General features: G+C 58.6%; 105 protein-coding genes and 3 pseudogenes (2 of these 108 only partly in view). 73 read left to right on the forward strand and 35 right to left on the reverse strand.

The features are described from left to right. The 31 genes and pseudogenes from BSY240_RS22540 to BSY240_RS22690 all read left to right on the forward strand — a co-directional run. On the forward strand, window positions 1–911 hold the 3' portion of the coding sequence (locus BSY240_RS22540) for an NAD-dependent epimerase (RefSeq protein WP_069044174.1). The gene continues 97 nt to the left of window position 1, outside the view; only the last 911 of its 1,008 coding nucleotides appear in the window; its start codon lies beyond the left edge, outside the window; the stop codon is at window positions 909–911. Window positions 912–922: 11 nt separating this feature from the next. Next, window positions 923–2,197 (forward strand): Vi polysaccharide biosynthesis UDP-N-acetylglucosamine C-6 dehydrogenase TviB, encoded by a 1,275-nt coding sequence (tviB, locus tag BSY240_RS22545; RefSeq protein WP_069044175.1) that lies wholly within the window; start codon window positions 923–925, stop codon window positions 2,195–2,197. A gap of 7 nt (window positions 2,198–2,204) precedes the next feature. Further along, window positions 2,205–3,257: pseudogene (locus tag BSY240_RS22550) on the forward strand (Gfo/Idh/MocA family protein). A 13-nt stretch (window positions 3,258–3,270) separates the two neighbouring features. Then, window positions 3,271–3,852 carry an acyltransferase gene (locus BSY240_RS22555; protein ID WP_069044176.1) on the forward strand — a complete coding sequence of 194 codons (582 nt, stop codon included), beginning with the start codon at window positions 3,271–3,273 and terminating at the stop codon, window positions 3,850–3,852. After that, the gene (locus BSY240_RS22560) at window positions 3,849–4,943 is read left to right on the forward strand and encodes a DegT/DnrJ/EryC1/StrS family aminotransferase (protein WP_069044177.1); all 1,095 of its coding nucleotides are present in this window, start codon (window positions 3,849–3,851) and stop codon (window positions 4,941–4,943) included. Before BSY240_RS22555 ends, BSY240_RS22560 begins: the two co-directional genes overlap by 4 nt. Window positions 4,944–4,997: 54 nt before the next feature. Next, window positions 4,998–5,999: an NAD-dependent epimerase/dehydratase family protein gene (locus BSY240_RS22565; protein WP_069044178.1), complete on the forward strand. Its 1,002-nt coding sequence runs from the start codon at window positions 4,998–5,000 to the stop codon at window positions 5,997–5,999. A gap of 8 nt (window positions 6,000–6,007) precedes the next feature. Beyond that, entirely contained in the window at window positions 6,008–7,180 is a 1,173-nt protein-coding gene (locus BSY240_RS22570; RefSeq protein WP_335622549.1) for a DegT/DnrJ/EryC1/StrS family aminotransferase, read from the forward strand. Continuing rightward, window positions 7,180–9,051, forward strand: a complete 1,872-nt coding sequence (gene asnB, locus BSY240_RS22575; RefSeq protein ID WP_069044180.1) for an asparagine synthase (glutamine-hydrolyzing) — start codon at window positions 7,180–7,182, stop codon at window positions 9,049–9,051. The genes BSY240_RS22570 and asnB (BSY240_RS22575) overlap by 1 nt, the downstream gene beginning before the upstream one ends. Next, complete coding sequence (locus BSY240_RS22580) at window positions 9,048–10,001, forward strand: methionyl-tRNA formyltransferase (RefSeq protein WP_069044181.1); 954 nt, start codon at window positions 9,048–9,050, stop codon at window positions 9,999–10,001. The genes asnB (BSY240_RS22575) and BSY240_RS22580 overlap by 4 nt, the downstream gene beginning before the upstream one ends. A 47-nt stretch (window positions 10,002–10,048) precedes the next feature. Next, entirely contained in the window at window positions 10,049–11,326 is a 1,278-nt protein-coding gene (locus tag BSY240_RS22585) for an N-acetyl sugar amidotransferase (protein WP_236759412.1), read from the forward strand. 46 nt (window positions 11,327–11,372) lie between these two features. After that, a complete protein-coding gene (locus tag BSY240_RS22590; RefSeq protein WP_150127574.1) occupies window positions 11,373–12,953 on the forward strand; it encodes a hypothetical protein in 1,581 nt (526 codons plus the stop codon). Continuing rightward, window positions 12,940–14,313, forward strand: a complete 1,374-nt coding sequence (locus BSY240_RS22595; protein WP_069044183.1) for a glycosyltransferase — start codon at window positions 12,940–12,942, stop codon at window positions 14,311–14,313. Before BSY240_RS22590 ends, BSY240_RS22595 begins: the two co-directional genes overlap by 14 nt. After that, window positions 14,310–16,139: an ABC transporter ATP-binding protein gene (locus BSY240_RS22600; protein WP_083229777.1), complete on the forward strand. Its 1,830-nt coding sequence runs from the start codon at window positions 14,310–14,312 to the stop codon at window positions 16,137–16,139. The genes BSY240_RS22595 and BSY240_RS22600 overlap by 4 nt, the downstream gene beginning before the upstream one ends. After that, complete coding sequence (hisH, locus tag BSY240_RS22605) at window positions 16,136–16,744, forward strand: imidazole glycerol phosphate synthase subunit HisH (RefSeq protein ID WP_069044184.1); 609 nt, start codon at window positions 16,136–16,138, stop codon at window positions 16,742–16,744. The genes BSY240_RS22600 and hisH overlap by 4 nt, the downstream gene beginning before the upstream one ends. 4 nt (window positions 16,745–16,748) lie before the next feature. Further along, window positions 16,749–17,507 (forward strand): AglZ/HisF2 family acetamidino modification protein, encoded by a 759-nt coding sequence (locus BSY240_RS22610; RefSeq protein WP_069044185.1) that lies wholly within the window; start codon window positions 16,749–16,751, stop codon window positions 17,505–17,507. Window positions 17,508–17,564: 57 nt separating this feature from the next. Further along, on the forward strand, window positions 17,565–18,674 hold the full coding sequence (locus BSY240_RS22615) for a class I SAM-dependent methyltransferase (RefSeq protein WP_150127575.1): 1,110 nt from the start codon (window positions 17,565–17,567) through the stop codon (window positions 18,672–18,674). A gap of 114 nt (window positions 18,675–18,788) precedes the next feature. Further along, the gene (locus BSY240_RS22620) at window positions 18,789–19,931 is read left to right on the forward strand and encodes a glycosyltransferase family 4 protein (RefSeq protein WP_171901630.1); all 1,143 of its coding nucleotides are present in this window, start codon (window positions 18,789–18,791) and stop codon (window positions 19,929–19,931) included. Window positions 19,932–19,979: 48 nt separating this feature from the next. Continuing rightward, entirely contained in the window at window positions 19,980–21,149 is a 1,170-nt protein-coding gene (locus BSY240_RS22625) for a glycosyltransferase (RefSeq protein WP_150127576.1), read from the forward strand. Window positions 21,150–21,198: 49 nt separating this feature from the next. Then, complete coding sequence (locus tag BSY240_RS22630; protein ID WP_069044189.1) at window positions 21,199–22,074, forward strand: class I SAM-dependent methyltransferase; 876 nt, start codon at window positions 21,199–21,201, stop codon at window positions 22,072–22,074. Between the two features lie 59 nt (window positions 22,075–22,133). Continuing rightward, window positions 22,134–22,982, forward strand: a complete 849-nt coding sequence (locus tag BSY240_RS22635; protein WP_236759417.1) for an NAD-dependent epimerase/dehydratase family protein — start codon at window positions 22,134–22,136, stop codon at window positions 22,980–22,982. A gap of 381 nt (window positions 22,983–23,363) precedes the next feature. Next, window positions 23,364–24,218 carry a glycosyltransferase gene (locus BSY240_RS22640; protein ID WP_150127577.1) on the forward strand — a complete coding sequence of 285 codons (855 nt, stop codon included), beginning with the start codon at window positions 23,364–23,366 and terminating at the stop codon, window positions 24,216–24,218. 7 nt (window positions 24,219–24,225) lie between these two features. Continuing rightward, on the forward strand, window positions 24,226–26,112 hold the full coding sequence (gene asnB / locus BSY240_RS22645) for an asparagine synthase (glutamine-hydrolyzing) (RefSeq protein WP_069044191.1): 1,887 nt from the start codon (window positions 24,226–24,228) through the stop codon (window positions 26,110–26,112). A 15-nt stretch (window positions 26,113–26,127) separates the two neighbouring features. After that, complete coding sequence (locus tag BSY240_RS22650; protein WP_069044192.1) at window positions 26,128–27,255, forward strand: glycosyltransferase; 1,128 nt, start codon at window positions 26,128–26,130, stop codon at window positions 27,253–27,255. A gap of 45 nt (window positions 27,256–27,300) precedes the next feature. Continuing rightward, entirely contained in the window at window positions 27,301–28,413 is a 1,113-nt protein-coding gene (locus BSY240_RS22655; protein ID WP_069044193.1) for a glycosyltransferase family 4 protein, read from the forward strand. After that, entirely contained in the window at window positions 28,410–29,504 is a 1,095-nt protein-coding gene (gene wecB, locus BSY240_RS22660) for a non-hydrolyzing UDP-N-acetylglucosamine 2-epimerase (RefSeq protein WP_069044194.1), read from the forward strand. The genes BSY240_RS22655 and wecB overlap by 4 nt, the downstream gene beginning before the upstream one ends. Before the next feature lie 54 nt (window positions 29,505–29,558). Further along, a complete protein-coding gene (locus tag BSY240_RS22665; protein WP_150127578.1) occupies window positions 29,559–30,356 on the forward strand; it encodes a hypothetical protein in 798 nt (265 codons plus the stop codon). Window positions 30,357–30,487: 131 nt separating this feature from the next. Beyond that, window positions 30,488–32,239 carry a hypothetical protein gene (locus BSY240_RS22670; protein ID WP_236759418.1) on the forward strand — a complete coding sequence of 584 codons (1,752 nt, stop codon included), beginning with the start codon at window positions 30,488–30,490 and terminating at the stop codon, window positions 32,237–32,239. A gap of 6 nt (window positions 32,240–32,245) precedes the next feature. Next, a complete protein-coding gene (locus BSY240_RS22675; RefSeq protein WP_069044197.1) occupies window positions 32,246–33,487 on the forward strand; it encodes a glycosyltransferase family 4 protein in 1,242 nt (413 codons plus the stop codon). A gap of 1 nt (window position 33,488) precedes the next feature. Beyond that, on the forward strand, window positions 33,489–34,082 hold the full coding sequence (locus BSY240_RS22680) for a sugar transferase (protein ID WP_069044198.1): 594 nt from the start codon (window positions 33,489–33,491) through the stop codon (window positions 34,080–34,082). After that, the gene (locus tag BSY240_RS22685; RefSeq protein WP_069044199.1) at window positions 34,079–34,711 is read left to right on the forward strand and encodes an acetyltransferase; all 633 of its coding nucleotides are present in this window, start codon (window positions 34,079–34,081) and stop codon (window positions 34,709–34,711) included. The genes BSY240_RS22680 and BSY240_RS22685 overlap by 4 nt, the downstream gene beginning before the upstream one ends. A 13-nt stretch (window positions 34,712–34,724) precedes the next feature. After that, window positions 34,725–35,903 carry a DegT/DnrJ/EryC1/StrS family aminotransferase gene (locus BSY240_RS22690; RefSeq protein ID WP_069044200.1) on the forward strand — a complete coding sequence of 393 codons (1,179 nt, stop codon included), beginning with the start codon at window positions 34,725–34,727 and terminating at the stop codon, window positions 35,901–35,903. 2 nt (window positions 35,904–35,905) lie between these two features. Here the strand turns inward: BSY240_RS22690 and BSY240_RS22695 are convergent, their stop codons facing one another. Continuing rightward, window positions 35,906–37,009 carry an NAD(P)/FAD-dependent oxidoreductase gene (locus BSY240_RS22695; RefSeq protein ID WP_069044201.1) on the reverse strand — a complete coding sequence of 368 codons (1,104 nt, stop codon included), beginning with the start codon at window positions 37,007–37,009 and terminating at the stop codon, window positions 35,906–35,908. Between the two features lie 302 nt (window positions 37,010–37,311). On the opposite strand from BSY240_RS22695, the gene galE reads away from it, so the two are divergent. Both galE and BSY240_RS22705 read left to right on the forward strand, forming a co-directional pair. After that, window positions 37,312–38,304 carry a UDP-glucose 4-epimerase GalE gene (galE, locus tag BSY240_RS22700; protein ID WP_069044202.1) on the forward strand — a complete coding sequence of 331 codons (993 nt, stop codon included), beginning with the start codon at window positions 37,312–37,314 and terminating at the stop codon, window positions 38,302–38,304. A gap of 370 nt (window positions 38,305–38,674) precedes the next feature. After that, window positions 38,675–39,289, forward strand: a complete 615-nt coding sequence (locus BSY240_RS22705; RefSeq protein WP_069044203.1) for an IS5 family transposase — start codon at window positions 38,675–38,677, stop codon at window positions 39,287–39,289. A 254-nt stretch (window positions 39,290–39,543) separates the two neighbouring features. On the opposite strand, the gene BSY240_RS22710 is transcribed toward BSY240_RS22705, so the two are convergent. The 6 genes from BSY240_RS22710 to BSY240_RS22745 form a co-directional block, all read right to left on the reverse strand. Next, window positions 39,544–40,806 carry a glycosyltransferase family 4 protein gene (locus BSY240_RS22710; RefSeq protein WP_069044204.1) on the reverse strand — a complete coding sequence of 421 codons (1,263 nt, stop codon included), beginning with the start codon at window positions 40,804–40,806 and terminating at the stop codon, window positions 39,544–39,546. Then, the gene (locus BSY240_RS22715) at window positions 40,803–42,161 is read right to left on the reverse strand and encodes an O-antigen ligase family protein (protein WP_069044205.1); all 1,359 of its coding nucleotides are present in this window, start codon (window positions 42,159–42,161) and stop codon (window positions 40,803–40,805) included. Before BSY240_RS22715 ends, BSY240_RS22710 begins: the two co-directional genes overlap by 4 nt. Window positions 42,162–42,243: 82 nt before the next feature. Further along, entirely contained in the window at window positions 42,244–42,978 is a 735-nt protein-coding gene (locus BSY240_RS22720) for a glycosyltransferase family 25 protein (protein ID WP_069044206.1), read from the reverse strand. A gap of 1,045 nt (window positions 42,979–44,023) precedes the next feature. Next, the gene (locus BSY240_RS22735; protein WP_069044208.1) at window positions 44,024–45,085 is read right to left on the reverse strand and encodes an aldo/keto reductase; all 1,062 of its coding nucleotides are present in this window, start codon (window positions 45,083–45,085) and stop codon (window positions 44,024–44,026) included. 16 nt (window positions 45,086–45,101) lie between these two features. After that, window positions 45,102–45,833 (reverse strand): aspartate/glutamate racemase family protein, encoded by a 732-nt coding sequence (locus BSY240_RS22740; RefSeq protein WP_236759413.1) that lies wholly within the window; start codon window positions 45,831–45,833, stop codon window positions 45,102–45,104. After that, window positions 45,830–46,909: a LacI family DNA-binding transcriptional regulator gene (locus BSY240_RS22745; protein ID WP_069044209.1), complete on the reverse strand. Its 1,080-nt coding sequence runs from the start codon at window positions 46,907–46,909 to the stop codon at window positions 45,830–45,832. Before BSY240_RS22745 ends, BSY240_RS22740 begins: the two co-directional genes overlap by 4 nt. 185 nt (window positions 46,910–47,094) lie before the next feature. On the opposite strand from BSY240_RS22745, the gene BSY240_RS22750 reads away from it, so the two are divergent. The 10 genes and pseudogenes from BSY240_RS22750 to BSY240_RS24455 all read left to right on the forward strand — a co-directional run. Next, entirely contained in the window at window positions 47,095–48,117 is a 1,023-nt protein-coding gene (locus BSY240_RS22750) for an ABC transporter permease (RefSeq protein ID WP_069044210.1), read from the forward strand. 30 nt (window positions 48,118–48,147) lie between these two features. Then, window positions 48,148–49,158, forward strand: a complete 1,011-nt coding sequence (locus BSY240_RS22755; protein ID WP_069044211.1) for a substrate-binding domain-containing protein — start codon at window positions 48,148–48,150, stop codon at window positions 49,156–49,158. Between the two features lie 101 nt (window positions 49,159–49,259). Beyond that, window positions 49,260–50,804, forward strand: coding sequence for a sugar ABC transporter ATP-binding protein (locus BSY240_RS22760; protein ID WP_069044212.1), 1,545 nt, complete (start codon window positions 49,260–49,262; stop codon window positions 50,802–50,804). Next, entirely contained in the window at window positions 50,801–51,832 is a 1,032-nt protein-coding gene (locus BSY240_RS22765; protein ID WP_069044213.1) for an ABC transporter permease, read from the forward strand. The genes BSY240_RS22760 and BSY240_RS22765 overlap by 4 nt, the downstream gene beginning before the upstream one ends. A gap of 14 nt (window positions 51,833–51,846) precedes the next feature. Further along, the gene (locus tag BSY240_RS22770) at window positions 51,847–52,848 is read left to right on the forward strand and encodes a dihydroxyacetone kinase subunit DhaK (RefSeq protein WP_069044214.1); all 1,002 of its coding nucleotides are present in this window, start codon (window positions 51,847–51,849) and stop codon (window positions 52,846–52,848) included. A gap of 4 nt (window positions 52,849–52,852) precedes the next feature. Continuing rightward, the gene (locus tag BSY240_RS22775) at window positions 52,853–53,500 is read left to right on the forward strand and encodes a dihydroxyacetone kinase family protein (RefSeq protein WP_069044215.1); all 648 of its coding nucleotides are present in this window, start codon (window positions 52,853–52,855) and stop codon (window positions 53,498–53,500) included. A 31-nt stretch (window positions 53,501–53,531) separates the two neighbouring features. Next, on the forward strand, window positions 53,532–55,130 hold the full coding sequence (locus BSY240_RS22780) for an FGGY-family carbohydrate kinase (RefSeq protein ID WP_069044216.1): 1,599 nt from the start codon (window positions 53,532–53,534) through the stop codon (window positions 55,128–55,130). A 322-nt stretch (window positions 55,131–55,452) separates the two neighbouring features. After that, a complete protein-coding gene (locus tag BSY240_RS22785) occupies window positions 55,453–56,160 on the forward strand; it encodes a FadR/GntR family transcriptional regulator (RefSeq protein WP_069044217.1) in 708 nt (235 codons plus the stop codon). 10 nt (window positions 56,161–56,170) lie between these two features. After that, entirely contained in the window at window positions 56,171–57,373 is a 1,203-nt protein-coding gene (locus BSY240_RS22790; RefSeq protein WP_069044218.1) for a mandelate racemase/muconate lactonizing enzyme family protein, read from the forward strand. Window positions 57,374–57,397: 24 nt separating this feature from the next. Then, window positions 57,398–57,517: pseudogene (locus BSY240_RS24455) on the forward strand (FGGY-family carbohydrate kinase); the annotation flags it as partial. A 203-nt stretch (window positions 57,518–57,720) separates the two neighbouring features. Here the strand turns inward: BSY240_RS24455 and BSY240_RS22795 are convergent. Further along, on the reverse strand, window positions 57,721–57,903 hold the full coding sequence (locus BSY240_RS22795) for a hypothetical protein (RefSeq protein ID WP_069044219.1): 183 nt from the start codon (window positions 57,901–57,903) through the stop codon (window positions 57,721–57,723). A 600-nt stretch (window positions 57,904–58,503) separates the two neighbouring features. Between BSY240_RS22795 and BSY240_RS22805 the strand changes: the two genes are divergently transcribed. Continuing rightward, window positions 58,504–58,773, forward strand: a complete 270-nt coding sequence (locus tag BSY240_RS22805) for a hypothetical protein (protein ID WP_069044221.1) — start codon at window positions 58,504–58,506, stop codon at window positions 58,771–58,773. Between the two features lie 189 nt (window positions 58,774–58,962). On the opposite strand, the gene BSY240_RS22810 is transcribed toward BSY240_RS22805, so the two are convergent. The 5 genes from BSY240_RS22810 to BSY240_RS22830 all read right to left on the reverse strand — a co-directional run bounded on the left by BSY240_RS22810 (window position 58,963) and on the right by BSY240_RS22830 (window position 63,886). After that, entirely contained in the window at window positions 58,963–60,564 is a 1,602-nt protein-coding gene (locus BSY240_RS22810; RefSeq protein WP_069044222.1) for an FAD-dependent oxidoreductase, read from the reverse strand. A gap of 287 nt (window positions 60,565–60,851) precedes the next feature. Continuing rightward, window positions 60,852–61,484 carry an NADPH-dependent F420 reductase gene (locus BSY240_RS22815; protein ID WP_083229781.1) on the reverse strand — a complete coding sequence of 211 codons (633 nt, stop codon included), beginning with the start codon at window positions 61,482–61,484 and terminating at the stop codon, window positions 60,852–60,854. Between the two features lie 16 nt (window positions 61,485–61,500). After that, window positions 61,501–62,406 carry an SMP-30/gluconolactonase/LRE family protein gene (locus BSY240_RS22820; RefSeq protein ID WP_069044224.1) on the reverse strand — a complete coding sequence of 302 codons (906 nt, stop codon included), beginning with the start codon at window positions 62,404–62,406 and terminating at the stop codon, window positions 61,501–61,503. A 38-nt stretch (window positions 62,407–62,444) separates the two neighbouring features. Next, window positions 62,445–63,014, reverse strand: a complete 570-nt coding sequence (locus BSY240_RS22825; RefSeq protein ID WP_069044225.1) for a DUF1579 family protein — start codon at window positions 63,012–63,014, stop codon at window positions 62,445–62,447. Window positions 63,015–63,223: 209 nt separating this feature from the next. After that, the gene (locus tag BSY240_RS22830) at window positions 63,224–63,886 is read right to left on the reverse strand and encodes an SDR family NAD(P)-dependent oxidoreductase (RefSeq protein WP_069044226.1); all 663 of its coding nucleotides are present in this window, start codon (window positions 63,884–63,886) and stop codon (window positions 63,224–63,226) included. Window positions 63,887–63,999: 113 nt separating this feature from the next. On the opposite strand from BSY240_RS22830, the gene BSY240_RS22835 reads away from it, so the two are divergent. Both BSY240_RS22835 and BSY240_RS22840 read left to right on the forward strand, forming a co-directional pair. Beyond that, window positions 64,000–64,905: a LysR family transcriptional regulator gene (locus tag BSY240_RS22835; RefSeq protein WP_069044227.1), complete on the forward strand. Its 906-nt coding sequence runs from the start codon at window positions 64,000–64,002 to the stop codon at window positions 64,903–64,905. Window positions 64,906–64,923: 18 nt separating this feature from the next. Continuing rightward, window positions 64,924–65,946: a helix-turn-helix domain-containing protein gene (locus tag BSY240_RS22840; protein ID WP_150127579.1), complete on the forward strand. Its 1,023-nt coding sequence runs from the start codon at window positions 64,924–64,926 to the stop codon at window positions 65,944–65,946. A 767-nt stretch (window positions 65,947–66,713) separates the two neighbouring features. Here BSY240_RS22840 and BSY240_RS22845 read toward each other — a convergent pair. The 7 genes from BSY240_RS22845 to BSY240_RS22875 form a co-directional block, all read right to left on the reverse strand. Next, entirely contained in the window at window positions 66,714–67,952 is a 1,239-nt protein-coding gene (locus BSY240_RS22845; protein WP_069044229.1) for an RNA polymerase sigma factor, read from the reverse strand. Continuing rightward, window positions 67,952–68,311, reverse strand: coding sequence for a YciI family protein (locus BSY240_RS22850; RefSeq protein ID WP_069044230.1), 360 nt, complete (start codon window positions 68,309–68,311; stop codon window positions 67,952–67,954). Before BSY240_RS22850 ends, BSY240_RS22845 begins: the two co-directional genes overlap by 1 nt. 148 nt (window positions 68,312–68,459) lie before the next feature. Beyond that, window positions 68,460–68,819 carry a YciI family protein gene (locus BSY240_RS22855; protein WP_069044231.1) on the reverse strand — a complete coding sequence of 120 codons (360 nt, stop codon included), beginning with the start codon at window positions 68,817–68,819 and terminating at the stop codon, window positions 68,460–68,462. A gap of 579 nt (window positions 68,820–69,398) precedes the next feature. Continuing rightward, window positions 69,399–69,782, reverse strand: coding sequence for a type II toxin-antitoxin system VapC family toxin (locus tag BSY240_RS22860; RefSeq protein ID WP_069044232.1), 384 nt, complete (start codon window positions 69,780–69,782; stop codon window positions 69,399–69,401). Further along, complete coding sequence (locus tag BSY240_RS22865) at window positions 69,779–69,979, reverse strand: type II toxin-antitoxin system VapB family antitoxin (RefSeq protein WP_069044233.1); 201 nt, start codon at window positions 69,977–69,979, stop codon at window positions 69,779–69,781. The genes BSY240_RS22860 and BSY240_RS22865 overlap by 4 nt, the downstream gene beginning before the upstream one ends. A 390-nt stretch (window positions 69,980–70,369) precedes the next feature. After that, the gene (locus BSY240_RS22870; protein WP_150127580.1) at window positions 70,370–71,590 is read right to left on the reverse strand and encodes an ATP-binding protein; all 1,221 of its coding nucleotides are present in this window, start codon (window positions 71,588–71,590) and stop codon (window positions 70,370–70,372) included. A gap of 58 nt (window positions 71,591–71,648) precedes the next feature. Further along, window positions 71,649–72,356, reverse strand: a complete 708-nt coding sequence (locus tag BSY240_RS22875) for a response regulator (protein WP_083229782.1) — start codon at window positions 72,354–72,356, stop codon at window positions 71,649–71,651. 185 nt (window positions 72,357–72,541) lie between these two features. Between BSY240_RS22875 and BSY240_RS22880 the strand changes: the two genes are divergently transcribed. The 6 genes from BSY240_RS22880 to BSY240_RS22905 all read left to right on the forward strand — a co-directional run bounded on the left by BSY240_RS22880 (window position 72,542) and on the right by BSY240_RS22905 (window position 77,792). Further along, window positions 72,542–73,219 carry an SH3 domain-containing protein gene (locus BSY240_RS22880; RefSeq protein WP_069044235.1) on the forward strand — a complete coding sequence of 226 codons (678 nt, stop codon included), beginning with the start codon at window positions 72,542–72,544 and terminating at the stop codon, window positions 73,217–73,219. Between the two features lie 161 nt (window positions 73,220–73,380). After that, window positions 73,381–73,695 (forward strand): EF-hand domain-containing protein, encoded by a 315-nt coding sequence (locus BSY240_RS22885; RefSeq protein ID WP_069044236.1) that lies wholly within the window; start codon window positions 73,381–73,383, stop codon window positions 73,693–73,695. Then, on the forward strand, window positions 73,692–74,951 hold the full coding sequence (locus BSY240_RS22890) for an HlyD family efflux transporter periplasmic adaptor subunit (protein ID WP_069044237.1): 1,260 nt from the start codon (window positions 73,692–73,694) through the stop codon (window positions 74,949–74,951). Before BSY240_RS22885 ends, BSY240_RS22890 begins: the two co-directional genes overlap by 4 nt. 74 nt (window positions 74,952–75,025) lie before the next feature. After that, window positions 75,026–76,126 (forward strand): FtsX-like permease family protein, encoded by a 1,101-nt coding sequence (locus BSY240_RS22895; protein WP_236759401.1) that lies wholly within the window; start codon window positions 75,026–75,028, stop codon window positions 76,124–76,126. Between the two features lie 6 nt (window positions 76,127–76,132). Then, window positions 76,133–76,831 carry an ATP-binding cassette domain-containing protein gene (locus tag BSY240_RS22900; RefSeq protein WP_069044239.1) on the forward strand — a complete coding sequence of 233 codons (699 nt, stop codon included), beginning with the start codon at window positions 76,133–76,135 and terminating at the stop codon, window positions 76,829–76,831. 328 nt (window positions 76,832–77,159) lie between these two features. Next, window positions 77,160–77,792 (forward strand): tyrosine-type recombinase/integrase, encoded by a 633-nt coding sequence (locus BSY240_RS22905; RefSeq protein ID WP_069044240.1) that lies wholly within the window; start codon window positions 77,160–77,162, stop codon window positions 77,790–77,792. 154 nt (window positions 77,793–77,946) lie between these two features. Here the strand turns inward: BSY240_RS22905 and BSY240_RS22910 are convergent, their stop codons facing one another. Further along, complete coding sequence (locus BSY240_RS22910; RefSeq protein ID WP_069044241.1) at window positions 77,947–78,585, reverse strand: TetR/AcrR family transcriptional regulator; 639 nt, start codon at window positions 78,583–78,585, stop codon at window positions 77,947–77,949. 147 nt (window positions 78,586–78,732) lie between these two features. Here BSY240_RS22910 and BSY240_RS22915 point away from each other — a divergent pair, with 147 nt between their 5' ends. The 5 genes from BSY240_RS22915 to BSY240_RS22935 are packed head-to-tail and all read left to right on the forward strand — an operon-like array spanning window position 78,733 to window position 82,058. Beyond that, a complete protein-coding gene (locus BSY240_RS22915; RefSeq protein WP_069044242.1) occupies window positions 78,733–79,239 on the forward strand; it encodes a cupin domain-containing protein in 507 nt (168 codons plus the stop codon). A gap of 29 nt (window positions 79,240–79,268) precedes the next feature. After that, window positions 79,269–80,015 carry a DUF4386 family protein gene (locus tag BSY240_RS22920; RefSeq protein WP_083229784.1) on the forward strand — a complete coding sequence of 249 codons (747 nt, stop codon included), beginning with the start codon at window positions 79,269–79,271 and terminating at the stop codon, window positions 80,013–80,015. After that, window positions 80,002–80,790, forward strand: coding sequence for a MipA/OmpV family protein (locus BSY240_RS22925; protein WP_069044244.1), 789 nt, complete (start codon window positions 80,002–80,004; stop codon window positions 80,788–80,790). The genes BSY240_RS22920 and BSY240_RS22925 overlap by 14 nt, the downstream gene beginning before the upstream one ends. Window positions 80,791–80,850: 60 nt before the next feature. Next, window positions 80,851–81,261 (forward strand): hypothetical protein, encoded by a 411-nt coding sequence (locus tag BSY240_RS22930; protein ID WP_069044245.1) that lies wholly within the window; start codon window positions 80,851–80,853, stop codon window positions 81,259–81,261. Then, a complete protein-coding gene (locus BSY240_RS22935; protein ID WP_069044246.1) occupies window positions 81,258–82,058 on the forward strand; it encodes an alpha/beta fold hydrolase in 801 nt (266 codons plus the stop codon). Before BSY240_RS22930 ends, BSY240_RS22935 begins: the two co-directional genes overlap by 4 nt. 464 nt (window positions 82,059–82,522) lie before the next feature. On the opposite strand, the gene BSY240_RS22940 is transcribed toward BSY240_RS22935, so the two are convergent. After that, window positions 82,523–84,283, reverse strand: a complete 1,761-nt coding sequence (locus tag BSY240_RS22940) for an alpha/beta hydrolase (RefSeq protein ID WP_069044247.1) — start codon at window positions 84,281–84,283, stop codon at window positions 82,523–82,525. A 156-nt stretch (window positions 84,284–84,439) separates the two neighbouring features. Between BSY240_RS22940 and BSY240_RS22945 the strand changes: the two genes are divergently transcribed. The 11 genes and pseudogenes from BSY240_RS22945 to BSY240_RS22990 all read left to right on the forward strand — a co-directional run bounded on the left by BSY240_RS22945 (window position 84,440) and on the right by BSY240_RS22990 (window position 96,639). Then, window positions 84,440–85,393, forward strand: coding sequence for a helix-turn-helix transcriptional regulator (locus BSY240_RS22945; protein ID WP_069044248.1), 954 nt, complete (start codon window positions 84,440–84,442; stop codon window positions 85,391–85,393). 193 nt (window positions 85,394–85,586) lie between these two features. Further along, on the forward strand, window positions 85,587–86,573 hold the full coding sequence (locus tag BSY240_RS22950) for a hypothetical protein (RefSeq protein ID WP_069044249.1): 987 nt from the start codon (window positions 85,587–85,589) through the stop codon (window positions 86,571–86,573). Between the two features lie 13 nt (window positions 86,574–86,586). Continuing rightward, window positions 86,587–89,556, forward strand: coding sequence for a vWA domain-containing protein (locus BSY240_RS22955; protein WP_069044250.1), 2,970 nt, complete (start codon window positions 86,587–86,589; stop codon window positions 89,554–89,556). Window positions 89,557–89,559: 3 nt separating this feature from the next. After that, entirely contained in the window at window positions 89,560–90,420 is an 861-nt protein-coding gene (locus tag BSY240_RS22960) for a hypothetical protein (protein WP_069044251.1), read from the forward strand. Window positions 90,421–90,460: 40 nt separating this feature from the next. Beyond that, window positions 90,461–90,712 (forward strand): annotated as a pseudogene (locus BSY240_RS23830) (integrase core domain-containing protein); the annotation flags it as partial. Between the two features lie 325 nt (window positions 90,713–91,037). Then, entirely contained in the window at window positions 91,038–92,141 is a 1,104-nt protein-coding gene (locus BSY240_RS22965; protein ID WP_069044252.1) for a LacI family DNA-binding transcriptional regulator, read from the forward strand. Then, a complete protein-coding gene (locus BSY240_RS22970; protein WP_069044253.1) occupies window positions 92,138–93,133 on the forward strand; it encodes an ABC transporter substrate-binding protein in 996 nt (331 codons plus the stop codon). The genes BSY240_RS22965 and BSY240_RS22970 overlap by 4 nt, the downstream gene beginning before the upstream one ends. A 60-nt stretch (window positions 93,134–93,193) precedes the next feature. Further along, window positions 93,194–93,997 carry an ABC transporter permease gene (locus tag BSY240_RS22975; RefSeq protein ID WP_069044254.1) on the forward strand — a complete coding sequence of 268 codons (804 nt, stop codon included), beginning with the start codon at window positions 93,194–93,196 and terminating at the stop codon, window positions 93,995–93,997. A 5-nt stretch (window positions 93,998–94,002) separates the two neighbouring features. Continuing rightward, window positions 94,003–94,788, forward strand: coding sequence for an ABC transporter permease (locus BSY240_RS22980; RefSeq protein WP_069044255.1), 786 nt, complete (start codon window positions 94,003–94,005; stop codon window positions 94,786–94,788). Then, window positions 94,785–95,846, forward strand: coding sequence for an ABC transporter ATP-binding protein (locus BSY240_RS22985; RefSeq protein WP_069044256.1), 1,062 nt, complete (start codon window positions 94,785–94,787; stop codon window positions 95,844–95,846). The genes BSY240_RS22980 and BSY240_RS22985 overlap by 4 nt, the downstream gene beginning before the upstream one ends. Further along, window positions 95,821–96,639, forward strand: coding sequence for a phosphodiesterase (locus BSY240_RS22990; protein WP_069044257.1), 819 nt, complete (start codon window positions 95,821–95,823; stop codon window positions 96,637–96,639). The genes BSY240_RS22985 and BSY240_RS22990 overlap by 26 nt, the downstream gene beginning before the upstream one ends. Before the next feature lie 1,013 nt (window positions 96,640–97,652). On the opposite strand, the gene BSY240_RS22995 is transcribed toward BSY240_RS22990, so the two are convergent. The 6 genes from BSY240_RS22995 to BSY240_RS23020 all read right to left on the reverse strand — a co-directional run bounded on the left by BSY240_RS22995 (window position 97,653) and on the right by BSY240_RS23020 (window position 104,282). Further along, window positions 97,653–98,120: a transposase gene (locus BSY240_RS22995; RefSeq protein WP_083229785.1), complete on the reverse strand. Its 468-nt coding sequence runs from the start codon at window positions 98,118–98,120 to the stop codon at window positions 97,653–97,655. Between the two features lie 88 nt (window positions 98,121–98,208). Next, window positions 98,209–99,276, reverse strand: coding sequence for a hypothetical protein (locus BSY240_RS23000; protein WP_069044258.1), 1,068 nt, complete (start codon window positions 99,274–99,276; stop codon window positions 98,209–98,211). 63 nt (window positions 99,277–99,339) lie between these two features. Then, a complete protein-coding gene (locus tag BSY240_RS23005) occupies window positions 99,340–101,103 on the reverse strand; it encodes a vanadium-dependent haloperoxidase (RefSeq protein WP_083229786.1) in 1,764 nt (587 codons plus the stop codon). Between the two features lie 54 nt (window positions 101,104–101,157). Then, on the reverse strand, window positions 101,158–101,661 hold the full coding sequence (locus BSY240_RS23010) for a hypothetical protein (protein WP_069044260.1): 504 nt from the start codon (window positions 101,659–101,661) through the stop codon (window positions 101,158–101,160). A 110-nt stretch (window positions 101,662–101,771) separates the two neighbouring features. Next, the gene (locus BSY240_RS23015; protein WP_069044261.1) at window positions 101,772–102,785 is read right to left on the reverse strand and encodes a hypothetical protein; all 1,014 of its coding nucleotides are present in this window, start codon (window positions 102,783–102,785) and stop codon (window positions 101,772–101,774) included. A gap of 15 nt (window positions 102,786–102,800) precedes the next feature. After that, window positions 102,801–104,282 (reverse strand): hypothetical protein, encoded by a 1,482-nt coding sequence (locus tag BSY240_RS23020; protein WP_069044262.1) that lies wholly within the window; start codon window positions 104,280–104,282, stop codon window positions 102,801–102,803. A 719-nt stretch (window positions 104,283–105,001) separates the two neighbouring features. Between BSY240_RS23020 and BSY240_RS23025 the strand changes: the two genes are divergently transcribed. From BSY240_RS23025 to BSY240_RS23035, 3 genes are all read left to right on the forward strand, one after another. Beyond that, window positions 105,002–105,430 (forward strand): helix-turn-helix domain-containing protein, encoded by a 429-nt coding sequence (locus tag BSY240_RS23025; RefSeq protein WP_069044263.1) that lies wholly within the window; start codon window positions 105,002–105,004, stop codon window positions 105,428–105,430. A gap of 332 nt (window positions 105,431–105,762) precedes the next feature. Further along, window positions 105,763–106,932, forward strand: a complete 1,170-nt coding sequence (locus BSY240_RS23030; RefSeq protein ID WP_069044264.1) for a GGDEF domain-containing protein — start codon at window positions 105,763–105,765, stop codon at window positions 106,930–106,932. A 181-nt stretch (window positions 106,933–107,113) separates the two neighbouring features. Beyond that, window positions 107,114–108,487, forward strand: coding sequence for an ISNCY family transposase (locus tag BSY240_RS23035; protein WP_069041386.1), 1,374 nt, complete (start codon window positions 107,114–107,116; stop codon window positions 108,485–108,487). Between the two features lie 302 nt (window positions 108,488–108,789). Here the strand turns inward: BSY240_RS23035 and BSY240_RS23040 are convergent, their stop codons facing one another. After that, window positions 108,790–109,041, reverse strand: coding sequence for a hypothetical protein (locus BSY240_RS23040; protein ID WP_069044265.1), 252 nt, complete (start codon window positions 109,039–109,041; stop codon window positions 108,790–108,792). Between the two features lie 342 nt (window positions 109,042–109,383). Continuing rightward, entirely contained in the window at window positions 109,384–109,557 is a 174-nt protein-coding gene (locus BSY240_RS24250) for a hypothetical protein (protein ID WP_171901633.1), read from the reverse strand. Between the two features lie 499 nt (window positions 109,558–110,056). Here BSY240_RS24250 and BSY240_RS23045 point away from each other — a divergent pair, with 499 nt between their 5' ends. Then, window positions 110,057–110,368: a DUF736 domain-containing protein gene (locus BSY240_RS23045; protein WP_069044266.1), complete on the forward strand. Its 312-nt coding sequence runs from the start codon at window positions 110,057–110,059 to the stop codon at window positions 110,366–110,368. Between the two features lie 59 nt (window positions 110,369–110,427). Here the strand turns inward: BSY240_RS23045 and BSY240_RS23050 are convergent, their stop codons facing one another. After that, window positions 110,428–111,165, reverse strand: coding sequence for a hypothetical protein (locus BSY240_RS23050; protein WP_069044267.1), 738 nt, complete (start codon window positions 111,163–111,165; stop codon window positions 110,428–110,430). Between the two features lie 828 nt (window positions 111,166–111,993). Between BSY240_RS23050 and BSY240_RS23060 the strand changes: the two genes are divergently transcribed. Then, complete coding sequence (locus BSY240_RS23060) at window positions 111,994–112,188, forward strand: hypothetical protein (RefSeq protein ID WP_069044269.1); 195 nt, start codon at window positions 111,994–111,996, stop codon at window positions 112,186–112,188. A 9-nt stretch (window positions 112,189–112,197) separates the two neighbouring features. On the opposite strand, the gene bcsN is transcribed toward BSY240_RS23060, so the two are convergent. From bcsN to traD, 4 genes are all read right to left on the reverse strand, one after another. Further along, on the reverse strand, window positions 112,198–112,455 hold the full coding sequence (bcsN, locus tag BSY240_RS24640; RefSeq protein ID WP_150127581.1) for a cellulose biosynthesis protein BcsN: 258 nt from the start codon (window positions 112,453–112,455) through the stop codon (window positions 112,198–112,200). A 226-nt stretch (window positions 112,456–112,681) separates the two neighbouring features. Further along, window positions 112,682–112,978 carry a WGR domain-containing protein gene (locus BSY240_RS23065; protein ID WP_069044270.1) on the reverse strand — a complete coding sequence of 99 codons (297 nt, stop codon included), beginning with the start codon at window positions 112,976–112,978 and terminating at the stop codon, window positions 112,682–112,684. Between the two features lie 303 nt (window positions 112,979–113,281). Further along, a complete protein-coding gene (traG, locus tag BSY240_RS23070) occupies window positions 113,282–115,219 on the reverse strand; it encodes a Ti-type conjugative transfer system protein TraG (protein WP_069044271.1) in 1,938 nt (645 codons plus the stop codon). Continuing rightward, window positions 115,206–115,343, reverse strand: the 3' portion of a protein-coding gene (traD, locus tag BSY240_RS23075) for a type IV conjugative transfer system coupling protein TraD (protein WP_069044272.1). Its footprint extends 78 nt past the window's final position; 138 of the gene's 216 nt are visible here — the last part of the coding sequence; its start codon lies off the right edge, out of view; its stop codon occupies window positions 115,206–115,208. The genes traG and traD overlap by 14 nt, the downstream gene beginning before the upstream one ends.

Below are 115,343 nucleotides of genomic sequence, written 5' to 3' on the forward strand. Positions count from 1 at the left end.
ACAACGCTTATTACGACCCCTCCCTGAAGGAGGCGCGCATCGCGCGGTTTGCGAACCATCCTGCCTACACGCATCTTCGGCTCGATCTGGCGAACCGTGAGGGAATGGGCGAGTGCTTCGAGCGGTATCGGCCGGACCGGGTCGTCAATCTTGCCGCGCAGGCGGGCGTACGCTACTCGATCGAGAATCCCTACGCCTACATAGACAGCAATATTGTCGGCTTCCTGAATGTGCTCGAGGGCTGCCGCAACAACGGCGTGGAACATCTGGTCTATGCCAGCACGTCGAGCGTCTACGGGGCGAACACGGCCATGCCATTCTCCGTGCACCAGAACGTTGATCATCCGCTGAGCCTGTATGCGGCGAGCAAGAAGTCCAACGAGCTCATGGCCCATACCTACAGCCACCTGTTCGGGCTGCCCACGACAGGTCTGAGGTTCTTTACAGTCTACGGGCCCTGGGGACGACCCGACATGGCCCTCTTCAAGTTTACGAAGGCCCTGATGGCGGACGAACCACTACAGGTCTTCAATCATGGCAGGCACCGGCGGGATTTCACCTATGTGGACGATCTCGTCGAAGGCATACTCCGCGTCATCGACCGAACCGCGCGGCCCGATCCGAACTGGCAGAGCGATAACCCGGATCCGGGCACCAGCAACGCGCCGTGGCGGATCTACAACATAGGCAATAGCGCCCCTGTGGATCTGATGGATTATATCAGGGCGCTTGAAAATGTGCTGGGGAAAAAGGCCCGACTCGAGATGCTGCCGTTGCAGGATGGAGATGTGCCGGACACTTATGCCGACGTGAACGATCTCGTGGAACAGTTTCAGTACAAGCCGTCCACCACGGTTGCGGACGGCATTGCTCATTTCGTGAAGTGGTATCGTGACTATTACAGCGTTTGAGGAATATTGCATTGAAACTTAAGGATGTTAAGCTCGCCGTTATCGGCCTTGGTTATGTTGGTCTGCCGCTCGCCGTCGAATTCGGCCGCAAGAGGGAGGTCGTCGGTTTCGATATCAACCAGAAGCGTATCGACGATCTGAGGAACGGCGTGGACGCCACCTTGGAAACGACGCGCGAAGAACTCGCTGCCGCAAGACATCTGACATTCAGCTCATCAATTGATGACCTGCGCGACTGCAACTGCTACATCGTGACGGTGCCAACGCCCATCGACGCCTTCAAGCGCCCCGACCTCACACCGCTCCTGAAGGCGAGCGAGACGGTCGGCAAGGTGCTCAAGAAGGGCGATATGGTCATTTATGAATCAACGGTCTATCCCGGCTGCACGGAAGAGGATTGCGTACCGGTTCTAGAGCGGCACTCCCGTCTGAAGTACAACGCTGATTTCTTCTGCGGCTACAGTCCGGAACGCATTAATCCAGGCGACAAGGAGCACCGGGTCACAACGATCCGTAAGGTGACCTCCGGCTCGACGCCCGAAATAAGTGACCTGATTGACGCGCTCTACAATGAGATCATCACGGCAGGAACGCACAAGGCCGAAAGCATCCGGGTCGCCGAGGCGGCGAAGGTCATCGAAAACACTCAGCGAGACCTGAACATCGCCCTGATCAACGAGTTGGCGATCATCTTCAACAAGATGGACATTGACACGGAAGCGGTTCTGAAGGCTGCGGGCAGCAAGTGGAATTTCCTGCCGTTTCGTCCCGGTCTGGTGGGTGGGCATTGCATCGGAGTTGATCCCTACTATCTCACCCACAAGGCGCAGGCGATTGGTTATCACCCCGAAATCATTCTCGCCGGGCGCCGTCTGAATGACGGCATGGGCACCTATGTGGTGGCTCAACTCGTCAAGGCGATGACCAAGAAGCGCATCCAGGTCGAGGGCGCACGCGTGCTTGTTATGGGCCTCGCCTTCAAGGAAAACTGTCCTGATCTGCGCAATACGCGCGTCGTCGACATCGTGGGCGAACTGCGCGACTACAATTGCGAGGTCGACGTGTACGATCCCTGGGTTTCTGCCGAAGAAGCCAGACATGAATATGACATCACGCCGGTGAACGAACCGGCAAACGGCGATTACGACGCCGTCATTCTCGCGGTCGCGCATCAGCAGTTCAAAAGCATGGGGGCTGAGGCCGTCCGTGCACTGGGCAAGGCAAAGTGCGTGGTTTACGACCTGAAATATGTACTGTCGGCCGAGCAATCCGACATACGCTTGTGAGACAGATATGATTGACGCAATTTTGGACAGAAAGATCCGCATCGCCATTGTGGGTTGCGGACGCATCTCCAAGAACCATTTCGGTTCAGTCGAACGCCACGGCGCGCATATGGAATTGGTCTCAGTCTGTGACACCGATGAGGCGGCCCTAAAGGAGCATTCCGAGCGATACAATGTCCCGGGCTACAGTGACATGGAAGAAATGCTTCAGAAGGAGCAGATCGATCTTGTCGCCCTCTGCACGCCGAGCGGCATTCATCCGTCACAGGCCGTGCTCGCCGCCAAGTACAAGGTCCATGTGATGACCGAGAAGCCAATGGCGACGCGCTGGGCTGACGGCGTGCGCATGGTCCGCGCTTGCGACGAGGCGGGCGTCAGGCTTTTCGTGGTCAAGCAGAACCGCCACAATACTACATTGCAGCTGTTGAAGCGCGCGATGATGGAGAAGCGCTTCGGAAAGGTGCACATGGTGCATCTCAATGTCTTCTGGACTCGGCCCCAGTCCTATTACGATCAGGGTCATGGCTGGCGTGGCACATGGGAATTTGACGGCGGCGCCTTCATGAACCAGGCCAGCCATTACGTCGATCTCCTCGACTGGCTGATCGGTCCGGTTGAGAAGGTGCAGGCAATGATGAGCACCACGCGCGACATCGAAGTCGAAGATACGGGCGTTCTCAACGTGAAATGGCGCAATGGCGCCCTCGGCTCCATGAGCGTCACGATGCTGACCTTCCCAAAGAACCTCGAGGGAAGCATCACCATCCTGGGCGAGAAGGGCACGGTGCGCGTGGGGGGCGTCGCGGTGAACGACATCCAAATCTGGGATTTCGACGAGTCGATGGATTACGACCAGGAGATCATGGCGGCCAATTACGAAACTACCTCCGTCTACGGTTTAGGCCATCCGCTCTACTACAAGAATGTGGTGGACGTGCTGCGTGGCTAGGCCGAGCCGGAAACCGACGGCCGCGAAGGTCTCAAGTCGCTGGAGCTTTTGATCGCGGCCTACATTTCCGCGCGCGACGGCAAGACCGTTTCGCTTCCGCTTGAATATTGAGAGGCGGGGCATCATGACCTATCAGGTTCACCCGACCGCCATTATCGACGATGGCGCGGTGATCGGCGAGGGAAGCCGTGTCTGGCACTGGGTGCATGTGTGCGGCGGGGCGCGGATCGGCAAGGGTGTATCGCTCGGCCAGAACGTCTTCGTCGGCAACAAGGTGACCGTGGGCGACCGCTGCAAGATACAGAACAACGTCTCGCTTTATGACAACGTCACGCTGGAAGAAGGCGTGTTCTGCGGACCCAGCATGGTGTTCACGAATGTCTACAATCCGCGCGCGCTGATTGAGCGCAAGGACGAGTATCACAATACGTTGGTTCAACGGGGTGCTTCGCTCGGGGCCAACTGTACTATTGTCTGCGGCACGACGATTGGCGCCTTCGCCTTCATTGGCGCCGGTGCGGTGGTGAACAAGGACGTCAAGCCCTACGCGTTGATGGTCGGCGTGCCTGCGCGGCAGATAGGCTGGATGAGCGAATATGGCGAACAGATCCCCCTACCGGTGAAAGGGGAAGGGTCCTATACCTGTCCTCACACCGGAAAGCGTTACGAGCTTGCGGGTGACGTGCTGAAAGGTGTGAGCGCATGACAATTCCCTTCATCGATCTCAAGGCGCAGTATCAGGCTTTGAAGCCGCAGATACAGGAGCGCATCAACCGCGTTCTTGACCACGGCCAGTACATCATGGGTCCCGAGGTCAAGGAACTGGAGGACAAGCTGGCGGCCTATACCGGCGCGGCGCACTGCATCACCGTGGCAAGCGGCACCGAGGCGTTGCTGATCAGCCTCATGGCGCTGGGTCTGAAGCCGGGCGACGAAGTCATAACCACGCCTTTCACTTTCGTTGCCACTGCAGAGGTCATAGTTCTCCTCGGCTGCAAGCCGGTTTTCGTCGATGTCGAGCCTGACACCTGCAACATCGATGTCAGCCTAATTGAAGCAAAAATCACCGAGCGGACGCGCGCGATCATGCCCGTCAGCTTGTATGGCCAGCCGGCCGATATGGACGAAATCAACGCGATCGCGGCTCGGCACGGCAACATATCCGTTATCGAGGACGCAGCCCAAAGCTTCGGCGCGCTTTACAAGGGACGCAGAAGTGGACACCTGTCGGCGATTGGCTGCACAAGCTTCTTTCCAAGCAAGCCACTTGGTTGCTACGGGGACGGCGGCGCGATCCTGACCGACGACGACGCGTTGGCCCAAGCATTCCGCGAGATTCGTGTACATGGCCAGAGCAAGCGTTATGTGCACACCCGCATCGGCGTCGGCGGGCGCATGGACACGTTGCAATGTGCCGTGACCCTCGCCAAGCTCGACCGCTTCGAGTGGGAGATCGAACAGCGCCTTCAGATCGGTGCTCGCTACAACGAAATGCTGGATGCGGCTGGCGTGAAGCGCGTCCAGCAGCGCGCGGATCGCACAAGTGTGTACGCTCAGTATACCGTTCTGCTGGACGACCGGGACGCGACGCAGGCAGCCTTTCAGCGGGCCGGCATCCCGACTGCGGTCCACTATCCTGTGCCGCTGAACGAGCAGCCCGCTTACCAAGCGCTGAGCAACAGCGAACCCACACCGGTCGCTTCAAGCCTGGCCCGACAAGTAATGTCACTGCCCATGTCCGCGGACCTCACCGCAGAGGCGCAAGAGGCAGTCGTAGCCGTCTTGCGCGCCGAATAGGCCTGCCGGCTTCGTTATATTCATCACTGTCATGCATTGAACAGGGGAAACAGAATGGATCTTAAGGGCAAGAAGCTCGTTGTTGTAGGTGGTGCTGGTCTCATCGGCTCCCATGTTGTGGATCGTCTGATCAAGGAGGACATCAAGGAAGTCCTCGTTTACGACAACTTCGTTCGAGGAAGCCGCGAAAACCTTCAGGAAGCCCTGAAGGATCCGCGCGTCAAGATTTACGATGTCGGCGGCGACGTCATGCAGACGGATATCCTGGAATCGGCTTTCGAGGGCGCGGATGGCGTGTTCCATCTCGCCGCTTTGTGGCTTCTGCAGTGCCACGAATTTCCGCGAACCGCTTTCGACGTTAATGTGCGCGGCACGTTCAACGTCATGGAGGCCTGTGTCGCCAAGGGCGTGAAGCGTTTGGTGTATTCCTCTTCTGCTTCGGTCTATGGCGATGCATTGCGCGAGCCGATGGATGAGGATCATCCCTTCAATAATAAGAACTTCTACGGTGCCACCAAGATCGCCGGCGAGGCGATGCTGCGGGCGTTCCATCACCGCTACGGCCTGTCCTATGTCGGCATGCGGTACATGAACGTCTACGGTCCGCGCCAGGACTATCATGGTGCTTACATCGCGGTGATCATGAAGATGCTCGACGCGATCGATCGCGGCGATAGCCCGACGATCATGGGCGATGGATCTGAAGCATTCGACTTCGTTGCTGTTGAAGATTGCGGCCTTGCCAATATTTGCGCGATGAAGGCGGACACCGTCGACACCAATTATAACGTCGGCACGGGCAAGCGGACGTCACTAAAGGAGCTTGCCGAGATGCTCCTTGAACTTACCGCTTGTGAAAAGCCGATCAATTACGCGCCGCGCAGCCAGGCCACCCTTGTGCGCAACCGTATTGGTTGCCCGAAAAAGGCAAGCGCCGAAATCGGCTTCAACGCCACCATCGATCTGCGGGAAGGCCTGAAACGGCTGATCGCCTGGCGGGCCAATCACAAGGCGGAAGTAGCTGCTCGTCGCGCGGCTGTGGGGCTGGAAGGATGAGCGAGCCCGTGGCACTGAACGTTCCTATCGCGCGGACGAACCTGACCCAAGAGGAAATCCTGAGCGTTCTGGAACCGCTGCGAAGCGGCTGGCTTGTGCAGGGGCCGAAGGTGGGCTCCTTCGAGGACAAGTGGTCGGCCTTTACAGGCGCCGCCCATTCCGCGGCTACGACATCCTGCACCACGGCGCTTCATCTGTCATTGGCCGCACTCGGATTCGGTCCCGGAGATGAAGCCATCGTTCCTGCCTTCACATGGATCGCCACGGCCAATGTCGTGGAGCATCTCGGCGGCAAGACAGTGTTTTGTGACATCGACCTCAATACGTTTAACTTGAACGTCGAGGATGCGGCAGCTCGCATCACGCCGCGCACCAAGGCCATTCTGCCCGTGCACCTCTTCGGCCTTTCCGCCGACATGGACCCGGTGATGGAACTGGCCCGTGCTCATGGTCTGCATGTCATCGAAGACGCTGCTTGCGGCTTCGGCAGCCGCTACAAGGGCCGTCATGTCGGCACGATCGGCGACGCCGGCTGTTTCAGCTTTCATCCGCGCAAGGCGATCACGACGGGCGAAGGCGGCATGGTCACGACCAATAGCGCCGACCTGGATACGCGAGTTCGCCGGCTTCGCGATCACGGGGCCGCCATGAGCGACCTGCAGCGCCATCACGGTCCGCGTCCCTATCTGCTCGCGGATCATCCCGATGCAGGCTACAACCAGCGCATGACCGATGTGCAAGGGGCACTCGGAGCCGCACAGATGGACCGCGCCGAGGCGATTATTGCCGAGCGCCGCCGCTTGGCAACAGTCTATGACGAGGCTTTTGCCGGCCTCTCCTGGCTGCGCACGCCCACCGTTCCTCAAGGATACGAACATGGCTACCAGAGCTATGCCTGCCTGTTCCAACCGGAACCGGTGACCGGAGACTCGATCCGGCGGGTCAACGCGCAGCGTAACGCCTGGATGGACGAGCTGCAGCGGGCAGGCGTTTCGACCCGGCCGGCGACCCACGCCGTGCACATGCTGTCCTACTATCGTGAAACCTACAAGCTGCGCGAAGAGGACTTTCCGATGGCCTGGGCGGCTAACGACTGCAGCATCTCGCTACCGCTTTTCCACGGCATGACCGAGGCCGAGCAGGCGCATGTGATCAAAACGGTACTGGCGAGAGCCCTCTGATGTGTGGTCTGGCGGGGCTTCTTCATCTGGACGGCGCACCGGCATCGCCGGTCGTCCTGAAAGCTATGACCGATGCCATCGCCCATCGCGGTCCTGACGGCGAAGGCCAATGGATCGAGGGCAATATTGGCCTCGGTCACCGCCGATTGGCAATCATTGACTTGTCGCCGGCCGGTCATCAGCCGATGATCAGCACCGATCATCGCTATGTGCTGAGCTATAATGGCGAGGTCTACAATTACCGCGAGCTTCGGGCTGAACTTGAGGCCGAAGGCATCTGGTTCCGCAGCCAGAGCGATACGGAAGTTGTTCTTTACGCTCTGGCGCATTGGGGGCCGGAGGCGTTGCTGCGCTTCAACGGCATGTACGCGCTTGCCCTCTGGGACCGCAAGGAGAGGCGCCTTCTTCTCGCCCGCGACCGATACGGCATCAAGCCGCTCTATTACTGCGAGCAGGGTCGCACATTGGCCTTTGGCTCCGAGCAGAAGGCGATTACCGCCCAGCCTGGCTTCCAGCGCCGGCTGAACAAGCCTGCGCTTCTGGAATACTTTACCTTCCAGAATCTCTTCACCGATCAGACGCTGCTGGAAGATGTTCATCTCCTTCCGGCTGGACATTACGCTACCCTCAGCCTGGACCAACCGACCCTTCAGGTTCAACGCTACTGGGACTACCGGTTCCGCGAGCCCGATGGTCCAGTCGACCGTGTGGAGTATCAGGAAGAGCTTGCACGGCTTTTCCGGCAGGCCGTCAATCGTCAGCTGGTCAGCGATGTCGAACTCGGAGCCTATCTCAGCGGCGGCATGGATTCCGGTTCCATCACCGCGCTTGCCGCACAGCAATTTCCATTTCTCAAGAGCTTCACCTGCGGTTTTGACCTCAGCTCGGCCTCGGGCATCGAGCTGGCATTCGATGAGCGAACCAAGGCGGAGGCCATGTCCGCCCGGTTCAAGACCGAGCACTACGAAATGGTGCTGAAGGCCGGCGATATGGAACGCTGCCTGCCCAAGCTGGCATGGCATCTGGAAGAGCCGCGCGTGGGGCAGAGCTATCCGAACTTCTATGCCTCCAAGCTTGCCAGCAAGTTCGTCAAGGTCGTCCTGTCTGGCGCCGGTGGCGATGAGTTGTTCGGCGGTTATCCCTGGCGCTACTACCGTGCGGCGATCAATCAGGATTTCGAACACTATATCGACCAGTACTATACATTTTGGCAGCGATTGATTCCGAATAAGGCGCTGGCGAAGGTCTTTGCGCCGATCTGGGGCGACGTGAAGCATGTCTGGACGCGCGACATTTTCCGCAATGTCTTCCTGACCCACGACAACGAACTGGATCGGCCGGAAGACTACATCAATCATTCGCTCTACTTCGAGGCGAAGACCTTCCTGCACGGCCTGTTCGTTGTCGACGACAAACTCAGCATGGCACACGGCCTTGAGGCCCGCGTGCCGTTCATGGACAACGATCTGGTTGACTTCGCCATGCGTTGTCCGGTGAGCCTGAAGCTCAATAATCTCCAGAACGTGCTGCGCATCAACGAGAACGAACCCGGGAGCAAGGCGGGGCTGTATTTCCAGAAGACCAACGACGGCAAGCAGATCCTGCGTGACGTGATGTCAAAGCTGATCCCGCAGGACGTTACCAAGGCTGAGAAGCAGGGATTTTCGTCGCCGGATGCCAGCTGGTTCAAAGGTGAGAGCATCGATTTTGTCCGCGCGACCCTGCTCGACCCCAAGGCGCGCATCTACGATCTGTTCGACCGTGATGCGGTGCTGTCGCTGGTCAACGAACACATGCGTGGTGAACAGAACAGGCGGCTGCTGATCTGGTCGCTGCTCAATGTCGAAGCCTGGATGAAGAGCTCGCTGTGAAGCTGGTATTTGTTGGTGCAAGCCGCTTCGGATTGCGGTGCCTCGATCTCGCATGCCGTCTGCCGGGGATCGATCTGGTTGGGGTTGTAACCGCGCCGCGGACGTTTTCGATTTCCTACCGTCCCGAGGGCGTCACCAACGTTCTGTATGTGGATGTTGCCCAATTTGCCGAGGAGCGTGGGCTGCCCTGCGCTGTCCTTCAGAGCGCCATGAACGATCCAGCGCTTTTCGAGGAAGTACGATCGTGGAAGCCTGACGGCTTCTTGGTCGCTGGGTGGTATCACATGATTCCCAAGGCGTGGCGCCGGCTGGCCCCGGCCTACGGCTTGCACGCTTCGTTGCTGCCGGACTACAGCGGCGGCGCTCCGCTTGTATGGGCCATGATCAACGGCGAGACGCGCACCGGTATCACCTTGTTCGAAATGGACGACGGGGTTGATACCGGGCCAATTCTCGGCCAAGCGGAAGAACCGATCTTCGAAGACGACACGATTGCTACTCTGTACGCCCGCATCGAGGACAGGGGATTGGCGCTTCTGTACGATGCGCTGCCCCGCATGGCCGATGGTACGCTGAAGGCGCATCCGCAGCTGGCGGGCGGGCGCCGGGTCATGCCGCAGCGGAGCCCGCAAGACGGAGTGCTCGACTGGGTGCGCGATAGCCGCTATCTTCAGCGCTTTGTGCGGGCGCAAACTAGGCCCTATCCCGGCGCATTTACCTGGCTTCGTGGAGAAAAGATGTATGTTTGGGCGGCGCGAGGACTGGACAAGAGCGCTGCTGCAACGCCGGGGATTGTGATCGCGACGGATGAGGACGACCGTGCGGTGGTCTGTGGGCAAGGCATGCTGCATCTGCAAGAGGCGGAATACCAGGGACGGATATTGCGGGGCGAGGAACTTGCCGCGTTCGTCCAGCCGGGAGACCGGCTTGATCTGGGCCCGGCAGAATGAGTGCAGCGCGTTGTCGCTTTTTCATTGTTTGACAGGTTGATGCGATCATGACTCTCTCCGAACAGGACACTCGCATGCGGGCCGGACATCAGGCAACGGTTCCACCTTGCCAAGGCGATCCGGACACGCAGAAGCGTACTGGCGGAGTGCAGAGGCTCAATCCGGATATATACAAGGCAGGGTTGCGCATCTGCAGCCGTTGCATCTACGATGAGCGAGTACCGGCGATCCAATTCGACGAAGCGGGCGTCTGCAACTATTGCCGGCAGGTCGAGATGCTCAAGGAGCAGTATGGGACCGGACAGCCCAAGGGTGAAGCCGCTTTCGCCGCGATAATCGAGGACATCAAGCGTGACGGACGCGGCAAGCGCTACGATTGTATCGTTGGTGTCAGCGGCGGGACAGACTCATCCTATCTGGTCTACATGGCCAAGCAATGGGGCTTGCGTCCTTTGGCCGTCCACTACGACAACACCTGGAATTCCGCGATTGCGACAATGAACATTCACAAGGTCCTGAGCGGCCTGGACGTGGATCTTTACACGCATGTAGTGGCCAACAAGGAAGCCGATGATATCTTTCGCTCCTTTTTTCTGGCAGGCGTGGCGGAAATCGAAGCCTCGACAGATTTGGGGTATGCCTATCTGCTAAGGATGGTCGCCGCAAAATATTCGGTCGGATACATTCTCGAAGGGCACTCCTTTGCCGAGGAGGGCATCACCCCCTTGGGGCGCAATTACTTCGACGGCCGATACATTCAGGGGATTCATGCCCGCTTCGGTCGTCAACCGATCGAGACTTATCCGCTGATGACATTCTCGCGCTTCTTGTGGTCAGCCCTGTTCCGCCGTGTAAAATTCATCCGCCCGCTGTGGTATCTGCAATATTCCAAGGAAGATGCAAAAGCCATGCTGGCGGAGCGTTTCGGATGGCAGTACTACGGTGGGCACCACCTCGAAAACCGGATGACTTCATTTTTTCACAGTGTCTATCTGCCGCAGAAATTCGGCGCGGACATGCGCAACAATACGCTTTCGGCGCGTGTCCGCAACGGGACCCTGTCGCGCGCCGAGGCATGGGCAGAGTACAACACACCCCCTTATATAGAAGAGGAACTGGTCTCCTACTTCAGGAAGCGCCTGGACATCAGCGACGAGCAGTACGACGCGGTCATGTCGGAACCGCCGAAGAACTGGACGGAATATCCGACCTACAAGAAACGGTTCGAACTCTTCAGGCCGCTATTTTTTGTTCTGGCGAAGGCCAACCTTGTTCCGATGAGTTTCTACCTGAAATATTGCTTCCCTTCGAAAGTTCCAGCCTGATGAAGTCAGTTGTGTACAAGGCCCGGCGGCGATCTGGCGAGGTAATATGAGCATACTATCGGTCGTTATATTTTCTGCTGCATTTGCACTTTTTGTGCGGATCTTTCTTATTGCATTTTACAGGAAGTGGTTCGCAGAAGGAATTTTCGGGGATGCCGCATATCACTACTGCATTGTGCGCACGATGTGCGGCGCGAGCGGATCTTACCGGGGTGTTCCCGAATTCTACTTGAAGAACGGACCTGACCGTTATCCGGTGCTGTTCCACAGGTTTGCAAGTCTGTTCGGTCTGCGCCTCGTTGAAGCGCGTCCCTACTTGCCCAACCTCATTGTCTTTGTTGCCTTTTCTGTAGCGTTTCCGGTGCTGGTCTCCTTTTTCGAGTCGCCGCTTCGGCTGCTTTACCAGTCATCGGCAATACCGGGCGGTTTTCCGTTGATGGCCGGACTTTCCGTGCTGCTTTTCGTCCTCAGCGTGCCTAACAACGCTCTTCACGGCCATGGCATCCTGCTTCTGTCCTTGTCCGAGCGGCTGCTGGCCAAGCTTTCCGTCGGATTCTTCTACGTCGGCGCGCTGCTTTGGCGCCTGGACGGCAACAGTGCGTTTCTTGTGGTGAGCATGCTGAGCGGCTCCGTTGCGCTCTCGACATCGATGTTTGCGAGACAAGCGCTCTTTTTCGTGTTTCCCCTTTGGGCGCTCGCCAGCCTTGACGGCGCGCTGCTGCTGGCCTTGCTCGGAGCGTTCGGGCTGGCGATGATACTGGGAGGCAAGACCTTTCTGCTCGGATTGCAAGATCAATGGGAATTCTCTAAGTCGTACCGGCTCTACACCGCTAAGAGCCGCGTCTTTGCAGAGTCGCTGAGCAAATTTACGGCGCTCTCCGAGTGGCGCGAGCTGGTTGACCTGCTTTTCAAGTTTGCGCTGAGATCGATTTTCTTCCGCGTTATCAGCTATGAGCCGGGCAAGTCGATTGTCCGGCATACGGACGTCTTTCTCATCCTCATCGCTGGATGGGGACATCTGCCGGCGACGTTTGTCGGATTGCTTGTGGCGACTGTTGCGGTCTACCTCGCGACGACGACGAAGGCGTTGCGCCATTTCGGTGAATCCGAACGATATCTGGATTACGTTCTGGCCTTTGTCCTGCCTTTCATGCTGGCTTGGCAAATTCTTCAGCAACCCACGGCAGCCGGTGCGGTTACCCTGTTGGCGGTAGCGCTGTTTCTAAGGCTGGCATTCATCGGGCTTTCGCTCTGGCGGGACGCAGGCCGAACGGTTGCCGGCAATGACAGCCTCGTGGAAATATTGGCGGCGGGTAATGTCACCCGTGAGAGCCGGGTGTTGCCCCTCCCCATCAACCTCGGCCAGGTCATCTCCGCGCGCACAGGCTGCGGCGTTGTCTGCTACCCCGGTGTTTACGGTTCCTGGATTTTCGAGCGCTATATCGACGAGTACCCGCTTCTCAAACGTCCGGTCGAGCGCTTCATAGAGGAATTCGGCATCTCCAAGATCGTGTTGCACAAGGCGCAAATCGATCACTACGCTCGCATCGTTGGATGGTCCTACGATCTGGAGGGGTTCCGCAAATCCGCCGAAAATGGCCATTGGATCTGTTATGACGTTGAGTAAGCTGAAGCAATATGCGTTGCAACTTGCTGCCTTGACTGCGGATGTAATGCTCTTTCCATTCCTTTTGGTGGGGGTGATTTGCGTTGGTGGTGCCCGTCTGTGGTGGGCATGGCTGCAGCGGAAAAAAACATTCCGCCCGGCGACCATCCCGACGCTGCTCGCCGTTCAGCCAGGACTCATCAACGCCTATCGGCTTCAGGGGGAAGAGATCATTTCCTACTTCACCTCGCCCGTCGCGTCCGAGGTTCATATACTTGATCCCTATGCGGACAAGGACGAGGAGTTCAGTCCGTTGCCTGGAATCCGAATTGTCGGTTGGCGTACGCCGCGCCTTTTCATCGGAATGCAGGCGTTGGGTATGCGGGAAAGCCCGTTTCCGTTGCGCGAGCTGATGACAACCTTACGCATGCTGAACTACGTGACAGATAAGGGAGTATTCTGTATTCGATCCATGCAGCATGCAAACAGCGCCCTGTGCGCAGGGTTGGTTTCGGCCGCCCTGAATGTTCCTCATGTCATCGAAATTGCGGGCAATTACGAGATGCTGCGCCGCATCTGGGGCTGGCCGTTTTATTTTCAGTGGTTCGGCCGAATTCCCGGGCTGAGAATCGTGTTCCGCGCATGCAACGATGCACTCCTGGGATGGCCCATAAAGCACGCCTTTTGCGTCATCGGACGCAACAAGAACAATTATGAACATGCGTTTGCGTTGGGTGCACCCGTCGAGCGCCTTACGATGATCCGCATTCATCTGGCGACTTCCTTTCTTAATCTCGAGCAGAGGCCCGCGCCGCTAGCAGGGCGCTACATGCTTTTCGTCGCGCGTATCACGACAGAAAAGTTCCCGCTGGATGTCGTTTCGGTATTCGCGATCCTTGCTGACCGCTATCCCGATCTGTCACTTGTCGTCATCGGCGATGGCATTCTGCTTCCCGAGGTGAAGCGCCAGGTCGCCGGAATGGCCTGCAAGGAACGGGTCCATATCTTGGGCAACCAGCCCTATGACGAGGTGATTCAGTGGACTCGGGGCGCGGCGATCGCCTTCGAAACCTATTCAGGTTCGGCTCTTGCGGAGAAAATGATCTGTAACGTGCCCGTTGTCGCCTATGACGTCGAATGGATGGCGGAGGTGGTAATCGATAGTTTTTCCGGCAAGCTCGTTCGCTTCCGTGATATCGACGCCGCTGCGCAAGCTTGCAGCGAGCTTCTTGACGATCCGCAGGAGGCGCGGCGGCTCGCTGAAATGGGCCAGAAGCTGGCAATTGCCATGTTTGATAACGAGACGATCACAAGAAAGGAAAACGCGATCTTCAGTAGTGCCCTAGATCATGTCAAGGAGAACTACGGGATGGCGCAATGAGTGGATTGATGCCGGATAATGCGCAAGCCGTGGATCATTTGAACCGGTCCTTCTTCAGCAATTTCATCGGGCTGGTAGGAAAGCTCGAGCGACGTCGCGCGTGGCAGCTTGCTGGACTTGTTCTGCTGGCGATCGCAAGTTCGTTCATTGAGGTGATGAGCATCGCGGCGCTGTTTCCGTTCCTCGGACTGCTCGGTGGCGGCCAGGTAGGCGCGAATTCGGGACTGTTCGAAGTTCTTTATGAATGGGTGCCCGCATTGCGCGGCCAGCAGACGATCTTCATTGCCACCGCATTGCTGGTCGCCGTTCTGACGGTAGCGGCCGTCAGCCGTATCATGGCCAATTGGGTAAACGCCCGGATGACGGAAGCCATCGGCACCGAGATCGCGACGCTGATCTTCCGCCGCATGATGTATCAGGCCTATTTGCGGCACGTTTCGCGAAACAGCAGCGAAATCATCGCCGCGCTGACGGGTAAGGTCGGGACCGTGGTGTCGAACATCATCGCCCCGACGCTTCTCCTGGTCCAATCGGCCATCATCGCAGTGGGCATCGTGACGACGCTCATCGTTGTCAACTGGCTTGTGGCGTGCCTGATGATGGTCCTGTTTGGCGTGCTCTACGCCGGCATCATCTTCACCACGCGCGAGAGGTTGGCGGTCTACAGCGTCAGCCTGAGCGCGCTCAGCAACGAGATCATCAAGCTCCTTCAGGAAAGTCTTGGCGGCATCCGCGACGTCCTCATCGATGGGTCGCAGGAGGTCTATTGCACCCGATTCCACAAGCTCAGCGCCGATCTTCGGCGGGTGCAGGCGAATGTCATGATCGTCAGCACCAGCCCGGCCTACATCATTGTCACCTTGGGCATGATCATCTTGTCCGTCATGGGCGCCTATTTCGTGGGGCGTGACGGAGCAGCCAGTAACGCACTGCCGCTTCTGGGCGCCTTTGCACTGGGTGCGCAGCGTCTCTTGCCTATGCTTCAACAGATCTACTCGTGCTGGAGCATCATCCGGAGCAGCAATCAGGCATTCGTTGATGTGTTGAACCTGCTTGACGAGCCCATGGAAAATCCCGAAGTGGTGGCAACCGAACCTCTGCCGCTTGCCCGTTCCATTGAACTGTCCAACGTGGCGTTCTGCTACCCCGGGCGAGACGTTCCTGTTCTCAAGAACTTCAACATGCAGATCGCCTTCGGCCAGCGTGTTGGGATCTGCGGCGTAACGGGCGGCGGCAAGAGCACTTTGCTGGATATTCTGATGGGGCTGCTTCCCCCTACCGAAGGTGCGCTTGTCATCGACGGCGTGCCCGTTAAGTCAGCGACGCAGCCGGCGTGGCGCCGCAACATCGCTCACGTGCCGCAGGTCATCCATCTGGTAGATGGCTCGCTTCTTGAGAATATCGCATTGGGTGTTGCCCGATCGGAAGTCGTGATGGAGCGAGTTCTGCAGGCAGCGAGGGGCGCGCAGATTGCCGACACGATTGCAACATGGCCCAAGGGTTTCGAGACGGAAGTGGGCGAACGCGGTGTGCGACTGTCCGGTGGCCAGCGCCAACGCATCGGCATTGCGCGTGCGCTCTACAAGAATGCCAGTGTCGTCGTTTTCGATGAGGCAACCAGCGCCCTCGACACGGAGACCGAATCCGGCGTTATCGATGCGCTGAATGCATTTGGACGCGACATAACGGTGATCATGGTTGCGCATCGCCTGACGACCCTAATGCAATGCGACGTCATTTATGAGTTGGCCCACGGGACGATCGTGCGAAGCGGCAGCTATGCGGAGTTGTTCGGTGCAGCCGCTGTTCCAGAGGACGATCAATGATTACCATCGTCGATTACGGGATGGGGAATCTCGGGTCGCTGGTAAATATTTTCCGGCGTATCGGTGTTCAGGCGAGGACAGAATCCGATCCGGAACGGATTCGGAATGCGACGAAACTGATCCTTCCCGGGGTCGGCGCCTTTGATGCAGCGATGGGGCGCATCGGCGATATTACCGGCTTGCGCGACGTCCTCGACCGCAAGGCGCTTGTCGAAAAAATACCGGTTCTGGGTGTTTGCCTGGGTATGCAGCTGCTGACGGACGGGAGCGAGGAAGGCAAAAGGCCAGGACTTAGCTGGATTTCTGGACGCGCTCATCGCTTTCCCCCCGGTACTGGATTGAAGGTTCCTCATATGGGCTGGAACAGCGTTATCCCTCTTCAGGAGAATGAGCTGACAACTGGGCTGGGCGAGGAGTTGCGTTACTACTTCGTTCATTCATACTATGTTCGTGTCGATGATCCCGCCAGCGCGATGCTCCAGACAAGCTATGGACTCGCCTTCGACTCCGGTATCTGTCGCGACAACATCTTCGGGCTGCAATTCCACCCGGAGAAAAGTCATCGTTTCGGCATGAACATTCTGAAGAACTTCGCGAGGATGTGACACCATGCTGCGCGTTCGGGTCATTCCGTCACTTCTGCTGCGACATGAAAGTCTGGTGAAGACCAGGAGATTCGGCGACTTCACCTATGTGGGCGATCCCGCCAACACGGTGCGGATATTCAACGAGCTTGAGGTGGACGAGCTCTTTTTCCTCGATATCGTCGCCTCAAAGGAGGGACGTGGCCCGAATCTCAGAATCCTGAGGAACATCGCCGATGAATGCTTCATGCCGCTGGGCTATGGTGGAGGGATAGGTTCGTTCGATAATGCGAAGTCCGTGTTCGATATAGGATTCGAGAAGATTTCGCTGAATACGACTGCTGTCGAAAAGCCCGAATTGATAACGCAATTGGCTAACCACTACGGCAGCCAGGCGGTGGTGGTGTCCATTGATGTGAAAGCAGGCCCATTGGGAAAGACGACGGTCCGGACGCGCGCCGGAGAAAACAATACGCATCTGGAGCCGGTCGCTTGGGCCAAGGAAGTCGAACGGCGAGGGGCGGGAGAAATTCTGCTGACATCGATCGATCGCGAAGGGTCGTGGTCAGGATTTGATCTCGATCTTATCCTGGCAGTTTCCTCGGCGGTCTCTATTCCCGTCATTGCTCATGGCGGAGCTGGAACGGTCGACCATATAGGGCAGGCAGTTCACCAGGCTGGCGCGTCGGCGGTGGCGCTTGGCAGCATGGTCGTCTTCCAGAAGAAGGATATGGGCGTTCTGGTCAATTATCCAAACCAGGATGCACTTCGGCGCGTCTTGTAGCAGGGCGGGGCCTTGCAGGGCCCTAAGATAAAAGCTGAGAACAACGTGGGGGCCATCGTGAATTTCGACGAGCAGTTTATTCGGTCGGCGTATGAAAAGATCAGCGCACAAGGCGCAGAAATACGTGACGTGCCGGACAATTTCGTCACGTTGAGTGCGTGGTTCCACAAGGAACAGTTATGGCGCGATTATCTGGACCTGTTCAAGATGGTTCCTTCGTTGAAAGGTTGCAAGGTTGTCGACTTTGGCTGCAAGTTTGGCCATACCTTTCCTATCTTCCATGCTCTAGGCGCGGCCGCCGTGATTGGCGTCGATGTGGAGGACGAGTACCTGAGGGTGGGAAATCTGGTCTTCTCCGCCATCGGGTTCCCTTGTGAGCTGGTTAAGTCTGATGAAGGCTATCTGCCGATAGAGAGCGAAACCGTCGATTTTGTTCTCGTCAACGAGGTCATCAGCCATATCAATCCCACCTATCTCGACACGGTCTACGCCGAAATTGCGCGTATCTTGAAGGTCGGCGGAAAGGTACTGATTTCAGACGGCAATAATCGCGCCAGCGAAAGTTGTGTGGCCGATCTGCGCAGCCTTTACGCGGCGTGGGAGAACGGACCCGCTGGCACCAGTACGGGCCGCGACACGGTTGACGAGCCGTTTCGCGGAGCCCGCAGGGACATAATTGCCGGGCTCCATCCGGACATGAAGCCAGAGGAGATCGACTACCTCGCCGACAATACGTCAGGACTGTTTGGCGAACGGCTTGCGATCGAAGTGGGGAAGTATATTCGCAGGGAGGGATGGGTAGCTCGTCCCTACCGCGACGGATGCTGTCCGACCAATCCTGGCGCCGGCGGTGTGGTCATGGAACGCGCTCTTCACCCTGTTCAAGTCGAACTTGGTCTGGCCGAGCACGGCATTGCTGCACAGCAGCTGTTCTCTTACGCGACGACGCAGCAGAAATCCCTTCGCTACACGCTGGCTGTCGCTGTCTACAACCTGCGTCTGCGGATGACCAAGATGTTTGCGCCACACAAGCTCTATGGCCGGACATGGGCGCTGTACGTCCTGGGCACGAAAGTTGGTACGCCTCCAGCCGATTGGGACGTACGCAAGGGCGTAAAGCTGTTTCATCCGCCAACTGTGGTCAATGTCGCGGCACAGCAGGCGTGAAGCGGTTGTTTCGATGAAGCCGAAACGATTAGTGCCTGGACAAGGACCTGAGATTTCCACCCTCTCAGGTCGTTTCGTTATGATGGCGACCCGTTTCTCATGACGCGGAAGAACATGTCCATCTGCTTCGCAACAGCGGGCGTCTACCCGATCCTGAAGGCCGTCGGCGCCTACGGGGGATCGGAGCTGCGTGCGTGGCGGCTTGCACGGTATCTCGCAAGGAGGCCCGGTTTCACCGTTTCGATGCTTGCATATGATTATGGTCAGCCGCGCAGTGAGGTGATCGAAGGCGTGCGCTTTCTGCGCGACTCTGCCTGCGTCTTCGAGCGAAGCCTTGTCGGCAGGCTCCGATGGCGTCTTTTGCAGGCGGTGCGGCGTGGCCGTATCGAGGGGGTTCCGCTATTGCTGGAGCCGGATTATCACATCTGGGATCAGGCGGATGCCGACATCTACCTTGCGTTCGGCGCGACGAATTACTCCGCAAGGCTGGCGCGCTGGTGCGCGGTTCGCAACAAGCCATTCATCCTGATGCAGGGCGGCGACATGGATCTTGCGCCCAAAGAGCCCTTCGCGGAACGCGTCTACGGTCTCCCTGGCCTGTCTGTCGCACAGACGCCTTTCCAGCAGGAAGAGCTTTTGAAGCGGTTTCACCGCAGTTCGGAAGTGCTGCAAAACCCCATCGCCATTCCTGCCGGTGGTCCTTACCTGGAGCCGCGTAAATTTGCGCTCTGGGTGGGCAAATCCGACCGCATCAAATGCCCTGAAAGGATGGTGGACCTGGCGCGCCTGTCGCCGGATGTACCTGTGGTCATGGTGATGAACCGCGCCGATGGCATGGTCTTCGATGCTGTGAAGGCGCAGGCCCCTGCCAATGTCAGCTTTGTGGACGCCGTTGCGCCAGAAGAGATGCAGACCTATTATCGTGACGCTTGCGTGTTGGTCAGCACATCCATCACGGAAGGTTTTCCCAACAGCTTCCTAGAAGCCGGCGCGAACGGAACTCCGATCCTTTCGCTCGACGTCGATCCCGCCGGCATGCTTACAGACCACGGCGCCGGCGTCGTAACCGGTGGTTCGCTGGAACGCGCTTCCGGACTCTTGCAGCAATTGTGGGCTGAACGCGGTTGGGAACCGGGATGCAGCGCGCGTGTCATGGGCGAGCGGGGATTTCGTTACGTTGAGGAACGGCACGCGCAGGACAGGGTATTTGAGCGTTTCGAACGGATCCTGTTGTCGTTTTCGAACAGGAGCGGTTAAACGTGGCGGATTCGCGGACCGTTTCGCAGAGTCCGTGCGTTCCGCTTCGTGGTGACCGCGAAGGAGCATCTTGCAATGCCTAGATTTCGACCGCGCAACATCAAGCCTCTGATCGTCAGGACCGCTTATGCTGCTTCGATGTTAGTTGTCCATCCGCTGAATTGGCTTCTGGCCTCGCTATTGACTTTGCAGCCACGGCCAAAATCTGTTCTGCATGTGTCCTATATGGTGCATGAGCCCTGGCACATGACGCGCATTCTGCGAAAGTACGGGTGGCACAACGATTATATGGCGCTTGGTGACAGTCCGCACTGGAATCGGTGTGACCACCACTTCAAGGGCTACAATCCGTTGTTGGCGCCTTGGTACGAGTTCTATTTCTTCTGGACGGTTCTGGCGCGGTACGAAGCCGTGCATTTTCATTTCATGATCACGATGACGCGCAGTGGCTGGGAGGTCCCTCTGCTGAAGCGCCTAGGTCGCAGGGTTGTGGCTCATTATCTCGGCTGCGAGGCCCGTAACCGCGAGCTCAATATGCGTCTTCATCCAGCACTGAACATCTGTCAGCAATGCGACTACAACGCGACGATCTGTACAAGCCCGCTCAACCGTGACCGTCGCGCACTTGCCGCGCGTTGGGCCGATGCAACGATGGTCACCACGCCGGACATGCGTGATTTCATGCCCGAGGCGGTTGTGTCTTCGTTTTTCGCCCCTGATGGGATCGATGCGCCAGCGAAGGCACCCTGGGACGGAAGGCGGCCTCTGAAGCTCGTTCACGTCACCAATCATCCGGGCATAGAGGGCACGGAGCGCATCCAAAAGGCGGTCGAGGCCGTGCGGGCCAGAGGTCACGACATTGAATTCGTTTACCTGCGCAACGTTCCGCATTCTGAAGTCATGGCCGCAATGCGCGAAGCGGATCTCGCCATCGGCAAGATGAAGATGGGCTACTATGCGAACGCCCAGATCGAGAGCATGATCTGCGGTGTTCCGACCATCACATGGATCCGCCCCGATTTCATGACGGATGCCCTGCGTGAATCCGGCTTCATCATCTGTCACTTGGACGATCTCGAGCAAACCTTGCTTCATTATCTCTCCGACCCGGAAGCACTTGCGCGGAAGCAGAGCATTGCCCGGTCCTCCATACGAGCCTTGCATGACGAGAGCGCCATAGCCAAAACCTTTATCGCCTGCTATGCCGGGCCAAGCTGACGGCGCGGCTAACGAGGCACCTGTCAGTGACCAACACAGGAGTTTCTTCATGAGCGACAACACCGCCCGCAGCTTCCGCGACAAGTGGGAGAACAACACGGACGCCTTTTACGCGGAGACGCTGCGCGAAGGGTCGGATACCCAGCGTTGGATTCTGGAACGTAATGGGTTCTCGTCTGCGGACGCATTTGGGGCCTATCTCGCCGATCGTGGCCGCATTCTCGATGCCGGTTGCGGCAATGGCCGCGTGACTGCGTTGCTCAAGAAGCTCGCGCCGGAAAGCGCCGAGCTCGTCGGCATCGACCTAGTGGGTGCCGATGTCGCGCGCGAACATTTCAAGGACGTCGAACGCGTCCGGTTCGATACGCGTGATCTTCTGGGCGATCTCTCCGGGTTGGGAGAGTTCGACTTCATCTATTGTCAGGAAGTCTTGCATCATACCGCCGATCCGGCGCGCGCCTTTCACAATCTGCGCACCCTTCTCGCTCCCGGGGGGGAGATTGCCATTTACGTATACAAGCAGAAGGCGCCGGCGCGGGAATTCGTGGATGACTATGTTCGCGGGAAGATCGCCGAATTGCCCTATGAAGAGGCGATGAAGCATTGTGCGCAAATCACGGAGTTCGGCAGGGCGCTAACCGAAGCCGAACTGACCGTGAAGGTTCCGCCGATCGACGTGCTCGGGATCGATTCAGGTACTTACGACGTGCAGCGCCTGATCTACCATTTCTTCGCAAAATGCTACTGGAATCCCAACATCTCCCAATCGGAGAATGTCATGGTCAACTACGATTGGTATCACCCGCAACTGGCTACTCGGCACACTCTGGGCGAGGTCGAAGAATGGTTCGAGGGGGCGGGGCTTGATATCGTGCACCGAACGGTTGATTTTTACGGGATCACGGTTCGAGGGCGCGTCCGGTGAATAGGCCGACTGGCGATAGCCGGCGCGCACGGACTGAGATCAAGGATGCGCGGTTGATCGTGACCGGCGCCAATGGCCTGCTCGGTCGGCAGGTCGTGAGTGCACTCGCGCCAACGAACGAGGTCGTGGCGCTGGTGCACAGATTGCCGGAGAACCCGGTAGCGGGTGTCCGCTATCAGGCGATCGATTTCTCCACCTCCTGGGACGCGGGTCTGCTTCCGGAGCGGGCGGACGGAATTGTTCATCTGGCGCAATCGGCGCATTTCCGGGATGTTCCGGCCAAGGCGCTGGAGGTTTTCCAAGTCAATATCGCGTCCACGGCGCGCCTTCTCGACTACGCCTGGCGCAAGGGTGTGTCGCGCTTTGCCTACGCATCCTCAGGCGGCATTTACGGAAGTGGCGATCCTGCCTTCCGCGAAACCTCTCCGGTCATCCAGCCGGGTACGCTAGGATACTATCTCGGCAGCAAAGTCAGTTGCGAGGCGCTGGTTTCCAGTTATGCCGCGTTCATGAAAATCATGGTGCTGCGCTTCTTCTTCATCTACGGCGCCGGCCAGAACCGCACGATGCTCATCCCGAGGCTCATCGACAACATTCGCGAGGGCCGCCCGGTGACTATCCAGGGCGAGCGAGGGCTGCGCCTCAATCCGGTTCACGTGAGTGACGCCAGCGCTGCGGTGGTCGCTGCCCTGACGAGCGAGGCGGACGGCGTTTACAATATCGGAGGACCGCAGGTGTTGGCTCTGCGGGAGCTCTGCGCTGAGATCGAGCGGTTGACGGGCCGATCGGCGCTTATTCACACAACGGAAGGCGTCCCCTCGGACGTGGTGGGTGATATCACACGGATGAGCCAAAATTTACACGCGCCTCTGGTTTATCCGCGCGACGGATTGAAGGATGTGTTGTGATGAGGCGCGCCCTTTCCTGGCAGAGGCGCTTTGCCTGAGGTTTCAAACGGGCGCATGACTGAACCGGTATCTTATCGTGTAGCGCATCTCCCAACGTCGGTCGGTGGCAATGCGCCTTCGCTCAGCCGCCGGTTGAATGAGATCGGTCTGCGAAGCGCGTGCTACATCTACGATGTGAACGCATTCGGGTATAAGGGAACTGTCCCCATCTGGAAGCCGGAAGACGGATCTTTGACGCGCGAACTGAAGCGATGGAAGGCGATTGTTCGCACCGCGCTGTTTTCCGACGTCGTTCACTTCAATTTCGGCGGTGGATGGGCGACGCCGGTTCCGCTTGCGCGGGCTGCCGACCGCGGGCTGGCCCGAAAGGCGAAGAGCGTCTTGGGCGGCATCTACCTGCAGATGCTTTCCGTGGTTGAACTGAACCTCTACAGGCTTTTTCGACGTCCCATGTTCGTGCATTACCAAGGAGACGACGCGAGGCAGGGCGACGCTTGCCTGGCGCTGTTCACGGACTCGATCGCACACCACGTGGAGCCCGGCTATTATACCACCGAGACGGACGCGCTAAAGCGTCTGATGATCAAGCGCATGGAGCGCTATTGTTCGGTCGTTTATTCCGTCAACCCCGACCTGATGCACGTTCTCGGCGAAGGGGCGCGGTTCATTCCATATTGCCACATTTCTCTCGAAGATTGGCGCCCCGTGGGCGTGACGCTTGAGCAGAGACCGCTGCGGATCGGCCATGCGCCCAGCCATCGCCGCGCCAAAGGTACCGACATCATATTGGCGGCCCTGCAGGCGCTCGCGACGGAAGGTTTCGAGTTCGAACTGGTCCTTGTGGAAGGGCTGTCGAATGAGGCCGCCCGCCAGAAATATGAGCAGGTGGACATCATGATCGACCAGATTCATGCCGGTTGGTACGGTGGACTGGCGGTGGAGTTGATGGCCATGGCCAAGCCCGTAATGGTCTACATTCGTGAGGATGATCTCGGGTTTATCCCTCCAGAGATGCGGGAAGATCTTCCTTTCGTGAGGACCTCTTCAGCGTCGATCAAGGAAGACCTGCGCAGGCTGCTTGCCATGCCTCGGGAAACGCTGGCGGAAATCGGCAGGAAAAGTCGCGGTTACGTCGAAACCTGGCACGATCCCCGCCGCATAGCGTTGGAGATCAAGGCTGATTATGATAATGCGCTGCGCCGGCTTGGTCTGGGTCCAAAGGTCGGCGGGGAATGACGAGAGCATGTGCGGTATATTAGGGGTTTTCAGCCGGAACGATTCCGGAGCGCTTGACCGTCGCGTTGCCGATGGATTGAAGGCGCTCGCGCATCGCGGCCCGGATGCCCATGACCGACGCACCGTAGCGCTGCCGACCGGCGTTTGCCATCTCGGTCATGCGCGCCTGTCCATCATCGATCTGTCATCGGCCGGCCTGCAGCCGATGGCCAGCGCTGACGGTCGCTATGTGATCGTCTTCAACGGCGAGATATACAATTACCTTGAGCTGCGGGCGGAACTGCAGACGCTTGGCTGCGGCTTCACTTCACAGTCCGACACGGAGGTTCTCCTCGCCGCCTGGGCAACCTGGGGCGAGGCCTGCCTGCCACGACTTACCGGAATGTTTGCCTTTACCGTGCTGGACCGTGAAGAGGCGACGCTGACCTGCGTGCGCGACGCCTTCGGCATAAAACCTTTCTTCTACAGTTGCAATTCCGACATGTTCTGCTTCGCGTCCGAAGCGCCCTCACTGCTGACGCTCAGGGGCACGAGGGCGGCACTCAATCCGCAGCGCGCATATGACTATCTGGTCCACGGTGACTACGACAGCACCGAACAGACGTTCTTCGCGGGCGTCTTTCATCTTGCCCCGGGCCACCTCTTGCGCCTCAACCTGACGGAAAGGCTGGCGACCCAAGCCTGCCGTTGGTGGACGCCCGACATTGCAGAAAGCCGTGACCTTTCCTTCACCGAGGCAACGGAGCGTGTCCGAGCCTTGTTTCTGGACAGCGTTCGTCTGCATCTGCGCAGCGACGTACCGCTTGGCGCAGCGCTGTCAGGCGGGATTGATTCCTCCGCCGTCGTCTGTGCCATGCGCCACGTCGCTCCGGACCATCCGATCCACACGTTCAGCTATGTCGCCGAAGGGACAGCGGTGAACGAGGAACCGTGGGCCGACCTGGTCAACGCACATGTCGGTGCCACGGCGCACAAAGTCACCGTGACGGCCGAGGAGCTTGTTCGCGATCTGGACGACATGATTGGCGCCCAGGGCGAGCCGTTCGGGTCGACGAGCATCTACGCGCAGTATCGTGTGTATCAGCTGGCACGGGACAACGGCATTACCGTTACGCTTGACGGGCAGGGCGCTGACGAAATGCTCGCGGGATACGACGGTTATCCCGGCCAGCGGATCGCCAGCCTGGTGGACACGGGAAATTGGGTCGGTGCGGCGCGCTTTGCGCGGGAATGGGCGGATTGGCCGGGACGCCGCCTTGGCGATGCGGCAAAGCTCGCGGCCGCAGCCATGACAGATGGGTGGCTGTACCAGGCGCTGCGCCGTGTTAGCGGGCGTGCGCCGTTGCCGGAATGGATGCACGAGGATGCGCTGTTGGATGAAGGCGTTAATCTGCGCCATCCACGGCAACGTCCTGCAGTGACTGCACGCGGACGGCGCGTGACGGCGGAACTGGCTCATTCGCTTACTCAAAGGGGGCTGGCGAGCCTGCTGCGCCACGGCGACAGGAACTCCATGCGATTCGCCATCGAAAGTCGCGTGCCCTTCCTGACGCTCGCTCAGGCCGAGCTCATGCTGTCCCTGCCCGAATCCTACCTGATTTCCGATGCCGGGGAAACAAAAGCCGTGTTTCGCGCTGCGATGCGCGGCATCGTTCCGGATGCCATACTGGACCGTAAGGACAAGATCGGCTTCCAGACGCCGGAAGCCGCATGGATCGGCACGATGTCTGATACGATCCGTGGCTGGCTCGCCGAGGATGTCGGCGTCAGCTTCTTTGACCAGACAGCGGCGGTGAAAGCCTTTGACGCGATCGTCGCCGGGCGCCGGCCGTTTTCGTGGCAGGCCTGGCGCTGGGTGAATTTCGTACGCTGGCATCAGCTTTTCTTGGCCTAACCTTTAGGACAACCCTTGCAAAAGGTTCTCATCATCTCATTTTCGCCGATCCGCAACGATCCCCGTGTCATGCGGCAGATCCGGCTGCTGGAGTCTCAGTATGACCTGACAGTGCTGGGCTTTGGCGAAAAGCCGGATGCACGCTGCACCTTTATCCCGGTGCGCAAAAAAACACTCGGCCCCGCAGCGAAATTTCTGCGGGGGGTGGGGCTGTTCCTGGGCGCGCACGAGACCTATTATTGGGCTCAGGGGCATGTCCGCGCTGCCGCAGAGTTGCTGCGTGAGACGGATGCCGATCTCATCCTTGCAAATGACCTGTCCGCGCTACCGCTAGCCCTGAAATACGCGCGGGGAAGACCTGTCATTTACGATGCGCACGAATATGCGCCCGGAGAATATGCTGACGCGTTGAAGTGGAGGCTTACGCTTGGCCGCATGAACCGGGCGTTCTGCGCAAAATATCTGAAGCAGACCTCTTCGATGCTGACCGTCTGCCAAGGCATTGCGGACGAATATGCGCGACACTACGCCGTTCGTCCCAAAGTCGTCCATAACGCCCCTTCGCTGCAGCATCTGAGCCCGGCGCCCCTGCGAGAGGGGGCGATCAGGATGATCCATCACGGAGTGGCCAGCAGCGTCCGGAAGCTGGAGCAGATGATCGAAATCCTGAATAAGCTGGATGACCGCTTTTCGCTGGATCTGATGCTTGTCGAGGAAGATCCCGGCTATATGGAACATCTTCGGCAGCTCGCGGCTTCCAATTCGCGCATTCGGTTTGTCGCTCCGGTACCGATGCCGCAGATCTGCCAGCGCATCAACGATTACGACGTAGGGCTCTATCTGCTGCCGCCCGACAACTTCAATCACCAACACGCCCTGCCGAACAAATTCTTCGAGTTCGTTCAGGCGCGTCTGGCCGTCGCGATCGGCCCATCTCCCGAGATGGCCGCCCTCGTCCATCGTCATGGCTGCGGCATCGTGGCTGATTCATTCGAGCCAGCTGCGCTTGTCCGGGCGCTTTCCGCTCTCGACGCGCGTTCCCTGGCGGCGCTGAAGCTGGCGTCGGACGCGGCGGCGCAACTCTTGTGTTTCGAGCATGAAGGCAAGGTTATCGAGGACGAGATCAGGGCGCTGTTGAAATGAACGTCGTGCCCTCATCAAGGGTGGAGTAATGGACGGGAGGTAGCCATGCGTGTTGCTCACATGACATCGGCGCATTCGCGCGATGACGTCAGGGTTTTCCTCAAGGAATGCCGCTCTCTGGCGGGAGCGGGCCATGATGTCACGCTCATTGTCGCCGATGGTCTGGGCGATGACGTTTGTTCGCAGGTGGCGATCCGCGACGCGGGTGCGTCTTCCGGGCGCGCAAACCGCATGCTGGGCGCGCCGCGGCGGGTCTACCGCCTGGCGGTCGAAGCCGACGCCGACGTCTATCATCTGCACGACCCGGAGTTGCTTCCATTATGTCCCCTGCTAAAACGCCGGGGCAAGCGTGTCATCTTCGATGCTCATGAGGATGTACCCAAACAAATCCTGGGCAAACATTATCTTCCGCGGATGCTCCGCGGTTCCATCGCGGGGTCGTTCGCGATCTTTGAGCGGTTCATATGCCGCTACACGGACGGTATCATCGCCGCCACGCCGACCATTCGTGAAAAATTCCAGGCGTTTCATTCGCATGTCGAAGACGTGAACAATTTTCCGCTTGTGGGGGAACTTGACCCGCCGAAGCAGCACAAGCTTTCGGGAACAGGCGTCTGCTACATCGGCAGCATTGCCGGCATCCGAGGAATCCGCGAAGTCGTACGCGCGCTCGAGTTGAGCCGGTCTGACGCGCATTTGCTTCTGGCGGGGGGGTTCGCAGAAACGGACACGGAAGCCGAAGTGAGGGCCGCGGCCGGCTGGTGCAAGGTTGAATATTTGGGCATCCTCGGCCGCGAAGGTGTGAAGGAAGTGCTGGCCGGCTCGGTCGCGGGGCTGGTGACGCTCTATCCCACGGCGAATTATCTGGATTCGCTTCCTATCAAGATGTTTGAATATATGGCTGCGGGGATTCCCGTGATTGCCTCCAATTTTCCGCTTTGGCGTGAGATCGTTGACGGCAATCATTGCGGCGTCTGTGTGGATCCAAAGGATCCTGCTGCAATTGCCGCTGCCATCGACGATTTTGTTCTCGATCCGGTGCGCGCCAGCGCCATGGGTGACAACGGGCGCCGGGCCGTCCTCGGTCGATACAATTGGGATAGGGAAGAGAGCAAGTTGCTGGCGTTTTACGGTCGGTTGGAGGCTGCCGGAGCATGAAAAAAATCGTCACCATTCTCGGCGCGCGACCGCAGTTTGTAAAGGCCGGCGTCGTGTCACAGGCGCTAGTTCGCTCCGGCGAGTTCACCGAAGTGCTTGTACACACCGGACAGCATTTCCATCCGAACATGTCGGACGTGTTCTTTTCGGAACTCGGGCTGTCGCAGCCGGCGTACAATCTCGGGATTCATGGAGGCGGCCATGGTTCTATGACGGGGAAGATGCTTGCCGCCCTGGAAGAGGTATTGATTCGCGAGCGGCCGGATATTGTGCTCGTCTACGGTGATACCAATTCCACCCTAGCTGGTGCCCTTGCAGCAGCCAAGTTGCATATTCCGGTGGCTCATGTCGAAGCAGGATTGCGCAGCTTCAACATGGCCATGCCGGAAGAGGTCAACCGCATCTTGACCGATCGCGTGTCCACCTGGTTGTTCGCACCGGGCGAAGCGGCGGCGGAAAACCTGCGTCGGGAAGGCATGCCGGAGGCATCGATCCATGTCGTCGGCGACGTCATGTACGATGTCGCTTTGCAGTTTTCCGAGAAGATCGACGCTTCGGGACGGCAGTTGGCCCGCCTGGGCTTGCAGCAAGGCGGCTATGTCCTGGCGACCATCCATCGTGCCGAAAACACCGACGACGAGAAAAGGCTTCTGACGATCGCAAGCGCTTTCGAGATGATGGCCGCGCAACGCCCTGTGGTTTGGCCGCTGCACCCGCGCACGAGAGCTGTGCTGTCTAGGTTGGGTCGGCTGGACGAAATCTCGCGGCGCCTGCATGTGCTGGAGCCGATCGGTTATCTCGACATGATCCAGCTCGAGAAATACGCCTCTCTCATCGCGACCGATTCCGGCGGCGTGCAGAAGGAGGCCTACTTCTACGGCGTACCCTGTGTGACGCTGCGGAACGAAACCGAATGGAGCGAGCTAATCTCTTCGGGCTGGAATCGTCTCGTTTTGGCCAATGATCCAGCAATGATCGTTGAAGAAATGGGTAAGGCAATGCAATCAAGGGGCAACGCGTTGAGTCTTTTCGGAGATGGCAAGGCCGCTGACATAATTGTTGATCGAATTAGGGTAAAAGGCGGAGGTTAATGCCTAACCTCGGTAAATTCATGCACGAGAAGAAGAAACACCCGACGGGTTGACGTGACAGCCCTACTGGATGGAGGAATATGGGGCTATGCGCTTAGCTGGTTGCAAAAAATCTGCGCGATTTATCTTCTGGTCGTAGGTGTGTATCGGCGCAAGATCTGGATGTCGGTGTTTGCGCTCATCATATTGCTGTTTCTCTTCGGGGTTCTGGCTCAGAAATCGATCCTGTTCGCCGCAGTGGTCGCGCTTGGAATCTTGGCGACGTGGTGGCTTGTTGAAGTTGGCTCGGCGATCGCTCTGGCGTTGGTCGCTCTTTTGCTGGTGGTTTTAGATGTCGGTTATTTCGCCTTCGGGTCGACAGATCTGTATCTCAGCATTTTCACGAGACGGCTTTTCTTCGTTCCTGCCCGCCTTGATTTCGTATATTTTCATTTCTTCGCCGATAAGGCGCCGCTCTACTTCTCGAACGGCTTTATGCGGTCTCTTCTGACGTACCCCTTTGACAAGAATCACACCCTTCTGATCGGGGAGTTTGCCAAGATCGGAGGCGAAGGTACCGCTGCAAACAATGGCTTTCTCGCGACGGGCTACATGCAGCTCGGCTGGGCGGGAACTGTGATCTACCCGGTCATCGTTGCGGCCCTGTGTTGGCTTGCGAAGGTGCTTTCGAAGGGAAATTCGCTCAAGCATGTCGCTGCTGTTTGTTTCTATCCGTTCGCCTCCCTGTTCACCAGCGCCGATCTGCCGACGTCCATCCTGACGCACGGTATCGGCTTGTTGCTTTGCCTGTTGTGGCTTGACAGTTGGGGGCTGCGCGCCCATGGCTCAACGAATGGCCATTCGATTAAATAACATCGCGACCCGGCGTTCATGGCCCGTCGCATTGCCGGCGTTGGCGCCGGTGGGAGTAGCTGACTGAAATGTGTGGCATATTCGGTATCATTTCCGATTCACGCGTCGAGCCGCAGGATCTCGGCTTGCTGGTGACGCATTCGCAGCAGCGCGGGCGGGATTCAAGCGGTCTCGTCACCTTTAACAGCCGTGGTTATCACATCTACCGCGCGGATTATCGCATCACCCGGCTGCTGAGCGAGGTGGGTCCGATAACGAGTTCCATGGTGCTCGGCCACAGCCGCCTCATTACCAATGGCCTTGCCGACAATCAGCCCGTGATTCGCGGCGGAATTGTCGTGCTGCACAACGGGATTGTGGTCAATGACGCATCGATCTGGGAGGTGATCGGCAAGACGCCCGCCCAGACCGTTGACACCGAAGCGATTGCCGCCATTGCCGAAGCACACCTGGAGGCTGGCGGCGCGCTCGAGGACGTGCCGCGCCGCGTACTTGATCTGTGCCGCGGTATCGTCGCTTGTGCAATGTTCGTGCCGCGTCTCGGCAAACTGCTTTTGTTTTCCAACAATGGCAGCCTCTATGTCGGTCGCACGGGAACCACCGTCTATTTTGCGTCCGAAAGCTATCCGCTTACGCAGATCGGTTGCAAAAGCATCGAGCAGGTCATGCGCGACGCGGCGATCATCGATATCCCGACTTCGGCCGCAACCCCGCAAGTGGTGGACAGGCGCGAGCGCAAGACGGATCTTATTCCGACGCTTGGACAGTCGGTGGCCGAGGAGAAACTGCTTAAATACCGGCACCATACGTTGCGGCGCTGTACCCGATGCATTCTTCCCGAGACCATGCCCTTCATCCGCTTCAACAGAGAGGGTGTGTGCAACTATTGCCTCAATTACAAGCCTCGCAACCGTCCGCGTCCGAAGGAGGAATTGTTCCGCCTTGTCGAGCCTTATCGCAGAGCCAAGGGCAACGATTGTATTGTGCCGTTTTCGGGCGGACGCGATAGCTGTTACGGTCTTCACCTGATCGTCAAGGAACTGAGGATGAAGCCCGTCACCTACACTTACGACTGGGGGATGGTGACTGATCTGGGTCGACGCAATATCAGCCGCATGTCGGCTGAACTCGGCGTGGAGAACATCATCGTCGCCGACGACATCGCCAAGAAGCGCGAACATATCGCCAAGAACCTGCGTGCCTGGCTGAAATCGCCGCATCTGGGAATGATCAGCATCTTGACAGCAGGCGACAAGCATTTCTTCCGTCACGTCGAGACTGTCAAGCAACAGACGGGCATCAGTCTGAACCTTTGGGGCATCAACCCCTTGGAAGTGACACATTTCAAGGCAGGATTCCTGGGCGTTCCTCCTGATTTCGAGGAGGAGCGGGTCTATTCGCATGGCGCGATGAAACAGTTGCGGTACCAATATCTGCGTCTGCGCGCGATGCTGCAGAGCCCCGGCTATTTCAACAGTTCTTTGTGGGATACGCTTTCGGGCGAGTATTACCGTAGCTTCACCAAAAAGTCGGACTACTATCACATCTTCGACTATTGGCGCTGGGACGAGAAGACGATCGACCAGACGCTTGCTGAGTACGATTGGGAAAAGGCGCCCGACACGAAGACGACCTGGCGCATTGGCGACGGCACGGCCGCGTTCTACAACTACGTCTATTACACCGTTGCGGGCTTCACCGAGCATGACACGTTCCGCAGCAACCAGATTCGCGAAGGTGATCTCAGCCGCGAAGAGGCGCTAGACATGGTTCTCGACGAAAATGCGCCGCGCTACCCCAATATAAAGTGGTATCTCGATGCGGTTGGCGTGGATTTCACCGACGCCATACGGACGGTCAACACCATTCCTGCGATGTACTAACGCGCCATGGCCTGTATCTGGTACCTTTCCAAATATGTCGCGCCGCCTGCCAAAGCCAGCGCGGGCGGACGCGGCTACCTGATCATGTGCGAACTGGCCCGCATGGGCCATCGCTGTGTGGTCATTACCTCTGACTCCAACATGTTGACCGAGGTCCCGAAGCTTGAGGAGGCCTATCTGCGGCAGGACGTTGACGGCCTCGAGCTCTGGTGGGTGCGCACCTTGAAATACCAGTTCGCCAAGTCGTCCCGGCGCATCCTAAGCTGGCTAGACTTCGAATGGCGGCTGTGGCGTATGCCGAAGGCGTCTCTTCCACGGCCTGACGCCATCATTGTTTCCAGTCTGTCTCTGCTGACAATCCTCAATGGCTTTCTGCTGCGTCGCCGGTACAAGTGCCGCCTGGTCTTCGAGATCCGCGATATCTGGCCGCTTACGATCGTTGAAGAAGGCGGTTTCAGTCCGCGCAATCCGTTGGTGCGCCTGCTCGGCTTCGTGGAGAAGTTGGGTTATCGCCATGCAGACGCCATCGTCGGTACCATGCCCAATTTGGCTGAGCATGTCCGCGAAGTGCTCGGGCGGTCGCGACCTACCTTCTGCATCCCGATGGGTGTTGACGAGGCGGCCTTGGAGGCTGGAGAGCCTCTGCCGGAGGCCTATGTGGCGCAGCATATGCCGCAAAGCCCTTTCGTCGTGGCACATGTTGGCAGCATTGGTATTACAAACGCGTTGGATACGTTCCTCGAATGCGCAGCGTCGATGCAAGACAGGCCGGACATTCATTTTCTCCTGGTCGGGGAGGGCGATCTGCGCAAGCGCTATCAGTCCCTCTACGGGCACCTGCCAAACCTTACCTTCGCGCCGCGTGTGCCGAAGGCTATGGTCCAGTCCGTGTTGTCACGGTGCGATCTCGTCTATTTCGCGGTCCACAAGTCGGCGGTCTGGCGCTTCGGCCAGTCGCTTAACAAGATCATCGACTATACGGTTGCCGGAAAGCCCATTGTCGCTTCCTACACCGGCTACCCGTCCATGATCAACGAAGCCGGCTGCGGGACCTATGTCCCCGCCGGCGATCTCAAGGCGCTGAAAGCCGAAATCGCGCGATATTCCGCAATGGACCCGCAAACGCGCAAAGAGATCGGGCGGCGCGGTCGGGAATGGATTCTCGCGAACAGGCGTTATGCCACGCTTGCAAGAAATTATGAAACCGTCCTCGGACTTGAAACTCCCTCTCTTACTGAGGGCCGTTGAGATGAAGAGAACCTTCGATGTGTTCGTTGCCCTTCTCGTCCTGATCGTCCTTTGCGTGCCCATGGTCTTTCTCGCCATTCTGGTGAGAGTAGGTCTTGGCGGCCCGGTTCTGTTCCGGCAGGTCCGGCCAGGACTTCACGGTCGGCCGTTCACCATGGTCAAGTTCCGCAGCATGACGGATGAGCGCTCTGCGGACGGAACACTCCTTCCGGACGTGCAACGTTTGACATCGCTTGGGCGATTCCTGCGTGCGTCGAGCCTGGATGAGCTGCCGGAGCTCTGGAACGTTTTGAAAGGCGAAATGAGCCTTGTGGGGCCGCGGCCTCTTCTGATGGACTACCTCTCGCTCTATACGCCCGAGCAAGCGCGCCGCCATAATGTCCGCCCGGGCATCACCGGCTGGGCGCAGATCAACGGTCGCAATGCGATCAGCTGGGAGGACAAGTTTGCACTCGATGTTTGGTATGTCGATCATCAAAGCATGGCACTTGACCTGCGTATACTCTGGCTGACCGTGGCCCGGGTGCTCGCCCGTAAAGGCATCAATGCGGAAGGCGAAGCAACGGTGAGCCGATTTACGGGGAGCGGATCATGAAGAGGCTTGCGCTGCTCGGAGCGAGCGGCCACGGGAAGGTGGTCGCCGATGCGGCGCTCAGCGCGGGCTGGACGCATGTGGACTTCTTTGACGACAGCTGGCCCGGGCACCGGGAAAACGGTCCCTGGCCGGTGGTCGGGACGAGCGCAGCGCTACTTGAACGCCTGAAGGACTACGACGGCGTGACTGTTTCGATCGGCAATTGCGCAATACGTTGGAAAAAACAATGCGAGCTCGAGGCAGCCAGCGCTGCCCTGGCGACCGTCGTTCATCCCGCCGCGTCCGTGAGTCGGCATGCCGTTCTCGGAGCCGGCACTGTGGTTTTGGCCGGCGCCGTCGTCCAGATCGATGCTTCCATCGGACCTGCAGGGATTATCAACACCGGTGCAACGGTGGATCACGACTGCAGACTTGCCCACGCCGTGCATGTCGCGCCCGGTGCAAACCTCTCCGGCGGCGTCACGGTTGGCGCTTGCAGCTGGATTGGCGTGGGTGCGGCGGTCAGGCAGGGCATTGCGATCGGTTCACAGGTCCTGATCGGCGCGGGCGCTGTCGTTGTTCGCGCAATTCCCGACGGTCAGACATTGATCGGCAATCCCGCTCGCCGCATGTGCGGCGAAACCTCCTAACTGAGGCATCGACATGCTCAACATCCCCTTTTCCCCCTGGCCCAGCTTCAGCGAGGAAGAAGCTGACGCAGTCCGTCAGGTGGTCTTGTCCAACCGGGTCAATTACTGGACAGGCACGGAAGCGCGTGAATTCGAGAAGGAGTTCGCGGCCTGGTGCGGTACGGCCCATGCCATAGCTCTGGCGAACGGGACTGTAGCGCTCGACCTCGCGTTGAAGGCGCTGGAAATAGGGCCGGGCGACGAAGTGGTCGTAACGCCACGCACATTCATCGCAAGCGTCTCCTGCGTCGTGAATGCCGGCGCAGCGCCGGTCTTCGCCGATGTCGAGCCAGATAGCGGAAACGTCTCGGCCGCGACGATCGCCGCAGTGCTGACACCGCGGACCAAGGCCGTCATCTGCGTCCATCTGGCCGGTTGGCCATGCGATATGGATTCGATCATGGCGCTCTCGGCACAGCGCGGCTTCAAGGTGATCGAGGACTGCGCGCAGGCACACGGTGCACGCTATAAAGGCCGCAATGTCGGAAGCATCGGGCATATCGGCGCCTGGAGCTTTTGTCAGGACAAGATTATCACGTCGGGCGGCGAAGGCGGGATGGTGACCACTGACGACGAGGCGCTGTGGCGGGTGATGTGGGCCTTCAAGGATCATGGCAAGAGCTTCGAAGCCGTGTACGAGCGGTCCCATCCGCCCGGCTTTCGCTGGCTCCACGAGAGCTTCGGCACAAACTGGCGTATGCTCGAGACGCAGGCGGTGATTGGACGGATCCAACTGCGGCGGCTGGCGGACTGGCGCAAAGCCCGCACGGCGAATGCCGAGCGAATTCGGGCTGCATGCCGCCGCTTCCAGGTCGTCGAAGTTCCGATCCTGCCCGAAGGCAGCGAGCATGCCTTCTACAAGTGCTATGTGCATGTCAGGCCGGACAAGCTCGCGCCCGGCTGGAGTCGGGATAGGATCGTCGAAGAAATCGTGGCGCTCGGTGTTCCATGCTACCAAGGCACTTGCTCGGAGGTCTATCTCGAGAAGGCGTTCGACGGTACCGGTTCGCGCCCACCGTCGCGCTTGGCCGTGGCGCGGTCCTTGGGAGAAACCAGCATGATGTTTCTCGTTCATCCGACCCTGACCGAAGCCGAGATCGACCTGACCTGCCGGGTAGTCTCGGAAGTGCTGACCCGGGCCGAGGCGGGCTGACGTCAATGGGCCATCAGTGCCTTGACATGCTCCGCAATCGCAAGTGATGCGGTAAGTCCGGGCGATTCAATGCCGAAGAGATGGATAAGGCCGTTCACACCGTGGTCCTGCGGGCCCGTGATGCGGAAGTCCTGTTTGGCCACGGAGGGAGGCACAATCTTGGGCCGGATGCCGGCATAGGCCGGAACCAGGCAACCGTCCGGGAGTTCCGGCCAATAGCGTCTTATGGCGGCGTAAAAGCCTGCCGAACGGCCGGGATCGACGCTGTAGTCGATGGACGGCACCCATTCTACGTCCGGCCCAAATCGGGCTTGGCCGGCTAGATCGAGCGTCAGATGCGTCCCCAGTCCCCCCGGGACTGGAACCGGGTAGATCAGATGCGAAAATGGCGCGCGCAGGCCCGATAGGGAGAAATAATTGCCTTTGGCGAAATAGGTCTCCGGAACTGCCGATTCCGGAAACCCGCTGATCGCCCCTGCCACGGCAGGCGCGCGCAACCCCGCGCTGTTGATCAACCATCGGCAGGCAAGCTTGATCGGCTGATCGCCCCCCACTTGGACGGTCAGCGCGTGCCCCGCTTCGGCGGCGCCGAAAGGGGAACGCCAGGCAAAAACCGCACCCTGATCCTCGGCCTGGCCGATCATCGCCTGCATGAAGCCGTGGCTATCGACGATGCCTGTCGAAGGCGAATGCAGCGCCGCGATCGCCGAAAGCTTCGGCTCGATCTGCCGAAGCTGTTCCCGCGCGACCATCGTGATATCGCCGACTCCATTGTCGGCGGCGTGCGCGGCAATCAGTGGAAGTCTTGCCGCCTCGTCTTCGTTCGTGGCGACGATGAGCTTGCCGCACGCCTTGTGTTCGACGCCGAAATCGCGGCAGAAGTCGTACAGGCGATTTTTCCCCTCCACGCAAAGCCTGGCCATCAGACTGCCCTTCGGATAATAGATGCCGGCGTGAATGACCTCGCTGTTGCGCGAAGAGTTTCCACTTCCGAAACTGTCTTCAGCCTCAAGAACAATGACCTCGCGGCCCGCTTGCGCCAAGCTCCGGGCAATCGCAATCCCGACGACTCCGGCCCCGACAACGATGCATTCGACAGTTTCCAAAGTTCCTCTCCGGCCATGTTTGAGGCAGCTTTGTTGCGCGGCCTGCGCGGCAGAAGTAGACGATTTTGCTGGACTTGCAACACGCCGGTCGACAGGACAGGGCGCGATCGTCGCTGCGCGCAGAAAGAAGACTTGACCGGTCCATCTCCGATCAGTCCGGTTTTCCAAACCTCCGGGGGGCTGCGAAGGCTTGCTTTTTGAGCGGTTGAAGTCCAAATAGGCGCGATGTTCGGACGCTGGCGGGGTGGTTCGAACCCGTGGGCTCCTCGGCCTCCTGATCACACAAACGACTTGAGAAACTGATGCCAGTACTTATAACGGGAGGAGCTGGCTATATCGGCTCACACATGTGCTGGCACTTGGTAGATCAGGGCCAACAGATCGTCGTTATTGATAGATTAAGCACGGGTTTCAGTTGGTCCCTGCCCAAAAATGCAGAGTTGATTATTGGTGATGTTGCTGACCAGCGCTTAGTGGAAGACACAATCAAGCGGAACAATGTTGATTCAATCATTCATTTTGCAGGCTCCGTAGTAGTGCCGGAATCCGTAGCCGATCCCCTTTCTTATTACAGAAACAACGCTGTTGCTTCTATGTTGCTTATTGAAAGCGCTGTGCGCTGCTCGGTACGCAATTTTATATTTTCATCAACCGCCGCGGTGTACGGAGACAGTGCATTGCCACTTGTCGCTGAGGATACACCGCTTAGGCCGCAGTCTCCGTACGCCAGTTCGAAAATGATGACCGAGATGATGCTGTCCCACGCGGCAGCTGCGCACAACTTGTCATACACGATACTACGATACTTCAATGTCGCGGGGGCTGATGCGCTGCTTCGGACCGGGCAATCTACTCGTGGAGCTACGCACCTGATCAAAGCCGCAGCAGAAGCTGCCGTCGGCAAGAGAAGTCACCTGTGCGTTTATGGTAGTGACTATCCTACGAGAGACGGAACCTGTGTCAGAGACTTCATTCATGTCAGCGATCTTGTTGAAGCCCACTCCCTAGCTCTTGAAAGGCTCCGCGCCGGGGGAGGAAACCTTACGCTGAATTGTGGCTACGGCAAGGGCTACACTGTATTTGAGGTAATTGCTGCCGTGAGGAGACACGCACAGTTCGATTTCAGCACAGTAGTACAAAATCGGCGTCCGGGCGATATTGTATCTGTCGTCGCCGACACATCAAAGATCCGAGCAGAACTGGGCTGGAAACCGAAAAAAAATGACCTGGACAAAATCGTCCAGGATGCGATCGGTTGGGAGAGTAAGCTAGCTCACCAAGACGGTCAGAAGTGACACAAATGTGAAATGGAGCCTATTTTGCACTTGTGTTCACTGTATGAAACGAAATGGATTATGATTGTGCTTGCTCCGGTCACGGTGATCACGACTTACTTGTTGTGGTATCCGGGAGCGTTGTCGTTTGATAGCTTTGGGCAGCTTTCGCAAGCACGTAACGGAGTCTTCAGCGATGGGTGGCCGCGACTTTTTTCGCTGCTGTGGGGATACCTTGATAGTGGAGTTGCCCCTTAAAGACCGGACAGGATCAGGTTTCTGTTTGACGGTTTAAGAACTGACGAGGCGACCGATACCCTAGGCCCTGTTGACAAAGTGGATTCCCAAATCAGCGGAAGCGCGGTTCAAGGTTGTCTTTTAGGAGGCGGTTTTGGCTCGCAGCGACCTGACGGATATGGAATGGCGGATCATCGAGGGACTGTTGCCCACCGAACGCGGCAGGAAGTCCCGGCCAGCGCACGATAATCGGCAATATCTATATGGCATGTTGCGTGTTCTTCGGGTCGGCTGCCCCTGGCGCGACATGCATGAGCGCTACGGAAATTGGAATTCGGTCAATGTGCGCTTCCGCCGTTGGGCCGAGCAGGCCCACGCCCGAGCAGACGGTCAGGGCAGCCCTCTTGGCTTCGTCCTGACATGCGGCGAGGTTTCGGACTATAACGCCGTTCCAGAGTTGCTGGCGATACCGGTCGGCAAACTGAGGCTTTTCCTTGCTGACAAAGCCTACGATGGTGATTTCCTGCGCGAGGAACTCCTGATCCGTGGGATCAGGCCGGTCATTCCGCCGAAGGCCAACCGGAAGAACCCACCTGCCTGCGACTACCAGGCTTACAAGGATCGAAATCGCATCGAGCGGATGCTCAACCGCCTCAAACAGTTTCGGCGCGTCGCGACCCGATACGACAAGACCCGAAAATCCTTCGCAGCATTCCTTGCCCTGGCCGCCGCAAAGATATGGTTGCCATACTTTATCAACACGACCTAGAAATGCACCGCCAATGTCAAACGCTCGCTTAAAAAGCATTGATGAGTGATCCAAAATAAATCTGCGGAACCCGATGAGCGGGTCTTTACGGCAAGTTACCAAAAATCGGCAGCGCTGAAAGCAGACGCTACTCGCGAAAGTGGCCAAGAGTCTTATCCTTCCCGCTGGCTATAGCGACCTGCGGGATGATGATCGCATTTATCTGCCTCGGTGATACATAGTGGTCGCTGGTTTGTCGTGCTGCGAGGCGGGGTCTATCTCAACGCTTGGATAGAATACAGCGTCTCACGGGCAACGGTATTCCACGTTCTCAGCGTCGGCCTCGCCTCGTTGATGCGCTTCCGAAGCTCATGATTGAATGTGATATCCGCCGCTAGCTTCTCTATGATCTGTGCAAGACGAGATGCGTCATCAGGCTGGAAGTAAATTGCCAGATCCTCGCAGACCTCTTGCAATGCTTCCGCTGTCGAGCAGATTGCCGGGGTTCCGCACCAGAGCGCTTCGCCTGCCGGCAGTCCCCAGCCTTCCAGCTTGCTCGGCATCACCAGAGCAAGTGCTCCTTTATAGAGCTTCACAAGATCAGTCTGGTTGGGATTATCGATGAAAATCAGCTTTTCCTGAATGTCCCTGAAAGCTGGCCTTGATGCATAGCGACGTAGGCGCTTTCTGTGGGAGCCGGCAATCACGAGCTGCGGCACGGGCTTGCCGTTCGCATGCAGTTGCCGCAGGGCCTCCAACACGACCTCGATGTTCTTTCGGCCGAGATTAAGGGCAACTGTCAGGATATAGGGTTCTGTCGGTATAGAGACCTCTGGCGGTTCGGTTCCATCAGGACAGTGGTGGACAAGTTGCACCACACTGACGGGGCCGCGCGGTTTCGGCAGGATGCCCTTTTCGACGAAGCTTTGGAGCTCTTTGGCGGTGAAGTTCGAGTTCGTCAGGATCTGACTGGCCCGCTCGATCAGGAACCGGTTGTCGGCCAGGAAGTTCCGGTCGAGCTTGCGAAAGCGTTTCGTCGCCCCATCATGAAGTGGCATGAAATCGTGCAGCAAGGGGACGATGGCCGCTTTCGATCCTCTCTCACGGAGCACCCTCACCATGTCCACGATCAGCTTCGGCCGGGCTGCGGAGAAGAAGGTGCCATGTTCGATTGCAACGGGTTTCAGATGTCCGGCATGTTTCAACCAGTTGTCCCTGTTTTTCTTCGGCGTCATCAGGTTCAAGAGGCGAAAGATGATTGGCAGGATGGGGTTCTTGCCGAAATACGACCTAACCCATTTCTGGCCCACGTCCTTCGGTAGATCAAACTCTGGGCTCCCGTCCTCTCGCTTTTGCCAGTTGACTTCGTAGAATTCCTGCGTGCCGAAGGAGAAGACAACGAAGCGGATGTCTTCGCTGAGCAAGGCAGCTTCTCGGCCGATTTCGTGGACGGTTCGGGCAATCCCGTAATACTGCGTGCGCTTCCCCGATGTGGAGAGCAGCGCCTCTGTCAGATCGAAATAAAGAAGGCCGGTCAAGTGGGTGCTCTTTCCTGCATGCTGTTCGACAGGGCATAGAGTACACCGCAGAGCAGACAGAAGTAGTGCGTATAGAATTTCAGGTTCAGGAATGAATCGAACATCATCGCAATGCCCCAGAAGAGCGACACTCCGGTCGTCAGGAGTATTCTATCGGCAGTCGACAGACCTTTGGAAACAAACCACGGGATCGCAAGGAAGATCAGGCCAAGCACAAGTTGGAGCAATCCACCGGTTACGAGCCAGGTGAGGTACTGATTGTGATTGTGCTCGAAGCCGTATTTCGCGTGTATCAGTTTCTGAAGATAGAGTGAGCCATGACCAAATACGGGGTTCTCTTGGATTGCCGTCAGCGACGTCTCCCACATGGCGAGTCGAAGTCCGATGGAAGCATCATCGGTGACTTCTGTCGATTGGTTTGGCTCGGACGAAGTTGCAGCTGCTGGCTCGGAGTTATTCGAAGTTTGCACCGCTTCTGGTGCCGTTGCCCCATGCGATGGGGAGTTGTTTTCCTCATAAGCGGCTGTGAGCTGCGAGCTCATCCTTATCAAGGTCTCGACTGTCGAGGAGAAGCGGCTGGCTGGTCCGCAATCCGTTGCTAGGCCTATGAGAGCGGAGACCACCGCCCCCACGATTGCCGCTGTGGCCACATGATAGAGCCGTGGCGTGCTTTTTCTAAAGGAATGCAGGATGCTCAGGAGTGCAAGTACGCCGAAAACGCCAACTTGGGCCACTGCGACGCCGCGGGAGCCGGTATAAGTCGTGGAGACGACGATGCTGAGCGCGAGCAATCCAACGCGAACCCAGCGCTCGCGCTCGGCTAACCTTTCCCACCCGACCAGACAGATGAATGTGATTGTCGAGAACAAGAGAGCAGGGATAAAGGGCCAAGGAGCCAGGCCCCGCACGCGGCAGGCATCCCTGATCCCGGCAAACATCATATAGGACAAGACGGTGAAGCAGGCGACGAGCAGCCAGGGCATCAGCCTGCGGAACAGAGAGGCCAAATCTCTAAACTGCAGGCTCCGCACCAAGCCAACGGCGAGCATGGCAATCGCGATGGAATAGGATTCCAAGCTTGGATTGACCGGACGGGGATCTGTAGCCTCAAGTCCTGTAAAGAAGAAAAGGACATACAGGCTATATGCGAAGTAGGTGCCGAATGGGGCGAGCAGCGTCCAGATCGACACGCGATAGTGCCTGTTCTTAAGCGCGTGCAACAAGAATGGGATGGGCAGAACGCCAGCAACGACGAGAAGAGGCGTCACCTTGCTGCCGAGAAACAATGCAACGGCAAGCCCTGTGAGAAACAGAATGTCCGAGGCATGCCACAAGCGGTCGATATGGGTCTTCATGGTCCCGTTCCAGAAATCTAAGAGGCTTGAAGGACGAGAGGGGCAGCTATGGTGCCGGCTCTAAACATCCCGCTACGCTTGCTCAAGCACGAAGTGCATAGGCCAATCTTACAAAATCATCCCGTAGCCTTCGGGCATAGGTCCCGAGGCGTTTCCATTTCGGGAACTTGACGGAGCGGTAGATGTCGCGTGTCGCAATTGTCGTGCCGCCGCGCGCTATGTTCGCCACGTTCTTTCGTGTCGTGTAAACTAGCGAACCATGGTCCCAGCCACGTTCGAGGGCCGCGTCCCAAGGGTAGCGCATGACCGTCAGGTGTTTGATCAGGAGCGCGGCCCCCCGGCGAGACACCGCATAACAGGCGGATGAACCAAGCGGTCCATGAATGGCGCGACCGATCTCGTCGCCTAGGCTTGATGTGTTGGTCCTTTGGAAACCGACGACCCGGTGGTTGAAGAACTTGATCACGTCGGCATCCGGAACCGCTTCAAATGCCGCGTGTACGCGATCCTTGAGGTCTGCGCTCAGTTCTACATCATCTTCTATTATGAGTGCGGTATCGTCGTTCGTTGCGAGGAATGCGTTGAGCGCCTTGATGTGGCTTCGATAGCAACCGTATTCGCCGGCGAGCATCAGGCGGCCGGTATTGCGGCGGAATGCTGCATCGTCGATTGCCTCCCGTTTCGTTTCCGGCGTCAACTTGCCATCGACTGCAGAGACGCGGGTGAGGGGCAAGCCTAGCGCGGTGGCTCGTTTAGCCAGGACTTCCCAACGGTCGGTCGATCGATCCAGATTGATCGCAAGAATTGCGACGCTCATGTGCTTATGTCCTCATTCTTATCTGAAAAGAAAGTAAGGGGAGACGTTGATGCCGGTGTCTTTTCGAACGCGCTCGGCGAAGAGAGCGACGTGCTTCACCTCGGTATTGGTCGGCGCAATGATCGAAATTCTTTTTGAAGACACAGTGCGGGCCTACCGACGCTTCAAGGGGAAAAGCATGGTTTTGGCGCAGATGCCAGCTCGATTTCGTCCCAGCGTTTCGGACTGACTGCGCATGCTCATTCTTAGGCCACCCCGTCTCAGCTTTTAAGCGCATCCCTCTATCCCGGAGGCTCGGTAGCATCTGGGCGCTGATGCAGCAACAGGCTGTGGGCATCTTGCCTGTTGAGCACGTTTGATCGTCGTCTCGCTGACCTTTGGGATCGGTCGCTGCGGTCTCAGTCGTCACGATAGTGGCTATGGCCTTCAAATCTGTCGCAGGTGCCAGTCCCGCCATCATGTGGAGGAGTGGTGAGCCGATGACCTTGGCAGAGTCGATCACCACGTCCAGGCGTTTCGCAAAATCCGCCTTGCGTTCGGGAAGGGCCGCCATGCCGCGTTCGCCGGCTACCCAGTCACCGGGCGGGATTTTGAAAAGTGCCTGTACAAAGCCAGCGGTCTCAAGCCGTTCTGCGACAACCTCGGCCGGGTATTCACAGGGAAACAGATACTCCACGGCCTTAAATCAGCATTCGGCCGCCGCTGCGAAGCGATCGAGGAAAAGCATCTCGGTGAACATCATTGACAGGTTGGCCGCAAACTGGGGCATATCAGTGTTTCTCCTCCAGGCCGTAAACTCAAGGCCAGCATTCTTTGCCAGCTAGCGCGCCAACCAGACGGCGTCGTCCTCGTCCCGCTCATCGGCCTCGAGCTGTGGTCGACAACTGGACGCAACGCTCGCGGTCAGCGAGGTCAGCTCTTTTGGCAAGAGCGAAATGCATGCCGAGACCCTCGCGGGAAAATTGCCGCTTTGCCCTATCATGACGACGTGCTGACCATGTACCCGCAAGACCAAGACCGCAGTTCTTGATCTTGCGCCCGCAATTCACACCATGCCCAGGTCGTGGAAGGAAGAGTGCAGCGCTCTATCAGCCGGCGAGAAGCGATTGGCCGCAAAATTGTGCTGGTGCCAATAGGGGTAGATGTAATCGGGCCGGCTCACCAGGTTGAGGCGAGACAATTCCTGATCGGAGAGGGTAAGGCTTGTTGCAGCGATGTTATCGCGGAAATGGTCCTGGCTTAAACCGCCCACGACGACTGTCGAGATCGCCGGGCGCGACAGCGTCCATGCGAGGCTCACCTGAGCGACCGAAACGCCCCTCTCGGTCGCGATCTCCTCCAGCACATCGATGATGGCCCAAAGCCGTTCCTTGTCGCGGATTGGTGGCTCGCTCCAGCCTTGAGCCTGGCGTGACTGCTCCGGCTCCCTGTTGCGCGCAAAGGCGCCCGACAGAAGCCCGGCAGCAAGCGGGCTCCAGACCATCACCCCGAGCCCTTGGTCAACCGAGAGCGGCAGGAGTTCATATTCTGCCTCGCGCGCCTCGAGCGTATAGTGGATCTGCTGCGTGACAAACCGCGCCATCCCCTTGTTTTCCGAGATCTGCAGGGCTTTCATAATGTGCCATCCGGAATAGTTCGAACAGCCAATGTAGCGGATCTTGCCCTGCTCGCGCAGCGTATGCAGCGCTTCTAGCGTCTCGTCGAGTGGCGTCAGGCCATCCCATTCATGCATGAAATAGATGTCGATATGGTCTCGCTTCAGTCTCTTGAGCGAGCGTTCGCACTCTCTGATGATATGATAGCGGGAGGCCCCTTCGTCATTGGGGCCGTCGCCGATCCTCATGCGGGCCTTGGACGAAATCAACACGTCATTGCGCTTGGAGCCCAAGGCTTCGCCGAGAATTTCCTCCGAGCGTCCGAGCGAATACATGTTGGCCGTGTCAAAAAGATTGACCCCAAGATCGATACAGCTGTCGATCAGCCGGCGCGCTTCCTCAACGCCTTGGGTTGCCACCTTGGCAAATCCGCCGACACCTCCGAAGGAAAATGTGCCCATGGAAATGGCCGACACCTTGAGACCCGAACGGCCGAGCATTCGATACTGCATTTGATCCTCCTCCTTCTCAGTCACCCGACATGCGCGACAGGCGTAGCAATCCGGCAATCTGGTCCATGCCAAGCTCAGGGCTTGTCAGATAAGGTCGATGGTGTTGCCCCGCTTGAAGGGCGCGCGCCATGGACGCCTGAGCCAGCACAACGAGCTCGACCTCGCTTGAGAGTGTCGCATAGGCCTCCTGCACCAGGAGGTCATGACCTTCTTGGTCGCCGCTTTTCAGCCGCGCGAATGCCTCGTTTACAAGCCGTGAGACGAATTTGCATTGGCGGCCCATTCGCTTGCCCGTGCCTTCCAGGAGCCGCGTGGTCGGGTCGAGCGTGGTTGGCAAGGTCGCCAGAATGCCGATCGTCGAGGCCTGATTGACGGCTTGTTCCGCCATGCCTCTGTCGATCCGAAAAAGCGGTGTTGCGGTCTTTGCGGCCAAGGCGTCGACGACCTCGCCGAGTGTCGAGCAGGTGACGATGATGGCGCTGCTTCCATCCTCCTCAGCTTTGTGCACATGTCTCGTGAGACGGTCGAAAACCTCCTGGCTCACATGGCCATTGGCAATCACATTTGAGAGCAGGCTCTCCTCCACGACCGATGCGATCTGCCAGCCCGGCAGTCTTTCTGCTGCAAGCACGGCAAAGACGGGTTCCAATGTCTTGACCGTGTGAATGAAGGTCAGCTTGCGGGGCTGCGGCATAGGTGGCTTGCCCTTTGTTGGGTCCTTGATTTGGCCATTCGTCTCGCTGGTCATTGCGCGGGGATCTGCTGCTTTGCGGCACGGGTCTTGCTGCGCTGCATGAGCTTCTCGTGGCTTCCGCGTAAGACGAGATCGGCCCCGACCTGGATCTTGACCGCCGGCTGAGGCTCTGTCGAATTGATGAGATCATCGAGAATGGTGACGGCGAGATAGCCGATCTTTCGTTTCGAGACCTCGATCGTTGTCAGGCCCGGATCCATCGTCGCACTCTGGGGCAGGTTGTCGAAGCCGATGATCGAGACGTCATCCGGGATGGTCAGCCCATGCTCGCGCAAGGCGCGGATGAAGCCATAGGCGATGATATCATTGGTGCAGAAATAACATTCAGCCAGGTCTAGGCCGTCGGCCAATAGCTGGCGCGTATCGCTATAAGCGCCGTCATAGGTCGATTCCACAGAGAGAATATCGGCCGGGTCGACCGACAGCCCGAGCCGCGCCATGTTCTTGAAAAAGGCATCGCGGCGAAGCTTGAAATTCGTCGTCTCGACATGCGAAGCCACAAAGCCGATCCGTCGGAAGCCCTGCTGATGAAAGCGCGACAATACCTTGTAGACGGCGTCCTCATTGTTCATGTCGACGAAATTGGCGTCGATGACATCGAAGAACGTATCGATGAAGACCGTCGGATATCCAAGTCCCTGGATCAGCCGGATGTCGGCCTCGGTCAGTTCTGTGCCAAGTGCCACGACACCCGAAATCGGCGCTCCGGCAAGCGATTCCGCAACCGAACTGATTGGCTGACCTTCGAAGCTGACCACTTCGAGCGTGTAGTTGCGCCTGGTAGCCTCAGCCGACATGCCATCGATATAGTCTGAAATGAAGACGCTGTGGTCGCGATTGACGGTATGGCCATGCTTGGCAATCTTTAAGAAGCGGAGCGTCTCGCCCGGCTCACTGGTCGATTTGCTGGCCCTTGGCACATAGTTCAGACTTGCCACGGCTTCGAGAACCTTGGCGCGCGTGACGCCTGAGATGTCACCCTTGCCGTTCAAGACGAGAGACACGGTCGCTGCAGAGACGCCGGCGGCCTCCGCGATGTCTCGGATCGTCAGGTTCTTGCCGTTCTTCATCGCTGTCCCGAATGCTGCATCTGCGAGATAATTTACTAAACAGTATGTCCGTTAAGCCGGATGTTTACGGCAATTGCGACCGGTTCGCAATCGGATTTGCGGGCAGAATAGGGCTTGTCACCGGGTTTCCGCTTTGCTAGCGTTTAGTGAAGTCGAGAAACGTTCACTAAACATGGGAGGAGACCATGCGGCGAACCGACGGCCAATTCATGATGCTTGTCGTCATGAACGCCATGCTGCTTGTTGCTGGAGTGGTGATCTCTGGCGGCTCCTTTTTGTCACTGTTCAATCTTCAATCCATGGCTGGTCAGGTCCCAGAAATCGGACTTTTGGCCGTCGGTGTCATGTTGGCCATGTGTGCCGGCAATGGCGGCATTGATCTCTCGGGCATTGCGCTTGCCAATCTCTCAGGCGTCGTTTCTGCGGTCTTGATGGTGTCGATCCTCGGGCCGGCTTCCGATCCCACCACATTCAGCCTGGGCTTCATGCTTGGCTGCCTTCTGGTCGGCTTTGCAGGCGGACTCTTCAACGGCTTTTTGATTGCCCGCTTCTCCATCACGCCCATCCTGTGCACGCTCGGCACACAGATGGCGTTTATGGGCCTTGCCATTGTCGTTTCTCAAGGACGTGCCGTGACTGTTGGCAGTCCGGAACTTTTGTCGAGCCTTGGCAACGACATGCTGTTTGGCGTGCCGATCAGCTTTGTCATCTTCATCGTCGTCGCAACCCTGATTGGCGCCGTGTTGAAGTTCACGCCCTTTGGTCTTTGGCTGATGTTGATGGGGACGAACCCCAAGGCTGCGACCTTTGCCGGCTTCCCGAAAAACGGTGTGATCCTCGCAACCTATGCCCTGTCTGGAACCTTGTCGGGTCTCGCCGGCATCATCATTGCGGCTCGCAACGTCAACGTGAAGTTCGACTATGGCAGCTCTTATCTGCTGATCGCCATCCTGATCGCGGTGATGGCGGGTGTTCGCCCCGAAGGTGGCTATGGCCGGGTTGTCTGCGTGGTCTTGAGTGCGATCGCTCTCCAGCTGATGTCGAGCCTTCTGAACTTCGGCGGTCTTTCCAACTTTGTCCGAGATTTCGCCTGGGGAGCCCTGCTGCTCACCTTCCTGGCTGTCGGTCGCTACGACGTGATGGGGTTCCTGGCCCCAACGCGTCGCTCTGAAGATCCTTCGGCGTCTGTCCCTCAATCGCCGAAGTAACAAAGCGAGGGAAAATTTGTGGAGGAAAGCATGAACTCGTTTGCCAAAAAAATGATGCTCGGCACAGCACTTGCAGCCGTCACGCTGGGAGGCTCGGTCGGCGTGCTCGTGGCCCAGGAAAAGCCGGTGATCGCAACCGTGGTCAAGATCAGCGGTATCCCGTGGTTCGATCGCATGAATACCGGCGTGGTTGCCTTCCAGGAAGCCAATGCTGATCTCGTTGCAAGCCAGAGCGGTCCGGCGACCGCCGACTCGGCCCAACAGCTGCAGATCGTCAATGACCTCGTCGCCAAGGGCGTCAACGCGCTTGCCGTCGTTCCGATGGATCCCGCCGTGCTTGAAGGCACACTGCAGCGCGCCATGGAACGTGGTATTGTTGTCGTCACCCATGAGGCCGACAACCAGATCAACACCAATGCCAATGTCGAAGCTTTCGACAACGCCGATTATGGTGCCGCACTCAACGAGCGACTTGCCGAATGCATGGGCAAGGAAGGCAAGTGGACGACATTCGTCGGTTCGCTTGGCAGCCGCACCCACATGCAGTGGGTCGGTGCGGGCGAAGAAAACGCCAAACAGTATGCAGGCATGCAGCTCGTTGATGCCAACAACGAGTCCTTCGACGATGCCAATGCGACCTATGAAAAGGCCAAGGAAATCCTGCGCAAGCATCCCGACATCAAGGGTTTCCAGACCTCTGCCGGCAATGACGTACTCGGTGTTGGTCGCGCGATTGACGAAGCCGGTCTGAGCGGCAAGGTCTGCCTCGTCGGCACAGGCCTGCCGAACCCCTCGGCTGATCTGCTGGAATCCGGCGCAATCACCGCAATCGGTTTCTGGGATCCGCAAAAGGCCGGCATGGCCATGAACACGATCGCCAAGCTCCTGCTTGAAAAGAAGGAGCTCACCGATGGCATGGATCTGGGTGTCCCCGGCTATGAAAAGGTGACCGTCAAGCAGGGCGCCGGCCAGGGCTTGCTGGTCGTCGGCAACGGCATGGTTCTCGCCGACAAGGCGACCTACAAGGACTTCCTGTTCTGATCCTTTGAGTGAGCCGTGACCGGGAGATCGCTCTCCCGGTCATACCGCCGCAGCGTGAACCCGCCTGCGGATAAAATGAGGATCCATTTCCCGTGGTCGCAATGCAAAGAAGCGTTGAGCAGCCGGCAGAGCTGCTCAGATTGAACAATGTCGAGAAGTGGTTTGGCGGTGTGCATGCGCTCAGGGGCATCAACCTGACGCTTGCCCGAGGCCAAGTCTATCACCTTCTGGGTGAAAACGGCTGTGGCAAGAGCACCGTCATCAAGATCATGTCCGGTGCGCATCCGCCGTCTGCAGGTGAGATCGTGCTTGAAGGCCAGAGTTATGCCGCTCTAACCCCGATCCAGTCGCTCGCAGCCGGGATTGAGACCGTCTATCAGGATCTCTCGCTATTGCCCAATCTGACGGTCGCTGAAAATGTAGCGCTAACCGAGCAGCTCGTATCGTCTGGCGGACGACTGGCGCGCCTTTTTAACCGCAGCCAGATGCAGGAAACGGCAGCACGCGCGCTTGCAGCAGTCGGCCTGCCCAACGACCGCCCCTTCCTGCAGGAAATCGTCTCAGATCTGCCGCTTGCATCGCGGCAATTGGTGGCGATTGCGCGTGCCATCGCCACACGGGCAAAGCTTGTCATCATGGATGAGCCGACGACCTCCCTGACCAGGCGGGAAGTCGACAACCTGATCGAAGTCGTCGAGCGCCTGCGGCTTGAGGGCGTAACCGTGCTCTTCGTCACCCACAAGCTCGAGGAATGCTACCGGATCGGCGGCAACGCCATCGTTTTTCGCGACGGGAAATGCGTGGCGCAAGGTCCGATCGCAAGCTTCACCAAGGATGACCTCTCCGAATTGATGACCGGGCGGCAGATCACCGCCACCCGCTATCGTGAGGGACGTGCCGACGGCGAAGCCTTCTTTGAGGTCGACGGGCTGCGTACCGACAATGTCGAAGGCGTAACGCTTGCCTTGCGCCGCGGAGAGATCCTCGGCGTCACCGGTCTTGCCGATTCCGGTCGCAACGAACTTGCCATGGCGCTTGCCGGTGTCATGGCGGTCGGGCGTGGCAAAATGCTGATCGATGGGACGGAGGTGCGACTGAATTCTCCCTCGGACGCCATCAGACACGGTATCGGCTATGTCCCGGAGGATCGCCTCGCAGAAGGTCTGTTTCTCGACAAATCCATTCTCGACAACGAGATCGCTCTGATCCTTCGGGATCTGACGAATGGTATTGGCGTCATTGACCGCGAGCGGGCGAGGGGACTTGCCGATGATCTCTCGGCGCAGATGCGCCTGAATACGATGAATATCGACCTGCCGGTCGGCTCGCTTTCGGGCGGCAACCAGCAGCGTGTCCTGATCGGTCGCTGGCTGAGCATCCGCCCGAAGCTTCTCATCCTGCATGGCCCAACCGTGGGTGTCGATGTCGGATCAAAGGACACGATCTACAAGGTGATCCAGTCCCTGTCTCAATCCGGCATGGGGCTGATCATCGTCAGTGACGATCTGCCGGAGCTCTTGCAAAACGCAGACCGGATCATCGTCATGAATGGAGGCCAGATCGTTTCAGAATTTGAAGCAGACAAGGCGTCTGAAGACGATCTCTACCGGGCGATGCTTGGCAGTGAAAAGGGGGGTGAACAATGAATGCGACCAAAGCCGAGACGGCCCCTTCGTCAAAATCTGCGCGCTCCTTCAGTCTGGGCAATCTGATACGTCGACGCCCCGAGACGATCACTTTCGCGCTTCTCGTGACCATCTGCATTGCTGTTTCGATTGCCAATCCGGCCTTTCTTCAGCCGTCGACCCTGATCGATATCGGCCGTGCAAGCGTCGTCATGGGGCTCTTTGCGCTCGGCGTCTTTGTCATTCTGGCAGCCGGCGGCATCGATGTCTCCTTTACCGCGATTGCAGCCTTCACCATGTATTCGGTGACCCTTTTGGTGCAGAGCTATCTGCCTGGGCTTCCCATCGTTGTGATCATACTGATCGCGATGGCAGGCGGTGTCCTCCTCGGCGTGATCAACGGCCTTCTCGTTCACCATTTGCGTGTTCCCTCCCTGATCGTGACGATCGGCACCCAGTATCTGTTTCGCGGATTTCTTCTGTCCTTCATCGGCACCGTCTGGATCATGTCGCTGCCGCCACAGATGGGGGCATTCGGGCGGATGCCACTTCTGCAGTTCGAGACCGCAAATGGTGCCCTCGTCACCTTGCCCTTCTATTTCCTCGTGCTTCCAGCCGCCGCCATCCTGACCTGGTGGATTTTGAATCGGACGCTGATGGGGCGGGCAATCTTCGCCGTGGGCGGCAATGCCAATATCGCCGAGCGCCTGGGCTACAGTCTTCGTACCGTGCATCTGTTCGTCTTCGGCTATGCCGGTGCTTTAGCGGGCCTTGCGGGTATCATTCATGTCTGTGCCAACCGTCAGGCAAACCCCTTTGATCTGGTTGGCACGGAAATCAACGTGATTGCTGCCGTCGTCCTGGGCGGCGCTCGCATTACCGGCGGGACCGGTACGGTTCTCGGTACCATTCTCGGCGTCCTCCTGGTCGTGGTCATCAACAGCGTCCTGGTTCTCGTCGGCATCCCAAGCACCTGGCAGCGACTGGTCGTCGGCAGCTTCATCCTGCTGGCCGCTGCCTTCTTCGTCACGCGTCAGCGCAAAAAGTAACAGTGGAGGATAAAGTGAAGAAGTTTCTCAACGATCCGGTCAACTTCGTCGACGAGATGCTCGAGGGCATCTATGCGGCGCATCCGATGGTCACTTATACGAATGACGATCTGCGTTGCCTTGTGACGGCCAAGCCAAAGCCCGGCAAGGTCGGGCTCACCACGGGCGGTGGCTCGGGTCACCTGCCGACATTCTTGGGCTTTGTCGGCGACGGCATGCTCGATGGTGCAGCCGTCGGCGGTGTCTTCCAGTCTCCCAGTGCCGAGCAGATGTATCAGGTGACCAAGGCCGTCGATCAAGGTGCCGGTGTCCTTTACATCTACGGCAATTATTCCGGCGACATCATCAATTTCGACATGGCCGCTGAATTGGCCGATCTCGATGGCATTGCCGTCAAGCAGGTTGTCGGCAACGATGACGTGGCCTCCTCAATCGTTGGAGAAGAGCACAAGCGCCGCGGTGTTGCAGGCATCTTCTTCATCTACAAGGCGGCCGGTGCAGCTGCCGCCGAAGGTCTGTCGCTTGATGAGGTCGCACGAATTGCCGACAAGGCACGGATGAAGACCCGGACCATGGGGGTCGCGCTGTCTAGCTGTGTCGTGCCTGAAATCGGTCATGCCACTTTCTCGATCGGCGAGGATGAAATGGAAATCGGCATGGGCATCCATGGCGAGCCCGGTATCAGCCGCAAGAAGCTTGGCGCAGCAGACGCCGTTGTCGACGAGATGATGGATCGTATCTTCAACGAGACCGATTACAGATCAGGAGATGATGTTGCAGTCCTGATCAACGGTCTGGGTGGTACGCCGCTTGAGGAACTTTACATTCTCTTCCGCCGGGTCCGCCAGCTTCTCGATGCGCGCGGCGTAAACCTCAAACATGTCTGGATTGGAGAGTTCGCAACCTCAATGGAAATGGCGGGCGCCTCGATTTCGATCCTTCATCTTGACGAAGAACTCGACCGCCTGATGGCAGCGCCTGCCAATACGCCCTTCTTCAAGCACGTCACGGGATAAAGATATGAGCCTCGAAAGACTGGATGCGAGTCATCTGATCGGACTGTTCCAGAGCTGGCAGCAGCTTTTTGCCGAGCAACGGGAATATCTGATCGCACTCGATGGCAAGGTTGGTGACAGCGATCTAGGCATCACCATGGCGAAATCCTTTGCAGCGGCGGCTGACGCCGTCGCTGCCGAAGGCGAAGAGGCCGGTTTGTCCAAGCTGTTGCGCACGGCTGGTGCAACAATGGCGCGCACAGCCCCCTCGACCATGGGGACGTTGACGGCCACCGGTTTCCTGAGGGCGAGCAAAGCGGTCGAGGGACTGGATGCTCTTGATACGGAAGCGCTTGCTCAGTTCTGGCGCGCCTATACCGATGGGATTGCAGAACGGGGCAAGGCAAAGGTCGGTGACAAGACCCTGCTTGATGTGCTCGATCCCCTGACAAGCGCGCTGGAGGCAGAGGCTGAGAAAGGTACGGGTCTCACGGACGCGCTTTCTTCGGCAGCCAGGGTCGCAGAAGACGCACTGGAAGCGACGAAGTCGATGGTCGCTCAGCATGGAAAGGCTGCAGCGTTTCAGGAGAAGACCATTGGACTGCAGGATGCTGGCGCAACCGTCGGGTTTTTTCTGATCAGGCGAATGAGCCAGTTTGTGGCAAGCCACTGATATTGCGTCACCGGCCGCAGGATTGATTGAAATGACCGAAAGTTATGCCGTTGGCGTTGATGTTGGCACGGGAAGCGTACGAGCGGGTCTCTTTGACCTTTCTGGCAGGATGCTGTCTGTCGCCAAACGCGACATTACCGTGTTTCGTGAGGGAAGCTCGATCGTCGAACAGTCGAGTGCTGAGATCTGGGACTGTGTCTGTAGTGTCATTCGCGAAGCGGTATCCATGGCTGGGATCGATCCTGTCCAGGTAATTGGGCTTGGTTTCGATGCCACCTGTTCACTGGTGGTCGTCGGCGAAGGTGGTCAATCGCTTGGCCTTGGTGGCAGCGACGATCCTTCCCGCGACATCATTGTCTGGATGGACCACCGCGCCGTGGATCAGGCCGAGCGGATCAATGCCATCGGCCATGATGTGTTGCGCTATGTCGGCGGGCGGATTTCGCCCGAGATGCAGACGCCGAAGCTCCTGTGGCTGAAGGAAAACCGCCCTGAAGTTTTCGGACAGGCCTGGCAGTTTTTCGATCTCGCCGATTTTCTCACCTGGAAGGCGACGGGCGATCTTGCCCGCTCGACCTGTACCGTAACCTGCAAATGGACATATCTTGCCCATGAGGCGCGCTGGGACGAGAGTTACTTCCACAAGGTCGGACTTGGCGAACTGGCAGACGAGGGATTTGCCCGGATCGGCACACAGATGGTCGAGCCCGGCACAAGGCTTGGGGCGGGGCTTGACGAAGCCGCAGCATCAGCCATGGGTCTGAGATCAGGGACTGCCGTTGCAGCTGGCATGATCGATGCCCATGCCGGCGGCATCGGCACAGTCGGCATTGGCGACAATCCCATGGACAATCTGGCCTATGTCTTTGGAACGTCCTCCTGCACCATGACCTCGACGACTGAGCCGGTCTTCGTGCCTGGTGTCTGGGGACCGTATTACTCAGCCATGGTGCCGGGCCTCTGGCTGAATGAAGGTGGCCAGAGTGCAGCAGGGGCCGCGATCGATCAGCTCTTGTCGTTTCACCCGGCAGCAGAAGAGGCGAGGGGGAGGGCGCAGGCATCAGGCAAGTCGCTTCCAGCTTTTCTGGCCGAGATGGCGACAGCTCAGGTCGAGACGCTGTCCGAGACAGTTTTGGCGGCGGGCGAGTTGCATGTTGTGCCAGAGTTTCTCGGCAATCGCGCGCCTTTTGCCGATCCCCATGCGCGCGCCGTGATTGCAGGTCTTGGCATGGAGCGCGATCTCTACAGTCTGGTCGCGCTCTACATCGCCGGTCTGTGCGGCATTGGCTACGGGCTTCGCCAGATCATCGAGACGCAAGCCAAGCATGGGGCAGGCGTCAAACGCGTCGTGATCAGCGGTGGAGCCGGATCGAGCTCACTGGTGCGCCAGTTGCTGGCTGATGCCTGCGGCTTGGCGGTGGTGGCCCCTCTCGCCGATGAGCCGGTCCTGCTCGGCTCGGCAATTCTGGGCAGTGTGGCAGGCGGTGCCTTTCCTGATGTGAAAGGGGCAATGCAGGCACTATCTGCGATCGCGTCCATATACGAACCGGGCAAGGACAAGATCGGCGAGCTGCACGAGCAGCGGTTTGAAGCCTTCGTCAAATTGCAGGAAGTCGCGCGGGCGCTTTAGCCTGTGGCGTGATGGCAGACCTGGTATTTGTGGCATTCCTGGCTGAACGCGTTTGCCGCGGCGATCTGAGCCAGCATCAGGGCGAGACCGCACGAGATATGAGCTCATCCGATGTGTTTGCATGTCAATCGGTGATACCAGTCGAGCGGTGGCCCCTTATACGCGCCTTCGACAGCCTGGAGGCATCTAGCCGATTGCGGGCGGGACGTGGCTCTCGGACAAGCTGGTAACGCGTGCTGGTGATTGACACGCCAAAGGACAAAACCTAAACCATAATAACAGAAGCTGTCTGACAGGTTTTGTCATTTTGGAGCTTTTATCTATGGTTAGTGTGGAGACAGGCAGTGACGGCCGGGTGGATGGCGTCATCGCTGCGCTCACGTCCTATATCCGCGACAATGAGCTCGGGCCTGGAGACAGCCTGCCCAGCGAGCTGGCGCTGTCGAAGGAACTGCGCGTCTCGCGCACGGTCGTTCGAGAGGCCTTTCGATCGCTGGCAGCCGTAAGACTGCTCGATCTGCATGTGGGAAAAAGAGCGCGGGTGGCACAGCTCGACCATGGCGCCATGTCACTGATGATTGAACATGGTGTGGGGACCGAGCAGATCAACGTCCATCAGATTTACGATGTGAGGCGGACGATCGAGATGCGGACGGCCAGTCTTGCAGCCCTCAGACGCTCAGACGAAGAGGCGCGCATTCTCATCGACCATGCGACAGCCATGGAGACGCAGTTTCATTTGGCCGAGACAGTGATGGAACACGATCTGGCCTTCCACCTGGCCATTGCCAAGGCGTCGAAGAACCCGATTTTTTCGCTGATCCTTGGTGCGTTTCAAACGGTCTCGCGACAAACCTGGCCGATTGGATGGCGCAGTCGCTCCTCAGACGAGGAACGAAGAGCCATGAATGCACTCCACCTGGCGATCGCCAAAGCCATCCTTGCAGGCGACCCACAGAAGGCAAGTCAGTTGATGGCACAGCATTTCGATGAAAGCGCCAAGGCGCTGCTTGCCGCCGGCATTGCTTAAGGAAGCCACCATGAAAATTACCAGGCTTGAAACCGTGCGCATTGCGGAGCGACAAAATCTCCTCTGGATCCTCGTCCATACGGACGAGGGTATCACCGGGCTTGGAGAGACCTTCTTCGGGGCAGAAACCGTGGAGGCCTACATCCATGAATATGTCGCCCCTTGGGTGATCGGCCGCGATCCGCTTCAGATTGATCTCCTCGCCGCAGACCTGGTCGGCTATCTCGGTTTCCGCTCTTCGGGTGCTGAAGTGCGCGGCAATTCCGCCTTTGACATCGCGTTGTGGGACATTTTCGGGAAGGCGACCGGGCAGCCGATTGCGCAATTGCTGGGCGGCTTCAGCCGTCGTGAAATCCGGACCTACAATACCTGCGCTGGCACCGAATACATCAAGAAGGCGACGGGGCAGACAACGGCAAATTACGATCTGTCGACATCGGCGACGAGGGCTTATGATGACCTGAACGGTTTTCTTCTTCGTGCAGACGAGCTCGCCCACTCCCTGCTCGAAGACGGCATCACTGCCATGAAGATCTGGCCCTTTGACATGGCCGCAGAAAAAAGCCGTGGCCAGTACATCTCCATGCCGGACCTGAAACGCGCGCTTGAGCCGTTCGAGAAGATCCGTTCGGCCGTCGGCGACAAGATGGACATCATGGTCGAGTTCCACTCCATGTGGCAACTTTTGCCAGCCATGCAGATCGCCAAGGCGCTCACGCCCTATCAAACCTTCTGGCATGAAGACCCCATCAAGATGGACAGTCTGTCCAGCCTCACACGCTATGCCGCGGTATCTCCGGCTCCCATCTGCGCCTCTGAGACGCTCGGCTCACGCTTTGCATTCAGGGACTTGCTGGAAACGGGATCAGCCGGCGTTGTCATGCTTGATATCAGCTGGTGTGGTGGGATCTCGGAGGCAAGGAAAATCGCTGCCATGGCCGAAGCCTGGCATTTGCCTGTAGCACCTCATGACTGCACGGGCCCGGTCGTGCTCTGTGCATCGACGCATCTGTCGCTCAATGCCCCCAATGCCCTCGTCCAGGAAAGTGTCAGGGCCTTCTATAAGACCTGGTATCGCGATCTGGTGACGGCACTGCCCGAGGTCAAGAACGGCATGATTACGGTTCCGCCAGGTCCAGGTCTCGGGATGGATTTGCATCCGGATCTGGATAGGATCTTTACCGTGTCGCGGCGAATGTCAGACGCATCGTGATCAGTGAGGGCGGGCTAAAGTGCACTGGTTCGCCAGATGCTGGCCGATGCCTGCGGCACAGACGTGGTGGCGACGAGAGCAGAAGAGCCGGATCTGCTCGGCTCGATCATGTTGGGCAGTGTCGCTGACCAAGTCTTTGCCAACTATCTGAGGCCAGGCAAGCGCTGTAGGCGATCGCGTCAGTCTTCAAACCGGTCGCGGGCCCGATCGACAAACTTTGTCAGCAGTGTCTTGAAGCCTTCGTCAAATGAGAGGATGTCGGCCGACGGCTTTTGTAAACGGCGTTTGAGGTCCAGCTGGGCGGTCGTATGGCGGGGTGGTTCTGCGACCGTGATGAGCGGTTTCCTCTACTGGGGCTTGGTTTCGGTTTGCGACGGCTTTTGACGGGCAAGAACATAGACTGACTGGCGCATCCCCATCGCCCCGAAAGTCCTTCGTCTTTCCGCTTCGACCTTTTCCCGCCATGCGCGCATCTTTGCCACTTCGGCAAGGGCCTTGGCAACGACGTCATTCGTGCCTGTCTCGTCCATGATCCACCTCATGTGTTCACTCTATGTTCTGTTTCTTTCATGTGGGTGTCAACTGGCTTTTCTGCAATGAGCCCGCTGTGAATACTGAAGGCAAACCAAGCTTGAAGGCGTCAAAACGAAGAACCTAACGATGCCCGGTGCGGCAGAGTACGAACAGCGGGCGCGGGCAAGCTGCTTGTCTATCTGCCGATCGGAGAAACAGCTTATGCCTGCATTCTGATGCATACGAATAAGGTAATCACGATTACCGTAATCGTGATTACCTTAGTGGTTCTCTTCGCTAGGCTGGTGTGGAACGTACACGTCAGCTGGGAGCTGGGCCGGCTCGAGGACGTGAAAGTGATCATCGTTGCGGCTGCGCCGGGTGCCGGCGTCCCCGACCAAGATACGATTTGGCGCTCGTTCTCCATGCGCCCGAGCAAGGTTCACCGGAGCTGTTTTCGCGCCATCACCAGTGGGCGCGGACTGCGATCGCCCTATTGAACGATGTTCGAGGCTTGCGCGCGGCTGAACGAATTCACGAATCTGGGCCACTGCCTGGGACCATTCCGCCGCTGAACGGTTATAGCCCGAAGTCAGTTTTCAGCAGGAGTGGTGAGCATGTCCGAGCGTTTGCAGGTGAAGGAAATGGTGATGCAGATGCACGAGAAGAACCTCGTGCTGATGAACATTCTTGGCGATATCGCCGAGAACGAGGCGTCGTGCCACCTCACGTCTGGGGTGACGGAGGAAGAGATCGTTCGCCGCCTTAAGGACAAGGCAGTTCGCCGGAAAGAAATACTCGGCGAAATTCTCCATCTTTTGCGTCAAGAGGAGGCGGTGCGGCGGAAACCAGAAAACGGCTCCGGCACGCTTAAGGTGTTGCGATAGTCCTTGATGCCCCATCACGAAGGCTGGGCAAAGCGCTGCTCGCGGACTGAAGATGAAGCGAATGCGCGCTCGTCGACGCACCCGACAGCGACAAGCCTATGGGTTTTAAGGAGGTCGACCGGTCTGATTTAAGCCTATTTGACGTGATGCAGGCCGGGGGTCTGCATGTTGCCCGATAGACAGCATGATCTATTTGTTTCGTGCTGCATTGACATGTTCCCAGACCTTCGAGATCACAACCGAGCCTTCTCCCACCGCTGATGCCACGCGTTTGACGGATCCCGCACGCACATCGCCCACCGCGAAAATGCCGGGAACTGAGGCCGAATGGTCGCCATCCGTCACCACGAAACCTTTGCCGTCCAGGTCTACGATGCCAGACAGCCAACCGGTATTGGGCGCGGCTCCCACCATCACAAACAAGCCCGCTGCAGGCAGATGAATTTCGCCTGTTGCGACCCGCAGCGTCACGGCCTCGAGCGTTTCCGCGCCGTGGAGCGCGGTGACCTGCGCGTCGAAATGCAGGGTAATGTCGTCATTCTTCCGGATGCGCTCGATCAGGTAGTCCGACATCGATGCCGCGAGTGACGGGCCCCGCACCACGAGGTGCACCCGCGATGCCTGGCGGCTGAGAAACATCGCCGCCTGACCCGCAGAGTTGCCCCCGCCGATCACAACTGCACTGCGCCCCCGCAGGTGCCGCGCCTCAAGTTCAGTTGCCGCATAAGATACCCCCGCCCCCTCGAAATGCTCCAGCCGGTCCAGCGGGAGACGCCGGTATTGTACGCCGCTCGCCACGACGATCGCCGAAGCCTTGACCGTCACGCCGTCCTCGAGTGTCAGGGTAAAGCCAGACGCCTCGCGCGACACCCCCGTGACCTGGCGTGGAACGGCGAAACGGGCGCCGAACTTCAGTGCCTGGATTTCGCCACGCGCGCATAGATCCCGGCCGGATATGCCCGTCGGGAAGCCCATATAGTTTTCGATCCGCGAAGAGGCCGCCGCCTGTCCGCCCACCGCCAACTCGTCGATCACCAATGCGCGCAGTCCCTCGGCCCCGGCATAGACTGCCGCAGCAAGACCGGCCGGCCCCGCCCCCACGATCACGACATCGAACTCCGCGCCCGCCTCGACCGCGAGGTCGAGCCCAAAGCGTCGCGCCAGAGCACGTGGTGTCGGATCGTTGATGACGGCACGTTCCCCCAATAAGACGGCACCTCGATCACTGGGTATTCCGCACCTCCTAGCCAGTTCAAGCGCTTCGGCACTTTGTAGAGCGTGCGTGCGGTAAGGAATAAGGTTCTGCGCCGCGAAGGTTTCGATCCTGCGTATGGCCCGATCGGTCTCAGGGCCGATCAGTGTCAGTCCCGCTTGCCCGCTCTCGATCAGGCGACGGCGGCGCGCGGCGAAGACCGTCAGGACGATGTCGCTCATCTCTGGGATGTCGGCCATCGCCTGCAGCATCGCGCCGCGTGGGACCCGTATTGCGGTCAGATGGGTTTCGGCTCGGGTGGTCAGTTGCACCGTGCCGCCGCTGAGGAAACTCATCTCGCCAGTGAACTGACTTGGACCCAGCGTTGCATTGCCGTAGCGCGTTCCATTCACCTCGTCAAAAGCCGCGGCCTCACCTTCGACGATGTAGAAAAACGCGTCATTGGCAGCACCGAAAGCCACCATTGTCTCGCCCGGAGCGTAACGAACTTCTTGCCCGATCTTGCGTAGATGCGCCACGTGGGCATCAGAAAGTGGGCGGCGGACATATGTTGCTAAATCGGCGGCTGAGCTTTCCATGAGAACAGTCCTTCAGCGTGCTGGAGAATAGTGTGAAAGGGATCATCTAGGTTCATTCGGAAAAAAGAGCGTCACATGCGGAATCACTCTTTGGAGCAAAAGCACCGTTAAGTCGTCATGCTACAGGTCGGCGCGTCACAAGCTCATCGCCTCTGCTGACGGCTGTTGACCGGCTGGCGCGCAGTGTCTGCTGTCTTTGTGAACCACGAGGTGTTTGCCTGAAGATTTTGTCGAAGGCTGCAAGACTTGCAAGATATACGGCCTGAGAACGCCTGAGAACCAACGCATCACGACGCTCCCTTTCTGTCGGCAAATGCGAGGCGCAAGTCACTCTCTGATAGAGGCACGTTGAACAGTGGCGTTCCAAAATCAAAACGCGCACTCGCAGAGAGCGGCCCGACAGGGACGGGAGCGAAGCCCGCCGCTGCAACCACGCCTGCGGCAATGGCAACAGCGCCCGGATCGTCGCCGGCCAGCGGGATGCCGATTGGCGGGTGCGCTCCTGCCGTGGCAGCAAGGGTCGCAAAGTGTACCGAGCTGAACGCCTTCACCACGCGCGCGGCAGGAACGAGCGTTGCCACGCAGACACCCGAACCTTGCCCAGAGGAAAGCGCCGCAGCTGCAACCTCACCGTCCCGAACCGGTATTGCGTTTGATGTGTCCAGGATTACACGGCCATCAAACCCTGCTGCGACCGACCGCACAAGCTCCGGCCATGCGGCAAAGGGCACAGCAACGATGGTCGCTATGCCGAAGCGGGCCGCTTCGGCGATTGTCGTGCGGCCCACGCCCGGCGGCAGGGCCGCAAGGCGGGGGTCGTCAGGGGACCGGGTGGCGACGTGAACCCGATGGCCGCGGTTGGCCAAAAGCTTGGCAAGCGTCCCTCCGATCATGCCTGCACCGATGATCCCGATGTCCAATGACCTCTTCCTTCGTCTATTTCGTGGGGACCACCAAGATACGCGCCGCGTCTGTGCCACCTTCCAGGAGGTTGCCGGTCGTCAGCACCACGAGTTCTTCTGAGGGGCCATAGGATATGACGGAGGTGCAGCCGTCGCAGCCTGCCGCCAGCAATGTGGAAACAGTACCTTCTGCGTCGATACCGATCAGCGTCGCTCCATGTGAAGCTGCTGCAATCGTACCGTCGGCGAGAAAAGCGAAGTCGTCGATCGATCCGGTGGCTGCAAAGAGTTGAGGCGCTCCCTTTGGACCTGCCCCGTCTAATGCGACACGATAGAGTGCTTGTCGCGAAGAGTTTGAGACATAGAGCCAGCCGTCGCGGATCTTGAGCCCGTTCGCACCAGGCGTTTGCCCCGTTTCGGCAGGATCGGTGGCAAAGAGTGGATCGGCCAGCCATTCGGTAATGGTGCCGCTCGCAAGGTCAAGCTGCCAGATCATGCCTGCCAGGGAATCTGCAGCAAGGATCGTTCCGGGCGCGACCTCGACGATCCCGTTGAGAAACAGTGCTTGAGGCGCAGGGATGGTGTGGATCACCCGGCCATCCGGCGACAGGATGAGGAAAGCGTTGGTCTGCGTGAAGGCAGGTCCCTCGGCAAAAGATGTTCCATGCGCAGACAACACGATGTCATCGGCGCGCGCGAGAATGCCCACAGGGTGCAGGTCGAGCGCGACGAGAGGCGTAGGCGCTCCGCCGCCGTCCCATGACAGGAGCGTCCGATCGAAGTAGCTTGTGATGAGAAGTGCACCGTCTGGACCTTCCGCAACGTTCTCGAGGAAAGTGCCAGGCGGATAGCTGGCGACAGTGCGGGTGGGTTCAGCCTGGGCGACGGTCGCCCCAAGCGCCAGGATGAGACATAATTTGGCCCGCAATAGAAGTGTCATGGGATGTCCTTTCCTTGGGAAATCGCCAAAGCCGGGGATCACTTGGTGCGGGTAAAGCGCTGTTCGACGAACAGGTATTCCTCGCCTCCGGGATAGCGGACGTGGATGCGCTGCACATTCGCGTCTTTGTTTTCGATCACGAATTCAAAGCGAAGATCGCGTTTGCGGCCCGTGGGTTCGGCACCCATTCCCGCCTCGGTACTCTCGCCATACATCGATATCCCGTCGGCGGTTGCGTCGCCTCGGCCGATATAGACCATCTGTCCGGGTTCGAAGCTATCGACGGTAACAAGTTCAAACCGACCGTCGAGCCGATTGTACCCCATGGTTGCTTCACGCATCGCAGTTCCGTCGCCGGAGATCAGGATTTCGCGTAGGTAGCGCCCGCCAAGGACAAGCTCGCGTTCGGCGGTCATGCCAGGAATCTCGAAGGGTTCGCCCTGAGGCCCGGGCCAGACGCGCATGGCCACATCCCAGCGCCCGGCAAGCGGGTCCATCCAGGCATGTTCGGGACCGGGCGCAGCCAGACGGTCGGACGCGGTCTCTGACAGGGTAGGGGAAGCGGAAAACACAAGGGCCAGGGCAAGGCCAAGATGGTGCAGTCGCATTGGGCAATCCTTGTTGAGTTTGGGTGATCGGGAGGTTCGGCAGCGTCAGATTGAGAGTGCCCGGCCTACCCCCATCCCCGCTTGCCAAAACTTGCTGAGACAGGGAGGGGGTATTCGGAGCGAGTGTTCTTCTTCAGAAACAGGCGCTTGGTTCATATCTCGGCCAAGCCTGCCGCCAAGGTGGCAAATCCTGCGGTAGGACCAGTTCGTCAGCTACCGTCAAAGACATGCTCCACAACGGGCTTTGCGGCGGTGTGGAGGGTCCAGAAAGCCTCTGCGATCCGGGCAGGGTCGAAGGGCCCGCCGGGCGCCACCTGGCCCGCGATCGTCACCATGCCCAGCCTCAGGCCGCGCGTGGCAAATTCGGGCGCGCTTGCGTGGACGAATCCTCGCAGCGCTGATTTCACCGCAGTCAGAGCGGGAACCGCCGCCCCATATTGAGGCATCAGCGCGAGGCCGCCACCGGTCAGCAGGATCGAGCCACCGCCCGCCATCATTGACGGTGCGACCGTCTGGATACCGGTCAGCGCGCAAGTCAGGCCCAACCGAAGCTGACGGTCGAAATCTCCTGGGTCCAGCGCCAGCGCCGGCGCCTCGGTCCAAACCGCAGCATTCCACACAAGCAGGGTCGCGCGGCCATGTTCGGCGGCAATGGTCGCCAGCACGCGGCGAACATCTGCGTGGTCCGATAGGTCAGCACTATGGGTTGTCACAGTGCCGCCGGCAGCGATCAGGGGAGCCGCGAGAGCCGCCAGACGACTGGCATCGCGGGCGATCAACGCGACGCGAAATCCGCCCTGGACGAAGCGTCGGGCAACAGCGGCGCCAACGCCGGGGCCAGCGCCGGCAATAATGGCAAGTGGGGAGGTCATGATGGAGGTCCTTTGTTTCACTGAAAGTAAAAATATTGGTACGCGCCAGCTCTGTGTCTATCCAGCAGATCAAATGACTGGTATTCACACGGTGGATTGATAGGCGACCCAATATGGCATTCGACCTCAACCTGCTCTTGACCTTCGAGGCGATGGACAAGGCGCGCAGTGTCTCCGGCGCGGCACGGCTCTTGGGGCTCAGTCAGCCCGCCACCAGTGCTGCCTTGTCGCGATTGCGAAAGGCGCTTGGGGATGAGCTCTTCACTTATGCGGGGGGCATGATGCAGCCGACCCCCGCTGCGCGACGGCTGGCACCTGGACTGCATGCAGCCCTTGCAGGTATCCGCGTGACGCTTGATGGGGAACAACGTGTCTTCGATCCCGCAACCGCTGACGGAACCTTCACCATCGGCGTGACGGACTACACCTCTGCCGTCATTGCGCCTGCACTGATCGCACGGCTGACAGCAGAAGCACCGGGGATGGATCTTCAGCTTCTGGCCTATGACAAGGCAGGCGCGGGGGGCCTGATTGACGGCGGTGCTTTCGATCTGATCATCGGAGCCTTCTCAGATCCTCCGGAGCGCGCGGTCGCCTCTCCCCTGCTGGAAGAGCAATTCGTGGGTGTTGCCCGAGACGGGCATGCAATTCTTCGCGGCCCACCCGATACGGATGCCTTTGTGACCTTCGACCATGCGCTATACACGCTGTTCACAGCGGGGCGACAAGGCCGCGGTGTCGTGGACGATGCACTGGCCGCGGAGGGGCATGTGCGCCGGGTGCGACTTGCACTGCCACACCTTATGGCGCTTCCTCAGATTCTGCGCGCAACAGACCTGATAGCGACAGTGCCGGCCAGAGCAGCAGCTTGCTTTGGGCCTGGCATCAAGACGTTCGACGTCGGCTTCCTCGGTCTGGAACCATGGATGTTGCACATGCTGTGGTCGCCCTATCTGCGAAAGGATCCTGCACATGCCTGGCTGAGAAAGACCGTATCGGAGGTCTGCGCCGTTCTTTGACCCGCCAGAACTTGCCATGTGGCAAAACTTGCGGTGATCGCAGCGTCGTTATCGATTTTGTTTGACAGATTTCAGGGCGGGACCGAATATTTCCGCATGGCACCTGGCTATGTTGCCCCGCCAAACTGGCTTGATCCCATGCTCGATACGAATCTGTATTTTGATAGCATGCATGCGTTCTATAGCGCCGCCTACTCGGAAACCCTCGTCGAAGTGAATAGGCCGGTCGCTCTGGGAACGACCCTGCTCTCTGCCCGGCAGGGCGCAGGTGACTATTCCGACGCGGCTGTACCCGACCTCGTGATTACGCGCGGTCTGTCGCGCGAGATTCCGGCGACACTCGATCTTGGCGCAGGACAGTTCCGCGCCGCCATACCCCGGAACTCCATCGTCGTCACGCCGCCGAACACGCCGACAAAGATCCTCCTCGACAGGCCGAACGAAGTCGAGTTCCGGGCCATTCCTTATACGGCACTGCAGTCGATCTGCGGCGGTCATGATCTACCGCCCGACGGCGACTTCGGTGCAGCCCACCGTGCCAACATCAATTGCCCACAACTGACAGTCCTGTTCATACAGACCGCGCGCGAGATTCGCGCCGGTAATCCGAGCGGCCCGATGTTCATCGAAGGGGCGTTGATGCAGATGGTCGCGCTGCTGATGGCGCAGTCGCAACGAAAGCTGCGGGCGCCGACCGGAGGGCTGGCGCCCTGGCAGCTCTCGCGTGTTTCTGATCACTTGCACGCTCGGGTCGATCAGCCGGTATCGCTGGCCGACCTTGCCGCATTGACTGGCCTATCCGTCTATCACTTCGCTCGCGCCTTCAAGGCTTCGACAGGTATCGCACCACACCAGTTCCAGGTCTCCCTGCGCATGGACAGGGCGCGCACGCTGCTCTCCCGCTCGACCTTGACCATCACTGAAATTGCCCTGTCTCTGGGTTACGACAGCTCTCAGAGCTTTGCCCGTGCATTTCGGATAGCACATGGCACGACGCCGACCTGCTATCGGACCAATATGCTAGGCTGTCGCACGCTGTAAATGGGCTCGGTCTCGGCCTGCGACAAAGTCGTGTGAAACGATCTTCCTTGCCACCAGACTGCGTTCAGGCAGCGCGTTCGGACCGAAGATTGCAACTGTCGCGCAGGGCTACCGCTACCCCATGCCCGATGGATGAAAGTTTGCCTCCATCCATCGGTCACCGTCGGCGTTGGGGCGACATGGGCGCCATGGAATTACCTTAGGTCCAACGGCGCAGAGGTCTCCAACCGGGTATCAATAGCGAATGCGGACTTTGTCTGAGCAATCAACTCACAGTGCCAGACATACCGGCTGTGGGTCACCAGCCAATTTTGAGTGGCCCGCTTGAGCACGACGGATGGCTTGAAGAGGTGAGGCGAGCATTTACCCTTGGCAGTTTTGCGCCTTCATCTCGGACGAAGGTGCAGTCGTCAAAGGTGCGCAGAAGCGGACACGAGGCTATGGCGGCCTCAGGTGCGGCTACGCGCCTTCATTTCTGCCATGTGCGTCAAGTCTTGTCTGTTACAATAGGGGTCATTCTCTGCGAACAGATTGAAGGTGTCAAAAGGGCGAAGAGCAGACAGTCGAAAAGTGAAGGCTTGCCGTTCATCAGGGTCGGCAAAGCTCACTTTCTCTGCTGGTGCGAGCCGTTCCGGCCGCCAGACTGGCGGCTGTGCGCTAATCCGCAAGGCCATGGGCTGCTCGCTATCATGACGCGCGGCGGCTTTAACCCTGGTCTGAGTGGCAGACCCACCCCGTTTTTGACAGTCCGTACGACGACGGCGGATCTATTGTCTCGGGCTGTCCTGATATCCGCCCGCCAGCAAGAAGCGCCGGATGCCGGGATCCTTGCTGAGACCGGCCGCGCGGGTCGCAGCCTCGCGAGCGGCTGACTCTTGGTTGCCGAGCCAGAGGATGCGGGCACGCGCCGCCCACCAGGGCTGATAGGCTTCGGCATTCGTGATCGCGTCGAGCTGCAACATCGCAGCGTTGACCGCGCCATTTTCTGCGAGCGCGACAGCACGTGCCACCAGCACTCCGGTGGTGGGCGCGAACCGGGCCAGCACGTCGTAAAGCTGTGCAAGCGGTCCGTTGAGGCGCTCGCCGGTGATGCGACTTTGCGCGTGAAGCGATTGAATTGCGGCCTCGGTCTGAAATCGCCCAGGCTGTGCCGCACGGGCGGCTGAGCGCAAGGCGGCTTCCGCCTCAGCCATCATGGCGTGAGACCACGAAGCGACTTCTTGGTCGCGCAGCGGGATGAAAGCGCCATCCAATCCTCTTCGCGCCGCCCGTCGCGCTTCACAGTGCAGCATCAGGGAAAGCAGGCCGAGCGCCTCGGGCTGCTCGGGCGCGAGCTGCACCGTCAGCCGCGCAAGCCAGATCGCCTCATTGGTGAGGCCTGCCAGCCGCGGGTCGGCACCGGCCACGTCGTCCCAGGCGGTGCCGTAGGCCGCGTAGATCGCTGATAGCACCACGGACAGCCGCGCAGGGATATCTTCTGCCTCAGGGATCGCAAACGCGATCCCGGCATCGCGGATACGGCGTTTGGCGCGCACCAACCGCTGGCCCATCGAGGCGGGCGCGATCAGAAAGCTTGCTGCGATGCGCGCGGCATCAAGGCCTAAGACCGTCTGCAGCATCAAGGGCGCCTGCGCGTCTTCGGCGATAGCCGGGTGGGTACACGCGAACATCAACTTCAGGCGGTCGTCGCCGAATCCGTCCGAAGCTTGGTCGTTGCGTTCTTCCTCAAGCATTTGCACCATCGCGAGACTGCGGTCGGCGGTATGTCGTCGCGCTGCGGCGTGGCCCGCACTGCGCCGCGCAACGGTCAGAAGCCAGCCGACAGGGTTAGCTGGCACACCGCCTTGCGGCCACTGCGCCAGCGCGGCCGCGAAGGCGTCCGCCAACGCATCCTCGGCGGCGGCCACATCGCGCGTGCGCGCGGTGAGGATCGCGATAAGCTTGCCATAGGACTCGCGGGCCGCAAGCGTCGCTTGCGCGGCGATATCGCGGCGCGCCTCGTCCATCAGGAGGCGGTTGGTGGAAGCACGGGGCGAACCTCCACCGAGCCGCCCGTTGCGCACGGCGCCTGTGCGGCCCATTCGAGGGCTGTGTCAAGATCGGGCACGTCGAGGATGACAAATCCGGCCAGTTGCTCCTTGGTGTCTGCGAATGGTCCATCGACGACATGCCGGGTGCCATTCTCGACCCGCAGCGTCGTTGCGGTCTCGGAGGGGCGCAGCACGTTGCCGCCAATCATGACGCCGGATTGCGCAAGTGCGCCTATATAGGCCTGCCAGCCACCCCAATAGGCGCCGACCTGCGCGGGATCGTTGGGTTTGCTCCTTTCTTCGGGGGTTTCGCGAAATTGCAGCATATAGTGCATTGGAATAGCCTTTTTTCTGAAGATGACTGTCAGTTGATGGCCTGTCGATGGCTGGGCGTACGCACGGCGAAAATCGCGTGCAATATACAGCAGGACCCGCACGCCGCGAGAACCAAGTGTACGGCGGCATCGCGGCGCGCGTCGCCCATCATGCGCCGGGCGGCGGCAGGATCGGGCGGATTTCGACGGACCCGGCTGTCACGCAGGGTGCCCGTGCAGCCCATTCGAGCGCTGCGTCTAGATCGGGCACATCAAGGATGACATAGCCGCCCAGAATTTCCTTGTTGTCGGCGAAGGGGCCATCAATGACCTGCCGCGTGCCGTTCTTGACACGCAGCGTCGTCGCGGTATCGGGTGGCAGCAGCCCGTTGCCGCTGACCATGGCCCCGGATTGTGCAAGCGTGCCGATAAAGGCGGTCCAACCAGCGAAATAGGCCTCGACCTGCGCGGGATCATGATGTTTGCCCCGTTCCTCTGGGTTTTCGTAGAATTGAAGCATGAAGTGCATCGGTATCGCCCTTCTTCTCAGAATGACCGTAAGTCGACGGCCCGTTGATGGTTGAGCGTGTTCGTACCCGCTCATCATAGTGTGCGGCGGGGCCGATACATTTCGACAGGCCTTGGAGATGTTTGTGTCGAAAAAAGATGATGACCGCCACGGATCGTTCGAGTCCGGGGCTTACCCTGGTGTTGTTGATCAGCGTTGAGGAAGGGTCGGGACGCAGACCGGCGGATCATCTTCCGGTTGCGAAGCCGGCCCAAGTCTCGTGCGACCTACAAGGTCGAGGCCGCAACCCGCAGCCGGCGCTTGGCCTCTGTGTGGTGCCACAGTTTGCATGAATGGCCAGCTCGAGGAAGCTGAGGCGCGGTTTGGGCGATCAACATGAGTGTCCGCTATGTCGCCTGGCCCATCTATAAACCCGCCAGCCGGCTCGCGGCCAAGGGCGGCCGAATCCAAAGCGGCGTTTCTTGCCCAAACCGGAGAGTAACAGTGCGGAACAGCTGCTGAACGACAGGTCGCGGGTTCGTATCCCATCGGCAGCACCTATCTCTCAGGTCGGACAGCCGACCGTTCTGCATTACGGCCTTAATGAGCGGCTTGCGCCTGCTGGTAAAGCGTCGCACCAACTTTTTGTGCTGCGGCCGCCAGGCGTTTGTCTCTTGTCCACAAGCTTGCGCGCCCGTCGAGCAGTGTTGAAGTCAACAAGTGCGCGTCTGTGTAACCGATCCCCATGCTGAATATCGAATGCCGATCAATTACTGTCATGACCTCTGTATGGGTCGCGATCGTTGCTTCGCGCTGAGCGGCTAGGAAAGCTATGACGGCATCCCGCTCTCGTAGGCTACCAAGCGCCAGTTCGCCGACAACAAAAGGGTGGCAGAGCAGTAGGTCATCAGTGATGATTTTCCCTAGTTCTGCGTCACCATATCGAAAATGGTCGATCCAGATTGAGGTGTCGACCAGGATCACTTGGCTACGTCGCTCCGTCGGCGCGGTGACGCCTCAGCCTCTGGCATTGAGCCACCAAGGGCGATCAGCCGTTTGCCAGATTCCACACGCACAAGGGTCTCCAGCGCCTGTCGAACAAGAGCTGCTGTTTCCTTCGTGCCCGTGAGGGACTTGGCCCTTTCCATGAGATCGTCATCGAGATTTATGGTAGATCGCATATCAAGACTCCTGAAGATGGATGGTCTAGTTAGCACCATTTGGTGCTAATTTCTACGACTCACGGAGCCGATGCTTATTGTTTTTCAAGCCGTCGGTTCGAACTAGTTCAAGGTTATGACACCAGCCAAGACGATTGCTCGAGCCAGCTGCGGTTCATGCGCGATGACAGTTTTGCGCCTCCCATTTCGGATGTAGAGCCACATTGTATGTTCGGAAGCGGACATAGGTTTCGGGCTGCGCTTGAAAGCGCTACCTCCAGATCCACCCTTCTCGTCAAGTGTACGCGACAGCGCTCGTGCTCCGTACCCGTCCAAAAAAAGACATGCATCCTGAAATGCTAAGCTCCGTCCTTCCAGAAAGTAGTGCGTGAGAAACAAGCCATAGTCCGCTCAGGCTTGCCTCGATTGAGGGAGACGCAGACGGGCCGTGAAGACTTCGGCGGCTTGTTCGAATTCGAGGGCTCCGCCGTGGGCTCTTGCCACCTGATCGACAATGGCCAATCCCAGGCCCGTGCCTTCTCCACCGCGGGCAACATCACCTCGCGCAAACGGGCGCATCAGGTTTCGTGCTTCTCCAGGTGAAATGCCAGGCCCCGAATCCCGCACCTCGATCAGCAGATATTCCCCATCAGTGCGTGCGCTTAGGCTGATCGGGGCTTTTCCGTAGCGGATCGCATTGGTCAGAAGGTTCTCAACAGCTCTGAGAAGGGCTGCTTCCCGAACCCAGGCCAGGTCATTGGTCGGCGCGTCGAGTGCTATGGTGTCTGGCCGATCGCTCGCCTCGATTGCCTGCTGAAGTAGCGGTCGCAATGGAACTGCCCGCGTTTCTTCCACCTCAAACCCACGGGCGAAGTCGAGGAATTGACGCAGCATGGTTTCAATCCGGATCACGTTGCGCTCCGCACCAGCAACGAGATCGGGATCAGAATTCTTCATCATCGCAAGAGACAGGCGCAGCTTGGTCAGCGGAGTTCGCAAATCGTGACTGACCCCAGCCAGCATAAGCGCGCGGTCAGCCTCTGCCGTTTGCAACCGATGCGACATATCTTTGAGTGCGCCGGAGACCGCAGCGATCTCCCGCGGACTATGGATGGCGTTCTCATAAGTATAGGATGGGCCTGACATAACTCCGACCGCATCCTCCAGACGCTTCAGCGGTCGAGCGATCTTTCGTTGCAGCGTGATCCCGCCGGCGAGAGAGGCAAACAATGCGACTGCTGATGCCAAAAGCACGCCAACCACTGGATCGGTCGCCGGCAATGTCCTGACGGTTAACCAAAAGGGTTGATCCGCTGTGACGACCCGAACCCAAACCCGCCCCTCACGATCAATAAGGACATCGGGGCCTGTGATCCCGTATTGCTCAGACAGAATTCGCAGGAAGTATCCCGTGAACCAACTGCGCTGTCCGCCTGCGTCGTCAGGCGCAGCTTCTGCCAGAAGCATGCCGGGCTCATCGTCCGCGCGCAGCGCCTCGGTGAAGAGTATCTGCTGGAACGGGTCCATCTGCGTCAAAGAAAGCTGGAGATTTCGGATCGTCTGTGCCGTGTCTGCCGCCGAGCGTTCGATCTGGGGCCGTATTACGAATTCGGCAATCAGAACGAACGACATCACAAGTGCACCGACGATGGCTGCGGTAAGAACCGCGATATTCTGCTTCAGGAGGGAGTCAAGCACCGTCGGACACCAGCACGTAACCCACGCCCCAGACCGTCTTGATCAATTCGGGCGCATCGGCCCGGTCGCCGATCGCGCGCCGTAGCCGCGCAATGTGAACATCGACCGCGCGGTCGGTAACCTCCGCATCGCGTCCAAGCGCACGTTCGATCAATTGAGCCCGGCTCAGCGGGCGTCCGCGACTTTGCAACAGAGCCTCCAGCAGGGCGAATTCACGGCTGGACAGCTTGAGTGACGCGCCTTCACGTTTCACCGTTCGGGTCGAGAGATTGATCTCGAGAGAACCGACCGTCACGATATCGTCCAAGGACACTGGCCGGAAACCGCGCGTGCGTCGGAGGACAGCCGACAGACGGGCTACCAGTTCGCGGGGTTCAAAGGGTTTGGGCAGGTAGTCGTCCGCGCCGGTTTCGAGGCCGACAATGCGGTCGATCGGGTCACCGCGCGCGGTGAGCATCACGATCGGCGTGAGATCGCCCGCTGCACGAAGCCGCCTGCAGACGGAAAGCCCGTCTTCGCCAGGCATCATGAGGTCGAGAACGATGACATCCGCCGGGTTTCGCGACAGCTCCCTGTCAAGCGCGCTACCGCCGTCCACGGCGCGGGTCTCGAATCCATGCTCCGTCAGGAACCGGCGTAGCAGCGCCCGGAGTTCAGTGTCGTCGTCCACGACGATAACTCTGTCTGATTTCCCGTTCATGGCGCTGATCGTGTCACGTATGCGAGACGCAACGCAAGATCGAGTTATGTCAAAACATGACAGACAAGCTCCTTTGAAACACCTTGTCACATCTCGCTCGAAATCCGTAACACCCGTGAAATTCAGCTCCTGCAAATCGCTCGTCAGAAGGCGAACAAGTTTGATCGCAAGTGATGGAGCAAATTATGCTGAAGAAGATTTTTGTACTATTGGCCCTGGTGATGGGCGGGGCTACGGCGGCCACCGCGTCCGCCGTTGCCGTATCGACAGCAAACGTCAACCTGCGCGCCGGACCGGCAACAAGCTATCCGGTGGTAACCGTCCTGCCTCAGGGCGCGCGCATCGTCACCCGTGGCTGTGTTGCTGATTATGCATGGTGCGATGTTGCATTCGGCCAGTACCGGGGCTGGGTATCTGCCAGCTACATTCAGGTGGTTTATAACGGCGGCCCGGTCGTCCTTTCCGCCGCGGTCGCTCCCATCGTCGGTGTGACCGTGGTGACCTATGACCGCGCCTACTGGAACACACACTACGTGGCCCAGCCTTGGTACCGGTCCTGGACGTCCTATTATCGCCCCTATGCCCCGGTCGCACCACGGGTTGAGACCTACGGTCGAAGCGCGACATGCGTTGATGGCAACTGCACGGGGACACGCACGGCGACGGGAATTTATGGTGGAACGACGAGCCAGACCCGCAATTGCGCCGGTGGTGAATGCAGCGCGACCCGTGAGACCACCGGACGCTTTGGCAATTCCGCTTCCCGCGTCCGCAACTGCAGCGCCAATGACCTTAGTTGCAACATGACGCGAACCGGACCGGCCGGTGGTACTGCGACCGGAACCCGTACCTTCAGTCGCTGAGGCGTCAGTCGCCTCCATCACCGGGGCACCTGCGGGACAGCCCGTCGGCGGAGTGAGAACACCTTGGTCGGAACGTCGGTCATGGTCCTCACTCTGTCTGTCGGAATTGGGAGCCCCAGCAATTACAAACTGCAATTCATCTGATGAGGAGAAATAGGGACATGAAACCTGATGTATTGGCACGGCTGGTTTGTGCCGCTTGCGTTGCCCTGCCGCTGTCCGGCGTTCAGGCACAGACGATCTCTGATGCCGACAGACAGAAACTGGCTGAAAACTATGTCCAGGCAGATGCCGATGGCGACAAGGCTCTGACCCGCTCGGAGTTTCACTCTCTTCTTTCGCTCAATGCACAAGACAACCTGGGCAGGGCTGGCCAGATCGTGAAGTTTGGTCGCCAGGACATGGCCTTCAACCGAATCGACGCCGATGGCAACGCCGTGGTGACGCAGCAAGAATTGCAAGCGCTGGCGCGATGAGTCCTGGCAATCACCCCTCGGAAGACGCGACCGTCTCCAACACTTTGCCACTGCTCGACAATGGCAAAGATCGGTCTTCGTCGAAGATCACCCAGCGGAAGAAGTCGAGTTGGCCACTGAAGGCCCTCATCGTGGTGTCGCTTCTCCTGATCGGTGGTGTCATCGGTCTCTATTTTCAAGGGCCCGCCATACGAGCTGTCTTCGACTGGACGAAGCTTGAGCCTGGTGCTGGTGCCCGTCAACCCATCGCCTTGCCCGTCGAACGCATCCCGTCGCCCGAACGCGTCGCGGCGATGGCGACCGGTGACGTTGTCTCTCTCGGTCGTCTTCAGCCGGCCGGAGGCATCGTCTCTGTGGCACTTCCGCAAGGGGCCGGCGACGCGCGCATCGACCGTATCCTGGTCGATGACGGAGATGTCGTGGCCAAAGGCGATGTATTGGCCGTGCTCGACAGTCTCGCGCTGTATGAATCGGCGCTGACCAGCGCAGAAAGCACGCTCGCAATTCGGCGTGCAGCACTTTCCCAGGTCAAGGTTCAGGTCGAGGCGGCTGAAGCCGAGCTTCGTGCGCAGATTAGGGGAGCAGAGGCTTCGCTTGCGAGCAGCGAGCGCGAATTGGCCCGCGTGACCTCCCTGTTGGGCACTGGCGTCTCAACCCAGGCGACCCTCGAGGAAGCAGAACGGGCCGCCGACACGGCACGTGCCGATCTCGACCGACTGCGGGCGTCGATGACCCGTTATGAGTCCGGGCCGGATGACCAGCAGGTCGATATCGCCGTGGCGACCGCGGATCTCGCTGCGGCAGAGGCCGCCGTTGAACAGGCACGCCGCGACCTCGACAGGGGCCGGGTGCTGGCGCCGCAGGATGGGGCGATTATCGAAGTGTCGGCGCGCGCCGGAGAACGGCCGCCTGCAGACGGGCTTTTGCGGATGGGCGACACGGCGCGAATGGAGGCTGAACTCGAAGTGTTCCAGACCATGGTTCCCAGGGTCGCGGTCGGTCAGTCCGTGTCGCTCGTCTCCGGCGTGCTTGGCGACGAACAATTGACAGGAACGGTCTCGCGCATCGGCACGCTGGTCGGGCGGCAGAGCGTAACAGCGGACGATCCGGCGGCGAATACCGATGCGCGCGTGCTTCTGGTCACGGTCGCGCTCGATGAGGCTTCAAGTCTCCGTGCCGCGTCTTACGTGAACCTCGAGGTCGTTGCCCGGATTGCTGTCGCGTCCGACACGCCTGAAGAGGGCGGCGGACAATGACAGGTTTCCTCTCACGCCTTCTGGGTCGGCTCCCCATCGGGTATCTTCAGCTCATGCATCACCCGGGGCGGCTGATGGCTGCTTTGGCCGGGGTGGCCTTCGCCAATGTGCTCGTCTTTGTTCAGCTCGGTCTCGCCGGATCGATGGCGGAATCAGTGGCCATTCCCTATCGGCTCTTCAAGCCCGATCTTCTGATCATGTCACCTGTCGAATCCGAGACACTGTCCGATGCAGCCACACTGGCGCGACAAAGACTTTTCCAGGCGCAAGTGCACCCGGATGTAACAGGCGGTACGCCTGTCTACATGGGGCGCTCGACCTGGATCTCGGGTCATGACGCGTCATCCTCCATTCAGTTCATCGGGCTCCCGCCGGACGCCGGACCATTCGTCCACGACGCGCTGGTCGATCCCCTGATCAGCCTGTCCCTGTCCGACACTGCGCTTGTCGATAGGCTGACCCGCTTTGTCGATATGCGCAGCTTTTCCGGAGCAAGCCCTGAGGCACCGGTGTCATTCGAGATGCAAAATCGTCAGATCGGCGCGATCGGAACCGTATCGATCGGTGGCGGGTTCGGCGGCGACGGCGTCTTCCTTGTCTCGGATCAGACCTTCTTCCATCTGTTCCCACAGCGGAGCTCCGCCACGCCGAGCCATATTCTGTTGACGCTTGCTCGCGGCGCAGATCCCGGACGGGTTGCAGCCGAGTTGAAGCAGCTCTACCCGCCCGACACGGTTCGGATTCGCTCTGTAACGGAAGCCATGGAACACGAGATCCGCTACCAGATGACCGAGCGTCCAACCGGTCTGATCTTCGCCTTTGGCGTGGCCATCGGCGTCGTCGTGGGCATCGTCATCGCCTATCAAGTGCTGTCCTCAGATGTTGCGGATCACATCCGCGAATACGCGACCTTCAAGGCCATGGGCTTCCGCCAGGGGTTTTTCGTCGGGATCATACTGGAGGAGGCGATCATCCTGGCCGCCATCGGCTTCTGGCCCGGACTGGCGTTTTCTCACCTGTTTTATGAGGCGTTGGCTTATCTCACGAATATCCCAATCTTCATGACGCCGGAGCGCGCCGTCGCGGTCTTTATCGGGACGATTTTGGCCTGCACATTGTCCGGCCTTCTCGCCATGCGCAAACTCGCCGCCGCCCAGCCGGCCGACCTGTTCTGAGGCCCCATGACAGACGCCGCCATTTCAGTCAGAGGTCTCGACCACTTCTTTGGCGAGGGCGAGGCCCGCAAGCAGGCCCTGTTCGATATCAACCTGGAGATCAGGCGCGGATCGCTGACGATCCTTATGGGGCCGTCGGGTTCGGGCAAGACCACGCTGTTGACCATCATGGGCTGTCTGCGCGAGGTTTATGCCGGCAGCATCCGACTTCTTGACCAGGAGTTGTTTGTATCGGACGAGATCACCCGCATCGACATGCGCAGGCGCCTTGGCTTCATCTTCCAGGCTCACAACCTGCATGACAGCCTGACGGCCCGGCAGAATGTCATGATGGGGTTGCAAGTCCATGGCCGGGGCGATCCGAAGAAGCACGCCCAAGCGGCGGATCACATTCTGGGCCTCCTTGGGCTTGGAGAACGGCTCGACTACCGTCCGGCGAACCTGTCTGGCGGGCAGAAACAGCGTGTGGCCATAGCACGGGCTCTCGTATCGAACCCCGACATCATCTTCGCCGACGAGCCGACCGCAGCGCTCGACAAGGTTAGCGGCCTCGCAGCGGTGCGCCTGTTCAAGGATCTCGGCCGTGCGCGGGGTGCCACGACCGTCATGGTCACCCACGACTCCCGCATCCTCGATCTCGCGGATCGCATCATCACGCTGGAGGACGGCAGGATTGTCGAAGATCGCGCAGCATCTGGCCACTAGGCAATACTGCGGCAATGAAGGTGCCAACAATGGGTCGAGATCGCCCTCGTTGGACTGCTCCGCCTTCTTGGTGTTCGGCCAGCGCTACCAGAAACCTGTCTGGCAGCCTGGCGCCAATCCCATGCGAGACAGTGTTATCCAGGCTAACGATCAGTGGCAATTTGATCGAGGGTAGCGGCTGACGATCGCAAACCAGGAGGAGCCTGTTCCCATCGTCTTTATATCTCTCGAATTGACCATCTAGACCGCTTGTCTGGTTTCAGCCTCGCCGTAGAACCGGGGTCTATGCGTACTTCCTATGGCCAATGGTGGCCACAGGAGAACTGAAATGGGTATTTCACAATATGATCCTGCCGCAATGGGTCGACCGGCTTGGAACGCAGGCAAGCAAGTTGGTGTCAAGAAGCCCCTGAAGCAACGGCAGATCTGGGCAGTCCGCTTCTTCCTCGACCGAGAAGGAAGGATGAGAGATCGAGCACTCTTCGACCTTGCCATCGACAGCAAGCTCCGAGGCTGCGATCTGGTAAAACTGAAAATCGGAACCCTCGTCACCGGCCACGACATTCGAACTCGGGCGATGGTCGTCCAGCAGAAGACTGAACGACCCGTGCAGTTCGAAATTACGACCGAGGTCAAAGCCAGTCTGCTTGCCTGGCTTCAACGAAGGGGAGGACCAGTCGATGACTATGCCTTTCCCAGTCGCGTCGACCACGCAGATCATCTCAGCACTCGGCAATACGCCCGGCTGGTCGATGAGTGGGTGACTGCGATTGGGCTGCGACGGGAGGATTACGGTACGCATTCCCTGCGGCGAACGAAGGCTGCCATGATCTACAAAGCCACCGGCAATCTTCGAACGATCCAGATCCTGCTTGGCCATACGAAGATCGAGAACACAGTCAGATATCTCGGCGTCGACATTGAGGACGCACTAGAACTAGCCGAGCGGACTGAAATCTGAAAGCGGACGGCCCCGCATATCGTGGGGCTGCTCTTTTCCCCGGAGGGCTTTCGAAAGGATTCAAACTGCTTTGCGCCTTCAAATCAGACGTTCGATGCCCCTGGTCACCTCATGGAATGCGGTCATTAGCGAGGGGCGCTCGCTGCGCATGAATTCACGCCAGTGGATAAACGCCTCGAATAAGTCGAATGATTGATTGCTCCACGCGATCCCAGGTCGATGCATCGTTTGCAGGCAAGCCGATGATCGTATCGGCGTTTCTGCCCGCAAGTGTGATTTGACTGATGGCAGCGATGAGAAGTGCATTTACGGCGGGCGCGTCTACATCTTCTGGTGGCGCAAGGTTTCCTCGGACGCGTGCCATCCAGGTGCCATAGGCACGCGCGCGGGAGGCTGAAAGGGATTTGACGAAGCTCTCGGATCCGGTGAGTTCCCATAGAAGGGTCTGTAGCGCCAGCGGTTCCGTTCTCATGATGGCAAGCAATCGGAGCGCCAGCAGTTCGATAAGCTCGCCGTAGCTTGCTGCAGGCTTCTCCGGCAGGCCCGCCATCAGCTTTTCTTGCCACCACTCAGCCAGTCGGATGCCCAGAGCTTCAAGCAATCCGTCCATCCCGCCGTAGTAGCGATAGATCAACTGCTTGTCGATGCCGGCCTCGCGTGCGACCGCGTTGACGCCAAAGCCGCTTGGGCCGGCGGCAATCAATATGGATTGCGCGGCCTCAAGGATCCTCGCCTCGGTTGCCTGCCTGTCGCGGGTTCGCGCGGGTTCCTCCGCGGTATTTCTCTCTGCCATATCTCTGTCCCCTCAAGTCACCGATCAGTGATATTCGAGATCCGTTCGCATCGCAATAGACAAGTCCGATAATTCACCGGGCGGTGACTTGACATGTCACCGACCGGTGAATTACTTATATCACCACGCAGTGATAAAGAGGCGAACATGACCGACACCATCCTCGACAACCCCGTAACCGGCGATTGCACAACGCTCATCGAGCCCTTGCCCAATTCACCCGTTGAAGCCTTGACCTTTGTAACGCACCTCGCCCCCGGAGCCGCCGGTAGCCCCCCGCATCGGCACTCCCGCCTGCATGAAGAGTTCGAAGTGCTGGAAGGCGAGGTCGAATTCGCGGTGAATGGCAATTCCCGTTCCCTGACGGCTGGCCAGTCGATCATCGTTTGTCCCGGCACGGTTCACGCATTCCGCAACGCGTCCGGCTCTGCTGCTGTGCTTCGATGCACGGTTACGCCGGGCCACGCTTTTGAGCGCTTTCTGCGCGGCATGCATCACGCCGCAATCACGGGCCAAACCAATGCCTCCGGCCTGCCGAGAGATCCGCGTCGGCTGGCCCGTCTGCTGCTCAACGCAGACTTCCATTTCCCCGCAATGCCAATGCAGGTGCAGCGAACGGTGTTCCGCCTGTTTGCCGCCTTTGCACCCGTCTGACCCGTTTCTTCGAACCTGAGAGTGTCATCATGACCCAAAGAGCTCCAATTCTCGGCCTGTCCGCCATTGCCATGGCTATCGGCTTCAATCTTCCCTATGCGCATCTCGTCACCATCTTCGACTATCCTGATATCCTGCGGCGCCCTGCGGGCGAGGTTCTGGCCCGGTTCGCCGAGGGCGGTCCATCCCTGATACTGACCTGGCACGCTTTCGCCTGGGCCGCCCTGTTGCTGGCCCCTCTGACGATCGCACTCGCGTTTACGGCCGAGAACCGGGCAACGTCGGAGCGCCTGGCGCTCATGGCAGCCGTGACAGGAGCGCTATCCGGTGTGACCCAGGCCATGGGCCTTTGGCGCTGGGTCTTCGTGATCCCTGGCCTTGCCCGCAGCCATGAGAGCGGTAATGCCGCAGCGCGGGCCAGCGCCGAAGCCGCCTTTGCAATCCTGAACACCTATGGCGGTGTCGCAATCGGCGAACATCTCGGTCAGTGGTTGCTCGTCTTCTTCGTCTTTGCCATGTCGGCGCTCCAGTGGCGGCAGCGACGCGTCCTGTCCAGCGTCGCGGGGATCCTGACCGCAGCCTCGATCGCTATCGGCACGACCGAAGGCCTTGCAATTGCACTCGGTCAGAATGGCGATCTCTATTCCCTCTTCACAATCGCAGGCTTTCTGGCCCTCACCATATGGCTGATCCTGATCGGCATCCGTCTCCTCTTGGCTGCGCCGGCCAAGTCCGCTCTGCATAAAAAGACGGAGATCACTCATGTTGAAGCTTGATCGCCGCCTCCTGGTCGCCACTGTTGCCAGTCTCATCCTTCTGGCCCCTTCATCACCATCTTCGGCAGGAGACACGTTTGCCGGAGAATGGACCCTCGGTGTCGCGCAGATGCCCGACTACGAAGGATCAGAGGACAGCCAGATCATGCCCATGGTTGGTTTTGCCCTGGACCTTGGCGGCTACGCCATCGAACTTCAGGGGACCAGTCTGCGGGTAGACCTTCTCGCAAGCCCGGTGCTCGATGCAGGTGCCGTGTTCAACTATCGGTTCGGTCGCGACGATGTCGAAAACGCATCTGTAGCGGCACTGCCAGACATCGATGCGACGGTCGAAGTCGGCATGTTCTCGGCCGCCACCCTTCCGTTGGCGACGGGTGCCGTCAAAGTGTCCGGGGAAGTGCTGGTCGATGCGGGCGGCGTGCATGACGGGGTCTTCGGCACTTTCACCCTCGGTTATGGCAGTGTCCTGTCAGAACGGCTGCGTGTCGGCGTGGCAGCCTCTGTTTCTGCCGCCAGTGGTGGCTATGCACAAACCTATTTTGGGGTGGCACCGGATGCGGCCACGCGCAGTGGCCTTGATGCCTATAGCCCGGACCGCGGCTTCAAGGATGTCGGCCTCGATTTCTCCGTGACCTACGACCTGACGCCGCAGATCGCGATGACGGGCCTGGTCTCCTATCGCCGGCTTGTCGGGGAATTTGCCGATAGTCCGATCGTCCAGGCCGGCTCACCCGACCAACTCACATTCGGACTGTCCCTGACGCGATCCTTCTGATCACGCAAGGCCACGTCTCGATTTCCCTCATTTCCCAATAATTCCATCAGGATCTCTCCCATGAGACGACGTCTTTCGCTTCTCTCTATCTCCGTTCTCATCTCGACCTTGGCAGCCTGTGCTGCAACACCTGAGGCGGGCATTGCCGACCCGGATCTGTTTGATCTGGCCGCCAGCCGGTCTGTTTCCGAAACCGCTCGCTCGGCCAAGGATGTGGCCACCTGTTTCGAGGCCCGCGCCACGCTCCTTCCATCATCGACATTCCTCGACGGGTCGCAGGCTGGCGCAAAGATATACAGGTTGCGGGCATTTGGCCGGACCTACGAGGAGATCCGTTTCACTCCCAAGCGTGGCGGTGGCGCAGTCGTCGAGGTCCGCATCGCTTCGAACCTGCGCGACACCTGGTACAAGGGGTTCGAGCGGGATCGCGGCTCCGTACTCGACGCCTGCATGACGGGAGCAAAGGCATGAGCACGCTCAATGTGAATGGTGCCGAGATCTACCTCTCGGACACTGGCGGAAGCGGTGATGCAATTCTCTTCATTCACGGGCTGATGCTGGCAAGTGAGTCCTGGGAAGCCCAGGTCGCGGAATTTTCCCGAACGCATCGTGTCATCACCTTCGACCTCAGAGGGCAGGGGCGCTCCGAGAAGACAAGGGACAGTCTCGACCTCGATTCCCTTGCGGCGGATGCAGCCGTTTTGATCGACACATTGAAACTTGGCACGGTGCATGTTGTGGCCTTTTCCATGGGAACCTTCATCGCCATGCGGCTTGCAGCCCGCCGCCCTGATCTGGTGCGGTCGCTGACGCTGATCGGACCGAGTGCGGATGCCGAGGAATGGTCGAACCTGCCGAAATACCTGTTCCTGATCAATTATGTGCGTTTGTTTGGCACCTCCAGCATATCCGCACCATTGATGAAAATACTGTTCGGACGAAGCTTTCTCGCCGACCCATCTCGCGGGCCCCAGCGAGAGCGCTGGGAAAGCGTTGTGAAGAGCCTGCCTCGCGCGCTGCATCGTGCTGCCGCAGCATCAGCCAGCCGAAAGGCCATATGGGATCTGTTGCCATTGATCCAGGTGCCCACACTGGTCGTGTCCGGCGTGGAAGACCGTCCGATTTCGCCGGAAAAAGCAAGGAAGGTGCACGAGGCAATTACGGGCTCCAGATTTGCGTCGGTCCCTGGCACAGGCCACGCTGTGATGATCGAGAAGCCGGGTGCCTTCAATCGAATGTTGAAGACATTTCTGGTGCAGACTGGATGAACGCAGGTAAAAAGTTACCGAGCTTTAGGTCAGTAGTTGGCCAAACACTGCCACGGGCTGACGGTCGGCTTTTGGCCCCATGGCGGTCATTTCCCGCGGGTTACCCGCCCATTTTTTTGCGAGACCCCGTTTGAGCACGAAGGATGGCCTGAAGACAGCGGCCGGGAAGCTCAAGTTACTAAGAAGACGTCGCTTTTTTCTGTGGGAAACAGCCGCTGATTTCCAGTGGAAAACCGACCTGAAATGGCAGCCCTGGAAAACCTGGATTCTCAATGTCTTCAGAGACTTGAATAAAACCCCTTAATTTGCCTTTGTTTTTCCGACGCGAGCGACCTTGGATGCCATCTTTGTGCCCTGGCCTTGGGCTGACGTCAGCATTGCGGGAGAGCGGCAATAAATCTCGTTCTCCGGCGCCCCTGTCGGCGGCTTATCCTGTCGCTCTAGATCGAGTTGTGGGGATGGAGTCAAAGGGAGGGCCGAAACGTTTGGTCGCCGCCAAAAGTTGTGCTTTTCGCGGTGTCCACAATAAGGTCAACTATGCGCAAAGTCTGTTGGTAAAGTGCGAGTTCGCCCGCTTTCTCAAGAGGTTGCAGACGGATGCGAGGATTTTTCCTCTCTATTCGCCGAAAACTCGTCTCGTCGAAGACGCCGTCTTCTTTCGGTGCAACCCATGTCAATGGCACTGACAAGGTGTCGATGGCCGGGTCGATGTCAGATCGGGCAAGCAGAAGCTCACGGACAAAGGTCTGATGCCCTTGGGCCAGCAGGTGCGAACAGGCGTTTCGAATGAAGGGTGCGAGATTGGGGTCCTTACAGGTTGCGTAATCGAGTGGACGGGTGCGATAGGCGCGCTCGATATACCAATCTACCCCATAGGTCTGGATCATCCGATGGGCTTGTTTGGCCATCAGGTCGACCAGCCAGGGCAACATCCCGACGAGCCGCATCATAGCCTGTTGTGTCGGCTGTAATCGCCGGATGCCGCTGCGGTCAAGCACACCCGTATAGCCGATGGCGATAAGCGCATGGAACCGGTCGGGACGCAGGCTGGCTTCCGCGAGCAGGGGCAAGACGCCATTGCTCAGCCCGATCGCGATACAGGGTGCCTTGACGACATGGTCGAGGAAGCCGCGCAGCGCGGCGAGATTGTCTTCCAGTGGAGACAAATTGGGATGCTGGCTGGAATTGCCGAAGCCTGGTCGAGAAAGGGCCAGAAGCTTGATGCCGGCATCTCTTAATTGGCCCTCGCTGTCGGGTGGCAGGAGATAGCACATCGGTAGACCACGGCAGAGAATTACGGGTCGACCATTCGGGTCACCGAGCCACGTCCAGGCGACGGAGCGTCCGTCCGCCAGGTTGAGAACTTCTTCTCGGCCAAGCGGGTCCCTCCATGTATCGGTCTTGCCCTGACGGTCCTGAATGGCACGTCCGGCGGTCATCGCGAGAATCCGCATGAGTTCGACCTGCGAGGGGGCTTCCGTTTTTGCCATGATGCTCTTGAGCTGGGTACGCACTGTCAGTAGCGATACATTGCGGGCGGCGGCAGTGGCGGCAACGTCTCGGACACGGAAGAAGATCCGGGCGATCTCCACTTCTGCGGCAGAGAGCCCGAAGGCTTGCGCGAGCATCTCGGAGGCACGATCGGTCCATTCGATTTCCAAGGAACGGATGACGACAAAAGCGGCGCCCTCGATCTTCGGTGTCAGGAGCCACGATTCGGCCAGAATGGCGTCGCCGTCATTAAGCGGAGACATCCGGAGAATGGCCTGCGATCGATTGGCGCGCTTGTTCGCCGCGCGCATCATGGTGCGGAAGGTTTCAAGCGACCGAGGGTCTATTCTGTCCAGATCAAGGAAACTTCCCTGCCGCGCTCCGAGCACGGATGCCCCTTCGGTGTTGGTGACGACGACGCGGCCTTCGGGGGACAGAACGAGGGCCGGACCCGGCACATCCTGCACCGCGCGTGCCAAGGGATCGTTCTCGGCGGGAATGTCGAGGCCGTCGAGGGTCGTGCGTGCCAAGGCAAGTTGTGCCAGAAGCGCGCGCGACAGCTGTTTTGAGGCTTTCTCATCATCCGGAATGCGACCGAGTTTCGCCTGCCAACTGTCGATCATGGCGTCGAAAGCCTCTTGATCGACAATGGCGCGATAGGTGTTCGAGATGATGTCGAGGTCCACGTCTGGATCTATCATCCCGGAAGCAACCGGCCCTTCCTCGTGGTCCATCCCTGCCTTCACTGCATGCTTCGAACGTCCTTCATCTCTGTGCACAGCCAATCTCCTGCCAAAAGCCTTGATCGGGATGATACGCCAAATGGGGTATGCGCCAAATGACGTGTATCACTAGAAAGGGAGAGGAGAAGAGCTGGAGGGGAGGTCATCATGCCATTGCTGTCCATTCGATCGCAGGATTTCGATCGGGCAAGCCGCGTCGATGCGTTTCGCAATGTCGTTGCCAGTATGACTAGGGTCGACTTCATTCCCGATGACCGGCAGCACTTCAATTCGGAGACATCGATCGCCGTCCTGCCCGGTGTGATCATCGGACATGGTCGGCATTCTGCGTCGAGAGCCATCCGGACACGCAGCCATGCCGCCGAGTGTAGCGACGACGTGATGTTTCATATTCCGCTGGCCGGCGGTGGCACGATCTCGCAGATCGGTGGCAAGGAAGAGGTTTTGCGTGCCGGAACTGTCTATGTCGATCCAGGCGACGTGCCCGGGACTGTGCGGTTCGGTGGCCAATACATGGAGGGCATTTATGTCTCCATTCCAAAGGCACATCTCGGAATGGCTGAGGCAGGACTTCAGGCTGTGCTTCGGCGTTCTGCACCGCTCACACCGCAATGGCGGCTTTTTCTCAACTACGCCCGCAGTCTGCACGCCGAACTGCCAGCACTTGCTCCCGAAGAGGCAGCCCAATGCGTGGCGCATGTGCAGGATCTTGCCTTGATGGCGCTGGGGGCAACGCGGGAGGCGACCGAGATTGCCGCCGGACGCGGGGTGCGGGCGGCACGATTGAAGGACGTAAAAAGACAGATCGAGCAAAATCTCTTCTCGGCTGAATTGAGTGCCGAAAGTGTCGCAAGCCGGCTGGGCTTCTCCTCGCGCTATCTTCGCGCCCTCTTTGAGCGGGAGGGAACATCCTTCCGCGACTATGTGGCGAGCCGGCGTCTGGCGTGTGCCTATCGAATGCTGAGCGACCCGGCTTTGCAACATCTCAACATCGCTCAGATTGCCATGGACGCAGGCTTTGGGGATCTGTCCTGGTTCAACACCCGCTTCAAACAGACCTATGGCATGACACCAAGGGATGTGCGGGCCGGACTCGCATAGCCGCCTGACAGGGAAGAGGCGGGACCAGCTTTAGTCCGCCTTGGTGCCCGTCTCTGTGTCCTTGTGCCATTGCCCCCGCAAATGGGTGCCGTCAGGCCCAAGACCGAAGCTTCATCGAAATCTACTGTCGATCCTGGCGGCCATTCCCTTGCCAGGACATGCCCCTTCGTGACCTTTTTGAGGATCAAGCTCTATGTGGAATTTCAGTTTATCGGCTGCTCTGGCGCTCATGGCCCGTACCGCTCCTTTTCTTGTCTTCCGGATAGTCGTCTATTTCGCCATGGCTTGCGCCTATGTGATCGCGACCGGAACGGGGGCTGCGATCGGTTATGGCGTCGGTCAGTTCGGAGATGGAGACTTCCTGGCGACCAGCACGATGTTGGGTGGAGTGGCCGGCTTTGGCCTGTTGGCCGCGGTCCTCTATCTTCTGCGGGAGTATCTGCTCTACCTCGTCAAGGCGGGACATATCGCCGTACTCGTGGAATTGATGGACGGTCGAGCACTGCCTGCTGGCGAAGGACAGATCGCCTATGGCAGCCGGATGGTCCGCGAACGGTTTACCGAGGCAAGTGTGCTGTTCGGTATCGACCAGCTCGTGAAAGGTGTGATTGCCGCCATTGCAGGGCTTATCGAGGGGATTGCGTCACTCCTGCCTATTCCCGGTCTCGATACGGCTGCCCGGGCTTTCCGGAGTTTCCTGAAGATCGCCGTCGGCTTCACCGACGAGGTCATCCTTGCCCATGCCCTGCGAACCCGTGCCGCCAATCCCTGGGCGTCGGCGGAGGAAGCCCTTGTTCTTTATGGCCAGAACTACAAGACCATGTTGCGCAATGCAGCCTGGCTCGCAGTCATCATCTACGGACTATCCTTCATCGTGTTTCTGCTGGCGCTCGCGCCTGCTGCAGCACTTGTCTATCTCTTGCCCGGCGCGCTCAGCGCAAGCGGTTTCGTCTTTGCTCTTCTCTTCGCCTGGGCCTTCAAGGCAGCCTTGCTCGAACCGCTCGCCATCACCTGCATGCTGCAGGTCTTCTTCAAGACGACCGAAGGACAGGTGCCGGATCCGCAATGGCGAGCACGCCTGCAGGAGCTTTCGGGAAAATTCAGAGATATTGGCAGCAAATCCGCAAGCTGGGCATCGGCGCGGCAGACACCTGTCCAGCCCCTTGCGGCATCGGCTTGAGAGGAACAGATCCATGAAAAACGCTTTGCTGAAAATCGGCAGTCTCCTCGCAGGGCTCCTGCTTGTTCAGATCCCGACGGGGCATGCCGAGGAAGCACCACGCACGATCATCGTCATGGATGGATCAGGCTCGATGTGGGGGCAGATTGACGGTCGGCCGAAACTCGAAATCGCACGTGAAGCAGTGGCTGACGTCTTGACACGCCTGCCGGCTGAGCAGGAACTCGGGCTGATTGCCTATGGGCACCGCTCCAAGGGCAATTGCGGCGATATCGAGCTTATCGTGCCGCCGGGCAAGAACACCGGCCAAACCGTCGTCGGAGCGGTCAACGCCATGCGCTTCCTTGGCAAGACACCGCTTTCGGCAGCCGTGCGTCAGGCCGCCGAGGCGCTGCGCTATGGCGAGGAAAGTGCAACAGTCGTGCTCGTGACTGACGGACTTGAGACTTGCGAGGCGGACCCGTGTGCGCTGGCATCTGAACTGGAGGCGGCAGGCGTCAATTTTACCGCCCATGTGGTCGGTTTCGGGCTGTCAAAGGAAGACGGCGCCCAGGTGGCGTGCCTCGCCGAAAACACAGGCGGGCGATATATCCAGGCCAGCAATACTGCGGATCTGACGGATGCACTGACGCAAACGGTTGCGGCTCAACAGACTGCTCCGGAAACAGCGCCGGTTGCTCTGCCCGAGGCAGTTATTTCAGCGCCATCGACAGCCGCGATCGCGACCACGATCGATGTCGAATGGACCGGTCCGAACAATGCCGAGGACTATCTCGAGATTGTGCCGGCGAGAACGAGCGAGGTCGTCAGCGGCAGCCGCAACTACGCCTATACGAGGGAAGGATCGCCGGCGCGCCTGCTCGTACCCGCGAACGAAGGCGATTATCTTGTCCGCTACATCTGGAGTGGCCCCGAAGGCCGCAAGGTCCTAGCCACCGCACCGCTGACGGTCAGCGATTCCGAATTTGCGATTTTTCTGCCTGAAGGCCCGATCCAGATGGGTTCCACCATCTCGGTTCGTTGGAAAGGTCCCGACGGGCCCGGCGATTATCTGGCGATCCGCAAGCGCGATGACGCTGACGCAGGCGATATCAGCTATGCCTATACTACGGACACCAATCCGGCCGAAATCGTGGTGCCGAATGTGCCGGGAGACTTTGAGCTTCTCTACATCGTCGAGGGTTCGGGCGAGCGTCGTGCAGGTGTTTCCGTGCCCCTGAAGATTGTCGAGGGCGAAGTCTCGTTGCGCGCGGCACCTCTTGTCCGTCCTGGTGCAACAGTGTCCGTGCGGTGGGAGGGGCCTGGGAGCAGCCAAGATTACATCGATATCGTGCCTTCTAACCACACCGAAACGAGTGGCGAACTGACCTACGCCTATATTGGCGGCGCAGGACCAGGCCCCCGTGAATTGGGGGCACCAACGGAGCCTGGAAATTATCTGATCCGTTATCTCTCGGAGGGTGCCGGCGGACGCCGGGTGCTTGCCAGCATCCCACTCTCGGTGGATCCGAACGCGCCCGAGATCCCGGCCATTGCGATGGTGGAGGCGACTTTCGATGTGCCCGGTGATTTCGCCGGAACCGCGATCCAGTGGTCGGCGGTACCGTTGCCGGGCCAATCCACTGCGCCTGAAGCCTGGGCAATGAATGAATTCGTGACCGGGCCCGTCACGCAACAGTTTGAGTCTGGGACCTACGCTGTTCGCGGCGATGCGGCTGACGTCGTCTTCACCGGCGAGGTCACGATCTCTTCCGATGGACAGAACCGCTTTGTCATTCTCCCGGACGAGACACAGGCTCCGGCCGGTTCCATCGATCTTGTCCCCTCAAAGCCTGGATCTGACAACCTCGGCGAGGACACCGGCTATCTGTGCGAGGGCCCGGCACCATGCCCCATCACGGACGGCAGCACGGGTCTTTCCTTCATGCTACCGGCTGGCTGGTCGACCGATTACCCCACGACTGAGGGGTACACTCGCGGTGCTCAGGCGGCAGGCGACGTCTTTCCCCCGCGGGTCAATTTCTTCCGAACGGGTACAAACGATGCGCTGGTCCTTGGCCCACGCCAGTGGGTAGCAATGAATGGCCCATGTGAGGAGATGGGCGCGCTCGGTCCGTTCTGCATGTTTGAGAGCACGGATCCACAGGTGCTCGCCGCCTATCAGTTCGTCAAGGCGACCTTGAAATGGGATCCGCCACAGGATCAATCTTCTCTTGACCGTGGCTGCGTCGATGATGACGGCCATGGTCCCGATGCTTGCGAAAACGGGATGGAGGCTGAAGCGAAAGCATTTTCTGACTATTCCCATCGTTGCCTGCCGGGTGACCGGACGGTTCAAAACTGCGACATGCGCGATGGGGCGACCAATCTTTCCTTCCATCTGCCGGAAGACTGGGTGGCGGAGGTTGAACCCTCATCCCCATTTCCTCGTGCCGAGTTTGCACAGCAGGCCGGTTCAGCCCATTCGATCTGGCTCAATCCGAAGGATTGGCCTCTCGGCGATCGTGGCTGTTTCCTGACGCGGGTCGGGCAATTGTGCCTGGATCCGGACAGCGTAGATGAAGCGCTTGACGGTGTGCGACAGACCCTGCAGTTCACGCTGACGACAGGTGAGGTTCTGCGTCGCTGCGGCGATGAGGAATGCGATTTTTCCCACCCCAACCCCGCACTCTCTGGAAGGTTGCCAGCGCTCTGGTCTGTGGAGGTTGGGCGTCCGCTCCCCGACGGCCGGATCTCCACATGGTTCTGGGATCGTGACCGCGCGGGCAATTTCAAGCTGATCGGTCTCAATCAACCGGACGGTGACAATTGCCTTGAGGCCGGGGAAGGGCAGATACTCTGCGAATACACGCCTTACATTTCGACGGATGAGTTCGACCTCATTCGCGAGAACCTGAAGGTCAGCGCAGCCGCCTCATCCGGCATCCGGACCCTTGCGCCTGCCGAATTTGACCGCGCCCTTTCCATTGTCAGGGGGAACTGAAACATGCGCCGACAAATAGCAGCAACAAGCCTCATCCTTCTGGTGACAGCTTCAGTTTCCTTCGCCGCGCAGGATTGCAACAGCCCTGTCATCTCCATTGATGCAAACGGACAGGCGGAATTCATTTCCCCGGACCGGGAGATGAAGCGTGACATGGAGAGCTTCTTTGGTGAGGCGCCTAGTCCAGACTCGATCCTTGTTGTCGACGCCCGAAACCGTCAGGGGATCTGGATCGCACGAACAGAACTGCCCCTGGTCTTGGTTGGGTTTGGCGCAAGCAGCGATGGTTATCTGTATTCCGGCCCGAGTCACTGTCTGCCACCCGGATTGCCTGTTGACCTGCCTGACAACAAGCGCAAGCCGGAGGAACTTCCGCCAGGCAAGCCGCCGATCGAACTTTTCCCCGGTATCGAACCGCAGTCTGGCCTCTGGCAGGCGCGTCTTGGCGACACGCGGCTTGAAGGCTGCCCAGCCATGATGCAGCAGGCTTTTCCGAAGTCGCCTGGCGCGCTGCCGGCGGAATGGCTGGCGCCCAGGAAACTCGAGTTCGAGACGCCGTTTCATCCCGACCAGCTTGAAATGTCCCGCCGACTTTCGGCTGAAGGCTTGAGCCGGATTGCCTGGCGCAATGCTGGGGAGAATGCCTGGGCAACCGAGGTGTTTCCTGAACTTTTCGGCCAGATTCCAGCAGGGCAGGGGGCGGGTAGCAAGATGACCTGGCAGCTCACGCTCAAGAGCGAGACGGAGATTGAGCATCTGTCGACCGTCGAGATCGTTTTGCCGAAGGAAGTCGCCGTCGTGCTGGGTGGGGGTGAGAACTGCCGCATGATCAGTCGCAACCGCTGGCTCAGGGTTTCTGATTGATTGGAAGGATTAGAGAACGCCGACGATGAGGTGGACTGGGCAGTTCACCACGATGGACTTGGTGGCAGTGCTGAAGAAAGCCGAAACCGCCATATCGATGGATGGCAAGGGCGCTTGGCATGACAATGTCTTCGTGGAACGCGCCCGATGTTCGACAAAATACGGGTAGGTCTCCTTCCACGCCTACAAGACCGTGTCCGAAGCCCGTGTCGGCATTGGCTGATATCTGACCATTTACAACAGCCGATACCCATATCCATCGCTTGACCGACAGACGCCGGACCAGGCCTAATTCAACGCGCTGGCACAAAGGAAGGTGGCGGCGTAATCGAGGCGCAAATCCAATTAGCGAAACGCCCGAAACCGATCAGACAAACCGAGCCACCTCTCGTCGCTTCGACTGCAAGATCACGCAGGACCGGTAAGCTATTGCTGTTCATGAGAAAGCGTGCCGGTCACCGATCCTTGCGAAGTGGGCCAAGCATCATCTGCTGCTTTGGCATTCTATCCTAGTTGCTGACAGGAAAGGCCATCGAATTGCGATGCAGGAGCCGCTTGTCACAAAGCTGTAGTCGTTCCTATGCTATCCGTTGGAAACGTTTCCACGGATCGGTTCCATGCGTAAAATCGCCAGCACGAGCGTGACAATCAGAGATGTCGCACAGGCGGCCGGATGCGGCATTGCGACAGCCAGTCGCGTGCTCAACAAGTCCGGCTCTGCCAGTGCTGACGTGCGCGAACGGGTGGAGCGTGCTGCCCGCGATCTCGGTTTCAGTTTTTCTGCACTTGGCAGGGCACTACAAAGTCGCCGGTCGATGACGGTTGGCTGCCTCGTGCCATCGCTTGCCAATCCGGTCTTTGCCGAGGCCGTTCAGGGCATCCAGTCGGAGCTTCTCGGTTCGGGCTACCAGCTTTTGATTTCCTGCTCCAACTACGATGAAGCCGCTGATGATGCGGCCATCGAGATGTTGCTGTCGAAGGAAACGGACGCGCTTGTCGCAACCATGGTGGCACCCGACCGAAGCCCCGCCATGCAGGTTGCGCGCAAGCGTGGACTTCCCGTCGCGCTGATGTTTCATGATCCCATGGAGGGTTTCATCACCTCCTACATCGACAATTTCGAGGCCGCCAAAGAGGTGGCGCGGCACTTTGTCGAATTGGGCCACCAGCGCACCGGATTTGTCGCCTTGCGCTTTTCGACCTCTGATCGCTCGCGCAATCGCTACACCGGATTTCACGGCGAATGCATCGCTCGGGGCCTGCCGGCACCCGCCCTGATCGAGATCGGCGAAGCCGAGGCCGCCAAGCCTGAATGCCTGGCCGAAATCCTGGCGCAGCATCCGGATCTGACCGCGATTTTTGCCTCAAATGATTTCCTGGCAATCGCCGTGCAGAAGGCGGCCCGGCTGCTTGGCTGGCGGGTGCCGCAGGATCTCTCCGTTGCCGGCTTTGATGGCATTGAAGTGGGCCGGCTTCTTGAAGCGCCGCTTGCCACCGTCGAGACCTCGCCAGAGGCCATGGGCCGCCAGGCGGCTCGCTCAATTCTCGATATGTTGCAAGGAGGTGTCGCTGTTCAGCCGCCCGCCTTGCCATTCCATTTCCGGGCCGGCGCCACGCTTGCCGCGCCGAACCCGGAAAAAGGTGACGACGGTCGGGCTGCCACCCAACCGCCGTCTGCTCTCCCTGATGAACCTCACGCTCAACCAAGGATGAACCGATGAAACTTACCGTTCTTGCCGTTCTTTTCGCAACGGCTATGGCTGCACCCGCATTAGCCGAAGATGCCATCTGCTACAATTGCCCGCCGGAATGGGCCGATTGGGCTTCCATGCTCAAGGCGCTGGATGAAACAGTCGGCGTGAAGATGCCGCATGACAACAAGAATTCCGGCCAGGCGCTCAGCCAGATGATTGCTGAAAAGGCATCCCCCGTTGCCGATGTCGCCTATTACGGCGTGACCACTGGCATTGCCGCCATCTCCGAAGGCGTTGTCCAGCCGTATAAGCCGGCCGGCTTCGACGAAATCCCGGAAGGCCTGAAGGATCCGGAAGGCAACTGGTTTGCCGTTCACTATGGCACGCTCGGCATGTTCGTGAATGTCGATGCGCTGTATGGCGCGCCTGTGCCGAAGTGCTGGGCAGACCTGACCAAGCCTGAATACAAGGGCATGGTCGGCTATCTAGATCCGGCATCGGCCTTTGTCGGTTATGCTGGTGCTGTTGCCATCAACCAGGCCTTCGGCGGCGATCTCAACAATTTTGAGCCTGCCATCAAATACTTCAAGGATCTGGCAGCCAATAGCCCGATCGTGCCGAAGCAGACCTCCTTTGCCCGCGTCGTCTCGGGCGAAATCCCGATCCTGTTCGACTACGACTTCAATGCTTACCGCGCCAAGTACAACGAGAGCGGCAAGTTCGAGTTTGTCATGCCCTGCGAAGGCACCGTCCGTGTTCCCTACGTCATGAGCCTTGTCGCTGGTGCGCCCAATGCAGAGGCCGGCAAGAAGGCACTCGACTTCATTCTTTCGGATGAAGGCCAGGCCATCTGGACCAATGCCTATCTGAAGCCGGCCCGTCCTGTGGCCCTTCCGGCCGAGGTTGCTGCACGCTTCCTGCCGGACAGCGAATATGAGCGCGCCGTCTCCGTCGACTATTCTGCGATGGCCGCTGCCCAGAAGGGCTTTGGCGAACGCTATCTGGCCGAGGTGAAGTAACATTCAGGCCGGGCAGGGCGTTCAGCGCTGCCCGGCCTTCGCCTTAAGGAGCCCACCCCCATGTCATCCCGACTGTTTGTCAGCCTGTGCCTTGTGCCACTGGCCATCTTTGCTCTGGCTTTTCTGGCCCTGCCCATTGCGCGGCTGATCCTGGCCTCGGGTGAGGGAGAGGCGGGCTGGGCAATCTATTGGCAGATTTTGCAGACGCCGCGTTACCTGACGACCTTGATCCAGACGGTGCTCGTCTCGTTCGCAGTCACACTGGCAGCCCTTCTGGTCTCGACCACGGTCGGCGTTTTTCTGACCCGCAATCGCTTCCACGGCCGCTCGATCCTCCTGTCGATCCTGACGCTGCCCCTGGCCTTTCCCGGTGTCGTGGTCGGCTTCATGATCATACTTCTTGGCGGACGTCAGGGCCTGTTCAATGCGATCTTTCCGGGCCAGGCTGTCTTTGCCTATTCCATCTTCGGGCTGTTCCTCGGCTATCTCTATTTCTCGATCCCGCGCGTGCTGCTGACCGTCATGGCTGCTGCTGAAAAGATCGATCCCGCGCTCGAAGAGGCGGCGCGCACGCTCGGTGCACCACCGCATCGGGTGGTGCTCGATGTGCTCTTGCCAGCACTAGCACCTGCGCTGATTGCCGCTGGCGCCATTGCCTTTGCAACCGCCATGGGCGCCTTTGGCACAGCCTTCACGCTTGCCACCGATATCGATGTGCTGCCGATGGTGATCTATACCGAGTTTACCCTGTCGGCGAATATCGCCATGGCTGCCGCCCTTTCGGTCTGCCTCGGCGTGGTGACCTGGGCAATCCTGTTTGTGGCGCGGATCTTCTCCGGCTCAACCATTGCTGCGGGAGGCTGAAGGCGATGCGCGCTGGAAAAGCACTGCAGTTGATTGTCACCCTGCTGGCCGCGGCCTTCCTCCTGGTGCCGACCATCCAGTCGGTTCTGGCGGGTGTGACGGTCAATTATTTTCAAGGATTGAAGTCGGGCCTGACACTCAAATGGATTGTCGAGGTCTGGGATCTCTATGCCGGTTCGATCTTTCTCTCCATCGGCATTGCGCTCGCCTGCCTCTTCGTCACGCTGATCATCGGGATCCCCGCCGCCTATGCCATGGCCCGCAATCCCGGTCGTCTGACCCGGGCACTCGAAGAGTTCATCTCGCTGCCGCTTGCCATTCCAGGTCTAGCGCTGGCCTTGGCGCTGCTTCAACTCTACGGCACCTACAAGGGTTTTCGCATGAGCTGGACCTTCATTCTGGTCGGCCATGTTCTTTACACGCTGCCCTTCATGGTCCGTTCCGTCATGGCCGTTCTGGCGGCGATCGACTTGAAGACGCTGGAAGAGGCAGCGGCAAGCCTTGGGGCAGGGCCGGCGCGGCGGTTTGTCGATGTCGTCGTGCCCAATGCGCTGCCGGGCATTCTGGCCGGTGCGCTTACCGTGGTGACATTGTCGATCGGCGAGTTCAACCTCACCTGGATGCTGCATACGCCTTACCTGAAAACCCTGCCGGTCGGCCTTGCCGACAGCTACGCCTCCATGCGGCTCGAGATCGCTTCGGCCTATACGTTGATCTTCTTCGTGATGATCGTGCCCCTCCTTCTTGCCATGCAATGGGCCAGCTCCCGTGCCCAGAGGATCACACAATGACCCTTGCCCTTCGCAACATCGCCAAAACCTTTCCCGGCGGCACCCGTGCGCTTCAGCCGACTGATCTTGATATCGCCGAAGGAGAAATCGTCTCGCTGCTCGGGCCATCCGGCTGCGGCAAGACAACATTGCTGCGCATCATCGCAGGCCTCGAAACGGCTGATGCTGGAGCCTCGATCCGTTTCAACGACAGCGATATGACCGACCAGCCGGTGGAGCGGCGCAAGATCGGCATGGTGTTTCAATCCTATGCGCTTTTTCCCAATATGTCGGTGCGCGGCAATATCGGTTACGGCCTGAAGATGCAGGGTTTGGCACGCCCGGAAATCGAAAGCCGAGTTGATGAGGTGATCGCCCTTTGCCGGTTGGAGCCCTATGCCGCGCGTTCGATCACGGCACTTTCCGGCGGCCAGCGCCAGCGTGTGGCGCTTGCCCGCGCCTTTGCGCCGCGCCCACGGCTTTTGCTTCTCGATGAACCCTTGTCGGCGCTCGATGCCGCCTTGCGTACGACCTTGCGGGATGAGCTTGCAGGCCTGCTGAGGCAGTTCGGCATCACCGCTGTCTTCGTTACCCATGATCAGGATGAAGCCATGGCGATTGCCGATCGGGTCGCCGTCATGTGCCAGGGCCGGGTCGAACAGATCGGCACGCCGGAGGCGCTTTACCGCGCACCGGAAAATGCGTTCGTTGCGCGCTTCGTCGGCAATTCCATGCCGCTTGGCGGTCACATCTTGGGGGCAAATCTGCGTCTGCCGGGCGGTGCCCTGTCGCTGCGTGCGCCCGCCGATGGCAAGGCCGCCTTTGTCCGCGCCGAAGACGTGAAGATTACAGATGACGGCCCCTTGGTTGCACGGGTCGAAACCGTCACCTTCCTTGGCACGCATTACCGCATCGCCTTGTCAGGTGCGGCAGACGACATCCTGTTTTGCCTGCATCAGGGCCTGAGCGCGCCGAAACCCGGTGATACTGTCCATCTTTCGATCGCGCCGCAATCCATCCTTACCCTCAACCTTTCAGAAAGCAGCCGCCTGAATGCCAGCCTTCATCCAGATCAGTGATCCCCATATTGTTGCCAAAGGCGCGCTTGTTTGCGGCCATTCCGATACGGCAACTGCGCTGCGCACCGCGGTTGCCTCGATCAACGAACGCTTGGCTGCGCTCGGGGCTGTCGATTGCGCCATCGTCACCGGCGATCTGACAGAGCATGGTACGGACGAGGAATATCAGCATTTTGCCGAGATCATGGCCGATCTCGCTTTGCCCTGGCTTGCCATTCCCGGCAATCACGACACGCATGAGGGCATGCGAAAAGCCTTTGGCGGTTCTGACTGGATGTCAAAATCCGGTCCCATTCACTGGATGCGCGATTTTGGCCCCTTTGCCGTCATCGGTCTTGATACGCTGCTTGAGGGGGCGCATCACGGCTGGCTGTCTGAGGAGGGCTTTGCCTTTCTCGATCAGTGCCTTGATGAACTGAACGGTCATCCAGTGATTGTCGCGACCCATCATCAGTGGCTGCCCTGTGGCATCGTGCCCATGGATCAGGACAATCTACGCAATGGTGCAGCCCTGATGGAGCGGCTGGAACGTTATAGTGGCGTTGCAAAGATGATTTCCGGCCATGTTCACCGCGCAATCACCGGCCAGATCGGCAAGGTCAGCTGCCTGATCGGTCCATCCACGGCCCATTCCGTCAATCGCGATCGGCGGGATGGAGCAGTGCATGCGCTTGCCATCGAACCGGGCGGTGTAACCCTGCATGCCTGGCTTGATGCCCCGCAGGAGATGCTGATCTCCGATGTCTTGCCCTTGACGCTGAAGCCGGCCGTCTGGCCGTTCGATGGCCCTTAGGTGGGCCCGTGCGGGGGGCAGCCCGGACTTATGCCTTAGTCAACGCCGAGCTCTCGCGGAAGTTATAGGTGCCGTTGATAGAGGGGATTCCGAAAATCAACGGAAACGTCAGTCAAGACTGCATTTCAGGAGGTGATTTTGGCTGACCGGGAGCTGGCGGATATGGAATGGCGGATCATCGAGGGGCTGTTGCACCAAACGCGGTAGAAAGGGCCTGCACTCGTAGGATAATCGACAACAAGTCGACGGCATGCTGCATGTTCTTCGGGTCTGATGCCCCCGGCGCGACATGCATGAGCGCCACGAAAAGTGGAAGGCTATGCATCTGCGCTTCCGCCCTTGGGCCGAAGAAAGCGTCTGGGACCCTCCGCTTGAGGCATTCGTCGAACGGAGGCTGACAGATGGCTGGCAGCATCAGTTCAACAGTTCGTAGCCATCCTCAGGCTATGGGATGAGACCCATGCTTCTTTAGGGGGTCCATCCCAATTACACGTCTGCATGCGACTAGCCGACATACAAGGATCGAAGCTGCATCGAACGGATGCTCAATCATCTCAAGCGTTCCGTCGCGTGGCGACCCGATAGAACAAGACACGAAAGTCCTTCTGCGCATTCCCCGCTCCGGTTGCCGCAAATATATGGTGGCTATCCTTTGTCTATAGGTCTGAGGGTATTGGCAAAAATTAGAGTTTACACGCTGGACTGTTTCGTACTTAAAGATGCAAGGCGCGCGCGAGCAGGCTGCCGCATCTTCAACTGGGGTTTTGATGAGGGATTGAAAAATGCGGCTGCTTGCACTTTGCATCGTCGTCGCGATCGTAATCACGATTGTCTTGATCATTGCGACGATCAACGCCTGAGCCCCGTCGGCAATACTTCGAATCCGGGCAAAGCCGATAGGTGCCTTACAAGCCTGGTACCCAGTTTTTTTATCGCGATCGCACCGCAAGTTGTGTCAGTCAGAACACTTGGTCGATTGCTCTTGCGACGCCTGGGCGACCGATGTCTAATCGTCATTGATCGGTATCATCGACGGTCAGAAGTGTCGTCAGCGTCTTTCGCCATTGCTGGTCGTCGCTGAGATTGGCCTGCTCAAGGATCATTTCCAGAACACGCTCAGCCAGGATGATCTTCAGCCTGGCGTTTTCAGCCTTTAGTGCAACCACACGATCTTTCTGAGCAGAGCCCGTGGCTGTCGTCTTTGACAGCCAGTAGTAGAAGGTCGATCTTGCTATGCCGTATTTGCGGCATAACTGGGCGGCCGGCATGCCTTCTTCATACTCTTGCAGCACCTTCTCCATCGTTTCCAGGTCAATTTGGTCTTTTTTTGCCATGCCAGATCCGCCTCCGATCGCAAGGAATGCTTTTGCCTTCAACTCAGGCCCCCCGGCGATATGGTCCGGTGCAAAGGCCAAGGTCAAGCCGATCAGCGCATTTGTGGCGGAGCCCGTCAATATCGCGGAAGCTGCGGTTTTGGGCATTCTTTGGCGCGAAGATCAGTTCCTGAGAACGCTTTTGATGAATTGGCAGCGCTGAGATTGTGAACGCGCGTTCGAATTCAGCATCTCATCAGCGTTTTTGAGGGGGGCCGTTGTGTCTTGGCCCTTCCGGCCGACCACTGTTTCGAACTGCAACGAAACGCGACAGGAGATCGAACCAGAAGGGTGCGCCAAGTGTCACGGCAAAGGCCGTCAGCACGAGGCCCAGGCATTTCGACAGATATTGGCCAACGGTACTGCCAAACGGCTGGGACTCTGGCCAGCCAAGTGGCAGAGGAAGGGCTTTATCGACTTGTGCAATAGAGGGCAGGCTCGGCGAGCCCCGTGACAGCCCTTCAAAATACTGAGCGACTGCCGCGCGCAAGGTCTCGTCGTACCAGAGCATGCGGGCAATCTCTAGGCTATCGGCATTCAGTGCTGAGGCCAAGATCAATGCGACTGCGAAGGACAAGAGCGACATCCAACGCTTGTAGACGCCTGAGGCACGCGCCATTACCTGGTCGAACCATCGACCCAACTCGGTCTTGGCTTCCTCGATGGAGGAGTTTAGATCCAAACCAAGACTTTGAAAAATTTGGAGAAGCGGAGAATCCTTGTCGATCCTCTCGAAGGCCATCGCGATTGGTCGGGCTGGGCGATCGGGACCATCTGAACTACCAACCTTGCCAAGCGCATCGATCAATGCGACTGCGAAATCCCGGCGTTCAAGGTAGCTCGGTGCCTCCTTTGCACCGATCGCGCGTCCCCGAACGATATTGGGTCCTGGGTCATCCAGACCTCGCCGCGACAGACTTCGGATCAGGTTGGTTTGCCAAAAGGCATTGCGTATCCTTTCGTCCCCGAGCGCGCGCGAAAGCTCGTAGTAAAGGTTGCGAGCCCTTAATCGTGTCAAGCCTGCTATTGCTTCGTTAATGCTCGTGCAGATCAGGCTCAGCAAGAGATAGACCATCATCAAGCCGATGGTCGTATCCACTGCGGTAGAAAACAACATGGGTTTCTCCGATTCAAGCTCTCCATGCTTGGTCAACTTCGCCCCGCAACCCGCTGTCCTGACGATCTTTGTTCTCGTCTCGGCGGACAGGCAGATCACACGGCGGCTGGCGGGCATGATGCGTTTGGGGACGCGAAAAAGGCTCATGGAAGACCATCACTGCCTTTGACGCCAAGGGCCGCCCCGTCTGGACGAGACGGCCCGTCTCGATTAGTAGGTCGTGTCCGTGATCTTGCTTTGCTGAGGTGTCGACCGCGCTTTCGGCATTTCGTCGGCTTGCTGTCGCATGCCGCTGTCAAAAATGTCATTGGCGATGCCGAGACCCAAGGGGACGCCGCCGATCGGCAGTGGGTCGCCGGCGTTCCGCTTTGCAGTCCAGACATGCGAATAGCCGACATCGGCAGGGTCCTTGTAGCGCTCGCGCCCGTCGGCATCGCGACCGCTTCCGGTATCGCGATAGTCAAAGGCGTCGAAACGCCAGTGGACACCCAGCCAAATCCGGCTGAACGCATTTTCCCATATTGCATGCCAGAGGGACGGGAAGTTGCGCTTCACATAGGTCCGAACAAGCCCTGGCTGGTCCTCGATCGGCGATGAAGGATCGTAAGGCTGATGCAAGTCGCGGCTTACGCCATTCATCTCCTCCGACACAAATGTGAAACCGATGTCGTCGACCCCATTTCTGTCAACAGCGGCCGTCCCGTTCGAGGCGTAGTAGAGCCTTGCCATCTGAAAGCATGCTGCGCCAAAGGTTGCATGGCCTGAGGGATAGGCGGGGAAGGGTGGTTTGAAGCTCAGACGGTTGGAGTTTGTTTCTGGCGCACCAAGTGCGAGCCAGAACGGATCGGCAGGCGGCGTCACCATTGTGCTTCCGGTCTCGGAGGCGAATGCGCTTGCGTCGTGTTGGCGAATGCCAGACAATGGGCGCCAGAGATCGTGCCGGTATTTTTCGGCCCAGGCGAATTTGCCTGCATCCGCCATCGCCACATTGGCAAGCGCAAACAGCCGGACGAACTCTTTGCTTCTGTCGAAGTCGCTCAGCGAGGCATCGCTCCTCGACCAGGCGATATTGCGCAGGATCTGATTGTAAAGACGCGGAGGTGTTCCAATGAGATTGGCTCCATCATAAGCCCAGAAATAGGCCGCCACCGTCTCGTCTGCCGTCCGATGCGTTGTGTTCAGGAGCGGTGCGCCGCCAAGCCGCTGGACCTCCTCAAGTGCTGCCACGTATTCTGGCTCCGGTGGTCTTGGCCAGTCGGCGATCCGATGGCCATTCGGATCGGTCGCTGCAAAGGTTCTCACGGTCTCACCGTAAAAGGGCGCGTGATAGACACGCTGTGCCTTTTGTCCTTTTGAAGGGTCTCGAGGATCAATGTCCACGCGGCGGACAGGGTTGAGTGGTTCGTCATCGAAGTGATAGCGACCTCCCCGGGGCCGGTAGTCGCCCTGATCGGCGCCCGGCTCGCCTGGCAATACCGCAAGTGCTGCGTGGACTCTTTCGGCAATGGTCACGCCATAGTGATGCGCCGGCGATCCTGCTGCAATTGCCACACCGAATGGGCTCTTGAAGTTGCGCATCGCGTCGCGCAGCGCATTGCTTGCCGCGTCACAGACCTCGCCCGGAGCACAATATAGTCGCTCAAGGATTGTAATGGCGGCAGCGGTGAGGGCTGCATTGGCATTTGCTTCCGTTGCCTGGATGGAAGGATCGAGTGGCGGACGATTGACGTCTCGCAACCAGGTTGCGGGAGACGAGTGTTCGTCATGACCGAGAGCGCCGAAGAAGGCGTCGTGCATGGCAAGATGAAGAAGTCCCAGAGCTCTAGAGCTCATGGTAGGGCCACCTTGCGGGCCGCGAAGCGAATGCGTGATACGGTTCATTTGGAGGCCGGCATGATTCCAGTACAGGACCGGAAATGCGTTAAGCCCGGCAGGTTCGTCGACATCAGGTAGAACAAGCATCGGTGTCTCCATCTGGTTTCTTGATTGTTCAAGCGTTTCAATGATGCGTGGCTCTCAGCGAGCCATTCACCGACTTGGTGTCCAAGCTTGCTGTTGGGCGAGAAAGTGCCAATTGAGCGCGCCCTCGGCGTTGGGGGCAGGATGGGGCACATCGTAAAGGACGCTCTCGCCATCCACTGAGCCCCGGCTATGCGCGTGGCGTCCGATGGCCGTCAGGTGGAGCCTTGAGCCGTCCATGTGCAACACGGCCATGCCGTCTGCCGGAAAGAAGCGGCCCGGCACCGTAACGCCAGCTGGCAAATGCCGCAGCATCAGGAATTGAGGCCTGTCGGCGCTGTTCTCCGCGAGGATGGCAAAGATCGAGTTTTGCTCGCTGAGGTTATCTGGCGCCGCTTGGGTGTCGCGAGCTACCGGTGTGGCGGTATCCGAGATGATCAGATATTCGCCCGCCGGACCCCGTCGCTCAGCAATCAACCATTCCTCCACGGGAGCATTGGTCTGATGTGGGGCGTCGTACGGTCCAACACGCAGGCTATTGAGCATTGCGATGCGAAAGTTATCGGGTGTCATCAGCAGCCTCCTTCAAGCTGCTGCGACTGTGCCTTTGATCCGTGAGCTCACGGTCAATCTATCGTCAAAACATCGTTAAATCAGAGCGGCTGACGAGGATCGACCAGAACTCACGATGTGCCAACGGCTTCCGGGAAATCCTCCAGAAGCATCGAGAGTGCCGGACTGCTCCTGTCAAAGTGGGCCGTGATGTCAGCAAATACGCGACTGTGGCGAATGATGGCTTCCACGGCGAGCTCGGTGATTTCCTCGCTTTCGAACACATGGGGTATAATCCGGCGCAGAAGCGTCCAGGAGGCGATATTGTCGCTCATATAGTGGACGCCGGCAAAGACCCGTCTGTCGCCCCAATCGACCATATATTTCTGCAGCCGTTCTCTCTCCGCAGCTGTCGGCTTTTGTCCCGCCTTGATCAGTTGGTCGTAAACCGTGCAGCCACCGAGGATACCTTGCATGCAATGACCGCTGGGAAAGGCCGGATGCTGACCCGTATGGACGTTGCGATGGGCCGTAACCCAGCGAAAACCAGGCAGGTTTAAAGCGGTCGCCGCCGCTCTGGGGCGCGGTCGCTGGAAATATTCTTTCAACCCGAGGACCTCTGGCCGCTTGCCTGCAGCATCTTGCAAGAAGATTCTTTTAAATGCTGTCGCTTCAACCTCAGGCCCCCCATACAAAGGATAGTTCGCGGTGCCGTCCTTGCCCGTCCGGTATTCGATTGACGTCGATACGGAACTTGGCAGCTCAAGGCCGCTATAGTCTGGATGATCGAAACGAGCGTCTTCAATACGATAATGCCAGAGATGGTCCCGGCGCGGCCCTTCGAAAGGAGTTTCTGCGCCCGTCAAATCAGACAGGATGCCCAGTGTGTCGCCCCCGCCCTGATAGAGACGAATAGCAAGCTGCAACTCGCTTTGTGTTTCATGTTCCGCAAAGCTGGCAGCCTTTCCCCTCCAGCCGCCATTTTCCCAACGCGGCCAGATCTTGTCTGCGACCTCGGCCATCCAAGCGGTAATAATCGTCGGATAGCTGTCATCGGTCGTGGGCCAGTCCCTTGGCACAGTCTCTGGCGGCATGATCTGGAGCTTGAGTGCGTCATGCATGACGCCATAGGGTGCCAGCCTCATCGGTGAATTCCTCCGCTATTTGAGTCCCAATGTCCGGGCCGCGTGTAAGGTCAGCTCCCGATGGGCCGGGTTGACGATCGGATATTCGCTGGAGCGCAGCATATCGATGGAAAGATCGGGCTCGCGCGTGATGAGCGCGTTCAACTTGTCCCGACCCTTGGAGGTCTCTCCAAGAAGCGCGTATCCGGTCATCAGATCCATGATCGTCGGGCGGAACAGGATATGCTCAAGCGAGACTTCCCCAGATTGGATTGCCCTGCGGATTTGACCGGCCATCAGGTTGGCGAATTGTTCGATCGCCAGGGCAAAGGCCTGGGCGACAGTGCCGCGGCACAGCGAAACTGCCGTTCTCGCTGCTCTCACAGCCTCGTTGGCCTTGCCGCAATAGGTCAGCGCAATCGCGTAGAAAATCCAGCATGCACCATGCCCTGGAAGCAGGCGTACGGCCTCTTTGGTCAAAGCCAAATTCCGTTCAAGGTCGTGTAGTAGAAACCCGTAGCTGTGGCCGGCCATGGCCAGTGTCAGGCCGTTTTCAGGCGATAGCCGCATGGCTGTACGGAAGCACTCCATGACCTGATGACTGTCTGGGGCCAGATGCCCCTTGCGATCGTTCAATTGCAGGAGATGCCCGATGCCAAGCAAAGCGTGACTGAGCCCGGTCTCTTCTGCGGCAAGCGCCGCTTCGCCGCATCCGATGATATCGCGAGGCATCATCGATCCCGGAACCAGCATTCCCAGGAGTGCCTGACAGCGATTGGCATGGGCGCTCCATTGCGCGCCCTTCAGGCTTTTTGCCTCAATTCGAATGGCAAAGTCCTGCAGCAGGTGAACGATCTCGTACTGAACATTTCTGATTTCATACCAACGCTTCGGCGCGATTTCGCGTCGGACCTGCCATTTGAGTGAGCCAAACCCGTCAGTGACGGAGAGAGATAGGCTGCCAGTGGATCCCATGCGAAGGATACGGACACGTGTCACAAGGTCCGTCGCGCGCACTGGGCCGCAATCGCGCTCGGCGCCAATCACCACGGGAAGACCGATGATCGAAAGTGCTTCGATGATCTTTTCAACCAAGCACTCGCCGATCTCGCTCAGCCCCTCATCGGCCGTAGGGCTCATGGACAAATGCACATACCAGCGTCGGTCCGGCTGACTTGGGGGCTCGGCCAAACCCCACCTGAGGGCGCGCATCTCGAACTCGCTGCGTGTCTGCCGCAGCCAATCATTGAAGCCCTCCTCCCGCAGATCAAAACCGCGCAGGATTTCACCCTGGCAGCCCGGCGCAAGATGATCGAAATCGACATGATTCCGCTCTAGCCAGATCCAGGTGCGATCCGCAGAAAGAACCTCGGTCTCGCTGTTCAACAGCGTTCGAAGCGTGGTCAGCGACTGTCGCAGGCTGGCTGCAGCCTGAGCGGGACCGCGATCGCCCCATAACTTGTCTTGTAGCCATGTACGCGTTTGACGATGGTTGCGGGTCAGGGCAAGCATTGCCATAAGCGCGCAGTCCTTTCGGCCCGCTGGCCTGATCGACCGCCCGCTGCGATCTACCAGGTCGAAGGCGCCAAGGACTTTTACTGAAAATGGTTTCGACGATCGCATTGGGAACTCGTCGTTTCGTGTTTTATCAGTTGGTCTGAGCGCTGGATGTATTGAAGAATGTCAGATTTTTATATTGAAGTATATCATTGTTGAAAATTTCAAATTAAGCAACGTATTGTTGCAAGAAATTTTGAAACCCAATCCGTACTGATTTTCTTGCGTAATTTTTCCTGTTTAGTGTTTTTTCTAACAAATATAGGAAATAAATCTTAGTTTACTGGCTGTGAGCTTGATTTTTATAGTGTTTAAAATTTGTTATTCTGGATAATGGTATCATATTGGCGGTCCAGTGTTGCGTGATGGTAAAATGTATAATGCGGGGCAGCAAAGAATTTCATGCCTTACGTTCTGCTTTCGGTTGGTCGCTAATCATTGATCGCCAAACCGTAAGTCTGTCGCCTGACATTTCTGTCGCCGAAGAACAGGCACCATATGTCACTTAGCGGTTTTGCCAGTCTGCAATGCTGAAGCCCGTTTTGGTGTGTAGATTATGGAAACATCCGGTTTCTTGAGCGCATTATCGCGTCTGCTTGAGCTGTCGTCTCTCTGGTCTTTCGATTGCACCTTGATGCAATTCGCGCGATGATTGGATGTTTTATTTTAGGAGTAAATCTATGCGTAAAGCCCCCGATGCTATCGACCGTCATGTTGGTGCCCGCATTCGACTGCGCCGCAACATGCTTGGGGTAAGCCAGGAAAAACTGGCTGAAGGGTTGGGACTGACGTTCCAGCAGGTCCAGAAATACGAAAAAGGCACCAACCGCGTTGGTGCAAGCCGCCTTCAGCACATCGCGGCGATCCTGGATACCCCGATCAACTATTTCTTCGAAGAGGCTCCGAGCCCGTCGGCCTGTGCAATTGAGCATCAGGGCGATACACCAACTGAGCTTTTGACCTCAAAGGACTGTCTCGCGCTTGCTCGGGCGTTCGTTTCGATCAAAGATGAAACGGTTCAGCAAAAGGTGCTCTCTCTTGTGCGCGCGCTCGGTTCTGGCAAGGCTGCCCCGGATTTGCTTGAGGATTGGGTACAGTCTAGGTCTTGATCCTCTTTTCCAACACAGATTTGTGTTGGTCTGCCCGGAAACTTCTGGCCTGAAGCGGCTGACAGTCTCCTGGCCGGCAGAACGACTTTGTGATGGCGCGGCAAGCATTGTCATGCGTGGCACGCGATCAGTAGCCAGTCTTACAAGATAAAAAAACGAGAGACCTATTAGGCATCTGCTGGAGATCTCACTCTAGAGCGATCCATCGAATGCCTTTGGAACCGCCATTTCCTGTTCTATAAACGTCGCCAATTGGCCATTTCCTTTACACATGGCTTGTAAAACTGGGGGGCGAGGAGGACACCGAACCTAACAAGCTCGAGCGGAATGAGATGAACGGCGCAGCATTTTTTTTGGTCGTCAACTTTGTCGTCGCACTGTCATTCAGTGTGGTTTTTGTCGTCGTGGCAAGGCGCAGTCACTCGCGCACGGCCGTCATCTGGCTGGGCGCAGGATTTGGTGTCGCATCGCTTTCAGCAATTTGCGAGCTACTGGTCGCCTATGCCGGTCCGACCCGCTTTTGGGCACTCTGCGCTTTTGCCACGGTACTATGCGGTATGGTCATGCTGACGATCGGTATCGGTCAGATGTACGGGCGTCGCATTTCATTGCCGATCGCCTCAGTTTATGTTCTGGCGAGTGTCATGCTGGCGCACATGATCTATGAACTGCCGCGCGGTACGCCTTTGCAAGCCTTGCTCTATCAAAGTCCGTTCGCGCTGGTTGTTCTTGTGGGCGCGATCACGGTGATCCTTGCGCGGCAACGGACCACCCTCGACCTTTTCCTGGGCATTCTCCTGACCATCACAAGCGCACATTTCTTCGGCAAAGCCGGGTTGGCGGTCTGGGTTGGCTCCGGAGCGACGGCCAAAGATTATGTCCACACCAACTATGCTCTGATTTCGCAAAGCCTCACGGCTGTCTTGATCGTCACCGTCGGCTTGACGCTTCTGGCAAAGCTTGTCCTTGAAATACTGGCTGTTCACAGGACGGAATCGGAAGTTGACAGCCTGTCAGGGCTCGCCAACAGACGCGGTTTTGACAGGCAGGTCAATGAAGCGCTTCAGCGGCATGGGCGAGGGCGGCATGCCATCATCATCACCGATCTCGATCACTTCAAGCGCATAAACGATACCTACGGACACCATGTGGGTGATACCGTGATCCGGGCCTTTAGCGAAGCCTTGCGCTCTCAGGCGCCGCAAGGCTCTGCGCTCGGTCGGCTAGGCGGGGAGGAGTTCGCCATCTTCCTTCCCCAGACTTCTGAGCATGAGGCAGGTCGATTGGCTCTGAAGTTACGTCATGCGACGATGTCACTGGAAGGACTGCCGCCCTCGTTGCGTGTAACTGCCAGTTTCGGGATAGCAGTTGTCTCGTCTGTCGCTGATCTTGACGAGGCCTATCGTGAAGCTGATGTTGCGCTTTATCGGGCCAAGGGCGCGGGGCGCAACAGGGTCGAATTGGCGACCAGTGCGGCGCAATCGGTCGCGTCACCGTGTTAGCACTTGACGTGCGGCGGGGTTCAGAAGGCAGAGTTTTCTATCCCATCCAAATTCGGTTCGACGAAGTTCCATAACATACATTATGCGATCTTTGTTTGTAGCCGCAAAGTTAGAATGTCCTGTTTCTGCAAAGTTGGAATGTCACACTCCCCGGTCCTGAACGATGCGTGGGAGATTGCAGATGGGATTGATAGCGATGAGCGAGCGTGATCTGCAGCGGATCGAGATTCTGTCGAGGGTAGTTGCCGGGCGGATGACCACGGTTTCAGCGGCGCATGTGCTTGACCTGAGCGAGCGTCAGGTACGCCGGCTGCTGGAGCGTATCCGGACCGGCGGCGCGGCGTCGATCCGTCACAAGGCGATCGGCCGGCCCTCAAACAATCGGATCAGTGACGGGGTTCGCGATTATGCGATAACGCTGGTCCGCGAACGTTATGCAGATTTCGGTCCGACGTTGGCAGCCGAGAAGCTGACTGAGCGCGATGGCTTGCGTGTGTCGCGCGAGACGGTGCGCGGTTGGATGTCCGATGCTGGGCTGTGGTTGTCGCGCAAGCAGCGCCGGACGTTTCATCAACCGCGACTGCGGCGCGAAGCCTATGGCGAGCTGGTGCAGATCGACGGGTCAGAGCACCGCTGGTTCGAGGATCGTGGACCATCGTGTTCGCTGCTGGTGTTTGTCGACGATGCGACCGGCAAGTTGATGCAGTTGCGCTTTGTGCGTTCCGAAAGTGCCTTCACCTACTTCGATGCGCTGGAGCTCTATCTCAAGCGTCACGGCGCACCGATTGCCTTTTATTCGGACAAGCATTCGGTGTTTCGGGTGGCGAAGAAGGATGCCAAAGGTGGCCAGGGCATGACGCAGTTCGGACGTGCGCTTTGCGAGTTAAATATCGAGATTCTTTGTGCAAACTCGAGCCAGGCCAAAGGCCGTGTTGAGCGGATGAACCGGACGCTGCAGGATCGGTTGGTCAAGGAGCTGCGGCTCGCAGGGATCGCGACCATGGAGGCGGGCAATGCGTTTCTGCCTGTTTTCATGGAGGACTACAATGCGCGTTTTGCGGTTACCCCTGCCCGTTCGGACGACCTGCACCGGCCGCTGAATCTGGCGCCGGATCGGTTGACGGAGATCCTGTGCAAGCGCGAGCAGCGCTATGTCGGATCGCAACTGACGTTCTCGTTCGAGGGCAAGCGGATCATGCTGGAGGAGAGCGAAGTCACGCGTGGTCTAGTTGGCAAATATGTCGAGACCTACGCCTATGCAGACGGCCACCTGGACATTCGTTGGAAAGGCCATTCCCTGCCCTACACGGTGTTCGACAAGGAGCAGCGGGTAACGCATGCGGCGATCACCGAGAACAAGCGGCTGGGTGACGTATTGGCCTATATCAGGGAGCGCCAGGAACAGCAGGACAAGCCGAAAGTAAAGAGCAACAGCGGCAAGAATGGTTACGTCAAGCGCGTTGGGAAGCCTGGCCGGCGGACGGACTTCATGAGTGATCCGGTGGTGATTGCCAAGCGGACGAAGGCATTGTCGCGGCAGGAGGCTGCGGAATGAAGTGCCGTACAATGGTCTCAAAGCTAAAGCCGAAGCGGTGTGCCCCCACCCGCCCCGATCTGATCTTGCAAGCGGGTCTGCCGCTCAGATCGGGGCTGATCGTGGTGCTGTGTGGCGACTGCTGCGGACATTTTAACTTTGCAGCACAGCGGACATTCCAACTCCTCCGCCACATTGTTTGTAGCCGGGTACATTCTATTTCCAAGTGCGACAGTTGGGTCAGCTAGAGATGCGACAGTCTTGCCTCTTGATGCACTGGTCACTGGACAAATACCCGGCGCCCGCTGTCCGCCGATTTATGTCTAGTGAAGGATCTCGGAAGGGTCTTCAATCCAGTGGTCGATGCTGCGGAGATAAGCGGCGATCTCGAGCTGGAGGTGGCTTCGATCACCGTATCGCTCGCAGATCGCGTTAACTTCGTCACTGACGCTTTCGCTCAACTCTTCAGGCAAGACAAATTCGGCGATCACGTAGGTTGATCGACCAAGTGCATAGATCGGACAACCGGTTGCCAAGATTTCGGCTACAAATTCGGGGATCTGATCCGCTGTCATCCGTATCTCGCACGTCCTTCAGTTCTTGAGGATAGCACTTTCGTCATGCCAATCCTACACATAGCGGAAATAGTCGAACTATGCCCTTCCCGCTTATCGGTCCAGGCGTGCTTGTCGCGCCTGACACGACCCTGATTTGTGCGCACCTCGTCAAGGGCGCTGCGCCTGGCCGAAGGATCCGATCATTCAGCTGCACTCATCAACACGAATACCCTCCGGCCGAAAATGAGCGGAGGGTAAATGCAAGCGGGCGAAATTAGTCCAGCCGTCTCATGCGCAGCGGGCCATTGGGTCCTTGCGCTTCACTGAGTTGCAGTTGGACGAAGAAACGTCAGCTGATGGTTAGGACTTGTCGTCACCGACGTTCACCGCCGTGTGATTTCCTTCCCGCTCGTCTTTGAGACCTTTTGCTATGTCGGCGTCCAGCTGTCCCCAGATTGAAGGTTTCTGTCCATCGGGTTTGGGTTTGCGGGATGGTTTGCGCTCAATGATGAACGATTTTGTCTGCTGACGCATTGATCCTCCAGGCTGCGATTCGCCGTAGCATCGTTATCGCAAGGCGTGTCGGGGGCAAGCGGACAATGCGCTGCTTCAGGATTGTTTCCCCAGTCGGCACAAGCGGGAGCGGTGGTGCAAGTAGCCCATGGCCATCGTGTCTGCACCTTGTCTGCGAGAATGCGACGAAATGGCCCTTCCCTCATCACTTCCCTTTGATGGTCTCTGGCCGCCCTTTGCGGGCTCGATGAGGCATGTCTGACCGCAGACCGGCTGCGCCTCGATCGTCTGGCCGCAACGGCAGTCGCAGATTTCTTGCCCCGGAGCGAAAGCTTGCCCACTCGCTGGAACGAGCGGGGCAGGCTTCAAGGCCCTCCTCGTCCTCCAACAAATCTGCACCTTGCCGCCCTCCATTGCATTGCGGCCTTAATCAGGTGCGGTCCGATCGTCACCGGTCATTGTGACAGCCATCGAGGCCGCGATGGGCGTGGCCCGAATACGAAAAGAAGGAATGAGTACAATGGCAACCATCGGCACCTTCACTGCAAACGAGAACGGCTTTACTGGCTCCATCCGCACACTTGCCCTTAACGTAAAGGCGCGCTTCGCCCGGGTCGAGAACCCCTCCGATAAGGGCCCGCAGTTCCGCGTCTATGCTGGAAGCGTTGAGCTCGGCGCGGCCTGGCAGAAGCGCTCCACCGAGACTGACCGCGACTATCTCTCGGTCAAGCTGGACGATCCAAGCTTCCCTGCTCCGATCTATGCCACGCTGACTGAGGTCGAGGGCGAGGACGGCTACCAGCTCATCTGGTCGCGGGCGACCAGGGACTGACGGGGATCTTGAGGCTCCGCAATTTGCGGAGCCTCTTTCCAGTCAATACGATTGTAAAGTCAGTGCAGCACAACACCTGCATTGCTTCCTTGCTGCGAAGTCAGACAGGCCGACCACAGTGGCGTTTTGTGGTAGACGCCGTCCTGGATGGAATTGCGGTCTTCACGCTGCTCATATAGCAGCCCGAGCCAGCAAAGGCGTCGCAGATAGCCGTATTTCAGGTCCATTTTCAAAGGCCAGGCTTTCAGAAAGATCTCCACATCTGAAAGGGAGGCCAGATCGGGATTGAGAGCTCGCAGGAGTTCGTTTGGTGAACAGCCGTGATCTGCCTCGACTTCGAGCCGTTCCAGAAGTGGCTTCCAAAAAGGCATGCGCTCTCGCACCTCCCTCGCCTCTTCGCCCTCGCCTACGTGAGAATAGAGATACTGCGCAGCGATAGAATTGAACTGCGGTCGAGGATTAGCCAGGAACTCAAGGCCGCGTTTGCTTGGAACCAGACATTTCTTGTCCAGGCGAAGAAATTTCAGGCGTTGCAACAGGTCGCGCACTGGCCACAGAGGCGGCATGTCACTTTGGTCCAAAACCTTGTTTACACTGTAGAGATCTGCTTCGGCAAAGCCTGGCCACTGGAAACTGACTGCGGCCCAATGCACGAATTTGCGGTTCATGGCGCCCGCGGGTGTCAAGCCAATGCCGTCATGGGTCTCAGCATAGGATAACGCGAGCAACATTCCCCTGAAGACTGGGGAGAGTGCTGCCACATCAAGGTTACCATCAAGCCTGATTTCTGGAAGCATTTAAGCCCTGTTCCCGACGCGTTCTGTCAAAATGAAACACTGGAACAGCAAGAAGATCTCTTGCTGAAAAAGCAACCCCTCAACGTTTCGATCTGCCTTGCAGCATCTGTCTGAACAAGCGCTTAATTGCAACAAACGAGTTCATGAGCATTTGTCTGGCATAAGGCGTCGCCTCTACAGTTAGTGCAGAGAGTATTTGCGGGCTTTGGGCGATGCATGTCCATGGACTTTATCTTCGATCAGGTGTCGATCTTTCGGCGTGAAGTCGTCAAAGCCTTCAATTGTCGCTTCATGCCATAGAATCCGGTGGCCTTCGCACTTTGCACTGATCGTAGCGATCAGATGGCCATAAATTATGACGTCGAAGGATAACCGGCGTTTGTCTTTGCTAAGAATTTCGACAAGGTTTAAGATCTCGAGCCCCACCATCGTACCCGCCCACTTGCCTCCCTTACCTTCCCCTGGCCATCGCCAGCGCCGCGCTTGAATATTTGCATATGATGTAAAGCAAAGATAGGGGCTGGGCCCTTTGGTCGAAGACGGTTTGCGCCAGCCTTATCTGGTATTTCGGCGGCTGAAGGCCAGGCTTACCCCGCGCACTTCCATGCAGGCCCTAATCCCGCGATTGGACTCCGGGATCTGATAGCATAATGGCCGGAAGTAAGTTGCTCTGCCTATCGATTAAACTCGGCTTAAGGCATGGGGCGGGCGACCGCATCCTCAGGATACGGTAGCGCCTTGGGGTGCGCTCGGTCATGGGGAACCGCGCCCAATGTATAGTTTAAGGGCATTAACGCGGAAAAAGCGATAGTCTTTTGAACTCTGTGAATGTTCTTTGTTCATATCCTGAGAATGCTCACCGTGCGCACGGACGCCGCCTTCTCAACAGGCTCAGCAGACATGGCCGCTCTGGATCTGGCTAACCTGGGGGTATCGGTGCTTTTGACAGGGCGTGATATCCGCAAACAGTTTGATGGAAAGACCGCCGATGAAGGAAGACAGGATGAACCTGCGCTTGCTTGAGGAGCGATGCTAAGCTGATTGGCTTTGCGACGTGATGCACCGGGCCTTGTTCATTGACAGTCCGCTCAACAGATCTGCAAGCCTATCTGGACCGGTCGCGGCATGGCAGTCGCGGAGGTGAACCTCCACCGCCTTATCGCGGCCAAGTTCAATATCGCAGCTAATGCTCTGCCAAGGGTAAACACAGCCGCCGTTCGCGCCAAGCTTACCAGTTGCCGTGCCATAGGCGCCATAGAAGTTCTGTCGGACGCCGGGATCTATGCTCATCGCCACACCTGGGAACTCACGCCGCCGCGTGCCCGGCAGAAATCCATGACGATACAATCTGGAAGGCCGGCTCCTGACCTTGCAGACCCTGCATCTGTCCCGGCTCGCGGCATGGTGTGGATCCCTGGTTGCAAGCCGCGGCTCACAAGAGGCCTTAAACCACCGCCTACTTGGACCGTAGGGTGGACGCTTGCGCAAAAGCGGGTGTTCTGTCCCGCTATGGGGTTTATACGTCAATCGCGTCTGGCCTCGATGCCGGTCTCGACCCTGGCCTGTGTCGCGGGCACGGTCGATACCCCCTCGCCTTCTTTTGTCTCAGAAGCTCCAGAAACAGGCTGACGGCCTCTTCCTCCCGTTCAAAGGATTGGATCCTCCTTTGTCCGCCCTTGCCAATCCTGCCCCAAGCCCTGGTCAGGCAGATTTCGCCAAACAGGCTTGTCGAAATTTCCATAGCATAATAGCGCGCCATCTTCCTCGAGGCGTCGGTCCGTTCAACATATAACTGATAGGGCTGTGTGATCATGGTGGCAGCATCGAGAGTTTTGCAAGATGCGTCCAACGAGAGTTATGAATCGGTTCGAGGGGATCGATTCATGTTCTTGATCTATCGCCTCCTCGGGTAATGGACATTGCAGGAGGCAGGAGGCAGAATGTCAGGCTGCCGGATGAAATGAAAGAGGACGGGCCGACACCTTGGAACTATGAATATTCAGGCCAGACACGCGGCCCTTCCGCCGTCCAGAGCAGCTTTGGCAGACGGGCGCAGCGGGTTTGGGTCCGGACTGCGTCAAGACAAGAATATAGAGCATGCACGGTGCTCTGGCTTTCACCGGATATTCTGGTGTTCGCGTGCCTTGCCAAAGCGGCTCTGATCGAGACAAGTACGCATTTCCGAGCGGCGAAACCACAAAGCCCGACCGCAGCGCAAAGGCGGATTGCCGCTGGTAAAGATGATCTGCTCGTCAGCGCGCATTTGAAGGACTTCATGCGGCAGGATCAACGGCCGGCTTGCCAGCTGCGTCGATCGGGTTCTCGAGGTGCCTTTCGCCTGAAAACTGCGGCTGATCTTGTCGATCTCGACGGTCGTCATGCCGCAACGCCTGGAGATATAGTCGGCCGTTTCCGGGTCGTTGATGGCTGAAAAACTGATCCAGCTAGCGCTTTCAAACCACTTGCTGGCAGCATCGCGGCCACCGAAGCTCTCGCGCATCTGCCCGATGGATTGATATAGCAGGATGAGGCTGATGCCGTATTTGCGGCCAGCATCACGCGCGGTTTCAAGGATACGCATGAAGCCCAGGCGCGCGACCTCATCGAGGAGAAACAGAGCGCGTCCCGGCATTGCCCCGTCCCGACCATAGATCGCATTCAAGAAGGTACCGATCATGACCCTGGCCAGCCCCGCATGCATTTCCAGGCTCTTGAGATCAAGGGCGATGAAGATGTCAGTCTTTCCATTTGCCAGGTCGTCGGTGGCAAAGGTCGATCCAGAAACGAGTGCAGCGTAATTGGGATAGCTCAGCCAGTGGGTTTCCTTGATCGCATTGGCATAGACGCCGGAAAAGGTCTCAGGCGTCATATTGACGAATGTGGCGACATTCTCCTTGACGAATTCAGACTGCGAGGTCGCGTGAATACGCTCGAGCCTCGCTCTCAGTTTCGGCTCGGGCTCGGACAGGTTTGCCCTGACAGTGCGTAAGTTCTGGTTTCTTTTGTCCGTATGACCAGACAGGCAGACATCTGCAATTACGGCCGTCAGCAATTGTAAGGCCGAGGCACGGAAGAAGTCGTCGCGGTGGCTGCTTGCACGACCGCTTTCACTCATGATCCAGGAGGCAACGGCTGCAATATCTTCCTCCTTGCTGGTGCTGTGACGACCGATCCAGTCGAGTGCATTGAAGCCGACAGTCGGATCCTTGGGATTGAGAACAAAGACATCACGACCGTATGTCTTGCGATGCTCTTCGACCACAGGGGCCACCTCGTTGGATGGGTCGAGGACGATGAGCGTGCCGTCCCATTTCAGCGCCGTCGGTATCGTCACCGACGTCGTCTTGAAACCGCCAGATCCGGCAAAGGCGATCCCATGCGTTGATCCAAAGGAGGCATCGAAACACAAGAGCTTTGACCTGCCCCCTGCCCCCCAGGTCGCCTCATTGTCGGTGCGGAACGCAATGCTTGCTGCGCTGTCGTGGTCGACCCGGTAGCACTCACCGATAACGATGCCACCGCCCTCACCAAAGAGCTTGGCAGCTTTGGTCAAGCTCATCCAGTCGGCATCACCATGAAGGGCCCGTCTGCCGCGGATACGTTTGGGCTCACGGCGCTGAAATGCTGCATTGCCCCGGACTGCCACACGCATCGCAAAGCCTCCACATAAAGCCAGGAGAACGGGACCGATCGCCGTTGCCACATCAAGCCGGAAGAAGCCCGAGGCGTCGAATGCATTGGCCCCACTCGAGGAGAAATGACGAGAGCTTTTCGCCGCCACGTCAAAGAGCAGCACCAGGATCGCACCTGCAGCGACACCCCAGCCTGCCGCCTTGATGCTGAGTGCTCCTCTTGCTGCAAAAAGCATGACAAGGCCGGACACAGCCGCTGCCGCATAGGGCAGGATTGCGCTTACGTGATCCAGGATGATGCGTGTTCTGTCGCTTCCGCCGAAGGATAGATGCCATGGGGAGATGACCAAAGGCAGGACAAGCGCGCAAAGACCCATCATTGCCGCAGCAGCTGTTGCGATGAAAATCCTAATTGGCGTCATGACCAAAGGCCTTGACCCCGATCGCCAGCAGCCGGGCCTTCTCGTCGACACTGGCCTCGATCCTGCTCGCCCCGTCGATCAATAGGCCAAGCAGCAATGCCCGTTTTTCATAGCGTAGCCCGGC

The sequence above is a fragment of the Agrobacterium sp. RAC06 genome (genome assembly GCF_001713475.1).
Lineage (GTDB): Bacteria > Pseudomonadota > Alphaproteobacteria > Rhizobiales > Rhizobiaceae > Allorhizobium.

Excerpts from the sequence above, each read along its gene's own strand:
- BSY240_RS22555 (WP_069044176.1), top strand. The coding sequence starts at position 3,271 with ATGACCTATCAGGTTCACCCGACCGCCATTATCGACGATGGCGCGGTG.
- BSY240_RS22560 (WP_069044177.1), top strand. The coding sequence starts at position 3,849 with ATGACAATTCCCTTCATCGATCTCAAGGCGCAGTATCAGGCTTTGAAG.
- BSY240_RS22565 (WP_069044178.1), top strand. The coding sequence starts at position 4,998 with ATGGATCTTAAGGGCAAGAAGCTCGTTGTTGTAGGTGGTGCTGGTCTC.
- asnB (WP_069044180.1), top strand. The coding sequence starts at position 7,180 with ATGTGTGGTCTGGCGGGGCTTCTTCATCTGGACGGCGCACCGGCATCG.
- BSY240_RS22585 (WP_236759412.1), top strand. The coding sequence starts at position 10,049 with ATGACTCTCTCCGAACAGGACACTCGCATGCGGGCCGGACATCAGGCA.
- BSY240_RS22590 (WP_150127574.1), top strand. The coding sequence starts at position 11,373 with ATGAGCATACTATCGGTCGTTATATTTTCTGCTGCATTTGCACTTTTT.
- BSY240_RS22595 (WP_069044183.1), top strand. The coding sequence starts at position 12,940 with ATGACGTTGAGTAAGCTGAAGCAATATGCGTTGCAACTTGCTGCCTTG.
- BSY240_RS22600 (WP_083229777.1), top strand. The coding sequence starts at position 14,310 with ATGAGTGGATTGATGCCGGATAATGCGCAAGCCGTGGATCATTTGAAC.
- hisH (WP_069044184.1), top strand. The coding sequence starts at position 16,136 with ATGATTACCATCGTCGATTACGGGATGGGGAATCTCGGGTCGCTGGTA.
- BSY240_RS22610 (WP_069044185.1), top strand. The coding sequence starts at position 16,749 with ATGCTGCGCGTTCGGGTCATTCCGTCACTTCTGCTGCGACATGAAAGT.
- BSY240_RS22620 (WP_171901630.1), top strand. The coding sequence starts at position 18,789 with ATGTCCATCTGCTTCGCAACAGCGGGCGTCTACCCGATCCTGAAGGCC.
- BSY240_RS22630 (WP_069044189.1), top strand. The coding sequence starts at position 21,199 with ATGAGCGACAACACCGCCCGCAGCTTCCGCGACAAGTGGGAGAACAAC.
- asnB (WP_069044191.1), top strand. The coding sequence starts at position 24,226 with ATGTGCGGTATATTAGGGGTTTTCAGCCGGAACGATTCCGGAGCGCTT.
- BSY240_RS22655 (WP_069044193.1), top strand. The coding sequence starts at position 27,301 with ATGCGTGTTGCTCACATGACATCGGCGCATTCGCGCGATGACGTCAGG.
- wecB (WP_069044194.1), top strand. The coding sequence starts at position 28,410 with ATGAAAAAAATCGTCACCATTCTCGGCGCGCGACCGCAGTTTGTAAAG.
- BSY240_RS22675 (WP_069044197.1), top strand. The coding sequence starts at position 32,246 with ATGGCCTGTATCTGGTACCTTTCCAAATATGTCGCGCCGCCTGCCAAA.
- BSY240_RS22680 (WP_069044198.1), top strand. The coding sequence starts at position 33,489 with ATGAAGAGAACCTTCGATGTGTTCGTTGCCCTTCTCGTCCTGATCGTC.
- BSY240_RS22685 (WP_069044199.1), top strand. The coding sequence starts at position 34,079 with ATGAAGAGGCTTGCGCTGCTCGGAGCGAGCGGCCACGGGAAGGTGGTC.
- BSY240_RS22690 (WP_069044200.1), top strand. The coding sequence starts at position 34,725 with ATGCTCAACATCCCCTTTTCCCCCTGGCCCAGCTTCAGCGAGGAAGAA.
- galE (WP_069044202.1), top strand. The coding sequence starts at position 37,312 with ATGCCAGTACTTATAACGGGAGGAGCTGGCTATATCGGCTCACACATG.
- BSY240_RS22715 (WP_069044205.1), bottom strand. The coding sequence starts at position 42,161 with ATGAAGACCCATATCGACCGCTTGTGGCATGCCTCGGACATTCTGTTT.
- BSY240_RS22720 (WP_069044206.1), bottom strand. The coding sequence starts at position 42,978 with ATGAGCGTCGCAATTCTTGCGATCAATCTGGATCGATCGACCGACCGT.
- BSY240_RS22735 (WP_069044208.1), bottom strand. The coding sequence starts at position 45,085 with ATGCAGTATCGAATGCTCGGCCGTTCGGGTCTCAAGGTGTCGGCCATT.
- BSY240_RS22740 (WP_236759413.1), bottom strand. The coding sequence starts at position 45,833 with ATGACCAGCGAGACGAATGGCCAAATCAAGGACCCAACAAAGGGCAAG.
- BSY240_RS22745 (WP_069044209.1), bottom strand. The coding sequence starts at position 46,909 with ATGAAGAACGGCAAGAACCTGACGATCCGAGACATCGCGGAGGCCGCC.
- BSY240_RS22750 (WP_069044210.1), top strand. The coding sequence starts at position 47,095 with ATGCGGCGAACCGACGGCCAATTCATGATGCTTGTCGTCATGAACGCC.
- BSY240_RS22755 (WP_069044211.1), top strand. The coding sequence starts at position 48,148 with ATGAACTCGTTTGCCAAAAAAATGATGCTCGGCACAGCACTTGCAGCC.
- BSY240_RS22760 (WP_069044212.1), top strand. The coding sequence starts at position 49,260 with ATGCAAAGAAGCGTTGAGCAGCCGGCAGAGCTGCTCAGATTGAACAAT.
- BSY240_RS22765 (WP_069044213.1), top strand. The coding sequence starts at position 50,801 with ATGAATGCGACCAAAGCCGAGACGGCCCCTTCGTCAAAATCTGCGCGC.
- BSY240_RS22775 (WP_069044215.1), top strand. The coding sequence starts at position 52,853 with ATGAGCCTCGAAAGACTGGATGCGAGTCATCTGATCGGACTGTTCCAG.
- BSY240_RS22780 (WP_069044216.1), top strand. The coding sequence starts at position 53,532 with ATGACCGAAAGTTATGCCGTTGGCGTTGATGTTGGCACGGGAAGCGTA.
- BSY240_RS22785 (WP_069044217.1), top strand. The coding sequence starts at position 55,453 with ATGGTTAGTGTGGAGACAGGCAGTGACGGCCGGGTGGATGGCGTCATC.
- BSY240_RS22790 (WP_069044218.1), top strand. The coding sequence starts at position 56,171 with ATGAAAATTACCAGGCTTGAAACCGTGCGCATTGCGGAGCGACAAAAT.
- BSY240_RS22795 (WP_069044219.1), bottom strand. The coding sequence starts at position 57,903 with ATGGACGAGACAGGCACGAATGACGTCGTTGCCAAGGCCCTTGCCGAA.
- BSY240_RS22805 (WP_069044221.1), top strand. The coding sequence starts at position 58,504 with ATGTCCGAGCGTTTGCAGGTGAAGGAAATGGTGATGCAGATGCACGAG.
- BSY240_RS22810 (WP_069044222.1), bottom strand. The coding sequence starts at position 60,564 with ATGGAAAGCTCAGCCGCCGATTTAGCAACATATGTCCGCCGCCCACTT.
- BSY240_RS22820 (WP_069044224.1), bottom strand. The coding sequence starts at position 62,406 with ATGACACTTCTATTGCGGGCCAAATTATGTCTCATCCTGGCGCTTGGG.
- BSY240_RS22825 (WP_069044225.1), bottom strand. The coding sequence starts at position 63,014 with ATGCGACTGCACCATCTTGGCCTTGCCCTGGCCCTTGTGTTTTCCGCT.
- BSY240_RS22830 (WP_069044226.1), bottom strand. The coding sequence starts at position 63,886 with ATGACCTCCCCACTTGCCATTATTGCCGGCGCTGGCCCCGGCGTTGGC.
- BSY240_RS22835 (WP_069044227.1), top strand. The coding sequence starts at position 64,000 with ATGGCATTCGACCTCAACCTGCTCTTGACCTTCGAGGCGATGGACAAG.
- BSY240_RS22845 (WP_069044229.1), bottom strand. The coding sequence starts at position 67,952 with ATGGACGAGGCGCGCCGCGATATCGCCGCGCAAGCGACGCTTGCGGCC.
- BSY240_RS22850 (WP_069044230.1), bottom strand. The coding sequence starts at position 68,311 with ATGCACTATATGCTGCAATTTCGCGAAACCCCCGAAGAAAGGAGCAAA.
- BSY240_RS22855 (WP_069044231.1), bottom strand. The coding sequence starts at position 68,819 with ATGCACTTCATGCTTCAATTCTACGAAAACCCAGAGGAACGGGGCAAA.
- BSY240_RS22865 (WP_069044233.1), bottom strand. The coding sequence starts at position 69,979 with ATGCGATCTACCATAAATCTCGATGACGATCTCATGGAAAGGGCCAAG.
- BSY240_RS22870 (WP_150127580.1), bottom strand. The coding sequence starts at position 71,590 with ATGTCGTTCGTTCTGATTGCCGAATTCGTAATACGGCCCCAGATCGAA.
- BSY240_RS22875 (WP_083229782.1), bottom strand. The coding sequence starts at position 72,356 with ATGAACGGGAAATCAGACAGAGTTATCGTCGTGGACGACGACACTGAA.
- BSY240_RS22880 (WP_069044235.1), top strand. The coding sequence starts at position 72,542 with ATGCTGAAGAAGATTTTTGTACTATTGGCCCTGGTGATGGGCGGGGCT.
- BSY240_RS22885 (WP_069044236.1), top strand. The coding sequence starts at position 73,381 with ATGAAACCTGATGTATTGGCACGGCTGGTTTGTGCCGCTTGCGTTGCC.
- BSY240_RS22890 (WP_069044237.1), top strand. The coding sequence starts at position 73,692 with ATGAGTCCTGGCAATCACCCCTCGGAAGACGCGACCGTCTCCAACACT.
- BSY240_RS22895 (WP_236759401.1), top strand. The coding sequence starts at position 75,026 with ATGGCTGCTTTGGCCGGGGTGGCCTTCGCCAATGTGCTCGTCTTTGTT.
- BSY240_RS22900 (WP_069044239.1), top strand. The coding sequence starts at position 76,133 with ATGACAGACGCCGCCATTTCAGTCAGAGGTCTCGACCACTTCTTTGGC.
- BSY240_RS22905 (WP_069044240.1), top strand. The coding sequence starts at position 77,160 with ATGGGTATTTCACAATATGATCCTGCCGCAATGGGTCGACCGGCTTGG.
- BSY240_RS22910 (WP_069044241.1), bottom strand. The coding sequence starts at position 78,585 with ATGGCAGAGAGAAATACCGCGGAGGAACCCGCGCGAACCCGCGACAGG.
- BSY240_RS22915 (WP_069044242.1), top strand. The coding sequence starts at position 78,733 with ATGACCGACACCATCCTCGACAACCCCGTAACCGGCGATTGCACAACG.
- BSY240_RS22920 (WP_083229784.1), top strand. The coding sequence starts at position 79,269 with ATGACCCAAAGAGCTCCAATTCTCGGCCTGTCCGCCATTGCCATGGCT.
- BSY240_RS22925 (WP_069044244.1), top strand. The coding sequence starts at position 80,002 with ATGTTGAAGCTTGATCGCCGCCTCCTGGTCGCCACTGTTGCCAGTCTC.
- BSY240_RS22930 (WP_069044245.1), top strand. The coding sequence starts at position 80,851 with ATGAGACGACGTCTTTCGCTTCTCTCTATCTCCGTTCTCATCTCGACC.
- BSY240_RS22935 (WP_069044246.1), top strand. The coding sequence starts at position 81,258 with ATGAGCACGCTCAATGTGAATGGTGCCGAGATCTACCTCTCGGACACT.
- BSY240_RS22940 (WP_069044247.1), bottom strand. The coding sequence starts at position 84,283 with ATGGACCACGAGGAAGGGCCGGTTGCTTCCGGGATGATAGATCCAGAC.
- BSY240_RS22945 (WP_069044248.1), top strand. The coding sequence starts at position 84,440 with ATGCCATTGCTGTCCATTCGATCGCAGGATTTCGATCGGGCAAGCCGC.
- BSY240_RS22950 (WP_069044249.1), top strand. The coding sequence starts at position 85,587 with ATGTGGAATTTCAGTTTATCGGCTGCTCTGGCGCTCATGGCCCGTACC.
- BSY240_RS22955 (WP_069044250.1), top strand. The coding sequence starts at position 86,587 with ATGAAAAACGCTTTGCTGAAAATCGGCAGTCTCCTCGCAGGGCTCCTG.
- BSY240_RS22960 (WP_069044251.1), top strand. The coding sequence starts at position 89,560 with ATGCGCCGACAAATAGCAGCAACAAGCCTCATCCTTCTGGTGACAGCT.
- BSY240_RS22965 (WP_069044252.1), top strand. The coding sequence starts at position 91,038 with ATGCGTAAAATCGCCAGCACGAGCGTGACAATCAGAGATGTCGCACAG.
- BSY240_RS22970 (WP_069044253.1), top strand. The coding sequence starts at position 92,138 with ATGAAACTTACCGTTCTTGCCGTTCTTTTCGCAACGGCTATGGCTGCA.
- BSY240_RS22975 (WP_069044254.1), top strand. The coding sequence starts at position 93,194 with ATGTCATCCCGACTGTTTGTCAGCCTGTGCCTTGTGCCACTGGCCATC.
- BSY240_RS22980 (WP_069044255.1), top strand. The coding sequence starts at position 94,003 with ATGCGCGCTGGAAAAGCACTGCAGTTGATTGTCACCCTGCTGGCCGCG.
- BSY240_RS22985 (WP_069044256.1), top strand. The coding sequence starts at position 94,785 with ATGACCCTTGCCCTTCGCAACATCGCCAAAACCTTTCCCGGCGGCACC.
- BSY240_RS22990 (WP_069044257.1), top strand. The coding sequence starts at position 95,821 with ATGCCAGCCTTCATCCAGATCAGTGATCCCCATATTGTTGCCAAAGGC.
- BSY240_RS22995 (WP_083229785.1), bottom strand. The coding sequence starts at position 98,120 with ATGCCCAAAACCGCAGCTTCCGCGATATTGACGGGCTCCGCCACAAAT.
- BSY240_RS23000 (WP_069044258.1), bottom strand. The coding sequence starts at position 99,276 with ATGAGCCTTTTTCGCGTCCCCAAACGCATCATGCCCGCCAGCCGCCGT.
- BSY240_RS23005 (WP_083229786.1), bottom strand. The coding sequence starts at position 101,103 with ATGGAGACACCGATGCTTGTTCTACCTGATGTCGACGAACCTGCCGGG.
- BSY240_RS23010 (WP_069044260.1), bottom strand. The coding sequence starts at position 101,661 with ATGACACCCGATAACTTTCGCATCGCAATGCTCAATAGCCTGCGTGTT.
- BSY240_RS23015 (WP_069044261.1), bottom strand. The coding sequence starts at position 102,785 with ATGAGGCTGGCACCCTATGGCGTCATGCATGACGCACTCAAGCTCCAG.
- BSY240_RS23020 (WP_069044262.1), bottom strand. The coding sequence starts at position 104,282 with ATGGCAATGCTTGCCCTGACCCGCAACCATCGTCAAACGCGTACATGG.
- BSY240_RS23025 (WP_069044263.1), top strand. The coding sequence starts at position 105,002 with ATGCGTAAAGCCCCCGATGCTATCGACCGTCATGTTGGTGCCCGCATT.
- BSY240_RS23030 (WP_069044264.1), top strand. The coding sequence starts at position 105,763 with ATGAACGGCGCAGCATTTTTTTTGGTCGTCAACTTTGTCGTCGCACTG.
- BSY240_RS23035 (WP_069041386.1), top strand. The coding sequence starts at position 107,114 with ATGGGATTGATAGCGATGAGCGAGCGTGATCTGCAGCGGATCGAGATT.
- BSY240_RS23040 (WP_069044265.1), bottom strand. The coding sequence starts at position 109,041 with ATGACAGCGGATCAGATCCCCGAATTTGTAGCCGAAATCTTGGCAACC.
- BSY240_RS24250 (WP_171901633.1), bottom strand. The coding sequence starts at position 109,557 with ATGCGTCAGCAGACAAAATCGTTCATCATTGAGCGCAAACCATCCCGC.
- BSY240_RS23045 (WP_069044266.1), top strand. The coding sequence starts at position 110,057 with ATGGCAACCATCGGCACCTTCACTGCAAACGAGAACGGCTTTACTGGC.
- BSY240_RS23050 (WP_069044267.1), bottom strand. The coding sequence starts at position 111,165 with ATGCTTCCAGAAATCAGGCTTGATGGTAACCTTGATGTGGCAGCACTC.
- BSY240_RS23060 (WP_069044269.1), top strand. The coding sequence starts at position 111,994 with ATGTTCTTTGTTCATATCCTGAGAATGCTCACCGTGCGCACGGACGCC.
- bcsN (WP_150127581.1), bottom strand. The coding sequence starts at position 112,455 with ATGAGCATAGATCCCGGCGTCCGACAGAACTTCTATGGCGCCTATGGC.
- BSY240_RS23065 (WP_069044270.1), bottom strand. The coding sequence starts at position 112,978 with ATGATCACACAGCCCTATCAGTTATATGTTGAACGGACCGACGCCTCG.
- traG (WP_069044271.1), bottom strand. The coding sequence starts at position 115,219 with ATGACGCCAATTAGGATTTTCATCGCAACAGCTGCTGCGGCAATGATG.